The sequence below is a fragment of the Lysinibacillus sp. RC46 genome (genome assembly GCF_041262385.1).
Classification (GTDB): domain Bacteria; phylum Bacillota; class Bacilli; order Bacillales_A; family Planococcaceae; genus Lysinibacillus.
Genome location: NZ_JBGCCF010000006.1, coordinates 1 through 115,343 on the forward strand (window position 1 = coordinate 1; position 115,343 = coordinate 115,343).

122 protein-coding genes, 3 pseudogenes, 2 riboswitches and 2 other annotated features (1 of these 129 running past the window's edge) are annotated in these 115,343 nt (G+C 36.2%); of the genes and pseudogenes, 36 read left to right on the top strand and 89 right to left on the bottom strand.

Annotated elements, in window-relative coordinates:
• Positions 1–230 precede the first annotated feature (230 nt).
• From ABH966_RS06955 to ABH966_RS07060, 22 genes and pseudogenes are all read right to left on the bottom strand, one after another.
• Positions 231–1,193, bottom strand: coding sequence for an ABC transporter substrate-binding protein (locus tag ABH966_RS06955; protein WP_370077045.1), 963 nt, complete (start codon positions 1,191–1,193; stop codon positions 231–233).
• Position 1,194: 1 nt separating this feature from the next.
• The gene (locus ABH966_RS06960; protein ID WP_370077047.1) at positions 1,195–1,737 is read right to left on the bottom strand and encodes a hypothetical protein; all 543 of its coding nucleotides are present in this window, start codon (positions 1,735–1,737) and stop codon (positions 1,195–1,197) included.
• 199 nt (positions 1,738–1,936) lie between these two features.
• A riboswitch (cobalamin riboswitch) is annotated at positions 1,937–2,142 on the bottom strand.
• 234 nt (positions 2,143–2,376) lie between these two features.
• Positions 2,377–2,925 carry a hypothetical protein gene (locus ABH966_RS06965; protein WP_370077049.1) on the bottom strand — a complete coding sequence of 183 codons (549 nt, stop codon included), beginning with the start codon at positions 2,923–2,925 and terminating at the stop codon, positions 2,377–2,379.
• Between the two features lie 572 nt (positions 2,926–3,497).
• Entirely contained in the window at positions 3,498–4,706 is a 1,209-nt protein-coding gene (locus ABH966_RS06970) for a C40 family peptidase (protein WP_370077051.1), read from the bottom strand.
• A gap of 457 nt (positions 4,707–5,163) precedes the next feature.
• On the bottom strand, positions 5,164–7,152 hold the full coding sequence (locus ABH966_RS06975) for an ABC1 kinase family protein (protein WP_370077053.1): 1,989 nt from the start codon (positions 7,150–7,152) through the stop codon (positions 5,164–5,166).
• 85 nt (positions 7,153–7,237) lie between these two features.
• Positions 7,238–8,071 (bottom strand): M23 family metallopeptidase, encoded by an 834-nt coding sequence (locus ABH966_RS06980; protein ID WP_370077055.1) that lies wholly within the window; start codon positions 8,069–8,071, stop codon positions 7,238–7,240.
• Positions 8,072–8,327: 256 nt separating this feature from the next.
• On the bottom strand, positions 8,328–9,278 hold the full coding sequence (locus tag ABH966_RS06985; protein WP_370077057.1) for a c-type cytochrome: 951 nt from the start codon (positions 9,276–9,278) through the stop codon (positions 8,328–8,330).
• A 225-nt stretch (positions 9,279–9,503) separates the two neighbouring features.
• Positions 9,504–10,208 (bottom strand): DsbA family oxidoreductase, encoded by a 705-nt coding sequence (locus ABH966_RS06990; RefSeq protein WP_370077059.1) that lies wholly within the window; start codon positions 10,206–10,208, stop codon positions 9,504–9,506.
• A gap of 13 nt (positions 10,209–10,221) precedes the next feature.
• Positions 10,222–10,998 (bottom strand): annotated as a pseudogene (locus ABH966_RS06995) (sulfite exporter TauE/SafE family protein).
• A gap of 86 nt (positions 10,999–11,084) precedes the next feature.
• Positions 11,085–11,312, bottom strand: a complete 228-nt coding sequence (locus ABH966_RS07000) for a sulfurtransferase TusA family protein (protein ID WP_370077352.1) — start codon at positions 11,310–11,312, stop codon at positions 11,085–11,087.
• Positions 11,313–11,461: 149 nt separating this feature from the next.
• On the bottom strand, positions 11,462–12,589 hold the full coding sequence (locus ABH966_RS07005; protein ID WP_370077061.1) for an MBL fold metallo-hydrolase: 1,128 nt from the start codon (positions 12,587–12,589) through the stop codon (positions 11,462–11,464).
• An 82-nt stretch (positions 12,590–12,671) separates the two neighbouring features.
• A complete protein-coding gene (locus ABH966_RS07010) occupies positions 12,672–13,067 on the bottom strand; it encodes a DsrE/DsrF/DrsH-like family protein (RefSeq protein WP_370077063.1) in 396 nt (131 codons plus the stop codon).
• A gap of 12 nt (positions 13,068–13,079) precedes the next feature.
• The gene (locus ABH966_RS07015) at positions 13,080–13,634 is read right to left on the bottom strand and encodes a sulfurtransferase TusA family protein (RefSeq protein WP_370077065.1); all 555 of its coding nucleotides are present in this window, start codon (positions 13,632–13,634) and stop codon (positions 13,080–13,082) included.
• A 66-nt stretch (positions 13,635–13,700) separates the two neighbouring features.
• The gene (locus ABH966_RS07020; protein WP_370077067.1) at positions 13,701–13,997 is read right to left on the bottom strand and encodes a rhodanese-like domain-containing protein; all 297 of its coding nucleotides are present in this window, start codon (positions 13,995–13,997) and stop codon (positions 13,701–13,703) included.
• 12 nt (positions 13,998–14,009) lie between these two features.
• A complete protein-coding gene (locus ABH966_RS07025) occupies positions 14,010–14,351 on the bottom strand; it encodes a rhodanese-like domain-containing protein (RefSeq protein WP_370077069.1) in 342 nt (113 codons plus the stop codon).
• Between the two features lie 42 nt (positions 14,352–14,393).
• The gene (locus tag ABH966_RS07030; protein WP_249074807.1) at positions 14,394–14,654 is read right to left on the bottom strand and encodes a metal-sensitive transcriptional regulator; all 261 of its coding nucleotides are present in this window, start codon (positions 14,652–14,654) and stop codon (positions 14,394–14,396) included.
• A gap of 280 nt (positions 14,655–14,934) precedes the next feature.
• Positions 14,935–15,159, bottom strand: a complete 225-nt coding sequence (locus ABH966_RS07035) for a sulfurtransferase TusA family protein (protein WP_132361421.1) — start codon at positions 15,157–15,159, stop codon at positions 14,935–14,937.
• A gap of 17 nt (positions 15,160–15,176) precedes the next feature.
• Complete coding sequence (locus ABH966_RS07040) at positions 15,177–16,238, bottom strand: YeeE/YedE thiosulfate transporter family protein (protein ID WP_370077072.1); 1,062 nt, start codon at positions 16,236–16,238, stop codon at positions 15,177–15,179.
• Between the two features lie 396 nt (positions 16,239–16,634).
• Entirely contained in the window at positions 16,635–17,687 is a 1,053-nt protein-coding gene (locus tag ABH966_RS07045; protein WP_249074810.1) for an LLM class flavin-dependent oxidoreductase, read from the bottom strand.
• A 16-nt stretch (positions 17,688–17,703) separates the two neighbouring features.
• The gene (locus tag ABH966_RS07050) at positions 17,704–18,747 is read right to left on the bottom strand and encodes an LLM class flavin-dependent oxidoreductase (RefSeq protein ID WP_370077074.1); all 1,044 of its coding nucleotides are present in this window, start codon (positions 18,745–18,747) and stop codon (positions 17,704–17,706) included.
• A 16-nt stretch (positions 18,748–18,763) separates the two neighbouring features.
• On the bottom strand, positions 18,764–20,179 hold the full coding sequence (locus ABH966_RS07055) for a 4-hydroxyphenylacetate 3-hydroxylase N-terminal domain-containing protein (protein WP_370077076.1): 1,416 nt from the start codon (positions 20,177–20,179) through the stop codon (positions 18,764–18,766).
• Positions 20,142–21,611, bottom strand: coding sequence for a 4-hydroxyphenylacetate 3-hydroxylase family protein (locus ABH966_RS07060; protein ID WP_370077078.1), 1,470 nt, complete (start codon positions 21,609–21,611; stop codon positions 20,142–20,144). Before ABH966_RS07060 ends, ABH966_RS07055 begins: the two co-directional genes overlap by 38 nt.
• A gap of 550 nt (positions 21,612–22,161) precedes the next feature.
• On the opposite strand from ABH966_RS07060, the gene ABH966_RS07065 reads away from it, so the two are divergent.
• Positions 22,162–22,995: a MetQ/NlpA family ABC transporter substrate-binding protein gene (locus tag ABH966_RS07065; RefSeq protein ID WP_370077080.1), complete on the top strand. Its 834-nt coding sequence runs from the start codon at positions 22,162–22,164 to the stop codon at positions 22,993–22,995.
• Positions 22,996–23,062: 67 nt separating this feature from the next.
• Here the strand turns inward: ABH966_RS07065 and hmpA are convergent, their stop codons facing one another.
• Positions 23,063–24,229 carry an NO-inducible flavohemoprotein gene (gene hmpA, locus ABH966_RS07070; RefSeq protein WP_370077082.1) on the bottom strand — a complete coding sequence of 389 codons (1,167 nt, stop codon included), beginning with the start codon at positions 24,227–24,229 and terminating at the stop codon, positions 23,063–23,065.
• 190 nt (positions 24,230–24,419) lie between these two features.
• Here hmpA and ABH966_RS07075 point away from each other — a divergent pair, with 190 nt between their 5' ends.
• A complete protein-coding gene (locus ABH966_RS07075; protein WP_370077083.1) occupies positions 24,420–24,857 on the top strand; it encodes an Rrf2 family transcriptional regulator in 438 nt (145 codons plus the stop codon).
• Between the two features lie 52 nt (positions 24,858–24,909).
• Here the strand turns inward: ABH966_RS07075 and ABH966_RS07080 are convergent, their stop codons facing one another.
• From ABH966_RS07080 to ABH966_RS07100, 5 genes are all read right to left on the bottom strand, one after another.
• Positions 24,910–25,890 (bottom strand): GNAT family N-acetyltransferase, encoded by a 981-nt coding sequence (locus ABH966_RS07080; RefSeq protein WP_370077084.1) that lies wholly within the window; start codon positions 25,888–25,890, stop codon positions 24,910–24,912.
• 104 nt (positions 25,891–25,994) lie between these two features.
• Positions 25,995–26,372, bottom strand: coding sequence for a VOC family protein (locus ABH966_RS07085; RefSeq protein ID WP_370077086.1), 378 nt, complete (start codon positions 26,370–26,372; stop codon positions 25,995–25,997).
• A complete protein-coding gene (locus ABH966_RS07090; RefSeq protein ID WP_370077088.1) occupies positions 26,369–26,806 on the bottom strand; it encodes a DUF1801 domain-containing protein in 438 nt (145 codons plus the stop codon). The genes ABH966_RS07085 and ABH966_RS07090 overlap by 4 nt, the downstream gene beginning before the upstream one ends.
• A 218-nt stretch (positions 26,807–27,024) precedes the next feature.
• Positions 27,025–27,681: a YdeI/OmpD-associated family protein gene (locus ABH966_RS07095; protein WP_370077090.1), complete on the bottom strand. Its 657-nt coding sequence runs from the start codon at positions 27,679–27,681 to the stop codon at positions 27,025–27,027.
• A gap of 124 nt (positions 27,682–27,805) precedes the next feature.
• Positions 27,806–28,300, bottom strand: a complete 495-nt coding sequence (locus ABH966_RS07100; protein WP_370077092.1) for a DUF1648 domain-containing protein — start codon at positions 28,298–28,300, stop codon at positions 27,806–27,808.
• 309 nt (positions 28,301–28,609) lie between these two features.
• Between ABH966_RS07100 and ABH966_RS07105 the strand changes: the two genes are divergently transcribed.
• Positions 28,610–30,304 carry a methyl-accepting chemotaxis protein gene (locus ABH966_RS07105; protein ID WP_370077094.1) on the top strand — a complete coding sequence of 565 codons (1,695 nt, stop codon included), beginning with the start codon at positions 28,610–28,612 and terminating at the stop codon, positions 30,302–30,304.
• A 374-nt stretch (positions 30,305–30,678) separates the two neighbouring features.
• On the opposite strand, the gene ABH966_RS07110 is transcribed toward ABH966_RS07105, so the two are convergent.
• Positions 30,679–30,918 (bottom strand): hypothetical protein, encoded by a 240-nt coding sequence (locus ABH966_RS07110; protein ID WP_370077096.1) that lies wholly within the window; start codon positions 30,916–30,918, stop codon positions 30,679–30,681.
• A 140-nt stretch (positions 30,919–31,058) separates the two neighbouring features.
• Entirely contained in the window at positions 31,059–31,826 is a 768-nt protein-coding gene (locus tag ABH966_RS07115) for an HAD-IIB family hydrolase (protein WP_370077098.1), read from the bottom strand.
• Between the two features lie 266 nt (positions 31,827–32,092).
• Positions 32,093–32,330: a binding site (T-box leader), on the top strand.
• Positions 32,331–32,452: 122 nt separating this feature from the next.
• Between ABH966_RS07115 and ABH966_RS07120 the strand changes: the two genes are divergently transcribed.
• Positions 32,453–34,024 carry a 2-isopropylmalate synthase gene (locus tag ABH966_RS07120; RefSeq protein ID WP_370077100.1) on the top strand — a complete coding sequence of 524 codons (1,572 nt, stop codon included), beginning with the start codon at positions 32,453–32,455 and terminating at the stop codon, positions 34,022–34,024.
• A 49-nt stretch (positions 34,025–34,073) separates the two neighbouring features.
• Here the strand turns inward: ABH966_RS07120 and metG are convergent, their stop codons facing one another.
• The 4 genes from metG to rsgA all read right to left on the bottom strand — a co-directional run bounded on the left by metG (position 34,074) and on the right by rsgA (position 38,565).
• On the bottom strand, positions 34,074–35,708 hold the full coding sequence (gene metG, locus ABH966_RS07125; RefSeq protein ID WP_370077102.1) for a methionine--tRNA ligase: 1,635 nt from the start codon (positions 35,706–35,708) through the stop codon (positions 34,074–34,076).
• A 222-nt stretch (positions 35,709–35,930) separates the two neighbouring features.
• Positions 35,931–36,197: a binding site (T-box leader), on the bottom strand.
• A 124-nt stretch (positions 36,198–36,321) separates the two neighbouring features.
• A complete protein-coding gene (locus ABH966_RS07130) occupies positions 36,322–36,969 on the bottom strand; it encodes an NIF family HAD-type phosphatase (protein WP_370077104.1) in 648 nt (215 codons plus the stop codon).
• A gap of 39 nt (positions 36,970–37,008) precedes the next feature.
• Positions 37,009–37,434, bottom strand: a complete 426-nt coding sequence (gene fosB / locus ABH966_RS07135; RefSeq protein WP_370077106.1) for a metallothiol transferase FosB — start codon at positions 37,432–37,434, stop codon at positions 37,009–37,011.
• A gap of 54 nt (positions 37,435–37,488) precedes the next feature.
• The gene (gene rsgA, locus ABH966_RS07140) at positions 37,489–38,565 is read right to left on the bottom strand and encodes a ribosome small subunit-dependent GTPase A (protein WP_370077108.1); all 1,077 of its coding nucleotides are present in this window, start codon (positions 38,563–38,565) and stop codon (positions 37,489–37,491) included.
• A gap of 368 nt (positions 38,566–38,933) precedes the next feature.
• Here rsgA and ABH966_RS07145 point away from each other — a divergent pair, with 368 nt between their 5' ends.
• Together ABH966_RS07145 and ABH966_RS07150 are read left to right on the top strand one after the other, a co-directional pair.
• The gene (locus ABH966_RS07145; RefSeq protein ID WP_370077109.1) at positions 38,934–40,016 is read left to right on the top strand and encodes a type III polyketide synthase; all 1,083 of its coding nucleotides are present in this window, start codon (positions 38,934–38,936) and stop codon (positions 40,014–40,016) included.
• Position 40,017: 1 nt separating this feature from the next.
• Positions 40,018–40,560, top strand: coding sequence for an isoprenylcysteine carboxyl methyltransferase family protein (locus ABH966_RS07150; RefSeq protein ID WP_370077111.1), 543 nt, complete (start codon positions 40,018–40,020; stop codon positions 40,558–40,560).
• Between the two features lie 605 nt (positions 40,561–41,165).
• On the opposite strand, the gene ABH966_RS07155 is transcribed toward ABH966_RS07150, so the two are convergent.
• Complete coding sequence (locus ABH966_RS07155) at positions 41,166–42,227, bottom strand: hypothetical protein (protein WP_370077113.1); 1,062 nt, start codon at positions 42,225–42,227, stop codon at positions 41,166–41,168.
• Between the two features lie 322 nt (positions 42,228–42,549).
• Between ABH966_RS07155 and ABH966_RS07160 the strand changes: the two genes are divergently transcribed.
• Positions 42,550–42,879 carry a hypothetical protein gene (locus ABH966_RS07160; RefSeq protein ID WP_370077115.1) on the top strand — a complete coding sequence of 110 codons (330 nt, stop codon included), beginning with the start codon at positions 42,550–42,552 and terminating at the stop codon, positions 42,877–42,879.
• Between the two features lie 66 nt (positions 42,880–42,945).
• Here ABH966_RS07160 and ABH966_RS07165 read toward each other — a convergent pair whose 3' ends face one another.
• From ABH966_RS07165 to ABH966_RS07180, 4 genes are all read right to left on the bottom strand, one after another.
• Complete coding sequence (locus tag ABH966_RS07165; protein ID WP_370077116.1) at positions 42,946–43,749, bottom strand: hypothetical protein; 804 nt, start codon at positions 43,747–43,749, stop codon at positions 42,946–42,948.
• Positions 43,750–43,763: 14 nt separating this feature from the next.
• On the bottom strand, positions 43,764–44,060 hold the full coding sequence (locus ABH966_RS07170; RefSeq protein WP_370077118.1) for a hypothetical protein: 297 nt from the start codon (positions 44,058–44,060) through the stop codon (positions 43,764–43,766).
• Positions 44,053–44,628, bottom strand: a complete 576-nt coding sequence (locus ABH966_RS07175) for a hypothetical protein (protein WP_370077120.1) — start codon at positions 44,626–44,628, stop codon at positions 44,053–44,055. Before ABH966_RS07175 ends, ABH966_RS07170 begins: the two co-directional genes overlap by 8 nt.
• Before the next feature lie 141 nt (positions 44,629–44,769).
• Positions 44,770–45,408 (bottom strand): BMQ_0737 family morphogenetic spore coat protein, encoded by a 639-nt coding sequence (locus ABH966_RS07180; protein WP_370077122.1) that lies wholly within the window; start codon positions 45,406–45,408, stop codon positions 44,770–44,772.
• A gap of 550 nt (positions 45,409–45,958) precedes the next feature.
• Here ABH966_RS07180 and ABH966_RS07185 point away from each other — a divergent pair.
• Both ABH966_RS07185 and ABH966_RS07190 read left to right on the top strand, forming a co-directional pair.
• A complete protein-coding gene (locus ABH966_RS07185; protein WP_370077124.1) occupies positions 45,959–47,218 on the top strand; it encodes a hypothetical protein in 1,260 nt (419 codons plus the stop codon).
• Between the two features lie 254 nt (positions 47,219–47,472).
• Positions 47,473–48,084 (top strand): exosporium glycoprotein BclB-related protein, encoded by a 612-nt coding sequence (locus ABH966_RS07190; protein WP_370077126.1) that lies wholly within the window; start codon positions 47,473–47,475, stop codon positions 48,082–48,084.
• Positions 48,085–48,231: 147 nt separating this feature from the next.
• Here ABH966_RS07190 and ABH966_RS07195 read toward each other — a convergent pair whose 3' ends face one another.
• The 13 genes from ABH966_RS07195 to ABH966_RS07255 form a co-directional block, all read right to left on the bottom strand.
• Positions 48,232–48,744, bottom strand: a complete 513-nt coding sequence (locus tag ABH966_RS07195; protein WP_370077128.1) for a YfiT family bacillithiol transferase — start codon at positions 48,742–48,744, stop codon at positions 48,232–48,234.
• A gap of 151 nt (positions 48,745–48,895) precedes the next feature.
• Positions 48,896–49,378, bottom strand: a complete 483-nt coding sequence (locus tag ABH966_RS07200) for a hypothetical protein (protein WP_370077130.1) — start codon at positions 49,376–49,378, stop codon at positions 48,896–48,898.
• Between the two features lie 92 nt (positions 49,379–49,470).
• Entirely contained in the window at positions 49,471–50,115 is a 645-nt protein-coding gene (locus tag ABH966_RS07205; protein WP_370077132.1) for a hypothetical protein, read from the bottom strand.
• A 12-nt stretch (positions 50,116–50,127) separates the two neighbouring features.
• Entirely contained in the window at positions 50,128–50,604 is a 477-nt protein-coding gene (locus ABH966_RS07210; protein ID WP_370077134.1) for a GNAT family N-acetyltransferase, read from the bottom strand.
• 94 nt (positions 50,605–50,698) lie between these two features.
• Complete coding sequence (locus tag ABH966_RS07215; RefSeq protein WP_370077136.1) at positions 50,699–51,478, bottom strand: alpha/beta hydrolase; 780 nt, start codon at positions 51,476–51,478, stop codon at positions 50,699–50,701.
• Positions 51,475–52,257 carry an ABC transporter ATP-binding protein gene (locus tag ABH966_RS07220; RefSeq protein ID WP_370077353.1) on the bottom strand — a complete coding sequence of 261 codons (783 nt, stop codon included), beginning with the start codon at positions 52,255–52,257 and terminating at the stop codon, positions 51,475–51,477. Before ABH966_RS07220 ends, ABH966_RS07215 begins: the two co-directional genes overlap by 4 nt.
• 29 nt (positions 52,258–52,286) lie before the next feature.
• The gene (locus tag ABH966_RS07225; RefSeq protein ID WP_370077138.1) at positions 52,287–53,318 is read right to left on the bottom strand and encodes a FecCD family ABC transporter permease; all 1,032 of its coding nucleotides are present in this window, start codon (positions 53,316–53,318) and stop codon (positions 52,287–52,289) included.
• On the bottom strand, positions 53,311–54,318 hold the full coding sequence (locus ABH966_RS07230; protein WP_370077140.1) for a FecCD family ABC transporter permease: 1,008 nt from the start codon (positions 54,316–54,318) through the stop codon (positions 53,311–53,313). Before ABH966_RS07230 ends, ABH966_RS07225 begins: the two co-directional genes overlap by 8 nt.
• 89 nt (positions 54,319–54,407) lie before the next feature.
• Entirely contained in the window at positions 54,408–55,391 is a 984-nt protein-coding gene (locus ABH966_RS07235; RefSeq protein ID WP_370077142.1) for an ABC transporter substrate-binding protein, read from the bottom strand.
• A gap of 221 nt (positions 55,392–55,612) precedes the next feature.
• Entirely contained in the window at positions 55,613–56,443 is an 831-nt protein-coding gene (locus ABH966_RS07240; protein WP_370077143.1) for a helix-turn-helix domain-containing protein, read from the bottom strand.
• Entirely contained in the window at positions 56,425–56,919 is a 495-nt protein-coding gene (locus ABH966_RS07245) for a DinB family protein (protein ID WP_370077145.1), read from the bottom strand. The genes ABH966_RS07240 and ABH966_RS07245 overlap by 19 nt, the downstream gene beginning before the upstream one ends.
• Positions 56,920–56,942: 23 nt before the next feature.
• Complete coding sequence (locus tag ABH966_RS07250) at positions 56,943–57,509, bottom strand: nucleotidyltransferase family protein (protein ID WP_370077147.1); 567 nt, start codon at positions 57,507–57,509, stop codon at positions 56,943–56,945.
• A gap of 43 nt (positions 57,510–57,552) precedes the next feature.
• Entirely contained in the window at positions 57,553–58,365 is an 813-nt protein-coding gene (locus tag ABH966_RS07255) for an alpha/beta fold hydrolase (protein WP_370077149.1), read from the bottom strand.
• Positions 58,366–58,636: 271 nt separating this feature from the next.
• Here ABH966_RS07255 and ABH966_RS07260 point away from each other — a divergent pair, with 271 nt between their 5' ends.
• Positions 58,637–59,431 carry a sulfite exporter TauE/SafE family protein gene (locus ABH966_RS07260; RefSeq protein WP_370077151.1) on the top strand — a complete coding sequence of 265 codons (795 nt, stop codon included), beginning with the start codon at positions 58,637–58,639 and terminating at the stop codon, positions 59,429–59,431.
• Here ABH966_RS07260 and ABH966_RS07265 read toward each other — a convergent pair.
• Positions 59,428–59,787, bottom strand: a complete 360-nt coding sequence (locus ABH966_RS07265; RefSeq protein ID WP_370077153.1) for a YybH family protein — start codon at positions 59,785–59,787, stop codon at positions 59,428–59,430. The genes ABH966_RS07260 and ABH966_RS07265 overlap by 4 nt on opposite strands.
• A gap of 133 nt (positions 59,788–59,920) precedes the next feature.
• On the opposite strand from ABH966_RS07265, the pseudogene ABH966_RS07270 reads away from it, so the two are divergent.
• Positions 59,921–60,419 (top strand): annotated as a pseudogene (locus ABH966_RS07270) (SRPBCC family protein).
• A 235-nt stretch (positions 60,420–60,654) separates the two neighbouring features.
• Here the strand turns inward: ABH966_RS07270 and ABH966_RS07275 are convergent.
• The gene (locus ABH966_RS07275) at positions 60,655–61,131 is read right to left on the bottom strand and encodes a hypothetical protein (RefSeq protein WP_370077155.1); all 477 of its coding nucleotides are present in this window, start codon (positions 61,129–61,131) and stop codon (positions 60,655–60,657) included.
• 282 nt (positions 61,132–61,413) lie between these two features.
• Positions 61,414–61,926 (bottom strand): DNA-deoxyinosine glycosylase, encoded by a 513-nt coding sequence (locus tag ABH966_RS07280; RefSeq protein ID WP_370077157.1) that lies wholly within the window; start codon positions 61,924–61,926, stop codon positions 61,414–61,416.
• Between the two features lie 744 nt (positions 61,927–62,670).
• On the opposite strand from ABH966_RS07280, the gene ABH966_RS07285 reads away from it, so the two are divergent.
• The 3 genes from ABH966_RS07285 to ABH966_RS07295 all read left to right on the top strand — a co-directional run bounded on the left by ABH966_RS07285 (position 62,671) and on the right by ABH966_RS07295 (position 66,310).
• Positions 62,671–64,200: an ATP-binding protein gene (locus ABH966_RS07285; RefSeq protein WP_370077159.1), complete on the top strand. Its 1,530-nt coding sequence runs from the start codon at positions 62,671–62,673 to the stop codon at positions 64,198–64,200.
• Complete coding sequence (locus ABH966_RS07290) at positions 64,169–64,882, top strand: response regulator (protein WP_370077161.1); 714 nt, start codon at positions 64,169–64,171, stop codon at positions 64,880–64,882. The genes ABH966_RS07285 and ABH966_RS07290 overlap by 32 nt, the downstream gene beginning before the upstream one ends.
• A 105-nt stretch (positions 64,883–64,987) precedes the next feature.
• Positions 64,988–66,310, top strand: a complete 1,323-nt coding sequence (locus ABH966_RS07295) for a CitMHS family transporter (RefSeq protein WP_370077163.1) — start codon at positions 64,988–64,990, stop codon at positions 66,308–66,310.
• Between the two features lie 258 nt (positions 66,311–66,568).
• Here ABH966_RS07295 and ABH966_RS07300 read toward each other — a convergent pair whose 3' ends face one another.
• Positions 66,569–67,360 (bottom strand): DUF2268 domain-containing putative Zn-dependent protease, encoded by a 792-nt coding sequence (locus tag ABH966_RS07300; RefSeq protein WP_370077165.1) that lies wholly within the window; start codon positions 67,358–67,360, stop codon positions 66,569–66,571.
• A 107-nt stretch (positions 67,361–67,467) separates the two neighbouring features.
• On the opposite strand from ABH966_RS07300, the gene ABH966_RS07305 reads away from it, so the two are divergent.
• Positions 67,468–67,725, top strand: coding sequence for a hypothetical protein (locus ABH966_RS07305; RefSeq protein ID WP_370077167.1), 258 nt, complete (start codon positions 67,468–67,470; stop codon positions 67,723–67,725).
• A gap of 102 nt (positions 67,726–67,827) precedes the next feature.
• Here the strand turns inward: ABH966_RS07305 and ABH966_RS07310 are convergent, their stop codons facing one another.
• Positions 67,828–68,565 carry a polysaccharide deacetylase family protein gene (locus ABH966_RS07310; RefSeq protein ID WP_370077169.1) on the bottom strand — a complete coding sequence of 246 codons (738 nt, stop codon included), beginning with the start codon at positions 68,563–68,565 and terminating at the stop codon, positions 67,828–67,830.
• A 289-nt stretch (positions 68,566–68,854) separates the two neighbouring features.
• On the opposite strand from ABH966_RS07310, the gene ABH966_RS07315 reads away from it, so the two are divergent.
• Positions 68,855–68,977 carry a hypothetical protein gene (locus tag ABH966_RS07315; RefSeq protein WP_256469487.1) on the top strand — a complete coding sequence of 41 codons (123 nt, stop codon included), beginning with the start codon at positions 68,855–68,857 and terminating at the stop codon, positions 68,975–68,977.
• A gap of 57 nt (positions 68,978–69,034) precedes the next feature.
• Here the strand turns inward: ABH966_RS07315 and ABH966_RS07320 are convergent, their stop codons facing one another.
• Together ABH966_RS07320 and ABH966_RS07325 are read right to left on the bottom strand one after the other, a co-directional pair.
• Complete coding sequence (locus tag ABH966_RS07320) at positions 69,035–69,376, bottom strand: sigma-70 family RNA polymerase sigma factor family protein (RefSeq protein ID WP_370077171.1); 342 nt, start codon at positions 69,374–69,376, stop codon at positions 69,035–69,037.
• Between the two features lie 64 nt (positions 69,377–69,440).
• Positions 69,441–70,508 (bottom strand): NAD(P)/FAD-dependent oxidoreductase, encoded by a 1,068-nt coding sequence (locus ABH966_RS07325; RefSeq protein ID WP_370077354.1) that lies wholly within the window; start codon positions 70,506–70,508, stop codon positions 69,441–69,443.
• 161 nt (positions 70,509–70,669) lie between these two features.
• Here ABH966_RS07325 and ABH966_RS07330 point away from each other — a divergent pair, with 161 nt between their 5' ends.
• Both ABH966_RS07330 and ABH966_RS07335 read left to right on the top strand, forming a co-directional pair.
• Positions 70,670–70,972: a YunC family protein gene (locus ABH966_RS07330; protein ID WP_049663111.1), complete on the top strand. Its 303-nt coding sequence runs from the start codon at positions 70,670–70,672 to the stop codon at positions 70,970–70,972.
• Positions 70,973–71,093: 121 nt separating this feature from the next.
• Positions 71,094–71,735, top strand: coding sequence for an SIMPL domain-containing protein (locus ABH966_RS07335; protein ID WP_370077173.1), 642 nt, complete (start codon positions 71,094–71,096; stop codon positions 71,733–71,735).
• Positions 71,736–71,867: 132 nt separating this feature from the next.
• On the opposite strand, the gene ABH966_RS07340 is transcribed toward ABH966_RS07335, so the two are convergent.
• The 4 genes from ABH966_RS07340 to ABH966_RS07355 form a co-directional block, all read right to left on the bottom strand.
• The gene (locus tag ABH966_RS07340) at positions 71,868–72,410 is read right to left on the bottom strand and encodes a histidine phosphatase family protein (RefSeq protein ID WP_370077175.1); all 543 of its coding nucleotides are present in this window, start codon (positions 72,408–72,410) and stop codon (positions 71,868–71,870) included.
• Positions 72,411–72,516: 106 nt separating this feature from the next.
• Positions 72,517–73,389, bottom strand: a complete 873-nt coding sequence (locus ABH966_RS07345) for a DUF4097 family beta strand repeat-containing protein (RefSeq protein WP_370077177.1) — start codon at positions 73,387–73,389, stop codon at positions 72,517–72,519.
• Positions 73,390–73,411: 22 nt separating this feature from the next.
• On the bottom strand, positions 73,412–74,110 hold the full coding sequence (locus ABH966_RS07350) for an ABC transporter permease (RefSeq protein ID WP_370077179.1): 699 nt from the start codon (positions 74,108–74,110) through the stop codon (positions 73,412–73,414).
• The gene (locus ABH966_RS07355) at positions 74,103–75,026 is read right to left on the bottom strand and encodes an ABC transporter ATP-binding protein (protein WP_370077181.1); all 924 of its coding nucleotides are present in this window, start codon (positions 75,024–75,026) and stop codon (positions 74,103–74,105) included. The genes ABH966_RS07350 and ABH966_RS07355 overlap by 8 nt, the downstream gene beginning before the upstream one ends.
• 157 nt (positions 75,027–75,183) lie before the next feature.
• Here ABH966_RS07355 and ABH966_RS07360 point away from each other — a divergent pair, with 157 nt between their 5' ends.
• From ABH966_RS07360 to ABH966_RS07375, 4 genes are read left to right on the top strand one after another with little or no spacing between them, the layout of a single operon-like run.
• A complete protein-coding gene (locus tag ABH966_RS07360) occupies positions 75,184–75,909 on the top strand; it encodes a response regulator transcription factor (protein WP_370077183.1) in 726 nt (241 codons plus the stop codon).
• Entirely contained in the window at positions 75,900–76,994 is a 1,095-nt protein-coding gene (locus ABH966_RS07365) for a sensor histidine kinase (protein WP_370077185.1), read from the top strand. Before ABH966_RS07360 ends, ABH966_RS07365 begins: the two co-directional genes overlap by 10 nt.
• A 50-nt stretch (positions 76,995–77,044) precedes the next feature.
• Positions 77,045–77,395, top strand: a complete 351-nt coding sequence (locus tag ABH966_RS07370) for a hypothetical protein (RefSeq protein ID WP_370077187.1) — start codon at positions 77,045–77,047, stop codon at positions 77,393–77,395.
• A gap of 58 nt (positions 77,396–77,453) precedes the next feature.
• A complete protein-coding gene (locus ABH966_RS07375) occupies positions 77,454–77,699 on the top strand; it encodes a group-specific protein (protein ID WP_370077188.1) in 246 nt (81 codons plus the stop codon).
• A gap of 44 nt (positions 77,700–77,743) precedes the next feature.
• On the opposite strand, the gene ABH966_RS07380 is transcribed toward ABH966_RS07375, so the two are convergent.
• The 16 genes from ABH966_RS07380 to ABH966_RS07455 form a co-directional block, all read right to left on the bottom strand.
• Positions 77,744–77,902: a DUF1540 domain-containing protein gene (locus ABH966_RS07380; RefSeq protein ID WP_082172635.1), complete on the bottom strand. Its 159-nt coding sequence runs from the start codon at positions 77,900–77,902 to the stop codon at positions 77,744–77,746.
• Positions 77,903–78,069: 167 nt separating this feature from the next.
• Complete coding sequence (locus tag ABH966_RS07385; RefSeq protein ID WP_370077190.1) at positions 78,070–79,332, bottom strand: erythromycin esterase family protein; 1,263 nt, start codon at positions 79,330–79,332, stop codon at positions 78,070–78,072.
• 83 nt (positions 79,333–79,415) lie between these two features.
• On the bottom strand, positions 79,416–80,153 hold the full coding sequence (locus tag ABH966_RS07390) for an ABC transporter permease (RefSeq protein WP_370077192.1): 738 nt from the start codon (positions 80,151–80,153) through the stop codon (positions 79,416–79,418).
• Positions 80,154–80,864 (bottom strand): ABC transporter permease, encoded by a 711-nt coding sequence (locus ABH966_RS07395; RefSeq protein ID WP_370077194.1) that lies wholly within the window; start codon positions 80,862–80,864, stop codon positions 80,154–80,156.
• Entirely contained in the window at positions 80,861–81,772 is a 912-nt protein-coding gene (locus ABH966_RS07400; protein WP_370077196.1) for an ABC transporter ATP-binding protein, read from the bottom strand. Before ABH966_RS07400 ends, ABH966_RS07395 begins: the two co-directional genes overlap by 4 nt.
• A gap of 569 nt (positions 81,773–82,341) precedes the next feature.
• Positions 82,342–83,694 (bottom strand): HAMP domain-containing sensor histidine kinase, encoded by a 1,353-nt coding sequence (locus ABH966_RS07405; RefSeq protein WP_370077198.1) that lies wholly within the window; start codon positions 83,692–83,694, stop codon positions 82,342–82,344.
• Positions 83,691–84,359 carry a response regulator transcription factor gene (locus ABH966_RS07410; RefSeq protein WP_370077200.1) on the bottom strand — a complete coding sequence of 223 codons (669 nt, stop codon included), beginning with the start codon at positions 84,357–84,359 and terminating at the stop codon, positions 83,691–83,693. Before ABH966_RS07410 ends, ABH966_RS07405 begins: the two co-directional genes overlap by 4 nt.
• Before the next feature lie 279 nt (positions 84,360–84,638).
• Complete coding sequence (locus ABH966_RS07415) at positions 84,639–85,085, bottom strand: VOC family protein (RefSeq protein ID WP_370077202.1); 447 nt, start codon at positions 85,083–85,085, stop codon at positions 84,639–84,641.
• Between the two features lie 275 nt (positions 85,086–85,360).
• On the bottom strand, positions 85,361–86,380 hold the full coding sequence (locus ABH966_RS07420; protein WP_370077204.1) for a sensor histidine kinase: 1,020 nt from the start codon (positions 86,378–86,380) through the stop codon (positions 85,361–85,363).
• 21 nt (positions 86,381–86,401) lie between these two features.
• Positions 86,402–87,079 (bottom strand): response regulator transcription factor, encoded by a 678-nt coding sequence (locus tag ABH966_RS07425; protein ID WP_370077206.1) that lies wholly within the window; start codon positions 87,077–87,079, stop codon positions 86,402–86,404.
• Positions 87,080–87,135: 56 nt separating this feature from the next.
• Entirely contained in the window at positions 87,136–87,576 is a 441-nt protein-coding gene (locus ABH966_RS07430; protein WP_370077208.1) for an ATP-binding cassette domain-containing protein, read from the bottom strand.
• The gene (locus ABH966_RS07435; protein WP_370077210.1) at positions 87,566–88,315 is read right to left on the bottom strand and encodes an ABC transporter permease; all 750 of its coding nucleotides are present in this window, start codon (positions 88,313–88,315) and stop codon (positions 87,566–87,568) included. Before ABH966_RS07435 ends, ABH966_RS07430 begins: the two co-directional genes overlap by 11 nt.
• A gap of 16 nt (positions 88,316–88,331) precedes the next feature.
• The gene (locus tag ABH966_RS07440) at positions 88,332–89,165 is read right to left on the bottom strand and encodes an ABC transporter ATP-binding protein (RefSeq protein ID WP_370077212.1); all 834 of its coding nucleotides are present in this window, start codon (positions 89,163–89,165) and stop codon (positions 88,332–88,334) included.
• Positions 89,166–89,362: 197 nt separating this feature from the next.
• Positions 89,363–89,539: a hypothetical protein gene (locus ABH966_RS07445; RefSeq protein ID WP_370077214.1), complete on the bottom strand. Its 177-nt coding sequence runs from the start codon at positions 89,537–89,539 to the stop codon at positions 89,363–89,365.
• A 603-nt stretch (positions 89,540–90,142) separates the two neighbouring features.
• On the bottom strand, positions 90,143–90,553 hold the full coding sequence (locus tag ABH966_RS07450; protein WP_370077216.1) for a hypothetical protein: 411 nt from the start codon (positions 90,551–90,553) through the stop codon (positions 90,143–90,145).
• Positions 90,513–90,914 carry a hypothetical protein gene (locus tag ABH966_RS07455; protein ID WP_370077218.1) on the bottom strand — a complete coding sequence of 134 codons (402 nt, stop codon included), beginning with the start codon at positions 90,912–90,914 and terminating at the stop codon, positions 90,513–90,515. Before ABH966_RS07455 ends, ABH966_RS07450 begins: the two co-directional genes overlap by 41 nt.
• Positions 90,915–91,142: 228 nt before the next feature.
• Here ABH966_RS07455 and ABH966_RS07460 point away from each other — a divergent pair, with 228 nt between their 5' ends.
• On the top strand, positions 91,143–91,988 hold the full coding sequence (locus tag ABH966_RS07460; RefSeq protein WP_370077220.1) for an aldo/keto reductase: 846 nt from the start codon (positions 91,143–91,145) through the stop codon (positions 91,986–91,988).
• Between the two features lie 81 nt (positions 91,989–92,069).
• On the opposite strand, the gene ABH966_RS07465 is transcribed toward ABH966_RS07460, so the two are convergent.
• Positions 92,070–92,453 carry a winged helix-turn-helix transcriptional regulator gene (locus tag ABH966_RS07465; protein WP_370077222.1) on the bottom strand — a complete coding sequence of 128 codons (384 nt, stop codon included), beginning with the start codon at positions 92,451–92,453 and terminating at the stop codon, positions 92,070–92,072.
• Positions 92,454–92,563: 110 nt separating this feature from the next.
• Here ABH966_RS07465 and ABH966_RS07470 point away from each other — a divergent pair, with 110 nt between their 5' ends.
• The 3 genes from ABH966_RS07470 (at position 92,564) to ABH966_RS07480 (ending at position 95,408) form a co-directional block, all read left to right on the top strand.
• Positions 92,564–93,748, top strand: coding sequence for an MFS transporter (locus ABH966_RS07470; protein WP_370077224.1), 1,185 nt, complete (start codon positions 92,564–92,566; stop codon positions 93,746–93,748).
• A gap of 154 nt (positions 93,749–93,902) precedes the next feature.
• Complete coding sequence (locus ABH966_RS07475; RefSeq protein ID WP_370077226.1) at positions 93,903–94,319, top strand: YuzC family spore coat inner layer protein; 417 nt, start codon at positions 93,903–93,905, stop codon at positions 94,317–94,319.
• Positions 94,320–94,465: 146 nt separating this feature from the next.
• A riboswitch (SAM riboswitch) is annotated at positions 94,466–94,570 on the top strand.
• A 100-nt stretch (positions 94,571–94,670) separates the two neighbouring features.
• The gene (locus ABH966_RS07480; RefSeq protein WP_370077355.1) at positions 94,671–95,408 is read left to right on the top strand and encodes a cyclase family protein; all 738 of its coding nucleotides are present in this window, start codon (positions 94,671–94,673) and stop codon (positions 95,406–95,408) included.
• 51 nt (positions 95,409–95,459) lie between these two features.
• Here ABH966_RS07480 and ABH966_RS07485 read toward each other — a convergent pair whose 3' ends face one another.
• Positions 95,460–96,056: a DedA family protein gene (locus ABH966_RS07485; protein ID WP_370077228.1), complete on the bottom strand. Its 597-nt coding sequence runs from the start codon at positions 96,054–96,056 to the stop codon at positions 95,460–95,462.
• A gap of 230 nt (positions 96,057–96,286) precedes the next feature.
• Positions 96,287–97,060 carry a Cof-type HAD-IIB family hydrolase gene (locus ABH966_RS07490; RefSeq protein WP_370077230.1) on the bottom strand — a complete coding sequence of 258 codons (774 nt, stop codon included), beginning with the start codon at positions 97,058–97,060 and terminating at the stop codon, positions 96,287–96,289.
• Positions 97,061–97,651: 591 nt separating this feature from the next.
• On the opposite strand from ABH966_RS07490, the gene ABH966_RS07495 reads away from it, so the two are divergent.
• From ABH966_RS07495 to ABH966_RS07515, 5 genes are all read left to right on the top strand, one after another.
• Positions 97,652–98,347, top strand: a complete 696-nt coding sequence (locus tag ABH966_RS07495) for a DUF2225 domain-containing protein (protein WP_370077232.1) — start codon at positions 97,652–97,654, stop codon at positions 98,345–98,347.
• Between the two features lie 23 nt (positions 98,348–98,370).
• Entirely contained in the window at positions 98,371–98,724 is a 354-nt protein-coding gene (locus ABH966_RS07500) for a hypothetical protein (RefSeq protein WP_370077234.1), read from the top strand.
• A 181-nt stretch (positions 98,725–98,905) separates the two neighbouring features.
• Complete coding sequence (locus ABH966_RS07505) at positions 98,906–100,330, top strand: erythromycin esterase family protein (RefSeq protein ID WP_370077236.1); 1,425 nt, start codon at positions 98,906–98,908, stop codon at positions 100,328–100,330.
• A gap of 149 nt (positions 100,331–100,479) precedes the next feature.
• Complete coding sequence (locus ABH966_RS07510) at positions 100,480–101,121, top strand: TetR/AcrR family transcriptional regulator (protein WP_370077238.1); 642 nt, start codon at positions 100,480–100,482, stop codon at positions 101,119–101,121.
• Positions 101,122–101,247: 126 nt separating this feature from the next.
• Positions 101,248–102,657 (top strand): alpha/beta hydrolase family protein, encoded by a 1,410-nt coding sequence (locus ABH966_RS07515; protein WP_370077240.1) that lies wholly within the window; start codon positions 101,248–101,250, stop codon positions 102,655–102,657.
• Positions 102,658–102,694: 37 nt separating this feature from the next.
• Here ABH966_RS07515 and ABH966_RS07520 read toward each other — a convergent pair whose 3' ends face one another.
• The gene (locus tag ABH966_RS07520) at positions 102,695–103,525 is read right to left on the bottom strand and encodes a MerR family transcriptional regulator (RefSeq protein ID WP_370077242.1); all 831 of its coding nucleotides are present in this window, start codon (positions 103,523–103,525) and stop codon (positions 102,695–102,697) included.
• Between the two features lie 181 nt (positions 103,526–103,706).
• Here ABH966_RS07520 and ABH966_RS07525 point away from each other — a divergent pair, with 181 nt between their 5' ends.
• Complete coding sequence (locus ABH966_RS07525; protein ID WP_370077244.1) at positions 103,707–104,174, top strand: GNAT family N-acetyltransferase; 468 nt, start codon at positions 103,707–103,709, stop codon at positions 104,172–104,174.
• On the top strand, positions 104,161–105,510 hold the full coding sequence (locus ABH966_RS07530) for an MATE family efflux transporter (RefSeq protein WP_370077246.1): 1,350 nt from the start codon (positions 104,161–104,163) through the stop codon (positions 105,508–105,510). The genes ABH966_RS07525 and ABH966_RS07530 overlap by 14 nt, the downstream gene beginning before the upstream one ends.
• A gap of 59 nt (positions 105,511–105,569) precedes the next feature.
• Here ABH966_RS07530 and ABH966_RS07535 read toward each other — a convergent pair whose 3' ends face one another.
• The 4 genes and pseudogenes from ABH966_RS07535 to ABH966_RS07550 all read right to left on the bottom strand — a co-directional run bounded on the left by ABH966_RS07535 (position 105,570) and on the right by ABH966_RS07550 (position 110,208).
• Complete coding sequence (locus tag ABH966_RS07535; RefSeq protein WP_370077248.1) at positions 105,570–106,109, bottom strand: GNAT family N-acetyltransferase; 540 nt, start codon at positions 106,107–106,109, stop codon at positions 105,570–105,572.
• 122 nt (positions 106,110–106,231) lie between these two features.
• Positions 106,232–106,495: pseudogene (locus ABH966_RS07540) on the bottom strand (CD3324 family protein).
• 291 nt (positions 106,496–106,786) lie between these two features.
• A complete protein-coding gene (locus ABH966_RS07545) occupies positions 106,787–107,839 on the bottom strand; it encodes an AI-2E family transporter (RefSeq protein ID WP_370077250.1) in 1,053 nt (350 codons plus the stop codon).
• A 968-nt stretch (positions 107,840–108,807) separates the two neighbouring features.
• Complete coding sequence (locus tag ABH966_RS07550; protein ID WP_370077252.1) at positions 108,808–110,208, bottom strand: amino acid permease; 1,401 nt, start codon at positions 110,206–110,208, stop codon at positions 108,808–108,810.
• Positions 110,209–110,663: 455 nt separating this feature from the next.
• Here ABH966_RS07550 and ABH966_RS07555 point away from each other — a divergent pair, with 455 nt between their 5' ends.
• Positions 110,664–111,599, top strand: coding sequence for a MerR family transcriptional regulator (locus ABH966_RS07555; RefSeq protein WP_370077356.1), 936 nt, complete (start codon positions 110,664–110,666; stop codon positions 111,597–111,599).
• 46 nt (positions 111,600–111,645) lie between these two features.
• Here ABH966_RS07555 and ABH966_RS07560 read toward each other — a convergent pair whose 3' ends face one another.
• Positions 111,646–113,079 carry an alpha/beta hydrolase family protein gene (locus ABH966_RS07560; protein WP_370077254.1) on the bottom strand — a complete coding sequence of 478 codons (1,434 nt, stop codon included), beginning with the start codon at positions 113,077–113,079 and terminating at the stop codon, positions 111,646–111,648.
• 264 nt (positions 113,080–113,343) lie between these two features.
• Between ABH966_RS07560 and ABH966_RS07565 the strand changes: the two genes are divergently transcribed.
• Positions 113,344–114,096: an IclR family transcriptional regulator gene (locus ABH966_RS07565; protein ID WP_370077256.1), complete on the top strand. Its 753-nt coding sequence runs from the start codon at positions 113,344–113,346 to the stop codon at positions 114,094–114,096.
• A gap of 132 nt (positions 114,097–114,228) precedes the next feature.
• Positions 114,229–115,164 (top strand): aldo/keto reductase, encoded by a 936-nt coding sequence (locus ABH966_RS07570; RefSeq protein ID WP_370077258.1) that lies wholly within the window; start codon positions 114,229–114,231, stop codon positions 115,162–115,164.
• 49 nt (positions 115,165–115,213) lie between these two features.
• Here the strand turns inward: ABH966_RS07570 and ABH966_RS07575 are convergent, their stop codons facing one another.
• Positions 115,214–115,343, bottom strand: the 3' portion of a protein-coding gene (locus ABH966_RS07575) for a flavin reductase family protein (protein ID WP_370077260.1). The gene runs 479 nt beyond the window's last position; the window shows 130 of its 609 coding nt (coding positions 480–609); its start codon lies off the right edge, out of view; its stop codon occupies positions 115,214–115,216.

Genomic DNA, 115,343 nt, shown 5'->3' on the forward strand with positions numbered 1-115,343 from the left:
ACTCCAACCGATCACTTTCTCTTCAAAGCGGATCAGTTATCCACTCCAACCGATCACTTTCTCTTCAAAGCGGATCAGTTATCCACTCCAACCGATCACTTTCTCTTCAAAGCGGATCAGTTATCCACTCCAACCGACACTTCTTCACCGAAGAGAAACGGGTTTTTACCCTGACATTTCACTATTATCCATCAAAAAAGCTGCCCTTGATAAAGGACAGCTCCAAAATACTATTTAAATAACTCAGGGTAAACTGCTTTTGCTATTAACTCAACAGCTTCGCCAATACGCGGACCCGGACGGTTTGAAATATCAGTGTCTATAGAATACACCGCTTTATTTTGAATGGCAGTGATTGAATTCCATCCATCACGAGAGAGGATTTCTGCCGTTGGGTTTTCCCCATAGTTTACGGTTGTTAAAATGACATCTGGATTTTTTGCAATAATATCTTCCTCAGATACCTTTGCCCAACTTTTGAGGTCAGCAAAAACGTTCTTAACATTTGCAGCATCTAAAATCTCTTGTTGGAATGTACCAGAACCAGGTGTATATATGTCTGGCTTCGGACTAATTTCTAAATAGATATTTTTTGGTTCTTTCACATCTTTAACTTTTGCTTGGACTTCTGCAATTTTACCTTTAATATCATCATTTAACTTGTCGCCTTTATCTTTGATTCCCATAACTGTTGCGATTTGTTGGATATCCCCGTACACATCATCAAATGTTTTAGCCGATTGAATGGCAAACACTTTAATACCTGCATCTTCGAGACCTTTTAAGGCATTTAAATTTTCTTCATCGCCTCCAGTTGTATAGGCAATAACGACATCTGGCTTTAACGCTAAAATACGCTCACTATTGAATTTTACAGAATCAGAAACACGTTCAATTTTTTGCGCTTCTTCCGGATACGTATCATATTCAGTTGCACCAACGATTTTATCCCCCACACCTAGAGCAAATAAAATTTCTGTATTACTTGGTTGCAATGAAACAATAGTTTTAGGTGCGGCAGCAAACTCTACTTCTACGCCACGGTCATCCTTAACTTTATATCTAGTTTTCTCAACTTGTTGATCTTCCTTAGAAATAGTCTCTTTATTAATATCCTCTTTCGCGCCACAGCCAACTAAAACGAGTGCTAACATTAACACAGAAAGCCATTGTAGCTTAAACATTTTCTTCATTTCATTGATTCTCCTTTTTCTTTTTCATCGGGTATGACTTACTAATAAACGGTATTTCAGCAATACCAGCCTGCTGATTCATAAAGACAGCCATTACAAAAAAGACATTGGCTAGTAATCCTAAATAATCAAAGAGAATAGCAGGTACTTCCCGTTCTTCAGATACTTTGTGCAAAACGCGATATGATTTTTTCGCCTCACTACGGCATAAATGTAATGCAGTAGCAGCCTCTGTCCCTTGAGGTAATACAAAGTTTTGTATTTCATCCTTAACATGACTAACATAGAAATCATAGCGATTACTTAGCCAAGTCAAATTATCTTCAGTTACCGCCAATTTACCTCGTACTGAGCCATTTACATGGTAAGCCATTGGTAAAATGGCTAGTAAATCATCTACTACTACCTCTACCGTTTCCTTTTTTACCGCCACCAAAGCGACGCCAATATGTGTTGTAAGGCTATCTGTTCGAATTTCAAAATCTACCGTTGATGCCTTTTCACGCATAAATGGATAACAAGAATAACGTGCATCTTTTTTCAAATCTAAGTCCCCGCTTTCCTTCGTGAAAAATTCTTACTTTATTCACACCTTCTTAGGATTCCAGCAGGTGAAAGATAAGTGTACATAAAAAAACGTTGTTCCCACTCCTAAGGAAACAACGAAAATAACATAATAATGTCGTATAGACACAACATAGCCTATGTAATTGCCGCATATTCTCCTAGCTTCCGAAGAGTTATCATACGTTCAAACAAAGGTCGGTCTCCTGGCTTGTACAGTTCACTACATTCAATCATGTTGTTAGTCATAAAAACCTTCCCATCAGATAATTCGACAGTGGTATATCTTTATGATTCCTGTACTTACAGTTGCGGAAACAGCTTCGGTTTTTCACCGAATTCCCGATTATGCTATAGTTTAGCACCCTTATTCTGCAAGAATTATTCACTTGTTTAGCAGTTTAACATAGATTAATAGGAAAAAATAGCTGTGGAATTAGAATAAACAAATACGATGGATAAAGATCATGCAGGTATCACCTTATGCACGCGGGTGTATTCGTTACCCCACGGGCATTTCACATGCTCGTGCAGGTATTTGTTATATTTCATAGATTGATGTTATAAAAGCTATCTCTCAACGAAAGCATGCGCAAAAAAAACAGCTATTTTACATCTTTTAACGGATGGCATTCTTATATTTCTTTTTGCATTTAACATCTTCTTCTTCTTCAATTAAACGTCGAGCAATCTCTAGTAGTTTTGGGTCATTCGTTGCATCGAATAGCTTTTTAAAAGATACAATAATATCATAGCGTATCAATGTCGGGTGCTTTTCGTCTAAGCATATTTGAAATCTTTTCGCCAAATATGACACGACTAAATCTCTTTGTACCTGCCCTGCTAAACCTATTCTCCAAATCGCCTGCAAAGTATGCCTCGAAGTTTCTGTTTTTTCATCATACGTTACTGCCCAAATCTTTAAGAAGTCCTCTAATACTCTTTCTTCGGGATCACTTTTTGCTGCCAATGCGCATAAAAATTGTGCAGCACTTGCACGTACATGTCCATTTTTGTATGTAAGAGCTTGAACAAGTTGTTCCCAAACTGAATATGTCCAATCAACTGGTTCTTGCATAATTTTCATTAATTCTTCGTATGATTTGTATTGAATATCAAGGTCACGCTCTGTTAAATTACTAAAAAGTTGCAAAATCTCTTTTTCCATGATTCATCCCTACCTTTATTGTTTCAGAACGTAAAAATGGTAAACTTGTAAGTATTGTATTAATTTCTATCATTCGTTACTTTACTACTACGAAACTAAAGTCACAAACACTTTTAATTTCAAAGTAAGGTACCTAATTATTATATTTCAAAATTATCAGAAATGAGTATCAATATGCAAGGAAACATTTCTTTCGGCTATAAAAGACACATTTTACATGTTAGCTTTATAATCGGAATTAGCCTTCTATGAATCCAAGCGAAATACGCTATAACGATGGCAATCATTATATGGATAATTGATGCTATACCTTACATCGGCTCTATTTTCATTTTAGTAACTGGTAATATGGTAGTAAATATATCTACTTATGTAAATAAATTCATCCTAGATGTTATTTTACTCATTATTCATCGACTAGTCGAGCCTAAATTAATGGATCACTATATCAGGGATGATAGGTTTACTCGCAAAATCTTGAATACCGTCAAATATTAAAAAAGGTCATCTTTGTAATTTTTTTTACAAAGATGACCTTTTCGCTATTTAAATCGTCTATATAATAGTAGGGCTTATTGAATACGACCGAAGCCTACTAAATATTGATTCCACCAATCAAGTGATTCAATGACAACACCTTTATTTTGAGCATCGATCATCGTGTTATTTCCTAAGTAAATACCTACATGCGCTATGCCTGAACCATAGCTGAAGAATACTAGGTCACCTACACGTGCTTCACTTGCTGAAATACGTTGTGTTGCTAAATATTGTTGTGATGCTGTACGTGGTAAAGATACGCCTGCTTGTTTGTAAGACCATTGCACAAGACCTGAACAGTCAAATCCTGTTGATGGGTTACTGCCGCCCCAAACATAGCTACGGCCTAAGAATTGCTTTGCAGTTGAAATTGCATCACCTGAAGATGCAGTACCTGAACCAGAACCAACAACGACTTTTTGTAGTGATTTTTCATTGTTCGCTTTGCCACTATTGTTAGTGTTGCTAGTATTACTGTTACTATTATTATTGTTACTAGTATTATTGTTAACGTCGTTATTTGTTGCTTGTACTACTGGAGTAGCTGCTTGAAGTGCACGTAAACGAGCTGCTTCTTCCTCTGCTGCTTTACGTTCTGCTTCTAAACGTTCTTCTTCTTGTTTCGTTGCAATTTGTGCCTTTAAAGCTAGAGATTTCGCTTCATTCTCAGCTTTTTTTACTTCCATTTCGCTTTCCTTTTGTTGAAGCTCTTGGAATTGTTTTTGAAGCTCTTTTTGTTTTTCATCTAATGTTGTTTTTTGTTTCTCTAAATTAGCCTTATCCGCTTCTTGTTGATCTACTAATTCTTGGTCAGCATCCATTAATGTTTTTACCGCTACGACACGGTCCATTAAATCTGCAAAGCTTTTCGATTCAAGAACAGCACTTAAATATATACCTACAGTGTTATCTTGAGCTTGGTATGCAGCCATACGTTCACTTAAAATTGTTGAACGTTGCTCAATACGTTTTTTAGTATCTACAATATTTGCATCAACTTCTTTAATATCTGCTTGTACTTTGTTAAATACTTTTACTTTTTCATCGATCTCTTTTTGTAAATTAGTTAATTCTTCTTGTAGCTTTTTAACCTCTGTATCTATTTTAGCTTTCTTATCAATCATTTGTTGAGATGTTTCTTCTGCGTGCACTACGGTTGGTTGAACTGTATTAAATAATAAGCCGCCAGCTAGTGCTAATGCTAGCACCATCGACTTACGCCATTTATTGCGCTTACCCACGTTATTCTTCCCCTTCACTAGTCAATTTCGCTCTTCGTATTTTAATGTAATCACTGGAACGATTTCTTTTATTTTCTCTTATATATTTATTAGCCTTTTAAAGTTTAGCATTATTAGCATAACTTTTATACTATTTCACGGCTTTTTAATCGTTTAGTAAAACTCGCAACATTCTTGTAATATTCACGTAAATTCTATTAAACTCTACAAAACTACATTTTATTCTACATAACAACGTTTTTAACTGCTTTACCATTAGACCCAATTTCTGTTTTGTAATGTTTTTGTAATATTTCTCGAGAACATTTACCCATTATGCCTCTGCATAATTGCGTCCAGAATCGGCTAAAAGAAGTTAAAATAAAAAAAAGGTAAGGGAGCATTTCCCCTACCTCATCTTGTCGCAAATGTATTTCAATGAACAAAGATATTAATTTCCACTCCAAGTTGGCGCTTCCTATTGCCTCATAGAACGTAACGCTTGGATAGAAAGGCGTACCAAAAGAATGGCACATAAAAACAATCCCAAGTATGCAGCTGTATTTAAATAAACAGCGTATGCATCACGAATAAATTGCGAGATTGCTAAAAGTGCTACAGAAACAATGCCAAAGGTAATACCTACGAGAAGTAAGACGAAACGGGAAAACAAATTTGTAATAAAACGAGCATTATCCTCATCCGAAAAAACATCGTGATGTAAGATAATTTTTCCACTCTCTACCCGTTGAATGAGCTGGTTAACTCGTCTTGGCATTTTGCGCAATGCCGGAATAAGCATTGCTAATTCTTCTTGTAAACGTTCCTTCGTTGCCATCGGTTCTTTAAATGGCTTCAGGAAGGATGCTCGCATATATGCAGATGAAAAATCTTTTGCTTCCGTAAAAATATCAAAATTCGGGTCAATTACCCGTAAAGTCCCCTCTAATGTTACTAATGAACGCAGCGCTAAACCTACTGCTGGATAGAAAGCAAGACCAAAATCCCGAACAACCGTAAATAACGCATGTATTAATTCTTCTGTCGGAATTCGATCCACGTAAGAAATTTTCAAGAGAATTTGATCAATTGCTTGTTCTATCTTTGCACGATCTGCATGATCAGCGTTTTCAACCAATAATGTTACACCGTCAAATAAAGTATTTGAATCATTTAGATGAATCCCCATTAAAATTAGCTTTAAGCCCTCTTGTTGTGTAGCTCCCAAACGGCCAACAGCCCCAAAATCAAGGAGGATCGGTGTGCCATCCGTCTCATCAATCTGAATATTTCCTGGATGTGGATCTGCATGAAATATACCCGAAACAAGCATCTGTTCAATGAAGGAGTATAAAACAGTCCGTGCAAACTGCCTACGATTATTTCCTAATCGATTAAATTCAGCCGCAGCATTTGCAACGCTTTTCCCCCGTACATATTCCATGACAATAATATTTTCATTACAGTATTTTGTATAGATTTTAGGAATCTTCACCTTATAATCGCTTTTAGTAAGAGCATTCGTCACCTGCAATGTATTACGAGCCTCAATATCTAAATGAACTTCCTCGCGTAACCCATCGCCAAATCCTTTAGCAAGCTCTCGAAAACCAAGTGACTCAGCCCATGTAGATTTGTTTGAAAGCCAATTGGCAAATTCCTCTAAAATATCGAGATCGTCTCGCATGATTTCCTTCACGTCTGGACGTAGTAGCTTCACCACGACTTCATCAAAATTTTTCAATCGTGCCTTATGTACTTGTCCAATAGATGCTGCCGCAATAGGCTCCATTTGAAAGCTTACAAATATTTCATTCATAGGCTTCGGAAGTGAATCTTCTAAAATTTGTGATACCTGCTCTGACGATAAAGGCTTCACATTATGTTGTAGCTTCTCTAACTCGTCAATAAAAATAGGCGAAAACAGTTCCTTACGAGTAGAAAGTACCTGACCAAATTTAATAAATATCCCACCACATTGCTCCAAAGTTATCCTTAAAGCAACGGCAAGCTCCTTTTCATTTTCTCGTTGTCTTGCGTATTTAATCGTTTGAACAACACCATTTGTCACTGCTATTTTTAACACCTGACGCAAACGCTTTTGCTGTCGCCAGTAACTACGAAGGCGCAATAATAAATTTTTTTTGCCATTCCGACGATCTCTAGCTGTAATACCACTTGGATCAAAAAGCTCAAAAACGAGGTAGAGTAACATCGAAATTAGTAGCATGCAACCAATCCAAACAAGTGTACTAACCTCTGTCACTGTTTGCATCATTGGTTCGTATAAAAAATCTGTATGGCGTAAATAGGTATACCAATAAACAAAGGACGTTAGCGTCACACTAATAACTACAGAAAGAACCCTACGTATAAAATTAATATTTGAACCAATTAATCGACCACTTACAAAATAAATAAGCACTGATACAACAATGAGTTCGATTAAAAATTTCAAAAAAATCAACAGCGTCACCTCCGATGCTACTTCCTAATACTGCTAGTATAACAAAATACGACCTGTACATCTTTGTATAAAGCCAGAGAAATAGTTACTTTAATAAAGGGTGTGGTTCTATAATAGTATCTTTTTTCGGCATGAGGTCACCATCTATATCTTGAAAAAATAGAGGCAGTCCTTCCGCTAAGACAGGATGTATAACTTTCGTTGGATCTTGTCTTTGATGGTGAATATGCAAATGAGGCTCCGAGGATGAACCGCTATTTCCAACACGCCCTATGAAATCTCCAGGTTCTACAGTATCTCCAACTTCAACAGATACGCTACCTTTTTTAAAATGATTAAGTAAAAGATACGTACATGTTTCGTTTATTTTTATGTACACGTAATTTCCTTCAATCGACTTAAAATCTTCTGTCCCTGGTGTAATGTCAGCTTCATTATTTGAAACAGCAATAACAACTCCAGAAACAGGTGAGTAAATTTCTTTATTCCATATTCTGTAATCCTCATTGCTTTCACTATTAATATTATATGGTTCCATTACTAAATCGTAGGCCCATCTCTCTGATGCCCATACTGCATGAGGCAAATTATCTTTAACATCATTACCGCCCCACCCAACTACAGTTTCTGCAGTTAAAGGCCAGCTTACAGTTATAGATGGTTGAGCACGTTCAATAGTGTTCGGGTAAGCATAAGAAATAATATTCATGGTCATTAGTATTGGAAAGATTAACATTATGTTTACGACTATATTAATAAACAGCTTTACACCTTTCTGCTTTTTAATAATAAATATAATCACCATAATCAAATTAATCATCAATCCTAGCGCCCCTACGATTGGTAAAACTAATTTAAGTATTGCCCATGAATACGCTCCATATATGCCACCAATAAAAAAGACACTGATCCATAACAATAAAATAAATCCTATTAAAGCACCATTTGTGTAACCATACTTTCGCAACACTTTTTTAATAATAAACTTCCTCCTTATGTCTAAAATCCGTAATAATAATCACCATTACTAAATATAGCAATCGAAGGATAACGCGCCTATACGGCCTCAGATGTAGATTTCCATCTTTAGATAAAAAAATACCTTTAGACAAAAAATTATCTAAAGGTAAATCGAAACGTATATTATTTCTACTCGCAAGAGATGGTCCCTCATCTTAATTAGTAGAAAGTACTTGCTCCCAATTTATTGTGCCATTTTTAACTTGTTCCCGTTTTTCTTTATTCATAATATCATTAGGACGTCCGCCTTCTGGCCAATCTTTATCATGATTTGCCCATTCAGGTCGATCCTGCGATAAAATAAAGGCTGCTAAATCAGCGGCATTTTGATCTGTCAAAGTACCCTCTGCACCAACTGGCATATTATGTTTGATGTAGCCAGCCATTTTTGACATTCTCGCCATACCCGCTCCATCATTGAATGAGTTTTTACCCCATAATGCTGGGCCTGTATTAGCACCTGTACCTGAGCCATCAGCTGCGTGACAAGCAATACAAGACTGGGCATATACTTCCTCACCGTTCTTAACATCTGGTATAGGAATGTTCTTCATAGTACTTGTACCTACCCATTCACGCTCTGCCCCGATCGGTACACCTTCTGAAATATAGGCGAAGTATGAGACCATTGCTTCTAACTCTTTACTATTCATGTCAAATTTCTTACCGTTCATACTGCGAACCATACAACCGTTAATACGCTCCTCAATCGTTACAATATCACCTGAGCGTGCAATATATTGAGGATAATTCGCCATAACACCTACCAATGACGAAACTTGTTCATCATAACCCGCTCCTGCATGACAGCTTGTGCAAGACAACTGATTCCCAACATATTCTTCTGCAGCAACATGTGTATTATTTACAAGCTCATAGCCGTATAATATCGCTTCCTTCATAGGTCCATCTGGTACTTCTTCAATACTTGGCGGCGCATAGACAACTGACTGAGCAGCTGCTGTCGTTGGTATTTTTGTTTGTACAGCAACTTCTTTACTTTCTCCTTTAGCATCCCCTAAAATTTTGTCGCTAATGACCGCCCCCACAAAAAGTGTACCTACTAACAGCACTGTCCCCGCAACCCCTGCTACTATAGGTTTCATCTACAATACCCCCATTTGTATAATCACCTATATTTTAGCAAAACGATATGTTTTTCGATGTGATTTTTCTCACATTTCACGTAAATAGAACCATTTAGAGGATATAATTACAAATTCTTTTGTTCTATAACACATTAAACAAGACTTAATACCTCATACAGTATGAATTATTTCCTAATACAAAAATGCCGAGCACAGCATTGCACCCAGCATTTTAGCGTATTCTTATAATTTACATTCACCATCAGCACAAATAGCTTCACCATCACCTACCATCTTTAAAACCGGCTGAATACCCGCTATCTCCGCCGCTTGATGTAAAGTACGTACGAAAACCTCAGTTGGCTCTGCACCTTTAATACCGTAACGATTTTCAAAAACAAAGAACGGAACACTTTGTATACCTAGCTGTTGGGCATCATATCGATCTCTATCTAAAACTTCACTGAAGTCTTTTGATGCTAGTACGCCCTTTGCCATTTCAACATCTAAGTCTAAATTCCCAATGACTTTTAACAAGAACCTATCATCGTTTAGGTCTTTTCCTTCCGAAAAATAACCACTCATAAGTTCTTCCGTATAAACCGACTCTTTACCAAAATCTCTTGTCCATTTTGCCAATCGATGGGCTTTTTCAGTATGAGCTGTTTTCATATCCTCAAAATTGTAATGCAAGCCAACCTCTTCGGCCCGTATTGCTATACCCTTAGTTATTTCCTTTACTTCTTCTATCGTGGAGTCAAATTTCGCAGTCATACCCTCATATAAAGTTGGTGCATCTTTCTTAGGCGTATCTGGTCCAATTTGATATGCTTTGTATTCAATTTCTACCTGCCCTGAATAACCTGCTAAGTCAATAGCACGCTCCAATTCTCGTTTGCCAATATAGCAGAACGGACATGTAAAATCGGAAAAAACCTCAATTTTCATTTACAACTGCCTCCTATAATATATTCATCCAAATTTTGATAGCAGTTGCCAATATAAGTACTGCTAAAATAGCCTGCAAAATTTTCGTATTTAAATTTTTCCCTGCCCTTGCACCTAATGGAGCAGCTACTAGGCTAGCTATAATCATAATGACTGCAGGATAGTAATTAACTTGTCCCGTCATCAATTTTCCAATCGTTCCACCTATTGAGGATATCAAGGTAATCGCAAGGCTTGTAGCGATTGTCATACGTGTGGGTATACCTAATACTACTAGCATTATCGGTACTAACAAGAAACCACCAGCTGCCCCGACAATCCCCGATCCGATACCAACAATAAACGCTAAAACGGCTGCTATCGGTTTATTGAACGTTACCTCATCTAAAGGCTTGTCGTCAATTTGCTTCTTAGGAATAAACATCATCACCGCGGCAATCAACGCCAATACACCATAAACGATGTTAACTCCCACTTCAGATAAAAATTTAGAACCTTAACTACCAACGAAACCCCCTACTAATACGGCACCACCCATATATATAATCAGTGATTTATTTAAATAACCACCTTTTCGATATGCCCATACTCCTGCCATAGAAGCAAACAACACTTCTACTGCACTAATCCCTGACACCTCGTGTGCTGAAAATGCTGCAAAGCCAAGTAAAGGTGGGATATATAATAACATTGGATATTTAATAATTGCTCCGCCAATCCCTAGCATTCCTGATACAAACGAACCGACAAAGCCAATCAAAAATATTGTAATAATCCATGCTAAATCCATACTCTTCCTTCTTTCTGGTTACTTCACTAAGAACCAATAACAAAAGGAGGGGTGTTCTACTTTCCAATAGACAACCCCCTCCAGTCTTAAGCTTTCTGAATAAAGAATGTAATGACACCAGCGTCTTCAGATTTATCTAAAATTGTATGACCACCGGCTTTTACCCAAGCAGGGATGTCCGCTAGAGCTCCTTTATCTGTTACTTGAACCTCTAAAACTTCCCCCGAAGCTAATGTATCTATCGCTTTTTTTGTTTTCACTATAGGCATCGGACAAGATAAACCCTTTGCATCTAGTTGTAAGTTTGATTTCATATTTTTCTCCTTTGGAACGGCAAAGGTTGTAAGCGATTTTGCCGGTTCTGTTTGTTTTTTCACGACTTTACGAAGGATGAGCGCCTTCGCTTCGCGGTATTTACATGCTATAACCATGCATGCGTACTCATTGCATTTCACTTAACGGACTATCGAACTGCGCAGCGATTCGGACCAATTTCCATCTCTGTTTGCTCATCCTGCGTCGGGGTAATCTTACCCATATTTACTTGACGAATTTCTTGATATGCATTTGGCTGTGGAGGCAAATGCTTTGTTACCACGCTTCGGAATTCTGCTTCATCTGTAATATTTAAGCCGTGATTTTCGGCAAATAATTGCCCAAGATGTTTTGCTACAGTTCCATCTTCATTTAGTTCATCAATAATCATAAAATGAGCCGGTAAAACAATTAAATCATCCGATAATTCTCTGTATCGTTTGTAAAGTGTTTCGCGTAAATCACCAACCCAATCTTCTGCAAGACCCGCTAAATCAGGGCGTCCAATTGAATCAATAAATAAAATATCTCCAGTTAATAAATACTTGTTGTCCACAACAAATGACGTTGAACCAATTGTATGACCAGGAGAATAAATCGCTCCTACATCAATTTTAGAGGCGCCAACTTGTACAGTTGTTCCATCCAGTAAAGGTGTATAGTCAAACACAACCTCTTCTGCATCTTTTGGTGGTAAATAATACGCCGCACCAGTAGTAGCTGCTATATGTCGTCCACCAGAAATATGATCAGCATGCAAATGTGTATCGAACACATATTTAATTTTTACGTTTTTCTCTTCCGCAAAGCTTGTGAATGTGTCAGTAAAACGCACAGCATCGATAATCGCAGCTTCTCCCTCAGAGATGACCATATAAGAAAGGCAACCCTTCCCTAAACGTACAAATTGATAAAGCTCACCACCATCTGTTAAATCTCCAACTTTAATCGGTTCTAAATATTCACTCCACGTTTTCATTCCACCTTCTAAATAAGCCACCGTGCGTCCCGCTTCTGATAACATCTCGGCTACCATCAGAGATGACCCTTCTTTCGCACAAACGACTAACACATTCTTATCAGCTGGAATCTTCGGTAAAATATCCTCGACGCCGTCTAATAGCTCAAAATACGGAATATTAAGGTATTCAAATTTATGTCCATCAATTTTCCAATCTTCGAATGCATCCGCATTTCGAACATCTAAAATAAATAATTCTTCATTATTAATTACTTTTTTCGCTACTTGTGCTGCGCTCCATTTTAGAACTGACACTTCAGTTACCCCCTCAGGTATTGTTTTATTGATTTTTTTAGCGGAAAGGACTGTCCTCTCCGCCTGTATAGTTACAAATTAATTAGAATGTTAATGACGGTGCTGCATCTTTTGCAAACTCTAAGAATGTCACAGCTCCCCCAACCTCGATACCTTCAATAAAATCTGCTGTCGTTAAACCCATTACATCCATAGTCATTTGACACGCGATCATCTTCACACCTAATTCTTGTGCCATTTCCACCAATTGCGGAATTGCTGGTACATTAGCTTTAGCAAACCCTTCTGCAAAATGCTCCGCTCCCGCAGGCATAGGTAATGCGTGCATTCCTTGTTTATGAATTAAATTTAAACCTTCGAATGTAAAGAAGATGGCTACTTCTTTCTCTGTAGCAGCCGCTGCCGTCGCAATATTGAACACCTTATACGCATCGAAAAGACCACCGTTACTTGCAATTATCGCTACTTTATTTGACATAATAAATTCCTCCTAAATATTTTTTGTTAAATTTCCCGTCCAGGAAGTCATCCCTGGTAGAACGTTAAATACCTTTGTAAAGCCATGTGCTGTAAGCTTTTGAGCAGCTAAATCACTACGCTTCCCTGTTCGACATACGACATAAATCTCTTGTTCTTTATCAAGCTCAGAAAGACGAGCTTCTAGTTCCCCCATCGGAATAGACTTTGCTCCCTCAATATGCCCAAAAGCAAACTCCGCCTTCTCTCGAACATCGAGAATAAGACCTTCTCTTTCCATAACCTCTTCTAACTCAATTGTCTGTTCAAATGTTCTCTCATCCATTGTGTCATCTGAACATTTACGAATGTAATGTTTAAGCACACTCTCTTCTTCCACTGTCCCAATATATTGATGACCTACAGATTCAGCCCATGCAGCAATATCCGCCTTCGAACCCTTGTCTGTCGCTGAGACTTCTAAAATTTGACCATCTACTAAATCAGCCATTGCCTTTTTCGTTTTAACAATTGGCATAGGACAAGAAAGCCCCTTGGCATCCAGCTGAAAATCTGCCTTAATACTCATAACTTCCTCCTATATACCTACAAGGGTATTATTTTTACTAAAAAAATATAGCAAGCGTTACAGGTTTTACTTTACTTCACCATTCCAAGCGAGCATACCACCAACCATATTGGATACGTTGAAACCTTGGCTTTCTAAAAACTGAGTAGCACTTCCACTACGACCACCTGATCGACAGACCATAACATATGGTTCATTTTTATTTAGCTCATGCAGACGAAATTCAAGTAAGCCAAGTGGGATATGAATAATGCCCGGTATGTGACCTGCCTCAACTTCATCTACTTCACGTACGTCGATTAAATTTATTGCCTGACCTTGCTCTAAAGCTTGTTGTACTTCTTTTGTTGAAACTTCCTTCATGCTATTTTCCTCCTAATACGCACTCATGCCACCACGGACATTTGTGACACGCTCAAATCCTTGTTTTTTTAATTGCTTACACGCCTGACTACTACGCATCCCACTTTGACAAATGACCACTACCTCTTTATCTTTCGGTAATTTATCAAAACTCGAACCAAGTGGAATATTTTTAAATTGCGGGATATTTCGCCCCTTATATTCAGCCGGTGTACGCACATCGATAAAAACTTTATCCTTATCATTCAAAATATTTTTCAATTGCGCCGCCGAAATTGACTGCACCCCTTTCGTTGGCTTCATTCGCCAAACGAAAAATGCAATAACAACAGCAAGTAAAATCCATGTTCCCAAGTAACACCACCTCCTCCTGCATACTATTCAGGGTATATAAATTTATCTGCTTTTCACAACTAAATCCATCGCTTCTTGGATGGCTGTATTCACTTTTTCCGCATCCCCTTCAGCAGTCGTAACACATTCCAATAAATTTTCACTAACAATTACTCCAATAGTCCGATCAACCGCAGAACGCACGGCAGATAGCTGTGTAATCACATCTTTACAGTTTTTTTCTTCCTCCATCATGCGTAAAACACCACGCAATTGACCTTCTATTCGCTTCACTCGATTAGCTGTTTTTGTACCGTAAGCCATACTATCACGCCTCCCTTCAAAACGATCGATTGAACTTGCTTACGTGATTCATAATATACCCCATTAGGTATAATGTCAACATGAAAGCTCGAATTTTTCTTAATCATCGTTACAATGTCATTTCCCTCTTGTAGCAACGTTTTATCTCGTCAATAGACTGAGTTCCTCTATTTCAGCGGGTGTAAACACCGCTGAAATAAGTTAAAAAAAGCGAGAAATCCGACGATGCATCATCGAATTTCTCGCTTAAATAGAATTTATAGCACATTGCTATGAAGGCTTATTTCTTTTTAATAGTAATTGTCCAAGCAGCTTCGCCAACTTGTTCATACTCCGTTACCTCGTGCCCTTCTTCAGCAGCCCAACGAGGAATAGATTCTGTACCTTGTGTACAATCAAATTGCACTTCTAATTCATCGCCTGAATGTAAATCTTTTATAGCTTCTTTTGCTTCTACTAAAGGAAATGGACAAACCATCCCCATTACTTCTAATGTTTTTTTCAAATGAATACACTCCTTTTTTATGCTGTTATTACTCGCGCAGCTTGCTTAGCCTTTTTACTTGGTCGAACGAATACAAAGTAAGATGCTGTCCATGTACCTAAAATCATAAACCCTAATGAAATCCAACCTTGCCAAGTCATCATCGCTGTCATCACCAATCCATTACCAATTGAGCAACCTCCTGCTAAACCTGCGCCGAACCCCATCATAAGTCCACCACATAAGCTGTTTATCGCTGTTTTTGTATCTGGAATACGGAATCTAAATTCGCCACTCATTTTTGCTGCGAATAATGATCCTAAGAAAATTCCTAGTACAAGGAAAACACCCCAGTTGATGAAGCTAATTTGTCCTGTCACTAAAAATTGCAAAATATTAGCAGAAGGTGTTGTAACACCTAACCCACCTATGCGACCAGTAGCAACACTTAATGGCCACGCTAAAGTTGCAATTACGCCAATAATTGTTGCAGTTATAAATGGATGCCAACGTTTTTCAAATAAAATATGTGCTAATCCCGTTTTTTTCGGCTTTAACCCTGGGATTTTCAATCGTGGCTTCTTGAGCTCACGGTAAATGATCAATGCAACAACTACTACAAAAATCGTAATAATCAACCAGTTGTTTACGCCAATTGTCTCGGCAATAGAATTACTTTCAATGCTCGTTTCTTTAATAGCCTTATCTAATGGCAGCAATACACCTGATTTCATCATTGCTGCTACAAGCATATACCCAGCTAATGCAATCCAACTGCCAATTAAACCTTCTCCAGCACGATACCAAGTCCCTGTTGCACAACCACCAGCGAAAATAATGCCAATCCCAAAAATAAATGAACCAACAATAACAGCTACTATTGGTAAAGAACCAGCACTGAATTCAAATACCTTTAAACTAATTAAGGTATATACACCAACACTTTGAATTGCTATCGCAATCAGTAATGCGTAAAACATACGATTATCTTTTGTCAAATACATATCGCGGAAGCCGCCAGTCAAGCAAAAACGACCACGCTGCATTACAAATCCTAGTAAAGCTCCACAAATAAGTCCTGTAATAACCATTTGGACCATCCATAATTCCCCTTTCGATATCCAAGTATTCTTATAAGGTATATTACCACCTGTTTTACTACGAATTCAATCACTTTTTTAAAAAAAATGAAAAATCTAATAACTCTTTCAAACCTACGCACTCAAAAACCCTTGCTACAAGTGCAAATAACTGCTTCTTATAACAAGGGTTCATTTATTTTGTTAATTGCATGGCTGGACCAAAGAATTCATAATGAATTTTTTCGTCTTTCATGCCAATCTCATGTGAATTTTTGATTTCTTTGTAAAGGTTTCTTATAGATTGTTTTCGTTTTTTTCGCAGTATGATTTCAAAGGAATTGTACGCTCTGCACAAATAAAAACATACTTTATAACACCCCCTATTTTTTATTTAACCTATAGAATTACAATGTTTTAATGGTTAAAAATACTGTGATTTAGTTTTGTGCTAACATGTTTATGAAATTCCGGTAATTCCTTTAACGGTTCTTTAAATGTAATTAGTACCTTTTCAATACCGATGCTACTTAATTCTTGTAATTTAGCAATTACTTCATCATAACTACCGATTAACCCTGTACGAAAACCTTCATTATTAGCTACAAAATCACTTAACTGAGTGGCATTTTTCCACATCCCTAACGTTTCTTTGCGATTCTGGAACTGCAGGATTGCTTCTTCATCTGCATGGTCAATAATAGATTGAAATTCTCGGAACGCTTCTTCAGAAGTTTTACGGGCAATCACAAATGCATTAACAGCAAATTTTATCGTCCGCCCCTTTCTTTTCGCAATCTCAGTTACATTTTCAATCTGTTTTTGCAACTCTACAATCGGAGCTCCGTTCATAAAATAAACATCACTGTGCACGCCTGCCATAACTTGAGCGTCTTCTGAATTACCACCTTGATAAATTGAAGGATATGGCTTTTGAATTGGTTTTGGTGTAAGCGTAGCATTTTTTATTGTATAGAAATCGCCCTCATAGCTAAAGTTGTCTTGTGACCAAAGACCTTTCAATACCTCTAAATACTCTGTTGAACGTCGATACCGATCTTCATGGTTGATCCACTCAATACCAAAGGTTTCTTGCTCTTTTTTAAACCAACCACTCACTAAATTAATATGAAATCTCCCATTTGAAATGACGTCTATTGTTGAACCTATTTTAGCTAAAGTTGCTGGATGGATGAACCCAGGCAAAACAGCTGCTATAAAGTGAATATTTTTCGTTTCAGCAAATAACGCTGCCGCAATCGTTAGGGCATCCAGCTGCCCTTCTTCAGCACTATCATTACCACCAATATTACCCATATATCGAATTGGAAATAAAACAGCATTTATATCTAACTTTTCAGCCAATTTTATCAATGTTTTATTGTACTCAAAGCTTCCTTCTGTATTTTGCTCTATCCTAGAACGTAAAAATCCACCTGCTAAATTTGAGCCCCAAATAACAAATTCCATTCAATGATCACTCCATTTACTCAAATAATGGCAATACCTTTTCTCCGAAAATTTCCGCTTCCTCTTTATGAGGGAAGCCTGATAAAATAAAGTGCCTTACGCCGATATCAATATACGCTTGCAACCCTGCTTTTACTTGCTCCGGTGTACCAACAATGGCGGTTCCTGCACCTTTTCGAATTTTCCCGATACCTGCCCAACTGTATTGATCAAATCGCTCGTTTTCAGCAGTAAGGACATTCATTCTTTTTTGAGCCACTGAATCTACCGTTTCATAATATCGATTAAGATTCGATTGTACAGGGTTTTCAATTTTACTAATAATGTTATAAGCAGCATCCCAAGCCTCTTGTTCTGTATCCCGTACAACTATATGAATTCGAATACCGTACTCTAATTGACGATTATACTTTTTAGCTCGTCTTTCAACATCTTGAATTTGTTCCTGAATGCTCGCAATTGGCTCCCCCCATTGCAAATAAACATCTGCAGCTTTAGCAGCTATTTCCTTAGCCACATTGGAAGAACCTCCAAAATAAATAGGAATACCTTTTTCTTGATAGAGAGTAGGAATCAACTTTCCTTCAGTTACATTAAAAAACTCGCCATCATGATGAAACGATTCTCCTCGCCATGTTTCTTTCACTACAGTTAAAAATTCATCTGTACGTTCATAGCGTTGTTGGTGTGATAAATAGTCACCGTCTTGTGCTAGCTCTTTTTCTGAACCGCCCGTTACAACATTGACCAACACTCTCCCCTTCGAAAATTGATCTAAAGTTGCTGCCATTTTAGATGCAACTGTCGGTGAAACAAAGCCGGGTCTAAATGCAATTAACGGTTTTATATGCTTTGTCTGATGAATGATCGCAGACCCTACAAGCCAAGAATCTAAATAAGGAATACCTGTTGGAATCAAAATCCCTTCAAATCCTGCTTTTTCTGCCGTTTGAGCTACATCTACTAAATACTCAAAGGTCGGCTCTCTTTCAGGTTGCTTTAACCCTAAATACCTTCCGTCTCCATTTGTAGGAGCAAACCAATAAAAATGTGGTTTCATAGTTCTCTCTCCTTACCTAATTAAATTCTTCCACTAGCTTTAACAATCGATCCTTTTCACTGTAATTTTGATATTGCGCTGCAAAGGTACGAACAGGATCACCTGAATAAAAACGTTCATATAATTCGTGACGCGCTCCAAGTTGACTACCTATTAAATCCCAAGCTAGTTTAATAAATTTGGTTCTTGCAAATGCACTTGTATGTGTACCTCCATAATACGACTGTATCTTGTCGCCTATTGGCCCATTGATTTCTTCAATAGTAGACGGCACTTGCAGTAATCCGCTTGCTCCAATTTGCTGTAATATTTCCAAAGCACGTGGATAATAACGTGTACCTAAATTTCGGGCAGTCGTTAAAAATCGTTGTTTAGGTAGATAAATTCCATTGTGTTCGATAGCTTCATATTCAGCCGCATTTAATAAGCCCTTTATAGTTTCTAACTGTATGATTAACTCACTCAACTTCTCTTTTACATGTAAAAACTCCGTCGCTCCAGCTGTTTCCGCTAGTTCGTTGCCAATTGAGACGACCGATTCTAATTTACTAATCAGGCGTACAACCGTTTGATGCTGACTTAACAAGGATGATGCCGTTTCTATTCGTAACTTCCAAGCTAATTCAGGATCTTCTGCTACCAACACCCTTTCCCAAGGGATTAGAACATTATCAAAAATTAAGACAGCATCCATTTCATCAAAACGAGAGCTTAAAGGATGGTTGTTTGTATCAGTTGAAGCAAACGATTCTCGACATACCATATGTAGCCCTTGAGCTGAGGTTGGAACATAAAATACATTTGCCATTAGTGCTTCCTCTAACCCTCGCTTATGATAAGAGGTTATGAGCAGTTCATCTACATATGGTGCTGCTGTAGCAATTGTTTTGGCACCACTCACAAAAATGCCTTCTTCATTTTTAGTAACTACACGTAATTTCCCGTGCTCTATCTCTTCAGCAGATTTTGAACGGTTTTTTTGCGGGTCATGTGCAGCTACCGTTGATAATAAATCTAAATCACGCGACTCTTCGTATAGTTTTTCAAGCTTTGTTGCAATGCCCGGTGTCAAAACATCTAATTGTTGTCTACTTGCATACCAACCTACTAACTGCGAACGAGAATATTCGGATAAACGGCTCATTACGCCAAATGTTTCATCTACCCAGCATTTATAAGCTAAACTTTTCCTTTTCAAATCATTGATTGATGTTGGAACTAAAAAAGATAAATGGGCATTTGTACCTTTTTCCGTTTCATACGTTAAAATCGATTTTGTCGGCTCCACTGTTTGTAAATTTAATAAATGCTGTATTGTTTGAACAGTCCCTTTAAAGGCGTTATGGTTTTCTAAATTATTAACAATCTCCCCATCTAACCAAACTGTTCGCCCATTATTCAACCTCTGCAAATACGGAATCGGCGTATTCATCTTCGTTTACCTCCCCTTCAATCAAATTACTCAAAAAATGATTTAGCTTATTTTTCAAATAGGACTTATCATAAGTTTCATACTGCAATGCATAAACGCGAATTGGATCCCCTGTATAAAACCGTTCGTATAAATCATGACGTGAGCCGAGTTGACTACCAATAAGCTCCCACCCAATTCTAAATAACTTTTCTTTTGTTTGTGCATCCACCTTTGCCCCTTTATAGTATTTAGAAAATAACGGGTATAGCTCATGATTTTCTGGGATCGGAGATGACGATAATTGAATAAAGCCTCCTGCTCCAATCTGCTTTAAAATATCTAGAGCACGGCCATAGAAATGGGTACCTAAATTTCTTGCTGTTTGGAGTGGCGTAATATTAGGTAAATAAACTTTCTGCTCATTTAGATGCCCTTCTTTTTCAGATGAAATTAATAAAGCTTCAATACTATCAATTTGTGTATAAAGCTCCCCTATTTTTTCTTGAACATGTAGAAAGTAATCTGCACCAATTGATTGAGCTATTGCTGTTGTAACTCCAGCAATAAATTCTAATTTTGATAGTAAACGAACCACCGTTTGATGCTGTGCTAGCGCATCGATTTGCTGATGCTGATGAGCTTTCAACACGCCCTCAGGTGAACCTTTAATAAGCACCCTATCCCACGGAATTAAAACATCGTCAAATAATAAAACAGCGTCCATTTCATCGAATCTTGAACTTAATTTATGATGTTCTTTATTTGAAGCAAATGATTCTCGACAAACAATTTGTAGTCCAGGTAAGTTTAATGGCACAATAAACATATTTGCTTGTGCTATTTGATTTGATGATAATTTTTGCGGAGAGGTAACAATGACATCATGTGCATACGGAGCACCAGTTGCAATCATTTTAGCCCCTCGTACAACTACCCCCTCCTCGGTCTCCCGTATAATACGTAATAATGCATCTTCACCTTGCTCTTCTGCTAGTTTCGAACGATCAATTTGAGGATCCAAAATTGCAGTAGTCACAATTCGCCGTTCATCTCTAGCTAACTCATAATATTTCGTTATTTTTTCAACAAATTCAACATCATATTGCGCAAACTGATGACGATCCAAATAGTATCCGGTAATTAGAGAATTAGCATAATCTGATAAACGACTCATCACTCCATAGGTTTTATTCGACCATAGAGCAAATGCTTTTTTACGCTTTATTAAATCCTCATAGCTACGTGGAATATAAAATGCACTATGAACAAATCGATTACTTTTCGGACTTTTAAAGCCTGCAATGCTTTGATTCTTCTCATCATCTAGAAGTGCTATTAAATTTGTGATAGTTTCTAATGTTCCCGTAAAGGCAGGATGAGTTGTTACGTCCACTTTTACTCCGTCCAGCCACACACTTCTTCCATCTTTCAAACTTCCACTAAAAGACATTTATTTCTCCAACTCCTTTTCATGAACACAAAAAACTCCCACCAAATCTCCTTCGCAAATCTTCGCTTAAGACATCAATGAGAGCTCCATTTTTATGGTCACTATGAATATTTTTTTAGGCAAAAAACAAAATCGGAGCTTTTAGTTCTAAAACTAAAGCTCCGATTTTTTCAGTCGCCACATTATATAAATTAATTTACATATTAAACCAAACAAAACCAATAAGTCAAGTATACTTTTAAAATTAATTGATCAATTTACCACGGCTAAATTGCGTCCGCCGCATTCATCTCACCACCTATAGAAGTGGGAGACTTCTGTTACCTGTCTCTTCGCTTTCGCTACCAAAACACTTACTGAAAGAAGTTAAAAACTTATTGATTTATAAAAAAGCGTTTGCTATAATCCTACTAATCCAATTGGTATTAAAATAATTACTGACCGGAATCACCGGAGGCGTGTAAACAATTGTCGTTTACGCGTTTTTTTATTGCTTATATCTAGTAGTCAGTGTCAATATTACTTTTTTAGATAATGGAGGATAAAAAAAATGAAACAATTTCTTTTCCTTTTAAGTACTATGCTATTGATATCAGTGTTAGCAGCTTGTAATTCAAACGGGACTGCACAAGATACATCAAATAAAACAATTAAAATAGGTTTTACACCCGGTCCATACAGCGACCAATTTCAACTTGGCATTGCACCGATACTAAAAGAAAAAGGATACACAATTGAAACAATTGAATTCAGTAATATTATCCAGCCTAATATCGCTTTAGGTGATGGCTCAATTGATGCTAATATTTTTCAACACACAGCCTATTTGGAAAACTTTAAAAAAGAGAAGCATTTAGATTTGACAGAAATACTTAAAGTTCCTACTGCACCAATGGGGGTCTATTCAGATCGTTTTGATTCTATCGACAGTTTAGAAAAAAATAAAGAATATACAGTAGCAATTCCTAATGATCCAGCTAATATTGCACGTGCTCTACGAATCTTAGACGATCTTGGATGGATTGAACTAAAAGAAGGTTATTCACCCACTACAGTGAGTAAACAAGATATCACTAAATATGTATACACTATTGATTTCGTCGAAATGGAGCAAGCACAATTGCCACGTTCACTGTCTGACGTAGATTTTGCACTTGTAAATGGTAACTTTATTTTGTCATCTGGAAGAAAACTATCATCGAACTTAGCATTAGAGAACCCAACTTTCGAATACCAAAACCTATTAGCAGTTCGCACTGAGGATAAAGATAAAAAATTTGTAAAGGATTTAATTGAAGCATATCATTCTGCAGATTTTCAGAAATTTATTGAATCCAATAAAGACTACGAAGGATTTCATCGACCAGATTATTTTAAAAACTAATTCTTTATGAAATTAAAAAGATGACGTGCTTTTAAATAAAAGCACGTCACCTATAATTTTGAAAATTTTATTTTACTAATTGCATGGCTGGACCAAAGAATTCATAATGAATTTTTTCGTCTTTCACGCCAATCTCATGTAAATTTTTAATGACCGCTTCCATAAAGCCAGCAGGTCCACATACGTAAACATCTGCATTGTTGGCTACTTTTTCAGCTAAAAATTCTTTTGTTATTTTCTTATCTTCATCCGAATATAACGCTGTATATGTTGCATTTGGAAGCACATTTACTTTCTTTTGAATGTCATCGCTAAATGCTACAACTTTTTCATTGCGCGCACATTGAATAAAGCTCACTTCATTTGCCGCATCATCTTTTAGTGATTGCAGCATACTGTTTAATGGTGTTACCCCGATACCACCGCTTACAAATGTAATTGGAGCAGAAGTTTCTTCTAAAACAAATAGTCCTGCTGGAGCACTTACATCCACTAAATCTCCGACTTCTAATACGTCGTGAATAAAGTTAGATACTTTACCATTTGGCGTATGATCGCTTTCACGTTTTACAGAAATACGATAGCCGTCTTCTGTACTTGCTTGTGAAAGTGTATATTGACGGTTCATTAAATACTCTTCACCTGGTACTTTCACACGAATACTGATATATTGACCTGGCTCATAAGCTGGTAGAGGGGAACCATCTTCATTTTCAAAGTAGATAGATGTAACAAGATCACTTTCTACTACTTTTTTCGCTACTTTCAACGGTTTAAATAAGCGCCATCCGCCATTACCCTCAGCTTTTTGATATAGCTCTTCTTCTACTTGAATGAAGATATCTGCAATGACGCCATATGCTTCAGCCCATGCATTAATGATATCATCTGTTGCTGCATCACCAAGCACTTCTTTAATCGCTTTTAGTAAGTTTTCTCCTACTATTGGATAATGCTCAGGTAAAATTCCTAGACTACGGTGTTTATGAGCAATTAACATCACCGCTGGTAAAATAGCTTCTAAATTTTCAATATGAACTGCCGCAGCATAAACTGTGTTTGCTAATGCTGTTTGCTGACGACCTTTTTCTTGATTTGTATGGTTAAAAATATTTAATAATTCTGGATGAGCTTGGAACAAATTTTTATAAAATGTTTTAGTAATTTCCACTCCGTGAACTTCTAATACAGGAACTGTTGCTTTAATAATTTGTACTGTTTCTTGTTTTAACATATCGCTTACCACCCTTTCGTGATTACAATATAACGCTCTCACTTTTTAAAAGCAATATATGAAATACATCTTTAACAAAATGGACATAATTAATGTATTTTAAATACATCTTTAAAAAAGTATTGAATTTATAATACTTCAAGGTAAAAATGCTATAATTATTTTGAACTATAGAAAGTAGGGTGTTCTTATGCGCTTAACTTTATACACAGATTATTCCCTCCGAACACTCATATATTTGGGTGCGAAGGAAGATGGCCAATTATCAACTATCCAAGAAATTTCAGATGCTTATAATATATCGAAAAACCATTTAATGAAGGTGACACACCAACTTGGATTATTGGGCTATATTGAAACGATTCGAGGGCGTGGCGGAGGAATTCGCCTAGCAATTGATCCAAAGACCATTACAATTGGTGAAATAGTACGTCATACAGAAGAGGATTTTCATCTTGTCGAATGCTTTGACAAAGAAAATAATCTATGTAAAATTGCTCCGGAATGCCAGCTAAAAGGCGTATTATACGAAGCATTACAGGCCTATTTAACCGTCTTAGATCGCTATACTCTAGATGACTTTTTACATTCAAAAGAAAAGTTGATGGCACTGTTGCTTGGCGATTAAAAATACCCGCACAACTCAAGTTGGACGGGTATTTCTTTATGTCTAAAATATTTTACAATGCCTTTGAAAAGAAAATCATATCTAGTGCACGAATGCCATTTTCATAGATTGGCTCTGGGTAATTACTGAAAAAATCTTTTTCAATGGCTTCCATACGAAAACCTGCTTTTTGATAGAAGGCAATATTATCAATACTAGAATTTGCAGTACCAACTATTATCGTTTGATATCCTTGTGATTGACAAATGGTTGTTATTTGTCGCAGTGCTTCTTTCCCAAGTCCTTTACCTTCATACTTCGGTACAATCGCTATATTTTTCAACTCAACTGTTGAATCAGACTGTTCAAGAAGTAACGCTACGCCCGCTAACTGCTCACCACATTTAATCTCGTATAATTCACCGTCATTTAAATATTCTCGAACAGCGACTTCACTTTCATCAGCTAATAATAATTGTGGCAAATAGTCTTCCCTTACACCTTCCACTTTCTTTAAGGTTGTACGATATTGAACAAAATCTTCGCGCTCAAAAACATTTAAAACACACGGCTGCTTTTCTTTAATCTCTAGCCATGAATGCTCTTGCGGAAAATCATTCTCAACTCCTAATCGAATAAAAGACAACTTTTCCTGTGCCTTTTGTGAGCGTATATTGACCTTTCTAGCTCCTGCAAAAACACGCTTTAGCCCTAACTCAAAGAATGCAATATCTAAGATTGCAACTTTTGCTTGAAGATTATAGCCCTTTCCCCAAAACTCATGGCCCAGCCATGAGCCAATATGACAACTCTTTTTATTGTGATCAATAAACATTAACGCCGTCACACCAATCAGTTGCCCTTCCTCATCTAAGACAACACGAGGGACTGTCTTTCCAGCTTCTTCGTCCACACATTCACGTTTAATAAAATTAATCGTATCTTCCACTTTGCCAGCAGGTAACCCTAATGCATCTCGAACCTGTGGCATAGAAGACAGTGCATGCATCGCTTCAGCATATTTTATATCGTGTCTCACTAAAGTTACTACCATATGCTATTCTCCTTTTAACATGATTAACAACGGACTGTGTAACATCCTCTACTAACATAATGAAGTTATTTCATCCATTTATTTATATATATTTCTTCTGAAAATCAATTATACGTTAGTTGCCAGGATACACCAAAACGATCCTGAATCCAGGCGAATTTCTTAGAAAATCCATAATTATTAAGTGGCATTAAAGCTTGTCCACCCTCTATAATTTGAGCAACTAGACTGTCGATTTCTTCTTCAGACTCACATTCCATAAAAATAGAAGTTGACGGTGTAAATGTAAAGTTATGCTGTATTACACTATCATTCACCATCATTTTTAAACCTTTTAAATGAAGAACAGCCATCGCAATCTGTTGTGAGTTTTCCATGTAAGTTAAGCTTTCCACCTGTAATTCTGAAAACCATTGTTGATATTGCTGAATAGCTTCATTGGCTTGTCCCTGAAACATTAAAAATGTAGTGGCACTTTTCATTTATTTAACTCCCCTTCATATTTTGTAATCCATTGTGCTGGTGTCATTTTCGCAACAAGCTCACCTATTAATTCATACGGAATATTTTTAGTGCTTGTAAAACGAATACAGCTTTTCCCCATATTAAGTTTCGTCGGTACTCGTTTCGCATACTCCTCTTGGAACCACGAGAGTAACGCTTGATCTGCATAAATGCCCATATGATAAACTGCAATATGGCGTTTCTGTGCAGCAAGACTTATAAAGGGCAAGGGAGTATTCGGCGTGACATGATAGCCCTTCGGATAAGTAGTTAGTGGAACAACATAGCTTACCATGTCATAATACATGCTTTCTTCAAAACCCTCTGGTAAATTGCTTTCTACCACATCCACAAGTTTGGCAAAACTCTCCCGCCATTTTTCATCCACTTGCTCAATATATGAGTTCTTCATTCTCTGCCCTCTTTTCAACATAGTAGTGTGTGTTTTTATTAATTAGAAAACTCATTCCATAACATAGAATTGATTTCCGCTCCGACTAAATATTTAATCGCTCCGCTACATAATAAATCCTAATTGCTGTCTTATTTCACAAACTAGGCTAATCATAGGATTGCCAATTACAATGAATATAGCATCATTTAAAGGAATCAATAAAGCCTCTATGTAATTTATGCTTTACCCTCCGCCTTTGCTTTTCGGTATAATTCCTTTGTTTTGTAGCCTAATCTAATAATTTCGCGCATCTCCTCTAAACGTGCTACTTGCGTCTCTTCCTTTTTTGCACTATAGATATATCGGGCCCAGTCCTTTTGATAACCCGGTGTTAATCCATCATAAAATATTAAATCATCCGGATTTTCCGCAAGTGAATCACGCAATTGAGGAATCATACCTTCATAGTCACTAACGCACTGACTACTCGCTGTCTTCTTCTTGCCGCGTCCCTTGCCATCTCTCTTTATACTTACTATAGAAAATGTCTCATCTAATGACATAAGACTTGCAAATTTATAATCACTGCCAACAATGTATTTTTCCTCGTCCACTTGAATTGCTGGGAAGATTTCATCGCGGTGGATAAACTGATCATACTTCTTATTACCTTTTTTCGGATAAACAAAAAATAAATAACCTTGTTCCGTAAGAGTGTTTAACTTTAGTACATTTTGTAAATACGTTACCATTTCATCAATAGTAAACACAAAGGCAATTATTCGATCATGAGGTGCGTTCCCTGTTTGAGCTATTCCCTCTAATTGCATCTCCTCTGGTTGATTATGAATGGCAATGGATAGTCCATCCTTAATTTTAAATTTCTTTTGCATAGTTTTGACACCTCTTCTAATTATCAATACAATTTTCTCTTAGTTTTGATAGTATAGCTGATTTAGTGCCATTTTCGTACAAAAAAACGCTCGAATATTCTCGAGCGTTTAAGATTGAGATAAGCTATTTAATTTTTGTAGCCGTAACTATCCCTCTAATAATCGGAATGGCCATTACAATTAACACCGCTGGTAGAAACCACCAACCAAGACTCTCTGCCTCTCCAAGTGCAATACGTACCATTTGGAATGATATAGCTGTAAATATAATTAGACAAAGGTTTTTTATTTCATTCAATATTTTTCGGCTATTTAAATAAAATGCCTCTACATTACTTTCATTTAAGCGTGCTGGGTAATTATGAATATGTGGAATTTTTTCAAGGAGCCCTAGTAATATCCACAGCAATATTCCGATAAACGGAAGGATGAGTAACTCTATTTTCGAACCCCACCGATTAACTTCTCCTGCACCATTAAAATGACCTGGAATCTTTTCGGGTAGTTGGCCCCACATTACAATAATATAAAGAATGGACAGTACAAATAACCCGCCACCGATGAAATCCCAAATTTTTTCATATCTTGTTTTCGGCAATTTCAAAATTGGCCTATACATCTTCCCACATCCTTACTTGTTCCTTTATTCATTTTACGTTACTACAGTTCAATTAGTTTCAAATTTATGCAAATTGTCATAATTTTCGAGATTCACAGGTAACTATCCGCCTTTACTTACTGTAAAAAAGCGAATCATTCAACTTTTTTATCATTCTACCCGCGACTAATTACCTTATTACCCCTTTTACATATTGTAAAAATAATCACAATACTTTGTAAAATTCGTATAATCTGATATAAATGGTATATACATATTTCACTTTTTTGTAACATTTCTACTAAATTACTGAGAAAGGAAACAACAACTATGCGATTTACTATCTACAAGAAGTTAGTACTCGGTTTTTTTATTGTTATTTTAGTATTAGTTGGAACAATCGGATTAAATTTTAAACAGCTTAATGCAGTAAACAAAACATATCGTGTGTTACTCGAAGAACAAACAACTAAATCTATTAGTATTCAAGAGCTACGCACAATTGCTAAACAAGAAATTATAAATATCAGAGGTTATCTATTACTTGGTAACGAGCAAAATTTTCAAAGTAATACGGCTTCACGTGAAGAATTTAAAAAGAAATATGATGAATTAAAGGCTTCGTTCGATTCTCAAAAATCTATTGAGTTATTAGAGGCAATCAATAAAAGCGAGCAAGATGTCCAACAGTTCGCAGATCGAATGTTTTCATTAAAGGCTGCTGGAGAAACAGAGCAATACGAAAAGCTTGATAGTACACAAGGCCGCCTACTTATTAAACAATTCGATAACCGTGTGGCTAACCTTGCTAACTACCAAGATGAATATATAAAAGGGCAAATAGCTGCTACATCAAAAGAAATACAATCCATTAAATTCCAAATGATTATTCTTGGCGTTTTTGCCGTCGTCATTAGTCTGATAATTGCTATGGTCATGGGAAGCCTTATCTCCCGCCCTATCAAAGGTATGGCAAAAGCTGCGAAAAAAATCGCTGATGGCGATTTAACAGCTGAGCAAATTCGCATTAAAAATCGTGATGAGGTAGGTGATTTAGCACTTGCCTTTAATCAAATGGCAACAAATTTAAAGGATCTTATTACAAATGTACGTCATAACACCGTGCAAGTAAGTGGTTCTGCTGCTGAATTAACTGCAAGCGCTGAACAAACAATCCAAGCGACAGAACAAATTACTTCCTCTATACAAGAAGTTGCAAGTGGCTCCGAGGCCCAAGGAAAAAATGCTACTGAAAGTTCAGCAGCTATGAAAACTATGACAAAAGGCATTCAACAATTGGCTGCGACGACAGCTGCCGTTTCAGAGCTTGCTATAGAAACAAATACTGAAGCTAATAACGGAAATGAATCGCTACACCGTGTTATTACACAGATGGACACAATTAATTTAGCGGTTTTAGAATCGGCTAGCGTCGTGAAAAATTTAGGAAATCATTCCATTGAAATCGGAAATATTATTAGTCTCATCACAGACATCGCTGAGCAAACAAATTTACTAGCATTGAATGCTGCAATTGAGGCAGCGCGTGCAGGGGATCATGGTCGCGGTTTTGCAGTAGTTGCGGATGAAGTAAAGAAGTTAGCGGAGCAATCTAAGCAATCTGCTGAACAAATTGCAAGTCTGATTTCAGATATACAACAGGATACAAACCGTGCCGTAACTGTTATGGATACTGGTACACAAGAGGTAAAAGTCGGTATGCAAGTTGTAAAAGTAGCTGAGGAAGGCTTCTCAAAAATCGTTGAACTGATCGAACAAGTATCCCACCAAATTCAAGAAGCAACAACAGTTTCAGAAGAAATGTCATCGAGTGCTGAGCAAATTTACGCATCCTTCGATGAAATTGCAACAATCGCACAGATGTCTTCTTCAAATCTACAAAATGTAGCTTCTGCTTCTGAGGAACAACTAGCGACTATTGAAGAAGTTGCCGCTTCTGCTGCCACACTATCAAACATGGCCGAGGAATTACAAACACAGGTTTCGCGTTTTAAGGTGGATTAAGGAATTTGGTAAAGTTTCTATAATAGCTAATTATCAAAACGTGGGGTTGATTTCCGTTCCGACTAGGCGCTTTCCTGGGGGCGTCCGATGAGCCGCTTCGCTTCGCTGCAGGGTCTCGGGCCAACACGATGTTGGTCACGAAGGCGTTATCATAGGACGTGATAACGCCTTCGTTCCTCTATTGCTGATCCCCAAGGAGTCGCCTAACCTCCACTCCAATAACTTGAATACATTGCATGCATTTTAACAATATTATGCCTCGAAGCACCACGACTATAGTTAAACGTATGAGCTGTTTTCAAAATGTCTACCTGGTAAAATACAGAAAACCATTGATTCTATGAGTGCAAAGTCAGCTCATAAAACAAATATATTTATCCTTTTCTTTTTAAAAACCAAAATAGTATAGCTACTATGAAAAGAACAAATGGTGTGAGTCCAATATATTTAAAAGTATTTTCTGCTCCTAAAAAATAAAATGCTATAGGCAAAAATGAAATTGTACTAATCAGCATAAAAACCCAAGACTTTTTAAAAATACCTACTATTAACGTGACACCAGAAATGAAAAACGAGAGCTGCCAAAGGAACAAAATTGTGTTAGGATCTACCATATTACCTTCTCCTTTTTAACATCTTCCTATATGAGAACGGACTCTGATTATCCATAGATGGTATCTATCGATGACATTCATTGTATGTGTACTGGAGTCTTCGATCTATGAAGGATTCCCAATACAAGTAGCACAGGAATCTAATCAGTTAAAGCCTCTTCTTTGTACTTTTCATTTAGCACACTTAACATCTTAATTATTGCCGTCTCCTCACTTGATACTTGTAAAGATGCAATCTCACGTACTTTATGTTCACCTACACAAACGCTTTCTTTCGCCTTTGCAAACATGGACGCATCATTCGCATCATTACCAAACGCGACAAATTCACCTTCAGCGATACCTAGCTTCGTCAGACCACTCCATTTATCTATGCCGTTCGGGCTCATATCTACAATATTTTCGGATGTATGTTCATATAACGAGATTGGTAGTTTTTTTAGCTCACCTACTATTTCTTTGCGTTGCTCTCCAGGAAATAATACAACTTTCACTATAGCCTTCAAATCCTGCAATGACACGTTTTTCGCAAGCTTTAGCGGATCTAAATTTTGATAAATTGGATGTACCTCACTTCCTGTATATGCATAATCCCAATCACCGTCTATTAAATACGGCAATCGAAATGCTGAAATAATATTTTGAATCTCTTCTACAATTATTGCTTCAAATGCTGTTACTTCAATAATTTCTCCGTTCCGTGCAACAAATGCACCATTTCCCCCAACCATTGAAAATTTTCGCATTGTTTCAGGTAATACTGGTAGTAAATCACGAATCGGACGAGCTGATGCAAAAATGATTTCATGCCCGTTTTCGATGCAAGCTTCTAGAGCATTAGTAATTCCCTCACTTAATGGTTGGCCCTTAAAACAAATCGTACCGTCTAAATCAAATACAAATTTCATAGTCACGCCTTCTTTCTAAACTGTTAATTACCTCCTTATTATCTCATAAATATTTACATTGATTGTGAAAAATAATGATTATCCCCATAATATGGAGTTGATTCCCGTTCCGAGTGGGCACTCCGATGAGACAAAATTAAGAGTACTTTTTTATCATTATCAAACGATTGATCATTGCCTCAACATAACACAGAAAAAATATAATTTTTAGAATTTTATTGACAAATTAAAAATACCCAAGTATCATTGCTTTCAACAACACATTATTGTAGGCCAAGATTGGAAATAGTAGAAATGCAAGTGTACTTGTAGAGAGTCGGTGGTTGGTGCAAACCGATAGGCACACATTTTGAACTCGTCCATGAGCCACTCCCTGAACTTTAAGTAAGGGACGTCGGTTTCCTCCGTTAACGGGATAGACAGTGATGGCTGTCGATAAGGGGACTTTTTCTATAAAGAAAAGGTCAATTAGAGTGGTACCGCGAGCATAAACTCGTCTCTATATTTTTATATAGAGGCGGGTTTTTTTGTTTTTATTTTATTGGCCTAGGTGTGGATTTCGTCTCTATTATGCAAGGCAGAGACTATCAATATAATGACAACTACTACAAAAGGAGTGTTTGAAAATGGGAAGAAAAATTTGGGTGTTTGATACAACTTTACGTGACGGCGAGCAAGTGCCTGGTGCAAAACTGAATTTATACGAAAAAGTAGAGATTGCACAGCAACTCAAAAAATTAGGCGTCGATATTATCGAGGCTGGTTTCCCGGCTTCATCACAAGGAGATTTTGATGCAGTTAAAGCTGTCGCACAAAAAGTTGGTCATACAAATGACATTATGATTACTGCTTTAGCACGTGCTGTACAGGCAGATATTGATGCTGTTTATAACGCTGTAAAATACGCTGAAAATCCGATGATTCATATGGTGCTTGGTACTTCTGATATTCATGTTGAGAAAAAATTTAGCAAATCCAAGGATCAAATTCTACAAATTGGCGTTGATGCAGTAAAATATGCGAAAACTCTTCTACCACAAGTCCAATATTCAACAGAAGACGCATCTCGCTCTGATTTTGAGTATCTTTGGAAGACCATTGAAGCTGTGATGAAGGCTGGCGCAACAATGATTAATGTACCTGACACAGTAGGCTTTGCAGAACCAGAAGAGTTTGGAGCGATGATTTATAAACTAAATGATCGTATGAAAAACTTAGACGATAGCGTTTTGTTAAGTGTTCATTGCCACAATGATCTTGGTATGGCAACTGCTAACACGCTTGCTGCGATTAAAAACGGCGCAGATAAAGTAGAATGTACGATTAACGGCATTGGTGAACGCGCAGGAAATGCAGCATTAGAAGAAGTCGTTATGGCGTTGAAAACACGCGGCTCTGTTTACAATGCTGAGACCCGTATTAACACAAGAGAAATTATGAATACGTCTCGTCTCGTTTCAAGCTTTATGGGCTTAGACGTACAAGTAAACAAAGCGATTACTGGGGATAATGCTTTTGCCCATTCATCTGGTATTCATCAAGATGGCCTTCTTAAATCTCGTGATGCCTATGAAATTGTCCATCCAGAAGATGTAGGTCTAGACGATATGGAGTTAGTCCTAACAGCTCGCTCTGGGCGTCACGCGGTGAAAAATGCCCTTGAAAAACTGGGCTTTTCAAATCTTTCAGCGGAGGAATTCGAAGGAATATTCGAAGGTTTCTTGAAGTTAGCAGATGCAAAGAAAGAAGTTTACGATCACGATTTATATGTTATTGTTGAAAGCTATTATGAAAAACATGACGCAAACAATGCCAATGCCACTCATTACAGTGATCAATTCTTCGACTTCGATGATCTACAAGTCGTCAGCAACGCAAGCTTCCCTTCAGCAAGCGTGAAAGTACGTAAAGGTGGCGAAGTATTTAAAGCAAGTGCAGTTGGCTCAGGTCCAATTGATGCCCTATATTCAGCCATCGCAGAAATTACAAACATGGATGTGAAACTTGTAGAATATAATATCAATAGCGTTTCTCGTGGTAAAGAAGCGCTTGGAAAAGTAAAAATTACAATCGAGCATGAAGGTGAAAAATATATCGCAAAAGCTGCAGATACAGATATTTTAAAAGCGAGTGCGCTAGCTTATATTAATGCGATCAATAGTATCGTTGTTGCTAAATTAACGCCTGTTATGAATTAAATAGTTGAAAGCAGTATGACACTATTGAGTCATACTGCTTTCATTTTCTCTATCGACTGCCATCTACTAACTTTCGATATTCCTCTTCAATTAATTCAACATCAAGACGTTCAAACAATGGTGTCACTTCACTAATGCTTGTCGGTAAGTCCACTTGTTCATGCCACTTCACTTCTTTGATTCCCAACATACCCCTCACCTTCTCAGCTGAAAACGGTAAAAATGGATGTAACAGTTGTCCAAGGTTAGCAATGATATAAACACACGTTGCCAGTGTTCGATTTCCAGCATCAACATTCTCTTTCACCTGTAACCATGGCTGCTGCTCGTCAAAATAACGATTAGCCGCACGAATGTATTCAAAAATAACCTCTAAAGCTTGTTTAAAATGACCCGCTTCTATATGAATACCAACATCATTAAATAGCTGAATGGTTTGTTCTCGAATAGTGGCATCTATTTCGACTTGAGGTACTTGACGATCAAACGATTTTTCTAAAAACTTCAATGTTCGATTGACAAAATTACCATAAGCACCAAGTAATTCGCCATTATGACTATAAATAAATTCTCGCCAAGAGAAATCCGTATCGCGATTTTCTGGCGCATTCATTGTTAAAAAATATCGAATGGAATCTGCATCGTATCGACTCAAAATATACGGCACCCATACCGCCCAGTTTTGGCTCGTCGATAATTTTCGTTTTTCTAATGTTAAATATTCGTTCGATACAATATGTGTAGGTAAGGCCTTTGCCCCTATCCCCATAAGAATGGCTGGCCATATAACTGTATGGAACGGGATATTATCTTTACCATGCACATAATACGATATCGTTTCTTCATTCCACAAATCTTCAATCGCTATTTGATGTTGCTTCGCCCATTCAAAACTCGCTGTTAAGTAACCTGCTACTGCTTCAATCCACACATATATTTTTTTGCCTTCAAAACCTGGTACGGGCACATCGATACCATTTGGCAAATCCCTCGTTACAGCGCGGTCAGGGACCCCTTCTGCCAAGTAACGTTCTGTTAAACCTAAAGCATTGTCTCGCCAGCGTTTTTCCGCCTTTGCCTCCGCTAAATAAGTCTCCAACCTCCCTTGAAACTGACTAAAAGCAAAATAAAAATGTTCTGTCTCCCTGATAATTGGCTCATTCCCACAAATTTTACAGCGCTTATCAATTAAATCGAGCGGGTCTAAAATGGTTGAGCAATTATCACATTGATCACCACGCGCCTTCGCACCACAGTTTGGACAAATCCCCTCTACAAATCGATCAGGCAGAAACTGCTTGTCCGTTTCACAATAGGCTTGTTCAATTTTCTTTTTGTATAAAAAATTGTTCGCTAGTAGCTGTAAAAAAATCGTTTGAACAGATTCATGATGGTGCTGCGCATCTGTTCGCGTATACAAATCATAAGTAAATCCTAAATCATTGAAGCATCTTGTAAATTCCTCGTGATAATGATTAGCAATTGCTTCCGTTGTCGTGTTTTCCTGTGCAGCCCGAATAGAAATCGGCGTGCCATTACAGTCACTTCCCGAAACATATAAAACCTTCTCGCCCTTTTGTCGGTAATATCTAGCCAAAATATCACCCGGTAATAATGCGGCAACATGCCCTAAATGCAAAGAACCATTTGCATATGGCCACGCGCCTCCAATAACAATTGTCATCCTAAGTTGCTCCCCTCTAAAATCAGAAAAAAAGTGTAGATCAATTACGCCTCGGTGTAATTGCCGCTGACGCTTCGCTTTCGCGCAGATAAACAATGCGTCTGGATTTTGAATTGTGCTAGCACAATTCTTCCTTTTAAAATCCATGACATCCGCCGGAGGCTTTATCTTTATTCAGGTAAGCCCTGAATGAAGATAAAAAAAACGCCCTAATCAAAAATTGATTAGGACGAGTATACCCGTGTTACCACCTATATTTACAAATAGCTCACACTATTTGCCTCCATCAGTGCGTCTCATTTCAAATTTCAATGAGAGATACTGCCGCTGTTATAACGAGTGCCCATCTCGTCGTAATCTACTCGCAAACTTGCTTTCGGTACGAAGCTCAAAGGTCATTTTCAAAAGGGATCATTTACCTCATTTCCACCAACAGAGGCTCTCTATATAATGTTTCTCCAATTTACTTTTCCTTATCAATGCTTTTACTATAGATTTCCACCCATTTTACTCTTTCTTCTTTTAAATTGCAATGCATGTCGATAAATATCTGAAAATTCGCGATAAGACAAAAAAGTTGGGTGATAAATCAGAGAATGTAGTCGATAAAATTTTATCCTAGCTTTAAATCAAGTAGCTCATTTAAATCATCGATGACTATGTCTGCTTTCTGTAATTCTGTGTCCTGCGCAAAGTCGAAACGTACACCAACAGAGAGTAACTGATTGTCATGAGCTGCCTGAATATCAGAAGAACGATCTCCTACAACTGCTCCGCGTTCAATGGCATTTTCCTCGATGACCTTTTTCACTAAATCAGATTTATGACCGCTCGAAATGGACTGAATACTATATGTATCTTTGATAAAACGTTGTAATTGATAGGTTTCTACTATTGCTTGCAAATACTCTGTTTGCCCATTACTGGCAATGAATAAATTATAGTTTTCTGCCAACGTAGCAAGTGTTTGCTCTGCATTTGGATACAATGCGCCCTGGCGATTACGTATTTGTTCAATAAGCTTAACATGGAATAATGCGTTGCTTTCTTCACGTGTCTCTAGCGTGTGCATAGGACATAACGTTGCCCAGACAACAGGTAATGGAACCCCCATAATTTCACGGTATTTCTCTATTGGTGTTTCTCCCTGCCACAAGCCCTTTGCACGTAGCACATCGAACGTTGCCGACAGTGCTGGCTCTAATATTAGATTTGTTTGAAATAAAGTACCATCCATATCAAAAATAATAGCTTTTTTCATAAAATCACCCCTTCTACTATTATTTCATTTTCCCAATCATTAGACATCAAAAAACTCCATATGCATTTTTTCCTTCTTATAGTAGTCCAATCGGTCCTGTAAAGTCCCTGTATGAAATTCGAATTTATGACCATCTAGATCCGTGAAGTAAATCGATTTTTTATCTCGTACATCTCTTCGTCTGCCTTCCAAAATGTTGACATTATAATGGACTAGCTTTTCATACATTTTGTCAAAATCGTCCTCCTGGATAGAAAACGCTATATGTGTATAGGATTGATGTATGTCATTGCGTGGGATATCCTTTTCTACATTCAGGGCAAGCCACAGCCCATTTGCATCTAAATAGGCTGTAGTTCTACCCTTCACTAATAATTTTGCGTTAAAAACCTTTTCATAAAATGCGATGGATTCCTCTAAATTTGAAACTGAAAATAATAAATGATTAATATTCTGGATTTTCATGCGTGTACCCCCAACTATGAAATCACCGATAAATCGCTCACTCTTATATCAAGTTTAATTTGATTTTTTGCCTTTCTTTAAGCCTTTCGCAATTTGCTTCGATTTGCGTTGTTCATTTAGTCTCGCTTGAGCATTTGTTTTGCGTTCGATAAAAGCAAGCTCTCTTTGCAATTTAAAGTAGCTTTGGAGACGTGATTGTTCAAGCACACCATCTGTAATGGCTTGCTGTACAGCACAATGAGGCTCCTTCTTATGTGTACAATCCCTGTAACGACAGGCCGCAGAAAGTTCCTCAATATCCTGAAAACTAGAAGATAAGCTATCACTCTGATCCCATAATTGTAGCTCTCGCATTCCAGGTGTATCAATTAAACAACCGCCACCTGACAATAGCACTAACTCACGATGTGTTGTTGTATGGCGCCCCTTCGCATCATCTTCACGAATATCCGAAACCTTCATAAGTTCCTCACCACTAAGAGCATTTGTTAAAGTGGATTTCCCTGCTCCAGAAGAGCCAAGCAATGCTCCTGTCACACCTTCCGTAAATAGCGCACGAATATCCTCTATGCCCTCGCCTGACAAAGCACTAGTTACAAAAACATCCACACCAAACGCTACAGACTCAACCTCACGTATTTTACTAGAAATATCTTCACAGAGATCAGCCTTCGTCAATATAACGATTGGTTTCGCACCCGAATCCCACGCAGCTACTAAATAGCGTTCTAAACGACGAATATTAAAGTCTGCATTTAAGCTCATAACGAGAAGTACGATATCAACGTTCGATGCTACAATCTGCTCTTGTATTCCCAGCCCCGCGGCCTTACGGGAAAAGACTGATTTTCGTGTAAACAATTTATGAATAATTGCCTTTTCTTCACCTGCCATTTTCTCCACTAGCACCCAATCTCCAACTGCAGGGAAATCCTCACGTGCTAATGATGTATACGCGTAATGTCCAGCAATCGTTGCCAGCCACTCTCCTTCTTCAGCCAGCACACGATAGGAATGCTTATGCTCCAAAGTAACCCTAGCCGGCACACAATTCGCCAGCTTAGCCTCCTGTTTAAATCCAGTCATTTGCTCTTCAAAATATGTTGAAAATCCTAAAGTTGTTAAATTCAATTTGTTTTCCTCCTAAATGTGCATATCATTTGTAATCAATTGATAATAAACAAAAAAACCTTGTCTCTGCGCAATTCGGCAGTTACAAGGTTCACAGGCACATTTAAGAGAATATACAAATCACCACAATTGTGAATTAAATACACTACGTGGTCAATTTATATATTTTAGGCGTGTGAAACTGAACAAACCGAATTGCAGTTCGTTAAAAACGGATCTATTCATCATGTCACATCACCTACTTCCGATTTAGTTGTTCTCAATGTAGCAAAATATTCTTAAATTGTCAATTGAATTCTAACAAGCATGTATCCCCTCCCCTCCTGCATACAATAAACCAGTCCACTATTTATGAAGGAGATGTTGAATTGTCAAAAATCATTTCTATCAGTACATACCAACCACCGTACACATTACAACAGACAAATGCCGAGGAGCTAACAAAGGAGCTTTTCCATGCAAAAATCCCTAAATTAGAACGCTACTTAAAAGTTTTTGAGAATGGTGGTATTGCAACACGCCATTTTTGTGTACCGCCTGAATGGCATCGTACTGATCATTCCTTTGAAGAACGCAACGATTTATATATTGAACTAGCTACACAATATAGCGTTGATGTCATTCAAGCCTGTTTACAAAATGAAGCGTTTTTACAATCACCGGTTTCTCCTAAAGACATTGATGCCATTATTTTTGTAAGTAGCACTGGTATTTCCACACCAAGTATTGATGCACGAGTTATGAATAAACTTCCTTTTTCAGACAGACTTAAACGTATTCCACTTTGGGGACTTGGCTGTGCTGGTGGTGCGGCCGGTGTTAGTAGAGCCTATGATTTTTGTCGTGCCCATCCAGAAGCAAAAGTTCTTGTCGTTTGTGTTGAGCTTTGTAGTCTAACCTTTCAGCCAAATGATTTTTCAAAAAGCAATTTAATCGGTGCCTCTCTTTTTGCAGATGGAGCCGCATGTATACTCGTCTGTGGAGATGAAGTGAATATCGCAGTAAAAAAACCAATACCTGCTATTATAGGGACTGGCTCTAAATGGATGCCCGATTCAGAAAATGTTATGGGCTGGAATATTAAAAACAATGGACTCCATGTCGTTTTTCAGAAAAGTATTCCTGCCATAATCACCAATTGGCTCGGCCCATTCATTGAGCAATTTTTATTGGAACACGAACTATACAGTGAACAGCTTAACCATTTCATTGCACATCCTGGCGGTAAAAAAGTGTTAAAAGCTTATGAAGATACTTTGTATCTAGCTTCCAAAAAAACCGATATTTCTCGGGAAATATTGAAATTTCATGGAAATATGTCATCTCCTACGGTGCTATATGTATTGGAGCAATTTATGTTACACGAAGGACAAGTAGAGGATACTGGTTTACTAGTCGCTCTCGGCCCTGGCTTCTGTGCTGAAGCTGTATTACTTAAATGGAGGGAGTAGCATGATTATTTACATTATTTTGATCCTCGTCATTCTACAAAGATTGACAGAAGTTTTCATTGCAAAACGCAATGAAAGATGGATGCTTTCACAAGGGGCATATGAAGTTGGTTCTTCTCATTATCCATATATGGTTTCTTTGCACACCGGTTTCTTCCTATTTTTAATTATTGAAGTAGTTACTAATCATAAAAGTTTATCGCCTCTATTTCCGTTATTATTCTTATTATTTATTGCCGTTCAAATATTACGCATTTGGTGTATCCGTTCATTAGGGTCTTTTTGGAACACAAAAATACTCATATTGCCGGATGCAAAAGTTGTACGAAAAGGTCCTTACACATTTATGCGTCATCCAAATTACGCTGTAGTTTGCTTAGAAATTATTCTACTGCCATTAATGTTTCAAGCATATTTCACAGCATTTTGCTTTACACTCTTAAATGTAACAATGCTGTCTGTGCGCATTCCAATTGAGGAAAAAGCTTTGCGAGATGCTACAAATTATAATCATGTATTTCAAAAGAAGATTTCGGAATCCTAATTTATTAAAAGTCAATAACTAATTCATTTAAGTTGTTATCTTAGTTAATTTATTAGAATGTTGCACATTTTAATGACTCTTTTAAGACGACATCCATCTATATGATGTCGTCCTGTTCATTCCTATACTTGCAGTTTTATAGAAAAGATTGATTAAAATCATCTCCCCTCTAGAGATTCCTTAGTTGAGAGATGGTTTTTTTATTGTATATTTATGTTAATATCACTATGGATATTGTGAAGAAATGTACTTAAACTAACGGAGCAGCTTAGTTGAATAAGTAAAAAATTACATATATGAAATAAAGCAATACATTGTTAAGATTTGATAGGTTAAATATTCTAAGGAAAAATCTTTAGAACGAAGGGAAGTATCTTAATGTGTGGATGGGGAGAGATTCTTTCAGGTTTTATCCTTATAGATAAAGCTCAAATAATTAGTGATACCTAATTAAGCAGTTATACCGTTTTCCCTGGTTTAACGTTCCAAGATGTTTCTGAATGACTATTATATTATGATCTGTAGAGAACCCTGTAGCTCATCGGAGAATTTGCGATAAGCTACAGGGTTCCTTTATTTTACGAGAAATTCTTTAATATATTTAATTACTCTGTAATCAGTATCGCCGCTGGGGTGTTAAGCGAGCCAGCTGTAGAAGTATAGACTGGATGTGTAACACTAGTTCCTTTAGGTACAGTAAATGTAGCAATCCGAACACCTTGGGTATTGGAAGACAGTGTAGGAATACCTTGAGTTGTACCGTTGTTCCAACGTACAGCACCGCCGTATGGACCTCCACGACCTGTCAAATATACCTTTAATGTCTTATCGGCTTGAGTTGGGTTTTTGAAAGTGATATTCGCCTTGTAAATAACACCATAATGCCCCTTATTAGTTGCTACAGCATCACCAGGCGAATAGCTAGTGTCTTTAGTCATTAAGTTGTCATTATCGCCATTATTTATGGAGAAACTTTTATTGCCGTCTCCGACAGTATATAGAGCAGCAGAGCCACCTGAAGTACCAAAGCCGTCGATATTGGAAAAGTTCCAAGAACCACGCGGATGAGTCCCAACTGGTGACACAACTGCATTTTGATTACTACGAAGATCGGCAGTAGTACTTTTAGCAGCTACTGTTCTGACTTTATAAGACATTGCAGAACTAGACGATAAAGTAAACTCAATAATTCCACCTACCAAATAACCATTTGGTACTTTCCATTCTTTAACTAATCCAACTTTCCCCGCTGCAATGGAACTATCAACCGGAGAACTAGGAGTTAATGTATTCCCGAGTAAAGCTTTTGCGGCACATTTCCCATGAGCTACAAAGCCGGTAATAGTATCGATACAGTCTTTAACACCAGAGACTTTATAAGTACTGCCACTTGAACCATTACCAATGGTAACACCGAACTTGATAGTCGCACCCGTGTTATTTAGATGCCAAACAAACATCCGATAAGTTACACTCAATAATCCAGGTGCAGTATCTGCCCAAAGCGTTGCATAACCATTAGTAAATGGAACAGAGCTACTAATAGTCTCTGGATTATCAGACAAGAAAAAACGTTGATTATTACTTGCTTTACCGTATAACTTTAAAGATGGTACAACATTTGGGATTGTCACAGCAGTTAAATCAGATTGAGAACATGAAGCCATTATTATTTCCTCCTAAAAGTTATTTGAGATGTGAGACTAGTGGATGTCGTTGATTAAGGTTATCCACGAACCATGTTATCAACGATTTTTCGCTCTCATATAATTAAAGTGTTTAAGAGGGAAAAAAAAACAACCTTCATTTTATTTTTTTTGAACTAACGACGCAGTTTAGTTGAAGAGTGTTGTTTAACTTGTTGTTCAACAATCGGGCCATATTATTGAATAACAGCCTTTTATGAAATGTTACCAAACGACGCTTTGGAGGTTTTATATATACTATAGACTGGAATTCATAAAGTATTTCGGAAGGTGGTGTTGTTAATTGGAAAACAAAGAAATAATACTTAATATCTTAAATGAAATCAAAAATGGAAATATACCTGTTCATACAGATTATAATTTAAATTTAGACATGTGGGCAGATCTTATTGAGTATATGCATGATAGAACATATATTGCTGATGTTACTATTTATTGGTTTGGGGATGATGATACATATTACGATGAAAGAGTTCACTCTGTTGACCTATCTAAAGCCAGACTTACAACTTTTGGAGAAAAATTTTTAACTGAAGAAATGAATTTTCACCTTGTGCCATTACTTGTCCTAAATGTTACAGACCAGCCAAAATCTTCTTTTATTCCACGTTAATCGCCTCATAACATAAAAAAAAAATGGCTGTTTCACCTTACTTTTGAAACAGCCTTCCATAATACTTTATATAGTTTCATCAGCATTTATTTCCATAGTTAGCTCGTTTAATTTGTGTTCCAAGTCATCAAGCAAACGTAATTTATAATTCAACTGCTTTTCAAAATCCATTGATTGAGCCAATACCTTATTTACTTGAGCATCCAAATGTGCAAGGAACTCTGGATTCATCATTGTTTTTCGATCTAAAGAAAAGCTATGTTTTTTTACATCCGCTAATTCTTCCGATAATTTTTCTATTTCAGTACTTTTCCCCTCTATTTCTAAGACTAAATGCTTATTAAGAATGTCTAAATCGGCTTGTTCTAATTGAGATTTTTCAACGGCTTCAATCATAATCTTCATTTGTTGGCTTATATCCTTTGTAAAAACATTCAACTTATTTTCAAGGCCTTCCAGAATTGACCTATCATTAGCATCTGAATTCATAGAAAACAATTCTTCTTTAGTGAATTTTAAAGATTCCTTTATTAATTTATTTTCCGCACGCAGTTCTTCTAATTCTTTTAATAAACTCTCTATCGCCGAAAGTTGTTTTTTCTTCTGGATTTCTCTTGCTTGTATATCGTCGTAGTAAGTTTTTATCTTTCTTTCATGGTCTCTCTTCTGCTTTAAAAGCTCCATCGAAAGCTCCTTTTTCTGATCTGTTAATTGAACATTTTCTCGCTCTAATCTCAGTACTAGTGAATAATAATCACTATCTCTGAGCCTTTTAACTTCATTTTTATATTTCGCTAATTCGGCTCTTAAAAAAATGATCATTTGCTGCAGCTGAACAGGATCATTGTTTTTAACAATATCATTATCCACACTTGCACCACCTATCACGACATTTTTCTAAGTAAACTAATCACTTCTTCAAATTGCTCCTTACTATCCTCTAACATCTCATCAAGCTGCTTAATAATCTTAATTTCTATTCCCTCATCACTAATTTCTTCAGCTTTGCTCTTTTCTCCTGACATTAAATAAGCAAGAAGTAGATTCAAAGTTCCTTTCTCGAGATAAGCAAAGCTGTTATTTTTCGTATTACTATAGTTAGATAGATTCGTAAGCTGTTCCTTTATTAGTTGATGGACAACACTATCTATTTTTTGATTTATATTTTCAGACTCACTCATTTTCATCCTCCTGTGTATGACTAATTCCATTGAGATTAATAGGATTTAAGACAACGACACCATCTTTTAGCTGATCACAATATGTAAAACCCATGATACTTCCTGAATAAGAAAAATTATGACCCCATTTGATTTGAAAGTTAGGGAATGATAGTGTTTCGTTTGGCTCCAGCGTTGTTTTTCCTATAGGTCTAAGCCAGAATTCCTCCTTGCTTGATTGATCATTGATTCGCTCCCAGCTACTGTTTCCTTTTAAATTTGGTGCGAAATGTTCATAGACATACCTTCCTGAGAATGAGAATGGAGATTCTTCAGGCAGTTTTATACATAGATACGGATTTGTTATAGGCTGATTACCTATATTGCGAATATGATAAGAGCCCAAGCATAAGCTCTCCTCATCAGGATTATAAGAAATATTGAACGAGGATGTGAAATAACTTATGATGTTGACACTATCCGGAATAAAAAGCTTCTCAACCGTTTTTTTAATTTCATGAACATAAAAATCCGTTTGTTTTTTTAGTTCATTTATTTTTTCTTCTACACGATCGATGCGAGTAAGCATAATCAGTACCCCTTTGCTAATAATATTGAATTAACCAAAGCAAATTCAAACTTCTTTTTATGGCTGTTACGTCCTTCCATAAAAAAAAAGAGAGGATTATCCTCTCTTTACAATATGATTTTCTTCTATGTGTTAGTACCATTAACCGACAGACGGGAATACAGCAGGGCATTGCGCTGGGCGAACTACACCCGGACATGCGAACGGTAATTCTGCTCTTGGCTCGCAGAAAGTTGCTAAGAATTCCACAGTAACTGGGAATGTAGATTGAATACTTTGGCAAACAGATACAGTAATAGTTAATGCAGAAAACGTAATTGTACCTGCTCCAGCTGTTAATGTTCCAGTTGTACACACGAAACAATCTAAATCTGTGAATAAAATTTCTACATCTGTCCCTTGCGGCGCACATAATGTAACTTGTTCGCAACGAGAAAGTGGAATAGTATTGCTTGTGAACATAGTGCCGTTCGGTAAACAAACAACTATCGTAAGAATAAAATTCTTTTGAATAGTTAAATTTTGAAGACATACAGTTGCACCATCAATTGTGAATTGGCGATTCTCACGGTTCAAGATCACAATAGGATTAGTTGTTGATGGAACTACCTTACATGTAACTACTGCACCTGTTAAATCAGTCGTTGGCGTTACTCCTGGAAAAGTAATTGGTCCAGTAGGGGAAAAATCAAAAGACATTTCCTTTACAATCCAGTCAAATACCTTATCGACGTTGATACAAATTAGTTCTTGCGCCTGGGATGGCATATTCTCTAGCATCCTTTTGACACCTCCATAAATTTTTTATCTTTCGTTTGTATCATATGTTTTCTAGCTATAAGTGTATGGGCTAATGAATAATTTGTTTTGATTTTTAATCAATGATGCCTCGGCATAGTTGCCGCTGTCGCGCAGGCAAACAATGCGTCCGGAATCGGCTTTGCACTTAGCCTGCAGATGTTTTCTGTGCGAAAGCGTAGCAGTAGAGGGCCGACACGATGTAGGTCATTTCAGTAATGCCACAGGCCGTGGCGTCTTAGACTGCGTTTCTCTATTTCAGTGGGTGTTTGGATACCCACCGAAAAGTAGCTTAAATACGCATTCATCTCTCCACCTATAGAAGCGTGAGACTTCTGTACCTGTCGCTACGCTTCGGTACAAAAGGCATTTGCTAAAAGAAGTTAAAATTCTTCAGTAACAGTATGTATCATTTTTACTTACATCTCCTCTTCTAATGAAGGAACTAAAATATTCAAAAGGATTGGTATATTTGTAACAGAAAGTAACTATTTTTAATAAAATATTAATGGACAGAAAGGGGTGAAATGCAATGGAAGATTCAAAATTGTACTCCACTCAAGAAATTGAAAAATTGAAGCAAAGGATAGAAGCCTACAAGGATACGTTAACTTCATTAAGAATGGGAACTTCAATTGAAGATTCCCTATTTATGAAAATGGATTTTGATGAGATTAAAACACAAATGGCATTTTTAGAAGAGCTTACTGAAACAATGGGTGATAAGCAAGAAAATTCACAAATCCGAGGCTATGAGGAGCAGGTAAAGTTTCTATCGGCACAAATTGAGTCTCTGAATCAAACGATTGAGGGCAGGAACCGAGAAATACTAATGGTTTTAAACAAATTACTCACGATTGAAAATACTGAAGCTTTAACCACTATACCTAAAACGGAAAACACATCTAAATTTATTGCTAACGGTGTACAAAGGGACCCAATCATTACACAGACAACAAATCAATCGGGGATTACATCAAAACAGCCATCTTATAAAATGTTACAAAGTCTGGCAGGTAAAGCTACAAATGCGCAATTAGATGGTAACAATAGCATACCTTCTACTCGCAACGGGAATCAAAGAGATGTACCCGAGGAACGCCATTTTAATCAACAATACTTTCAATCAATAAATACTCATCCAAGCCAAATATATAATGGCTTATATAGAAATACCACAACCGAATCCACCTTCCATTTTAAACACGCTACAAGCACGCAGGAAATTCCAGTTAATATGAATGAATCTGCCTTACCATCCGACAATGCCTCAACTCCTGACAATTACAGAAAAAAAAATACTGCTGTCACTGTAGATGAAATGAACTCAGAAATAACAAATAAGCCTGGCAATCATAATGCAGTTGAAACTGTTAATGAGCCTGACATCCTTGAAGTAGCTGAAACTATTAATAAGCCTGTCATTCTGGAAGTAGCTGAATCTGTTAATGAGCCTGTCATTCTGGAAGTAGCTGAATCTGTTAATGAGCCTGTCATTCTAGAAGTGGCGGAAACTGTTAATGAGCCTGTCATTCTAGAAGTGGCGGAAACTGTTAATGAGCCTGTCATTCTGGAAGCAGTTAAAGTGGTTAACGAGCAAGAGGACACAAATAAATCCCCTAGTTTAAAAAGTAATGAATGTGAATTTTTCGAACCTTCATCAGGGGTAGAAACCCAAGCACAAATTGAAGAAGTAAACAAGCAACCCGAGCTAAAAGAAGAATCACCTGAAGAAAGCCAGAAAAAAAATAAGGGTTCTTTGTTTTTCAATTTCTTTCGAAAATGGAGTTAGTTTAAAGTTGTGGTGTACAGTCTATGGAGATTTTACGATAAATCCGTCCAATACGTATGAAAATACATATTGGACTTTTTTCTGTTCAACTAACATTTTAGTAGAATGTCAAATTAATTAACGAATACTTGCCATCGACAAAAATCACCTCTAAAGAAGCCCCAATATTTCCGCATATAAAAATTGCAATAGAGTTAATTGCCCTAACCCTATAATCTTAGCTGAATAGAATAATGAAGAAAGGGGGTGTAAAAATGTGTATGAATTGTATGAATTCAACGTGCGGCGGCTGCGCAAATAAAAATGAGTGTACTGCACTCGGTCCTTTTGAAGCTATAGAAGCTGCATGTATTACTACTCCACCAGCAACAGGCTCGATCATCCCATTCGCATCAGGAACAGTTCCTGTTATTTTAACATCAGTTCTTGGTGGCGCGATCGGTACAGTAAGTATGGTAGGATTCGGTACGTCTATTCCAGGGGTAACTCTTACTGGTACAAATATAGACTTAACAGCTGCTACAGGAACAGAAGCCTTTTCAGTTCCACGTGCTGGTACTATTACATCTATTTCTGCATCATTGTCTGCAACAGTTGCTGTAACCCTTACAGGAACAGCAACAGTCAGAGCACAAATTTACCGCGCGGTTGCGGGAAGTAATGTTTTCAGCCCTACAGATGCATTTGTTGATTTAGCACCAGCTCTCTCAACAATAGCAGTAGGTACTATTACATTTGGTACTAGAAACGTTACACCAGTGCCAGTAGCTGCTGGTGATCGATTACTAATGGTGTTCTCCATTACTTCCTCAGGGATTGTTGCTACTGTTACTGGTAACGCAAGTGCAGGAATTAATATTGTATAAAAATTTATGTTCGTAAGTTAGATTAAAGCTACCATACAGTATCATTATCCGTGTAACATACGATAATTACTTGAAAACAATTTCAAAAGTAGGCGATTTTCTTCAAGATTAGGAAATCGCCTACTTTTCGCTCTAAAAATATAGTTGTTATTTCGCTAAAGCAATCTGTATATGTGCTAGATGATGCTTTCCATGCCAAGCATATAGTGCTACAGCTTTTTCAAGCGTCATTAATCCTGAATCAGGATGATGAAATGCTCGTTGTAATTGCTCTACTGTTAAGCTTGTCAGCAAATAAACCCAGCGTGCATGTAAGCCCTCAATCATTTTATAAGATGTCGAAACAGGCATTTCCGAATCCGGAAGCTGTGCCCATTCCACTTCGTTATAAGGTTTAATTGTCGGAGTATCCTCTGTTAAAGCTAGCTTAAAACGGATGTAGCTATTCATATGACTATCTGCAATATGGTGGACAAGCTGCGTAACAGTCCAACCATTTTCTCGATAGGATTTTGTTAAGGCTTGTTCACTTGCTCCGCTAAGTGCCTCTGCTAGTTGTGTCGGTAATAGACGAATATCCTCTATCCAATCCTTTACTTGCTGCACTGTCACTACTTCCGGAAATTGAAATTGTCCAATTGGATATCGTAAATCGGTCATTTAACTATCCTCCATTTCTATTTTCTTACTTTTCATATTACCAATTTTATATTTTTCACGCTATTCACCTTAATTTTTTTAAGTAAAACCCTCATTTTGTAAGAATTTCTGCTTACAAAACGAGGGTCACATTATGTGGAATATTAACTTTTTATTCAGTAATATCATAAATTAACGTATCAAAGTAGCTCCCATTCGTATAAAGTAAAATTGCCCATTCTCCAGGCTTCGGGATTGTCACATTTGAAGGTGCATGAGCATCTGCACCATTAGCAGGTCCTCCAAGCCCTATAGTCCAACCATCTACTAAAATAGGATGCACTGTTTTAGAATCTTTATGATACCCGACAATTGTTAACTTGGTATCTTGACCTTCTTCAATTCCCCAAATATGCCACATCCATTTTTGAGTGTTTAAACTCGGCATATCGGCACCGATAACACCCGATTTATTTGCATTACCAATAATACCTCTCTCTCCAAATTCAGCTGCCTTTTGGTACCAATCAATTGATTTAAAGTCACTTTCTTGCACAAAATCAGGTAAATCATTTGGCAGAGCAATCGCTTTCTCGCTCATTGTACAGCCTGCCAACAATAACAACACGGTTACCATAAGTACCCATCGCCTCATTACTACACTCCCTATAAGTTATGGCTATTTCCTATGAAACGAATTTTTCACACAAATCGTTACAGAGTATTCAGAAAATTTGGTACGAACTATTATTCTATAGACTTCATCACAAATTTAGCTAACGACTTTAACGGATGAGTAATCGTTAACGTTGACTCTTTTTCGAATCGCCGTGCAGCCTCAACCATTGAAAGTTGTGCAACTAAAATTTGCCGTTGCTCCTCCGCTAGATGATGAAGAGTTTGTCTAATAGCGTTATTATACGCTTCCTTTTTTCCCTGCATAATCAGTTCAAACGTATTGTCGATAACTTTTGCTACTACATCTACTGTTTTTTCATGTTGCTCAGCGTATTGCTGAAGTCTGTTCATCGTACCTTCTACGGTTTCTGGATTTGTAAAAAGAATCATTTGAGGCTGTTTTTCTTCACATACTGTTTCAAAGAACGGCTCATCTATTTTAATAATTGGAATAGAAAGTTCCAGCTGTTCTTTCTCTAACAATGCAATATAATTCGTGCACGTTATTAAAATGGCATCCATATCACAACTTTCCATCCATTTGAGTTGCTCTTTCACCTTAAAAACTAACCTGTCTGCCCCTTTCGATACTTGAAGTATAAGACCTGGATCCACAAAATGGACTAGTTCTACGTTCTCAATGTTTTGAAATGCCTGTTCTATATACTCAATATTTGAATGATGTGCATGTAAACAGCCAAGCTTTTTCCTCAAGAGCAGTCCCCCCTAATTCGTAAGCTGTTTCTCCATTGTCGCCACAGAAAGAGAGAAACCGTTACGATTTTCTTCCTTGCTCTCTTTTGTGACAATATAACCTAATGAGCGATATAACTCAATATTTCTTGGTACACTCATACGCACTTTACATTCACTAATCCTTTTTCCTTTCGTGCGCGCGAATTGTTCAAGCTCAGCAATTAATGCTGTAGCCAATCCTTGTCCTTGCTTTTCTGGAATTACAGATAATCTAAAAAAATAAATTCCTTGGGCACTAAGTGTAAATCTTACCATTGCAACTGGTTGTTCATCGATATAACCGATGAAGGCATGCTCTCCTTTCTTCATCATCGCCTGTTCAATCGATTCAATCGTTTCATTTAATGCACTTGATGGTGGTGTTGCATGTTCATACTCTTTAAAGGCTTGTAGCATAACGTTATGAATTACTGAAGCATCCTCTACTTGTGCTAAAATAATGTTCATCTGTCAACACTCCTTTCATGGTTAAAAATACATTATAATGAATTTTTAATCATAAATAAACCGCATTACCTTAAGATAATGCGGTCACCACTCTTTATTTTTTGTTCACAAAACGTATTGCTCTACTCATAACAGTTGGAACGATTGAAGCATGATTTTCCTCCAACGCTTCATAGAAGGAGATATCCATGATATTCTGCAATTTACTCGCGATTTGTTGTGCATCATCAACCATAAAGGTTTCCAGTTCTCCCACACCGATGAATAGTTTTTCATAAGCAAATGGACGCTCTTTTAAAAATGTTGACGCATAACCTACTAGTTCATGCTCATTCCACCAAATAGAAGGACTAATCGCTATATAGCGTTGGAAACTTGCTTGATGATGGAATAATTGCCAAAGTACAAAGTAACCCGCTAATGAATGTCCAAATAGTGCTTCATGTTGCATATTTACAGGGAATTGAGCCTGAATATTTGGCTTTAATTCCTCCTCTAAAAATCTACTAAAGTTCTCTGCACCTCCATGTTTCTCATGGCCCTTACCTTTAAACCTAGCAGGATAAGTATACGTTTCGGCTTGTCCTGTAAAATCATAAAATCGTCGTTCATGCATGTCTGCGCCATGCCCAATGCCAACGACAACGGCTGGTAAAACTCCTGTTTTAGGTGCATTACGACTTTGTAGGCGAACCGCTTCCTTTACAAGATGAAAATAAGACGAGCCATCTAATACGTATAAGACTGGAAAGCCTCCTTCTGGTACTTCTCCGTTCGGTACATAAATATTTACCGTATACGTATAATCCGTAAACTTCGATACAATTTGCTGCGTCATATAATCAAGTGCTTTCACGATTTTCTCCTCAATCATTTGTTGGTCTCCTTCATAACATCATATCCATAGCATACTGGTGTTTTCGTAACTGGATCTTCCATAATACGTGCATTAATATTGAAGACGTTCCGCATAACATCTGCACATAAAATTTCCTCAGGTGTTCCGGTTTTCATTACAGCCCCCTGTCGCATTGCAATTAAACGATCGGAATATCGTGCCGCGTGATTAATATCGTGCAATACCATAACGATCGTACAATGATGCTGCTCGTTTAAATTTTTCACAATTTCTAACACTTCTAACTGATGTGCCATATCTAAATATGTTGTCGGTTCGTCTAATAACAAAATACTTGTTTCTTGCGCTAAGGCCATTGCAAGCCATACACGCTGGCGTTGACCTCCAGAAAGCTGAGCAAGCTCTCGATTTCGGTACTCCATTGTATTTGTCACATTTAAGGCCCATTCAATCATTTCCTCATCCTTGTTTGTTAAGCGATTAACGTTATTTCGATGTGGATAACGACCATAAGCAATGAGCTCTTCAACCTTTAACTGACCTGGCGCAACAGGAGTCTGAGACAAGATAGCTAGCTTTTTCGCAATTTCCTTCGTCGATAAATTTTGCATGTTTTGATCCTGTAAATAAACCGTGCCCTGTTGCTTCTTTAATATACGACCAATTGTTTTTAATAGTGTAGATTTCCCACATCCATTGGGACCAATAATGGTCGTAACCTTTCCTTCTTCTATTGTTAAATTCAAGTCTTCAAACACACGAATCTGCTCATAGCCAGAAGATAAATTTTCCATTCTAAATGCAGTTTGCACACTTTTTCCTCCTATGCCTTCGATTTCACTAGTAAATATAAGAAGTACGGAATCCCAATAATCGAGACGACAATACCAACTGCCAGCTCAGACGGCGCAAATACTGTTTTTCCTATAAAATCAGCTAATATAAGCAATCCCGCGCCTATCAACGCACTTACTGGCATGACATAACGATTTTGTATACCAACAAGCTGTTTAGCAATATGTGGTGCCATTAATCCAATAAAACCGATACTACCTGATACTGATACACAGGCACTTACTAAGCCGACGCTTGCCAATAACAGCTTCATTTTCTCTTTTTCTACCGCTATTCCTAAGCTAGTAATACTATCCTCTTCTAATTGAAAATAATCGAGCAAATACGATTTCCGATAAACATAAAAGCCTAATAAAATAAGCCACGGTAACATTGTCACAACAAAGATCCAGTTTGCATTATAAATAGAGCCTGCCATCCAAACAGCGGCAGCTTCATAATCTTGAGCATTCATTTTCAATGATAAAAACAGTGACAATGCCCCAAAGCCACTATTAATCGCAATCCCCGTTAAAATTAGCCGTTGCATATCTAAATGACCATTTTTTCGGGCAAATGAGAAAATCAACATAGCTGCCATCGCACCACCGACGAATCCAAAAATCGGCATCATCAAAATCGATAACCAGCTACTATAATCAGCGGATGTGAGACGTAATTGAAAGAAAAACATAAATATGACCACCGCTGCACCAGCCCCAGCATTGATCCCTAAAATCCCAGGATCTGCTAGTCCATTACGCGTAATGCCTTGTAGCACAACACCTGCCATCCCTAGGCCAACACCTACTAATGCTGCAATAACAATACGTGGTAAACGGAATTCAAAAATGACAAGATCGAATTTTGGATTTGGTTCAATGCGCAGCAATGTTTTTAAAACATCCATCACCGACATATCAAAGACACCATTTGTCATATGGAGATAGCTGGCACCTAAAATAAATAACACGAGTATGGAAACAGTCATAACAAATACACTTGAGGTTTTTTTACGCACGTTGTTCACCTCCGTGTTTACGAACTAAGTATAGGAAGAATGGGACACCAACCAAGGCCGTTAATACGCCGATTGGAGTTTCGAATGGATAATTAACAAAGCGACTGAGTACATCACAGAGCGCTAAGAAAAACGCACCTACTACAGCTGCACAAGGAATGATAAAGCGATAATCGACTCCAACAAGGAAACGTGTAATATGAGGAATGACTAACCCTACAAAGGCTATCTTTCCTACAAGTGCAACTGCTGTACCTGTTAAACAAACTACAGCAAGCATACTAATAATTTTCACTGCTTTTGTTTTTTGTCCAAGTCCAATAGCGATATCTTCTCCTAGTGAAGTTATTGTAATAGCCTTAGCTGATAACAGTGCAAGAACTAAACCAATTAATCCAAATGGAACAGCTAACATGAGCATATCCATATCCACCATATGTACCTTTGTGTTATACCAAACACTTACCGTTTGTGATACTTGGAAATACATCGCAATGGCTGTAGCAATACTGCTTAAAAACGTACCAATGACCGTTCCAATAATGGCCAGCCTTACTGGTGATAAACCATTTCGAATTAAAGAGCCAAAACCAAAGACAATCCCTGCCCCTAATGCTGAACCAAGCATTGAAAGTAGAATCATTTGGTAATTAGGAAGCCCTGGGAAAAATACTATTGCTAACGTAATCACAAATGCTGAACCATCATTAACTCCCATTAATGATGGGGACGCTAAATAATTTCGTGTAATACCTTGCATCACTGCCCCAGCTACTGCTAAAAATGCTCCAACTAGTAACACTGCGGCAATTCTAGGGATGCGTCCTGTTCGAATAATTTGGTGATCCACATTTGAAGGGTCAAATGCAGTAATCGACTGCCACACCGTAATTGCGCTAATGTCTTTTGTGCCATACATAACAGATACTAATGCCACAACCGCAATTAGGAATGGAGAAGCTGCTACTATTGAAAATGCCACCATGTTTGTTTTTTTCAATTTCCACACCTTTTTCTATATCAATTATGCCTTTAAAAGGCTGGTAATAGCCTGGTGATGCCACCAAATCTACTACCAGCCTGTCTAAACTATTTAAGTAATTTTTCAGCTGCGATATCTAAGAATTTCACCTTAGACCATGCAGTACCACCTTGTGCTAACGGTTCAATTGCATTCACGAAAACCTGTTTATTTTGTGATGCCTTTAAGCTTGCGAAAATCGGATTTTTTTGTAGCTCTTCTAACGCTTTTGGTGCGTCAGCATTTTCTGATTCCTCGAATTGAAGGAAAATAGCATCAGGATTTACCTCTGCTAATGTTTCAAGCGATAGTTCGGCCTGTGCCTTTGCTGTTTTTAAAACCTCTGGTACCGGAGCCCCTAAATCTTCATATAAAACAGGGTTTAAGTAAACGCCTGCTGGATAGATATACATTATGCCACCACGTACCCGAATAACTAGAACTTGCTTGTCCGCTAATTGCTCTTTAGATTTCACTTGGGAATCAGCAACCTTCGCTTCATAATCAGCGATGATTTTTTTCGCCTCATCTTCTTTACCTGTAAGCTGGGCAAGTAATGTTAGATTCTCCTTCCAATTTGTAGAGACATGTGAATATGGAATCATCGTTTGAATTTTTTTAAGCTTTTCAGCCATTTCCTCAGGGTATTTTGAGGAACCTAAAATAACATCTGGATCAAGTTTAAGAATGGCTTCAGTATTCGGTGTCATTTTATTTCCAACAAGCTCAGCACCTTCTAATTCAGAAGCAAGATAGGAAGGAATTTTTCCACCGATATCAAGTACACCAACAGGCTTAATACCGAGCATTGCCGCATCTTCCATAGATTCTAAACTTGCAGCTACAATGTTTTTCACTTCTGCAGGAAGTTCATATTTTTCGCCTAAGTATGTAATCGTCTGTGTTTTCGCCTGATTTGTTTGTGTTTCTGTTGCACTAGTTTCTGCCGTATTATTTGTAGATGTATTAGACTCTTCCGCTTTATCCGTACCACATGCAGCCAAGGATAGAGCTAATAAAGCGGGTGCGCACATTTTAAAATATTTATTCATAGATTTATTCTCTCCTAACGAACTTAATTATATTGATAATGATAATCATTTTCATTTATAAGTCAATAGACTTTATTAATTTAATTGATATTCATTATCATTTACGGATACTATCCTAACAAAGAGAAAACCTGTTGTGAATGGACAATTTCATGAATCACATGGACTTTTGCCGATTTGAAACAACAAAAAAGCTGCTTCTTTTTTCAAGAAACAACTTTTTATACGTATTTAGCTTCCTCCATCATTAATTTCCGATAAGCTGTCGGGGACATTCCCGTACATTTTTTAAATACTCGACTAAAATAAAAGCAATCTACATAACCTACACATTCAGCTATTTCCGCTACTGGCGAATTGTCATATTTCAGTAACTCCTTCGACCGTCGTATACGATATTCCGTTAAGTAAATGCTAGGATTCATCCCAGTATGCTGTTCAAACAAATAGGCAAACCTACGACGCTCCACGCCAAATTCTTCAGCAATTTTCGAAACAGAAAGTTGTTTAGCATAATTCTCATGTATATACTGTAAAGCTTGCTCCATCTGCTCACTTGCCGTATCAAGAACCTTCACTTTTGCCGACATAAGAATGGCTTCCAAAAGATTCATAAATAGAATCTTTGCTTTGAATATTGACATATTACCTGGCATTGCTTGGCTTTCTATTAGCTGCTGTACATAGTCAATAATTTTTGTATGATAGCCTGTATTGATTAAAAAATGCTGAGCTGATAATGGATATTGAGGTATTTCTTCGGGAGGAATATGATAATGTACAACTGCATACTCCCATTCCTGATCGCTAGTAACTTTAATTTCGATTGGCATTTGTGGCCCTGCGTGTACGACCATACCCGGCTCCATTGCATAAGGGATACCGTTAAAGCTAAATATAGCGCTACCCGCCAGCGGCACAACCAAGCCACACTTCCCAGGAGCTGTTGTTCGACCAATATCTATTTGGCCCGGCTCCATTTTATTTGTAAAAACATCTGTAAAACTTACAGACGCATGTGCATAATAATCGATTAAATGCTTGATATCCACTTTATACCCTCTATATTCTTTAAAACTTTTTGTACTTGAGAAAAATGATGCAAATCATGATCTACTAAACTAGCAAAATAACCGGAAAGTGTTAATTCTGACGCACCTATTGTAAAAGGCTGCTGCCATTGCTTAACCACTATTTGATAAAGTGCGTCAATTAGTTGCTGTCTCTGAGTGATAAAATCGGCTATCGTTTCTTCTTTACTTTGTGCACGACTATTCCTTGCCGCACTAGCATTCATCTCTTCTACAGCCGGTCCTTTTGGTAAGCTTTCTTCTGTAAAAAGAAACGGTAGACGTTGTTTTACCACAAATTCATCCCACGGAGTAAGATGGCCAATGACCTCTGCAACCGTCCATTTTCCAGGCTCTATAGACGTGCGCCATTGTTCTTCTGTTATGTTTGATAAACTTTCCACAAACACGATAGATCTTTCATAATGCGAGATTATTTGATGTTTATCGTAATACAAGTCTTCAGCTCCTTCGCTTCATTTTAGTAGACAATCTGTAGCTTCGACCAGCTTAATTCCCACTGTTTGTTACGAACTCTATTCATATAAACCTCATGCATTGGAGAGCCTTTCTGAAAATATGGTGTAGGAGCGACAATCCCAGAAACTAAGTGCTTGATACCATGAGGTGCTGCTATTTCAAGTCTTCCATTAGTTAGCCTCACACCAATAGCTGTCGGTATTTCTGAAAAATGCGCAATGCCATCAATAGATGATTGATAAGGTTCACTATTATTTACTACATGCATTCTCGCTTGATTTTTCACAGACCAAGGCTCATTCGGTAAATACTTCGTCAATTTTTGTTCATACTGCTTCTCATATTTTTCTAAAGAGTTTACTTTATCAAAATATATTACATCAATATCGGCTAATGGTGTTCTGTACTCCTTTTTATGTAGAAAATCCCACACCTTCGAGCGAATAAATCCAGCGCATACCCATGAATCTGGTAATTGTAGCTTTTCTACAGTTGTTAAAATTTCCATCATCCATTCATCTGCTGCAATTAAGTTTTTTAGCTCTTCTTCTGTTTTTATCAGTTTCATTCACCTCAGAATTTGTCATACCAATGCTTGCGCTATTTCTTTATTAATGATTCTCAACCCATGTTCTTATTTTTTTAGCAACATCCTTAGGTGCTTCACGGAAAATATCATGCCCCGCATCCGTGATTGGTTCAATAGCCAAGTTCTTAACTCTTGTTTGCAAAATTTGAATACTCTTCTTTCTAGTAGAGTTTATTTCAGTTGGTTTTGTTGCGCGTATCAATAGAGCCGGGCAATGCACCTGTGCAATTATATCTGTGACAGGTTCTGCATAAATACCTTTTATGATAGATTGCCCTGTAAAAGTAGAAATCGTTAGTCTAATTTCTCCATCCTGTTCCTTAACTTGAGCTTTCGATGCCTCTTCCAGCTCTACTGACCATCGGGAAAGCTCTTCTTTTTCCGATTCAAAAAATACGTCCCATGATGGGAATCTTACTTCATCGCAAAATTTCTCTATAGCTTGTAATTCTGTTTCTAATGACATGCCAAGATCTTTCGGCGACAAATAACCGCCATCTAACAAAATAATTCCCTTTATTCGTTTAGGATATTTAGCGGCATAATGCAATGCCAAATCAGCCCCAAAAGAATGACCTATTAAATAATGAGATGTATACCCTAACTGCTGATTTATTGTTTCTTCTATGTTTTCAATCAAATTGGACGGAAAATAAGCCTTTTCTTCTTCCAAGGCTTTTGCATAGCCGTGTCCAGGTAAATCAAAAGTGACGAAATGATACTCTGATAAATGTTTTGCTAGTTCTCCAAATGCTTGGCCCGTACTCCCTAGCCCATGTAAAAAGATTAACGTTGGATTTTGTGAGTCGCCCCATTGATATATATTCTGTTTCACTGCTACCATCCCCTTCGCTCAATAATGACTTCCATTACTTACAATAATAACTATTTATATTTCAATTTCAAAGGGGCTATGCAGATGAACGTAAGCATAATAAATTAGGAGAGGTTGAAGCTTTAAGGAGACTGTATTTCGAGTAGTATTTAAAAAGAAAAAATCAGTTGTACTTTGTATAAATATCATTTATACAAAACGAAAAATAATATATTAGATTTATAAATTGTTTACCATTACCCTTTAACTAACAACATTAAAGGAGCCGCTTATGAAAAAAATTTTTATTTTCATTGTGACCGTTGCCATTGCAATAGGACTTTTTTATACAAAGCTTTCACTGACGCTCGTCGGTATCGGAGTTATTGCTGCTTTTATCGGTACACTTGCTGGAGGTGCTGGGCTAATTACGATCCCTGCTATGATGCTTGTTGGTATACCTATTCAAACAGGCATTGCTACGAATAAATTTTCATCGGGCATTGCAGCGTTGTCGAGCATCTTTTATCTTCTTTATCATAAAGAGCTTCGTCTAGCAGCTATTATGAAATATGTTGCTGTAGCAATTGCCGGAGGCGTGTGTGGAGCACTCCTAACAGTATCCATCTCGGAAAAAACAATGAATATTATTGCATGCATGCTACTTATTTTCGCCCTATTTATAACGTTGAAAAATAAAGAATGGACTATTAGCTCAGAAGAAAATAACACTAAACACAGTAATAAATTATGGCAGCCATTTTTAATTGCAGTTTATGATGGCGGCTTTGGACCCGGCTCTTCAACCTTCAGCATACTGCATTTTTTACGCTATCATTACTCCTACATAAAGGCTGTGCAGCTCACACGTGTACTTATATTCGGGAGCTGTACAGGGGCATTTTTAGTATTTTACCAAACTGGCTTTATTCAATGGCAATATGCAATAGCGATGGCAATAGGCTCCATTATCGGCTCCCAACTCGGACTTTTAATTCTACCGAAAATTCCGATAAAAGCAGCTAAAATACTACTAATAATCATCATTACATTACTACTTATTCAAGTAGCAATAAAAATCATTTAACTACTTAAATGTTCATGAATTAACTTCCATTCATTGTTTAGGACAGTAAAAATATTCGTTGCCCTTCCGCTACCTGATACAAATTTTCCGTTATGATAGCCCTCATAGTGGTATGTATAAATGCAGGTAGCTGATTGTTCATCAACCGTAAGCCACTGGACATTAGTAGCTGAATATATCTCTTCCTTTATCAAATTCCAAGCATTATTAAAATAAGCACCTATTTCTTCTAAGGTTATGCATGTTTTATCCGAAAACCAATACACTGCTTGCGGATGCAAAATTTCCTTTACGTTATTAAAATCATGGGAGTTTGTCGCTGCAATATAACTCTCTAAAGCTTGTTGATACGGCATGGTAATTCCCCCTTTTTACTAATATTAACCGGAATTCTACTACTTAGAAACAAAAAAGAATGAAATAGCAGAAGGTGTGACAAGACTATTTCAAACAGTTTATGATGAGGTAAAGTAAATAAGGAGGATCTTTATGCTCGCTACTATTCAAAAACAACAAAATAACTATGTCGTAAAATTCAACCGTCCGCTGTCACATTCAGCTGATGCTGTTTGGGCCGTATTAACGGAGAATGAAAAGCTTCAAAAATGGATGAATAATTTAGAAATCATTGATCTTCGAAAGAATGGCAAAATCCATTTTAATATGAATGATGAAACAAATGCTTATAAGGAAATAGCGATTACAGACTATGCCGAGAAGGAAGTACTCGAATTTGAAATTTGATTGGGGCAAAGATACAGTAAGATTTGAACTCTCCCCCACTGACAATGGCTCTATATTAGTATTACTTGAAACGATTGGTGGGCTAACTGACCATACGCCTAAAGATTTAGCCGGCTGGCATATATGCTTAAACCTGTTTTCGGACTTATTAAACGGAACTGTACATGAGAAATTTCCAATGGAAGAATGGCAAAAATGGTTTGCAGAGTATAAACAACTTGTGGATGCTGTAGAGGAGATTTAAACATATCACGAATAAAACTCCTAGAGCAGAGACACATGCTTTAGGAGTTTTATTCTTGTTGAAAAATAAAATGGTCAATGCAGACGTTTAGGTGATTTACGTTTTATTCGCTTTCGGAATAACATACTAGAAGATACATGCTAAGTAATATAGTTTGTCTTCGTTCCGATTAGACGACTTCTTGGGGATTAGTAATAGAGGAACAAAGTTTAACATGGCTACTTAATACGCCTAATTACCATCTCGAACATTCATACGAGCGAATATTTCTTCTTGCAATAGTTTGGAAGCGCCAACCACTTCTACTACTCCAACGGAACCCTGCAATAAACTCTCTTCCTACAGCAGTTAGGAAGAACCAAAAGCCTGTTCCATTTAACATCCATATATACGTATTCCTGAATAAGCATGATTGAATACCACTTGTACCTACTCCAAAAGGTGGAAGTGATGGCACAAAGCTAGGCGGTGGTCCAAGAGGCATTTGACCTGCTGGTGGTGGTCCAAAACTAGGTGGTCCAAATGATGGTGGCGGCCCAAAACCAGGCGGTCCAGACGGTGGTGGCGGCCCAAAACTTGGTGGTCTAGATGATGGTGGTGGTCCAAAACCGGGTGGTCCAAATGATGGTGGCGGTCTAAAGCCAGGAAGTCCAAATGATGGTTCGAAACCGGGTTCTGGCAGTGGCATAATTTCTTCATATGGATTGTACATGATAAACCCCTCCCTTTACATAATTCAATATATGTAAAAGGGCTAATAACCGTTGAGCAAATTGCCCATTGGTCTTGTATTCAGTCGTTCTAAAGCGTAATCGTATTTACAAGGTATGTTTTCCAAGAAAAAAAGTCGTACCTTTGCTGAAAAATATCATTTTAAATTCTATTAAAGCCCCGCAGGAACTAACTAAACACTCGGCAGTAATGTCCTATTCAATAGTACTTATAATCCTCTCCGTCAAATAACACTAATCGGAGGGGATTTTTTGTAATGTAATTATCTAGGCAAATACGCGTTCATCACTCGCCAATCCTCAAGCTTTTCTTCAAAAGATTTAATATTTTTACCTGGTATTGGGCTAGTAGAAGGCATTTTCTGATATGCTCGACCATCTAAAACCTCAAGGCCAATATGCTTTTTAAAAACTTCGAATGACTTTGCGCCATTGAAAAGCACTAACTCAATATTTGGATAGTGTTCAAAAAGCGTTTTAAAATCATTCGGTTTTTCATTACGAATGGCCGCATCTAAGCTTCCTTTACGCTCACACGATTCTATTGTATCCCAGAGACCAATATGATGGTCCTTTAGCCATTTTAATCTTTGTCCATAATCCTGAGGTACATCCATCTCTAATATTTCCCCAATAATCGGCCAAAAGTGATTGCGTTGGTTACCATAATATTGTTGTTTCTCTAATGATTGCTTTCCTGGCATTGAGCCGACGATTAACACCTTCGTTGATAAATCAATAACTGGTCGTAATACATTTTTAAGTTCATTCGACATTACAATCACTCCTTCCTTAAATTGTAGCGGAAAATTTGTGTCAATGTCATTGAAGGGCATGTATCAAATATCAAAAATCAAGGTTCATCACTATACAGTGGGGTTGATTTCCGTTCCGGCTGGGCGCTTTGTAGCTGACGCTTTGCTTTCGCTACAGAAAACATTTGTTATTGCTGTCGCTTCGCTTTCGCACAGAGCAAAGCTTCCTGGGGGCGTCCGATGAGCCGCTTCACTCGCGTTGCTCGCTCCAGGGTCTCGGGCCAACAGATGTTTTTTGCGCGAAAGCGTAGTGCTAACGTAGCGGCAGCAGCACCGATGTTGGTCACGAAGGCGTTACCACAGGATGTGATGGTTTTAGCCTTCGTTCCTTTATCGCTAATCCCCAAGGAGTCGCCCAGCCTCCACTCCAATCAACTTTCAAAGCCACTTATAACAAATGTCATCCACATCTTTTAGTGATGGTTTCTCCACTATCTTAAAATAAATCAAGCTTGAGGGCCTTTCTCTATTTGTTGGATATTTATGATAGACTAATTCAAATGCACTCTTTTTGAGATGTTTTTGTTAGCATACTGTCACTTAGTCACTTATTTTTTAAAAGTGCCTATACGAAGAAAAATTAATTCCGAGTATCAAACTACATAGAGGTGAAATATGAGAAGTTGGTTCCAATCTCTTACAGTTAAAATGATTTTTTTAATAAGTATTTTGATTCTTTTAATATGTGGTATGTTTATGTATCTTTTGCAAGAACATATTCGGGATACGACAGAAAAACAGATGGGAGAGGAAGCATTAAATATTGCAAAAACCCTCGCATCTATGGAAGAAATCATTACCGCATTTGATAAAGAAAATCCAAGTGAAATCATCCAACCAATCGTCGAGCCTTTAAGAAAAGAAACTGGCGCAGCATATATTGTCGTTGGTAATTCTGAAGGAATTCGTTATTCACATCCTATAAAAGATAAAATTGGAGAAAAAATGGTTGGTGGAGATAATGATGCTGCATTGCTAGATAGACAAGCTTATATTTCTAAAACTATAGGGTCATTAGGCGAATCTATTCGAGGTAAAGCCCCCATCATATTAGACAATAAAATTATTGGTGTTGTATCTGTCGGTTTTTTAACAGAAAATATCGATACAATCATCGAAAGCTATATTCACAAATGGATCAAATACACCGTATTTATTCTTATAATAGGCATATTGGGTGCAATAGCTATTTCCATTTATATTAAAAAGTTATTGTTTAATATGGAACCTATTCAAATTGCTAAGTTATATCAACAAAACAAGGTCATTTTAGAAACAACAGCCGAGGGTATAATAGCTGTCGATCACTTTAATCAAATTACGACCATCAATAAAAGTGCTTATGAAATGCTAGATTCAGCTCACAATAAATCTCTATCAGATTGGATGGGTGCAAAAATTGAACATATTTTTACGCCTAAAATTGTTGCAGAGAAAAACATTCATAATCTAGAGCTACCACTTGATGAGCATATTATCATTTTAAATAAAACGCCTTTAGTTGAAAAGAAAAGGAAAATTGGCTCACTATACACCTTTAGAAAGAAAGTAGATATTCAAAAAATCATCGATGAATTAAAACAGATGAAGCAGTATGCAAATGTTCAACGGGCATATACTCATGAATTTGCTAATAAGCTTCATATCATTTTAGGTTTACTTGTTCATAAGCATTACAACGAAGCCATTGAATTTATTAAAGAAGAACGAAATATACAACTTAAAAATCAAGCTTTTTTAAATAGCAATGTAACAACCCCTCTTCTACTTGCATTAATTCAGGGGAAAATTGCAGAAGCCGCAGAACTAGGCATCAAACTCGAGCTAAACGAAATTTCTTCATCTATCGAATTATCTAAGCAGCAAGAAAACGCTATTCTAACAGCTCTTGGTAATGTACTTCAAAACGCTATTGAAACTTTAAAAAGCTGGGAATCCTCAGATAAAGTGATTCAACTATCAATTAACAATTATAAAAATCATTACTTATTTGAGATTCAAGACAATGGACCAGGTATTGATAACAATATGTACGATAAAATTTTTACAAAAGGGGTATCTACTAAAGAAGGGTTAGATCGCGGACATGGGCTAGCTATAAGCAAGAAAGCCCTTCAGGAGATAAATGGGGAAATTTTATTGGATTCAGGTGATTTATCAGGAGCATGTTTTTTAATAATAGTTCCTAAAGGAGACATTGAGAATGACAATATCAAAAAGTGTATGGATTATTGAAGATGACTTTAGAGTAGCAAAAATTCATGCAGATTATGTTCATAATATAAAAGGATTTATCGTTATTGAAAATTTACGCACAGGAAAAGAAACGATTGAAAAGCTAAAGACGACCTCTAGTTTACCAGAAATTATATTAACAGATTTGTATATTCCTGATGTTGAAGGTAGCTCATTAGTAAGCCATATTCGCCACCTCTATCCATCTATAAAAATTATCGTAATCTCAGCAGCAACTGAAATAAGTTTAATAAAGGATATATTGGACTTAGGGATTTCAGATTACTTAATAAAACCCTTTGAAGAGCAACGACTTCAAAGAGCATTTCAGAAATATTTACAGGAACATCATTTATTTCAAAATAGCAAAAATGTCACTCAAAAGGATCTTGATTCATTATTTTATAGGGAATCCACCAATAAAATAATAGATGAAGAAACGTTTGTAAAAGGCATTGATTTGCACACATTGCAGATTGTTAAAAGCATTTTCGAAGATCTCAAAACCCAGGATCTTACAGCCTCACAATTAAGCGAACTCATCGGTTCAAGTCGTTCAACAGCCCGCCGTTATTTAGAATACTTAGTTGGCGAACAGTTTTTACAGACAAAATTGATTTACGGCACCGTCGGAAGACCTGAACGGAAATATGTATATCATGGAACTTATGAACAAAACTAATATTATATTCTTTATTTAACATATGACTATATTGTTTTCCTCCCTTTGGCACTATGATATTTTTTAAATAATCAGAATGATTGATCACAAAGGGAGGAAATATTTTTGAGTTTAAGTATAATCGGATTTTTAACAATTATTATTATTGTTGCTCTACTTATTAGTGGTCGTGTATCACCACTTGTAGCAATGGTAATACCACCTATCGTAGCAGCATTTATAGCTGGCTTTAATTTTGATGAATTAGGAGAATTCTTTAGTTCTGGATTAAGCTCTGTGATGAACGTAGCTGTTATGTTTATCTTTGCTATTATTTTCTTTGGTATTATGCAGGATGTAGGATTATTCGAACCATTGATCAATAAAATGATTGCGCTTTCAAAAGGAAATATTATTGTCGTTGCAGTAATAACAGTGATCATTGCTGTAGTAGCGCAGCTAGATGGTTCTGGTGCTTCAACATTTTTAATTACAATCCCAGCATTATTGCCTTTATATTTACGTTTACGCATGAATCCATATCTATTGCTGTTACTAGTTGGGGGAGCTGCAGCAGTTATTAATATGATTCCTTGGGGTGGTCCATTAGGTCGTGTTGCTTCAGTTTTAGAGACGGATGTAACTGAACTTTGGTATCCTTTAATCACTATTCAAATCATTGGTGTCGTGTTAATGATAGCTTTAGCAGTGTTCCTTGGTTTTAGAGAAAAGCGCCGTATTCTAAAACAATATGGTACCCTTGACTTCACAAATGATGATCATGTTATTACACAAGGTGTTGTTTCATCAGAAGTAGACACAAGCTTACAACGACCAAAACTATTGTGGATTAATGCAATTGTTACTGTTCTTGTTATCGGCATTTTAGTTGCAGGTATTTTACCAGCAGGATTAGCCTTTTTAATTGGGGTGGCCATCGCCTTACCAATCAACTATCGTTCTCCTAAAGAACAGATGGAACGTGTACGAGCACATGCTCCGAATGCCTTAACGATGGCATCTATCATCATTGCTGCTGGATTATTTTTAGGTATCCTTAATGGTACTGGGATGTTAACTGCAATTGCCAACAACGCTGTAAACATTCTACCATCCGCCCTATCATCTTATTTACATATCATTATCGGGGTATTAGGGGTACCATTTGATTTATTACTAAGTACAGATGCATATTACTTCGCTTTATTCCCTGTAGTTGAACAGATTGGCTTATCTTTCGATATTGATTCTCTTTCAACTGCCTATGCAATGATTATTGGTAATATTGTAGGTACATTTGTATCGCCACTTGCCCCTGCTGTTTGGTTAGCTTTAGGCTTATCAGGCTTAGAAATGGGGAAACACTTAAAGTACTCTTTCTTCTGGATGTGGGGATTGAGCATTACTTTACTTTTCATTGCTGTAGCACTAGGAATTATTGCTATCTAATAAATTAACTAGAATACCAGTTGTCGAGTATTAATCGGCAACTGGTTATTTTTCTATCCTCATAGCGTAGGGTCGATTTCCGTTCTGGCTGGGCGCTTTCCTGGGGCGTCCGATGAGCCGCTTTTGTTGTTGTTGTTGCTTTCGCACAGAACACATCCGCTGTGCTCTAGGGTTTCATCCGTGACGCTGCGATCTGTGATCTTGATCTGACCCCAAGGAGTCGCCCAGTCTCCACTTCTCCTTTTACTTAGGTATTGATTATAATGGAAAATCAGAGCCATCAAGTATTTCCTTTGAGCTTTTTACATGCAGGTTATTGGATGAATGATTTTTTTTATACGTCCTTACAATTTCATAACCAATACAATACCCTATCCATTGAGGAAGCTTTCCACCATATAAAAATTCAGCATGATTGTTTAAACCCTGAATATTGATTTGATGTAAAAAATGTTCCTTCCAAATTTCTAGCATTTTATCTAATGAGTAGGACCTCAACCATGGCGCTAACCATTTATCACCGTAAATCTCCTCCACTGCACATTCTGCTAATCCCTCTAAAATTAAAGAATCTAACAGAGTCACTTCATCTAGAGATTTATCTAAATATTGCAGACGACAAACATGATTATACTCATGTGCAAATAACGCTTTAAGCTCCTGCTTTTCAAGCTCTCCAATATATAAAAACATAGCATTTGGATAGGCTACACCGTTTTTATTAGTAATCGTTTGCTCCTGCGTGATCGGAAAGATATAGATTGGTATTGTTGGACCGTTCCATTTCTCCTTTAAATAGTTAAATTCCTTCTGTACTACTTCCCAAACGTTTTGTTTTTTTAACTTGTTAATGTCTATTTTTTCATGTGATTTAAAAAACCCCTGTTGCTGTAGTTCAAATTGTATTTCATCTGGAGATCCACCAATAAAAATCCCTACTAAACGATCGCAAAGAATAGAACGTTGTAAGTCTTCAAAGTTTTTACTGAGATTAAGCCTTTGACTAGCTATTAATTGATTGAGCCACTCATCTGTTGGTATTACAGACATACATTCCCCCCTTACTATAGCTTATGTCTGAAGTAGACAATCGGCTAGTGATAATGATTGCAACCGCATATATTAGCTTATAAGGAAGTCGAAAGGAGGGATAGTTTGTGAATCCAGCTAATACTTATAATCTTTGTTGTCAATATCATGGTAAACGTGTAAGAATTGAAGAACGAGGTGGCAGAGTACATTACGGAGAAATAACTAGGGTGGATAGAAGACAGGTATGGATTCAACCTGATAGACGATTTGGCGGTTATGGTTTAGGTTATTGGGGTTGGGGAGGACCAGGAGCCGGTTTTGGAGTTGGTATCGCACTTGGAGCAGTTGCCGGAATTGCCCTAGCACCACTACTATTTTGGTAATATTGAAATGACTAATTATACTATCCGCTGCGCGATGAAAGACTTACTGTCATCGGGGAAAAAAACAAGCCATTTCATGTTGCTGAGATGGCTTGTTTTTCCTTATTGCACTTGCTCCTGTTGCTGTTTGCTTTTAATCAACTCGGATATTGTGACAAATGTATAACCTTGTTTTTTAAGTTCTGGTAAGATTTCTTCCAGCGCCTTAATGGTCTGCGTACGATCTCCGCCTCCATCATGGAACAAAATAACATCTCCAGGCTTCGATCCCTTCATCACTTTTTGGATAATTTTGTTAACTCCTGGCTGTTTCCAATCTTGAGTATCCTGATGCCAAGACCACATAACTACTTTGTATCCATCCTTAACAGCAGAATTGATCATTTGATCATTATAGTAACCACCTACAGGACGAAACAAAACTGGTGCAAATCCAGTAATACCATAAATTATTTCCTTTGTCTTACGTAGTTGTGCCTGTAATTCAGCTACGGAAGCTTTAAACGGATGTGAATACGTATGATTGGCCAGCTCATGCCCTTCAGAATAAGATCGTAAAACAAGGTCTGGATATTTTTCTGCATTTTTTCCAATAACAAAAAACGTCGCCTTTGCATCATACTTTGCCAATAAATCTAAAATAGCTGCGGTATATTTGGGATGAGGTCCATCGTCAAAGGTTAGAGCAATTATTTTGTCTTTTGTGTTAATATCCCACACAACTTCCCCTGTCTCCTCATAATAAGGTCGACCTTTATCCGCATAAGTTGTCAGCCCTGTAAAAAATACCGATATAATTAAAAAACAAAGGGATAAAACCAATATATATTTACGTGTCATAAGCATCACCTCCCAATTTCTAATTCACATAACTCCGTCAACTTACTATTTACGAATTACATTGAATTATACTTGTGAAGGTTTGGCTGTTTTCTCCTCTTAACTATTTCAAAAAAATTAAATTTCCTGTTATATTTTGAACGAAATGTGAAAACACTCACAAAGTACTTTCTTTTTTCACTAATTGATGTAAAATAAAAGACATAACTGATATATAACAACGCAAGAAAAAATCAATCATTCCACCATCTGTTATAATACAAAAAAACAACAAAGGGGATCTTTCATTATGTGGATTATTACAGTTTTTGAACAAAATACTTATCGTATGTTCGAATATAAAACTAAAAACGAGGCAACGGTTGCGTTAAAAAATTTCAAGCAAACAGCTATGCTTTCTTATACAAAATAATTTTAAAGAATCAACTCATATGATACGGGTTGATTCTTTTGACTTTTTACGTATAAATCAATTTTCAGCAACATATCTTAACTTTTCAGGGTTTACCATATAATAAATTGCTTCGATTTGTCCATGTCCAACTTCGAAGCCAATTACTGCCTGAATTTTATTCTCGAGTATTAATGCTAAGCCAGTTGTACCATTAATATTCATCAATTCTAATGTATAATTTTCTTCATTATTTTCAAACTTACGAAAAAGAGCAGATAATAAACGGAAAACTTTTTCACGACCGTAAATAGGATGTAATGCAGCTGTAGCCTTTCCTCCACCATCTGCATAATAAACAACATCTTCTTTTAAAATATGAACAAGCTCCTTGACCTTTCCTTGTTGAAAAGCAGACATGAAAACAGTCACTGTATTTTTTATTTCCAACTTGTCTGTAACTATACTATTTTTTCTAACTAGCTTATGACTCGTGTAATATGTTCACTGGTGTTTGGTTTATTGATGCCTTCAATATTTTACTTAGCCTTGTCGCTTGTGGAATAGCTTCCTTACATGTCATACCATCTGGAAGATTATTTTTATAATCTACTACTAATGCGCAATCTCCAATGGAATAAATATGTTCCTCATCTTTAACCTGATAGAAATGATTAACAATAATTCGATGCTCTTCTGAGATAGGTAAACCTAATCTAGAAATGATTGGATTTGCTTCTACCCCAGGATTAAAGATACAAGTTCCTACAGAATATTTTTGGCCATCATTAGTAGATAACTGACCATCTTTACAATGAGAAACCCTTGTTTCATTTTTGACGACTACCCCAATATTTTCAAGATGGTTGACGAGTTTCTCACTTACTTTCACAGGTGCTTCTGGTAAAAGTCGATCCTTTGCATCAAAAAGTAAAACTTCCACTAAACTTGGATTAACACCTGCTTCTGCCAACTTTTCTTTAGACCACACAGCAATTTCAGCAGCTGTTTCAATACCTGCGATTCCTCCACCTACAACAGCTACCTTAAATAAACTTTGGTTTTGTTGTGATTTCTCCAAGGCTTTAAATGATTCCATCAGTGACAATAGTTGTTCTCTTATTTCTATGGAGCTCTGCTTATCTTTTAAAGTGATTCCACCAAAACCTTTAGATATCTCTCTAATTACACTTCCAAATGCCAGCACCAAGTAATCATAATGTAAATCTATAGTTTTCTCGTTTTCCATCTTAATAGTAATTTGTTGATTTTGCTTCTGAAGAGCTAATGCTTCCCCTTGAATAAATTCAATCCCGTTCTGACAATATTCGGTAAAAGGTATTTTCAAATTTATATCCCTTATCGCAGCCCGAACAAGTAATACTTTTTTTAAATGATAACTATTTTTATCAATTAAAATAACTCTTACTGATTTTCCGATTTGACCTTGAAATTCCTTTTTTAATCCCTCTAATAAATTTATTCCAGCATAACCCCGCCTACAATGACAATATTCTTCATCATAACTCCTCCTTTTTTCCTTATAACGAATTTACTTAATCGGTTGTGACATCATTTATAAGGTTTTTAAAAGTTATGATCGAGGATAATACATTTGCGTCGTTCGTTTTAGGTAACAAATAATTTTTAATGAAAAGTCGAACACCTTTTTATCTATCGCCATATGTATATAGAGAAAAGGAGTGATTTCGGATGGTAATAATTGAGCCTATTATGATTAAAGGCCATTTTTTCACTGCAGTAGTTGTTCAATTGCCAAAAACAACACTGCTGACAATTTCAAATGATACGGGCTACATTATGTGTGGGGCTTTAGATGTTGGTCTATTAAATGACCGCTTAGCAGACCGGAAGATTATTGCTGGTCGAGCAGTTGGTGTGAAAACAATTGATGAGCTATTGACGGCTCCATTAGAGTCCGTGACATATGAAGCGCATCAACTTGGTATTACTGAAGGAATGTCTGGCGTAGAGGCATTATTAAAAATGGTATAATCGATATTTTTGGATATAAATAAAGCGTCAAAGCATTAAACTAGGCGCTTTTTCTTCATTATAAAACTCAATTGAACGATTTCATCTTGCATAGTATGAGCCTTTTGAAAGGTGGTATTCTATGTATTATACAAATGTTAGTCAGCAAACTCCCCGTGTCATAGTTGTGACTGGAACCGGAAAAGTAATGGCTAAAGCAGGCTATGTCCAGCTTCAAGTAGAGGTAAGTACACAAGCGAAAAATGTACAAGATGCACAGCAGGAAAATGCGATGATTATGAATCGTGTCATACAATCCATTTTAGCTCTTCATATCCCAAAAGAACATATCCAAACGGCAGGCTACAATATTGCACCTCATTATGAATTTGAAAATGGTAAACAAGTTTTTAATGGCTATGAAGTGACAAATGCCATTTCCGTTAAAGTAACTAATACAAATCAGGTTGGCTCAGTCATTGATACAGCTGTGCAAAATGGTGCAAACCGCATTTCCTCTATACATTTTAACATTGAAAATACGGATACATACTACCAGCAGGCACTCAGCTTAGCTCTTCATAATGCCCAAATGAAAGCCAAAACAATTGCTGAAACGATGCATTTGCCCATCCAACCCCAGCCAATCGAAATCATTGAGGAACATGAAACTGGACCTGTCCTATATAGATCAATGGCGACGGTTGATTCCACCATTTCTACACCTATAGAACAAGGTCAAATTACTATTAATGCGAATGTCAGAGTGAAGTTTCAATATTAAATGAGCCTTCTACCTCATACCTGAAGGCTCTTGAGGTTATTGAAGCAGCCTCCAATCCAATCAACTTACACACTGAATACGTTTTAACTAGTGACATCGAACTTTTACTGAATAGGAGGCTATTTATTTTTATCATTCCCATATACGTTCTAGAGTCACTTCATGATCCTTAACACTTAACTGAAAAACATCTGGGTTACTTAGACGTGTCCAAAATTGAAAGTTAACATCGCTATTATAGTTTTTCAAAAGTAAGGTCATTATATTTCCATGACTAGCGATAATTGTATGTTCAGACTCACTTTTGAAAGTTTCCTCAACGACGTTAACGATACGTTCCATCGCTTCATTACTTGACTCTCCACCCTCAAACTTTAACTCCATATCGGTAAAAGTTGCTAGAAGTTTTTCATACCAATCGGGCAAATCACTTGTGCTTAATATGCGTTCTGAAAGGCGTTCGTCAATTTCAACATTTATATTTTCCCTCTTACTTAGCGGTTCTATAGTTTGAATTGCTCGTAAAAAGGGACTAGTAATAATTCGATCAATTTTTTTGTCAGCGAAAAACTCTGTTAAAACTTCAGCCTGCTGAAAGCCCTGTTCTGTTAAAGAAGCATCCGGTGACTGTCCCTTGGCTTCGCAATGCCTTATTACATAGATATGTTTAGCCATTTCTAACCTCCTAGAGGAAATATGGAGGACCGATCATTATTATCCACTACTTTTGAAACAAGTTCTCGTCTTAACAATATGCATTAACCTCACTGATTGTAAGTTTTTATTTTACGTTTATTATACCTCCTTTGCTAATTAGTTCCAATTCGTTTGATGCATCACCAATCTTACCTCTCTTTTGGTTTTCCGTATGTTTTTCTTTCTGGTAACCTTCTAAATTAACGCTTATGTCAGATGATTCACTGTTCGCTATAACCCCTAATGATTTTGGTGCCTCTTTGTATGAGATTGTAATATCCCCTGAAGACGTTTCTACAAATAGTGCTTTTCCTTCGCTGATTTCTTTCATTAAGACTTCACCGCTAGTCGAAGTAATTTTCGTTTTCGGACTGTTGACCCTAGTAATATAGCTATCACCATTTGTAGCAGCTATCGTTAATTCATTTAAAGAACTGTCTACGATACTTAATTCACCATCTTTTGATGTAATTGTACCTTTATCAGCCGATAGTCCTTTAATGATTTTAGCGCCAGAATCCGTTGAAATCGAAAGTTCTTCTGTTTCAATGTTGTTAATTTTGATATCACCATAACTATTTTTTAATGCAATCTTACTCACTGCATTTTTAGGGATATAAATGTGAATAGTATCTTTTTTTCCAAAGCTAAAGTTTTTCATAGCCCCTTTTTCAGTGTCTTGTTGAAGTACCTTTACTTTATTTCCGTCTTTCTTAATTTCAACAGGATTGCTTTGCTGCTTTTGTTGTTGCTTACCTTCAAATTCAATTGTTAGTTTATCAGATTCTGTATTTTCTAATGCTATATTCCAGGACTCTATGTTTAGTTCTAGTTCTTCTATTTGCTCAACATCAAAGGACTGTTCTTCAGTGATGCTCTTTTCTCCATTGATTTTAAGAGTGAAGAATATTCCTCCTACCGCAATAACGAATATTAAGGCTATGATTGCTTTTTTCACTTTACATCCTCATTTCTCATTTTTAAGTTAAATCTACTTTGTCGACTTTATAATAGGACAGATAGCCGATAATAAGCCCTAATAGACACATTATTGTTGGGACAATGATAAATTGAGATAAACTTGTAGATGTATCCCCATTTGAAACCGTTGCATTAATCAAAAATCCAATTAAAACAGCGGATGTAATTGTCGCAGCTGTTGATTTTTTTCGCATACCAAAATACAAAGGAATTAAGCTTACCCCAGCCATCATAAAAGCAATGATAAAAGTAGACGGTATAGTAGCTACCATATCCTGTATCTCAACAGGAGATTCAAAGAAGTTCATCATTGGATTTAAAAAATAAACAGCGATATTCATCATTAAGGTCGCAATGATAATGCTAAAGAAACAAAATCCGAAAACTAAAGACAGCTTAGCAAAAATAATTTTTTTCCTTTTTAATGGATACGTAAATAATAATTGAACCGTCTTATTTTTGTATTCGTCAATGACTAAACGAGATAGAATTACACTCGAAAAAATGATAAAAACAATGCGAATTAATATATTTGTCAAAGACATAAAATCTGTATAATCTTGAAACATCTTTTCATCTGCAGAACCAACTGCCATAAGTGCCACTGCCGCAAAAATTCCAATAATACAAATGGTTAAGCCTTTAAAATAGCTAGACATACTATTCTTTTTCCATTCAAGTTTTAATAGTTTAAGCAATTTGATTCCCTCCATTAATAAGGTTTAAGAAATACTCTTCTAAATGCTGTTGCTGTTTTTCAATGCTATTGACAGTAATATTATTGAATATAAGTTCTTTATTAATTTGAGATTGAGAAATATCATGTTCAAAAATTCGAATACAATGCTGATTGACAATCTCATATTTTCGAATTCCTAACTTGTTCTCTAGCACATGAATCGCTTTTTTCACATCGTCTATTTTAATCTCCAGATACTCCATGTTCTCTTTTCGAATATCGTCCATTTTTACTTCCTTTAATAATTTCCCATGATGAAGGATGCCAATTGTATCTGCTATTGATTCAATTTCTGACACGATATGACTTGATATTAATATAGTGATTCCAAGCTTCTCCTTTAGATATAACAAGAGCTCTCGAATATCTTTAATACCTATTGGATCAAGACCATTTATCGGCTCATCCAAAATAAGAATTTCTGGTTTAGCAACAATGGCACGTGCGATACCTAATCTTTGCTTCATTCCTAGAGAAAATTCATGTATTTTTTTATGTTCAACACCATTAAGACCTACTATCTCTAATGCCTCTTCGGTAGCTCCTTTTTCATAAACTCCAATATACTCACAGTGAAGCTCTAAATTCTCCTTCGCTGTTAGCCTGTCATAAAATTCCGGGTACTCGATAATACTGCCTATTTTACTTAAGTATTGATAGGAAGTAGTCGAAATGGATTGATTCAATATTTTAATTTCACCTGAAGTTGGTTTTACTAAATTTAAAATCATCTTCATAATCGTTGTTTTTCCAGCCCCATTCGGACCTAAAAACCCATAAATCTCTCCCTTCTTAACATTCATATTGACATTCGAGACAGTTTCGATTCCTTTAAAGCTCTTACTTAATTGATGTAGTTGAATAACAGTTTCCATGTTATGTGCTCCTTACCATTTTGAATTCGTTACATTAAGCTTAATAAACGAAAGTAAAATCAAAGTAAACTCGATGGAAAATGACAGTAATTTTTTCAAGATAGTAAAGATATAAAAATCAGAAGCTGTTATGATGAAATTGAAATGAGGGATAAAAATGGAAACTGCTGAAAAAATCCTAATCGTAGATGATGAGATTGGTATCTTAAAATTATTAGAAATTACGTTACGGAAAGAAAACTTTATCAATATTGATACTGCTTCAACAGGTAAAAGTACACTACAGCTTGTAAAAGACAAGCATTACGATATTATTTTGCTCGATATAATGCTACCAGATATAAGTGGCTTTGAACTTTGCACAGAAATACGCAAGCATACAAATACACCTATTATTTTTGTCAGTGCTCGCTCTACCGATTTTGATAAATTAACAGGATTGGGTATTGGCGGAGATGATTATATTACAAAACCTTTTAATCCTTTAGAAGTCGTCGCTCGAATAAAGGTCATCCTTCGACGTCAAAAAATGTATGAAAGTGCTCAACAACAGCAGACTACAAAATTTGATTTCGGTTATTTTGCTCTCAATCCTGAATCTGCAACATTAACCGTTCACAATCAGCTCGTCGAATGTACGGCTAAAGAGCTAGAGCTACTGCACTTCTTTTGTAAAAATCCAAATCGTATTTTTACAACTTCACAGCTCTACGAATTCGTGTGGGGAAATGATGTATATGGTGAGGAGAAAACCGTCACGATTCATATTTCGAAGCTAAGGAAAAAGCTTGGGGATGATACGCGTAAACCTAAAATAATTGTGAACTTAAGGGGCATTGGGTATAAATTCATTCCACCGAAAGAGGATTCACTATGCGAATAAACACTCGATTTACGTTACATCTTGCATTGGGGATTATTCTGTGGATGCTTTTGAGTGGAATTTGTATGGTGATCGGACTCGAAGGTATTCTCCCACTCTTTAAAAAATCTGTTAGTGAAGCTTATCAGAGTCTACTAGTCGCATGGATTTTCGGATTCAGCACTATTGTTTGTATCGCTGTATTTGGCTGGTATTTCGGGGGTCCTCTTGGTTTTATAATGTCTTGGATCCATCAGCTATCACAGGAAAACTATACACAACCTGTTGGACTATCTAAAATCTATACACGCAAAGGAAAGCTCCGTATGCGTTATATGTTATATCAAGAGGTACTTCAACACCTACAATCCTTATCAGGAAAATTAAAAGCTGCTGAAACAGAACGTGAAAAGGTTGAACAAGCAAAACAAGAATGGATTGCCGGTATATCCCATGATTTAAAAACGCCATTAACGTATATTACAGGCTACTCTACCCTACTATTAAACGATCAATACGATTGGTCCAAGGAGGAAGCTCGTTCCTTTATTCAAGAGATTGCAGATAAAGGCAAGCATATGGAGGAACTTATTCAAGATTTAAGTCTTGTCATTCAGTTTAATAATACAGACGGTCAGTTACCCTTGCATAAAACAAATCAGGATATTGTGGATTTCACAAAAAGAATTGTTGCCAATATAAGCAACAATCCACAGGCCAATGACTATATATTGCATTTTAAAACTGATACATCTGTTATAAACATTGACATTGATACAAAATTCATGCAACGCATATTACAAAACATTCTTATGAATGCCGTTATCCACAATCCACCTAATACAGATATTTATACACAGATTTTTAACAGGGCAGAGCATGTAGAAATCCACATTGTGGATAATGGCATAGGTATGTCTCAACACATGATGGACAATATATTCCAACAATATTATCGAGGAACTACTACAGAATCTTCTTCTGAAGGTACTGGACTGGGCATGGCGATTGTTTATAAACTCGTTCAAGCTCATAACGGCACTATCTCAGTACAGAGCGAACCTTCTAATGGGACAACGTTTATTATTACATTACCTAAAAAGTAATATGGGAATTGAACACTTTTGGATGTCGCCCGAGTTGTCAGTTGTTGGACTTGAGCAGTTCTTCGGCGGGCCTGATCACTTTCAGGGCGGACCTGATCACTTTTGAGTCATATCCGATCACTTTCGGGGCGGACCTGATCACTTTTGAGGCTTACCCGATCACTTTCGGGGCGGACCCGATCACTTTTGAGGCTTACCCGATCACTTTCGGGGCGGACCTGATCACTTTCAGGGCGGGCCTGATCACTTTTGAGTCATATCCGATCACTTTCGGGGCGGACCTGATCACTTTTGAGGCTTACCCGATCACTTTCGGGGCGGACCTGATCACTTTTGAGGCTTACCCGATCACTTTCGGGGCGAGCCCGATCAACTTGAAGGCCTGCCAGAACCATTCATGAAATCGTATTGTTTGACATATATTAAAGCATCATAAATCGGTTCAATAAGGAGGATTCCATGCAATCTGAAAAATTGCGACTAAGAAAGATTCAACATCTTGCTCATGAAATTACTGATGAAATGAATAAAGGTGAAGAACTTACTCACTTAGAAACTTTGATTCCCGTTATTGATAATTTATCTCGTGCTATTGGTGATTTAACAGATTCCTATGGACAGTATTCATTAGATTATGTAGAGGAAAAAGTGAAGAATGCTCATGCGCTTTTATTTAGCAAGGTAAAAGTCGATGTCTATTTATAAAGATATTGGAAAAGGGTAACCATTTATATGGTTACCCTTACTATTTAATGCGTTTCAGGATTAAATGTCTTACAATCTGTTTCTTCACTATTAGATGCCTGTTGTCCCTTTTGACTTACAACATAGATTTTTTCTGCACCACATCTGTTTCCAGAGTTCCAAAATGTACAGTTATTAACTTCACAAAGAATTTCTTGTGCCATTGTTTCCACACCTCCTCTTTTTTATCATTAACAAAATTGAAGTATTCAATACAGAAGGTGTAATGAAACAGAAGAATATGGATGTTTACTGGCTTTTGGTAAAGAAACTCATCCATAATTCCAAAAAATGCTATTACCTACGAAGGTAATAGCATTTTTTTCGCGCATTATTCAATAACTTTTGTCGGTGTTACCTCTTGAACAATTATCATGCCATCATATGCCTCAGCAGGTGTCATTTTAATCGTATAAAGCATCTGTGTGAACTTGTACCAAAAGCTAAAATCATCGCCGATATTGCCCATTCTTTGTTCTTTTGCTACGATGTCAGCTAACTCCTGAGATTCATTAGCCTTTTTAAAGTCTACATAGAAAATATTGTCCTTGACCTCACTAAAGGCGTCTACTAAAGCATTATGATGTTCAATCGTATAATTTTTTCTTTCGCCTGACCCATTTTGTGCCTGAAACGTATTGTTAACAAAGTCAGTCCCAATAGCATAGTACGCATCTTTATACACTTCGTCTAAGTATTGGCCCATAGATTTGTATCCTGCCATATTCGCTGAAGTTTTCTCTATATGCCCATTATGAGCAGACATCAGTACTTTATCATGACCTTGAGCCGCTTCAAAATCAACGATCCATTGTAAGTTGTTCGCTAAATACTCATCACGAAGACTCATATAATTGCTGTCATTTAAAAATAATTGCGTGCGTTGCTTGATGATTTGTGCATATTGAGCAGCAAATAAATATGCTTCTTTCGAGGATTGCTTTTCATAAGAATCTTTATTTTTTTGCAAATCCTTGATGATTGCATCAATATTTTTATCAAGCTCCTCTAGCTGACTAGTTGATAAATCTCTCATTGTTTTATTCGTTACATCTTTTAGCTGTGCCTTATATTTCTTACCGCCTTCACTATTAACCACTTCGTAATAATCTAGTAACCCTTTTTTACTATAATCATAGCGTTGCATATCGTTACCGTAAAAATAAATTCTATCTTTCTCATCTGCAGCCATGTTATAATCATGCATCCACTGAACAAACTCAATCATTTGCTCCGTTTTATAGATACCATAATCCAAAGCTTTTACCGCTTCCTCAGCTGTGCCAGTACCATTTAAAATAAACTGATTAATTTGCTGAGCGCCACCAAAATCTCCTTCTAATACAAAAACACGAACATTTTCATTGTTAATTAAAGCCTGAAATACATCCTTCTTTAATGTTTGGAATTCAACGTTTCCATGTGTTGCTTCTCCAAAACCAATTACTTTCACATAATTTGGAATATCGATATCTTCAACCGCGGATGTATATTTCGAAGCATCCTTAACGGCTTCTCCCTTGCCACATCCCGCTAGAGATAACAAAAGAAATAATGCTGAAATTAATAAAAAGCTCTTTTTAACAAATACCATTTATAAAATTCTCCCTTAAAAGTTTATCCCTTATCGCCCTATTGGTGAAGACTAAGTGGGGATGAGTAAATCCCCATTTCACTTTATACAGCTTTTCGTTGGAAATATAAATACCCTCCAAGGAAAAACAGTACGAACCCTCCTCCTACAACTGTTAATAATTGATCCCAAGATACGAAGAATACATCATCCATATTGCCGCCTACATACATCATTGAGAATGGTTGAGCCCATGGATAGTAGGGTCCGATAGTTTTTGAATTGATTGCTAATATAGAAGGTAAAGTAAAAATTACATTAACAGCAAATGGAGCAGCGAAGCTTTTAAACATGATAGACATCCACAACTGCAAAGCCACTAGTGGCAATGTCGCTACCCATCCTCCGATAATGCTCTTCCAAACAATCTCCATCGGGAAAGGATCTGTATAGCCCTTTATCATGCCTACAGCAAATATAGAACATAAATATAATAATTGCATCGCCATCATAAGAATCATGATTAACACATATTTTGCAGCAAATACTTTTCCTCTTGTTACCGGCAATGCTAGAAGCTGTTTCCAACCACCACATTGATGCTCATATCTACAAATAAGACTTGCAAATACCCCTGCAATTAAAGGTAGAAACAATAATGCGTACGTTAAATTCATTGAAAACAAAGAAATGTACCAATGATTCACATCAATACCTTGCATATTAGATTCCATATTTGATGTTAATCCGATAAAAAGTCCGATTATCGGTCCTGCTAAAATGATTGGCACCATTTTTGATTTTCTCAATTTAAACCATTCAGCGCTCAGTATAGACCACATTTACTTTACATCCCTTCTAGCAAAATCTATCATTCCGATAATATACAGTAAAATACCAATACCTACTCCAAGCATGACATTAATAACAGGCTCATCCCATTGATTCATTAACGATGGCCATTTCCAAATCATCCAGTCAGGCAATACAAATGATGAATAAGCAAAAATCACGCCGAAAATACCTACTGTAATTGGGATCCCTTGATTATGACAAACACTCGCAATCCAAAGTTGCAGTGCCAATATTGGCAACGCTGCAAAGTATGGATAGTAAGCAAATTTAGCAATTTCCATATAGGGTGTGCTATCGCCTAAATCTAAAAAGATTCCGTAAGCCAGTGTCATTAACATTAAAATCGTGGAAGACAAGAACAGTAAAATCGCTAGAACCGTGAACTTTGATAAATACACCGTTAATTTAGACACCGGTAGTGCAATTAATTGCTTCCAAGCGTTCGTTTCATTTTCAATGCTCGCCATAAATGAAGTTAAAATAGCAATCCCTAATACGATAGCAAGTGGTGTAAATGAATGAACATTTAATAAATAGAAACCCCAATCGTCCTCGCTTTGCTCTAACAAATAGTCCTTCCTTACGCCGTAATTTACCATTTGCATGGCAACAACACCAATTGGTCCTAAAGCTGTTAAAAACCATAATCCTTTGCGTTTAATTTTCAAAAAGTCAGAAGTTAACAGTTTCCCTATCATAGCGCTTGCTCTCCTGTTGTCATTTGAAGGAAAATCTCCTCTAAAGATCGTTTCTCTTCCTCTACTCGATATACCGAAATACCTTCTTGTACAAGGATTTGTACAATATGTGCTACTTTTTCATCTGAACATTCATCAAATAAAATGAGGTCATCCTTATGTTCTGCCTTAATGCCATTTGCCACTAATGAACGCCAGCCCTTTTCACTATCGCTCACTTTAATTACTACCTTTGGCTGAGCAAATCTACGCATTGCTTCAATTGAATCTTGGAAAATCATTTTCCCCTTTGTCACAATGCCCACTTGCGTTGCCATTTGATCTATTTCAGATAATAGATGGCTTGAAATAATAATCGTCATTCCATATTCTTCAGGAAGTCGTTTAATCAAATTACGAATTTCAATAATACCAGATGGATCAAGACCATTCGTTGGCTCGTCTAAGATAAGTAATTCAGGATTATGTAACAAAGATGCAGCAATACCTAAACGTTGCTTCATTCCAAGTGAAAAGCCTTTTACTTTTTTATCTGCAGCATCCTTTAAACGAACAATTTCTAATACTTCATCGATGCGTGACTTCGGTACACCTAAAATTTTTCTTAACGCTTCTAAATTTTCATAGGCCGTCAAATGTGGATAATAAGAAGGATTCTCTACTAATGAACCAACCTTTGCTAAAATATTAATTCGTTCCTTCGTTAAATCTTTTTGGAAGATTTTAATGGTCCCAGAAGTTGGCTTCATTAATCCAAGAAGCATACGAATCGTCGTAGTTTTCCCCGCTCCATTCGGTCCTAAAAATCCGTATATTTCACCTTTGCGTATTTTTAAATTTATATTTGATACAGCTTGCTCTTTACCAAAGCTCTTTGATAAATTTTCTGTTTGTATGATATATTCCATTGTCCTCACCTCTGTAATTATCATAAGAAATGAAGGTTAAAAACAGGTAAGGCTCAAGTTTAAATTTTGTTTAAAAAAGATACTTTATCATAACGTGGGTTGATTTCCGTTCCGACTGGGTGCTTTGCCGCTGTCGCTTCGCTTTCGGGCAGATAAAACATTTGTTGCTGACGCTTCGCTTTCGCACAGAGCAAAGCTTCCTGGGGGCGTCCGATGAGCCGCTTCGCTTCGCTGCAGGGTCTCGGGCCAACACGATGTTGGTCACGAAGGCGTTATCACAGGATGTGATGGTTTTAGCCTTCGTTCCTCTATCGCTAATCCCCAAGGAGTCACCCAGCCTCCACTCCAATCAACTTATTTACATGGCGTACGTTTTAACAAATGGTATCCCTACTCTTGTGATGAGCATTAAAAAGAAGATAGCAATTCCGATTGCCTTACTCCATTCTACTTTCCCAAGGAGTCTGTATGCATTATGAATAAAAAAACAGCATGCCATAAGCTTTGCTGGCATACTGTTTGAACAATTACTGAAATGAAGCATGCCTTAGCATGCTTCACGAAATATTCTATTTGTAGTGTTTAATTTTAATCTTTGTGCCGGATTCGCTGGACTCTATATCCCACTCTAAATCCATGCCCTTCACCATAATATCAACAATCGATAAGCCGATACCAGCACCTTTCGCATTGGATTCATTTTTCATTCCTTTTCCGTGATCCTTTATGATAAATGCATCATAGCGCTCCGTCGATTCGGTTTCGACGCCAATATATTTCCCGCTACTCGCATGACGTAATATATTTTGAAACAAATTATCAAATATACGTCCAAGCCAAATCGGATCAATTTGCCATTCATTTTTCTCAAATGGATGTAGCTCAATATCGATTTCAAAGCCTTCCTTTTCAAACACTGGATACCATGTCGTCATTTGCTCACGTACAAAACGTATAACGTTGATTTCTTTCGCCTCAAATTTATATTTACTAGCCGTCAGCAATGTATAGGACATTAAATTTTCTATTAAGGCGTCAATATTAACAATCGACGTTTCCATTGCCTTAATCGCTTGTTTTCCATCCTCTGATAATACCTCTTTACTAACTGAATATGATTGTGCTCGTATTTTCGTTAATGGTGTTCGTAAATCATGTGATAAATTAGCAATCAATTCACGTCTTAACTGTTCTTCCTTCTGCTCACGATTCTTACTCTCCCTAAGCTCACACACCATGCGATTAAAGCTTTGTTCAAGCTGACCAATTTCATCCTTCTTCTTGACCTTCGTTTCAATAGGTAAGCCATCTACATCACGAATTTCCATCGCTTCCTGAAGACGCAATAGTCGTCTTCGAATCCCTCTGAAAAATAAAAAGGAGACTATAATGAAAAATAATATAATCGCAATAACACCGAAAAATACGAATGCTCCATATTGTTCATAAACATTTTTAAGAGGTGGATTAAACACTTCTCTTGGAATCTCAAAAACGATAAACCCATTTGATTCGTCCTGTCCTAAAAAAGCTATAACTGTAAACGGATCTTCCCCATATCGCTCTTTAATAAATTTTGTAGTATACGCTGGAGTCCATTTCGATGGAAGCTGTTCCTTCACATTCACTTTTGTTAGTAAAGTTCCATCCTCGTTTACCCAAAACATAGAAGATTTTGGATATTGCTTTTGCCAATCCTCAAAATGTTGAGAAACGGCTACATCTGTAAAACTTTTTATACTTTTAGCTTCCGTATGCCATTTTTTCTCTACTTCGTTTTCTCTGAGAACTTCACTTGAAAAATCAGTTTTTCCTATTCCAAAAATAAAAGCGGCACTAGCAAAGTATGATAATTGAACAATAGAGATGGCTAAAAAAATAATCAACATATACTTTGCTAATAATGATCGGAAAAATTTCATAGCTTCACCCTATACCCAATGCCTCGAATGGTTTCGATAATCGTCGGTTTGGCTGGATTTACTTCTATTTTTTCTCTTAAGTATCGAATATGCACCATTAATGTTTTATCACCTTCTATGTAACTTTCACCCCAAACACCTTCATAAAGCTGTTCCTTCGTTAAAATTTGATTTAAGTGGCGAATAAAATACTGTAATAGATAGAACTGCTTACCTGTTAATTGAATTTCTTCATCGGTCTGCTTATTGATAATCCGCATATCTTTCGTATAAATTTTTAGATGCTGAAGATCTAGCACATCATCATTCTTTTGATATCTTCTTAGTAAAACCTCAACCCGAGCTATAAGTTCATCTGGGTGAAATGGCTTTGTCAAATAATCATCTGCAAAATTGAGACCCTCTATTTTATCCTCTACAGCAGTTCGTGCTGACAGCATTAAAATCGGGATTTCTTTATTTTCCCGCTTAATTCTTTTGCCAATCGAAAAGCCATCTAAGCCTGGTAGCATCACATCCAATATAGCGATATCCTTAGAGGCTATGTGCTGATCGACTTCTTCACCAGATTCAAGCCATGTAACCTCGTATCCTCTTTCCGTTAAATCCTTTGTCACCCATTGGCCAATCTCTTTTTCGTCTTCTATGTACAATATGCGATACAATAGTAATCCTCCCAATCTAAGCTATATTTTAGAAATAATGTTATTCTGTATTATACGATTTCATAGATTTGTACTCAATCGTTGTTTGTAAAGTGAGAGATTCATTTAATAAATGCTCGAACATCATATCTAGTGCTAGGTATGTCGATAAAACTAAAAAGTTGGGCGATAACTATCAATTATGCCTCGGCATAATTACGTCCGTAGGCTTTAATTCCATCGATAAAACAAGCTAACAATAAAAAAACGTATTTGGATCCCCCAAATACGTCTATATCTTTAATTATTAATAATAATCAACATATCATTATCATCAAACTGCCACATGTCCCCATAAGCAACTTCCCAATAGTAGCCGTTTGGGTCTTGAAAATAGCCACTATAGCCTCCCCAGAATACAGTTTCTGGCTCCTTGACGATTTTTGCTCCTGCCTTTTTAGCTAAATCAAATACTTGATCTACCTCTTCTTTAGATTTTCCATTATAAGCGAGTGTAATTCCGTTAAAGCCATCTCCTATCGCAGGTGGATTTGCTTCGTTAATATCTTTTACTAAACGGTCAATCGGAAACAGTGAGATTTTTGTCCCTCCATTATTAAAGAAAATAACATCCGGATTTGTTTCTTCACCATAAACAATTACTTCAAACCCTAGACCCTCTCGATAAAATTCAAGAGACTCTACCATATCTTTTACACCCAATGTGATTAAATTTAAACGATTCATCCTACTCTCTCCTTTATAAAAGATTCAATTACTTATTCTATCTTAAGCATTGAATCCCCTTCTAGCTTCTTGCAATTCTCATGTTGCTCCTGTCCATATACTCTTTGTATAAGCCATCTTTAATCCACAGCGCTCCATATTATTTTGGCTTATGGATGCAAATTTTGCGTGACCTATCATGAAACTACAGTTTCGTTTGGAGGCTCATTTAAACGAAACTATATTAATGCTTGATAAACATTAGTTAACCTATGCGAGCGAAACTTCATAATAGATTAAATTAACTTTCTAAACATCTGTATTTGAGTACCTTTGTTGGAAGAAGTATAATTTACGGTAATACCTATTTTTTCTGAAACATTATTTATAATTTTGAGACCTGTATTCTCATTTTTACGCATTTCCTGTTCAAAATCAAAACCTGATCCAAAATCTATAATAGATATACATTCGTGTACTTCCCCGTTTGAAGGTACATAATTAATTATAATTTTATCGCTATCTGATGCATGATTTACAATGTTTTGGAAGATATTATCTAAAATTCTTTCAAACCATAATTTATCGATTTTCCAAACTATTAAATGTTTAATATTGTTATGAATTGTTATGTTTTCTTTCTTAAATAAATAATTCCATTTCTTTAGTGATTCCAATATAATTTCTTGAATATTTTCTTCTATTAAAGGAATGTCTACATCTTCTTGTTTTATAAAAGTTTCATCATACATATGATCAATTAATTTAGTTAAATAGTTAATATTATAATTAATTTTTTGGATGGCTTGTGGAAGATTTTTTTCATTCTCAATATAATACAGTTGGGTTTTTATTACTGATAAAGGCGTTCTAATATCGTGAGATAATTGATTCATATATTCTTTTCTTAGTTTTTCTTGTTGAGCAATCTTTAATTGATTATAGATTAATCTATCTAGTAGCCTATTTATTGCTAAACTAAGTTTTGATATTTCATCTTCCCCTTTAACGGGAAGCTTAACGGGTATTTTAGAATTGCTGTAAATGTTATCAATCACATCTCTAATATTATTAATATCATCTGTTAGCTTATCAATTATTTTTGATGATAAATAACCGTATAAAAAAACTATACATAAAAAGAGTATTATAATATATGGATATGCATCTCCAGAGTTAAATATAGAATATCCCTTCGAGAAAAAATTACTAATTAAGAAAAATAAGTAAAAAAGGTAATTTGATATTAAAAACAAAAATGGCATACTTATTAAGGATAAATATAAGAATAATTTATATTTTCTTCTAAAACTCACCTTTTCTCATTCCAATCAAGGTTAATAATTTAAACGATAACCATAACCATATATTGTTTCTATAATAGTTGGGTTTTGAGGGTCAATTTCAATTTTATCTCTTAAACGCTTTATATGCACCGATAAATTTCCATAAGTACTATAATTTTCCCACAAATAAGACATAATTTGTTCTTTTGAAAGGTTAATATTTTTATTATGAATGAAATATAAAAATAGATTTAGTTGTTTATCAGTTAATGATATCTCTTCATTATTAAGTTTATTATGTAATCTTTTGGTTTGCATATTAAATAGTAAATGTTTAATTTCAATAATAGAATGATATTTTTTGTTTGCTATAGAGTTTACTCTAGCTAGTAATTCCAATGGGTCAAAGGGCTTTACCAGATAGTCATCAGCCATGGTTATTCCCTTTATTTTATCGTCTATATTATTTTTAGCTGTTAAGAAAATAATGGACAATTCTGGATTTTGCAATTTTATCCTGGAACATAAACTAAATCCATCCTCGAATGGTAACATAATGTCCAGTATTACAATATGTACACCATTAAATATTGATAAGTTACATGTTCCATCTTTAAAACAAATGACACTTTTGAAGTAATTAGAGAAGAAGTCTTGTAAAAATTCGCAAATATCTTCATTATCTTCAATAATTACTAAGTTTAGATGTTTTAGCATTCCACAATCCATTTTTATCTCCCCTCTCCAAAATATAGTCCAAGTAAATAATATTACGAGGACTATATTTAATTCTTTTTCTTTTTGCAACAATCCATTATCAAGTTTATATGATTTACATCATCGATATTTTTATGTCTATGTGAAATAAATAGTATTGTTTTGTTAGTAGCAAATAAATTTTTAATTACTGCTTCCTCAGTATCAATATCTAGGTTACTTGTGCCTTCATCTATTAATAACATTTCAGGATTAGCGGCAAGGGTTCTTGCAATTGATAATCTCTGTCTTTGTCCACCCGATATTGTTGCTCCATAGTCTCCTAACACTGTATTATACCCCATTGGAAATTTAATGATTTCTTCATGGATGCATGCCATTTTTGCAGCATGTACAATATCCGAAGATGAAACATTATTATTATAGAAGCGAATATTATCTTCTATAGTCCCATATTCAAAAGATCCTTTTCTGATCTTTTGAATGTTACTCTTTTTTCTATTTTTCAATAATTAATTTTCTTGAAGTGAAAAATACATATAAACAATATAAAATTAAAATGGTACTACACCAAGCTATACTTCCCACTATTGTGGCAGACATAGTATTATCAAAATAGTAATCTTTATCTATTATATACAGACCTAGCCTATACGAGAATGTTGAAAAAATAGTATAAGCAAAGGGTGCAGCAATTAGAATCATTGAGAATAGTGAAAATACGATAGAAATAATGCTACATATAACAATATTTCTAGACCAGACCATTACAATTGTGCTTAAAAGTAAAATGGGCACACTTAAAGAAAAAGTCATAATCAAATATGAAATTGTGATATCAACAATATTCTTAATTAAACTTTCTTTCCCCCAATCAATAACTGTCCCATAGATCAATAATAATATATAATTTAAAGCTGCTAATAAAAACAAACAGAACGAAGCCGTAATAATTTTTGCCCAGAAAAGTTTATTTTTCGAAAAGTTATATGTTATCCAGTTTAGATAGGTACCATTTTTGTACTCTATATAAAATACCGAACTTACTAAAGTACCAACAATAATAGGGAAGAACATAAAATATTGATTATAGAAAATAAAATAAACATCTTTAATATTCGAATCTTTATTGTTAACAATATAATTAATTATATTCATCGCTATAGGTAATAGATTTAATGCCAGTAGAAACCAAATAAACTTTTCTCTTTTTAATTTTAACAACTCATTTTTAAATAATATTTTCATTTTAATAAGCTCCTTCTTAAGAACACATTATTTCCTCATATAAATCCTCTAATGTGTATTTTTCAAAAGTATAATTACCATCTTTAATCAACTTTTCATCATCCCCACTATAAATATATTTATTAAAGTTTGATTCTAAATGCAATTTAGAAACATATGGGTTTTCCGAAAAATCGCTGGCAAGACTCTCTTTATTTTTTAAAGTAACAACATAGAATAGCTTATTATTATTGTTCTTAATTTTTGTAATAATTTTCCCTTTTTTTATAAATATTAATTCATCTGAAATTGACTCGATTTCTGTAAGATTATGACTAGAAATTAATATACAGTTAGTAGGTTTTCTTAAAGAGTTTTTAATCAAATTTCTAACAGATTTAATACCGAGTGGATCTAACCCATTTGTAGGTTCATCTAATAAAATAACCGAAGGATCCCCCATAATGGCCCTAGCTATTCCTAATCGCTGTTTCATCCCTAAAGATATTTCCGAATATTTTTTATCCTTAGCTTCATAAATGTCAAAACCACTAAGGATTTCCTTATAATCTATATTTTCAAGGTTTGTGTATGCTCCATGAAGCTTCAAATTCTCTAACACGGTTAAATTATTATAAAACATGGGATATTCAATTAATTTACCAATATGCGCATCTTTTATAGGTCTATTGTTGTGTAATATTTCCCCATCATAATTAGTTAAACCTAATATAGATTTAAATAAAGTTGTTTTCCCTGAGCCATTAGGACCTAACAAACCGTATATTTTCCCATCTTTGAAGTTAAGATTAATATCTTCTAATATTATTTGTTTTTTTGTTTGTAAATTTAAATCAATAATTGAAATCATTTAAACATGTCTCCTCTAAATATTTTTAAATAACACATAATGTGCCATAAATACCCTACGAAAAATTAGCGTATTATAGATTTTTTCTACACGTAGCAACAGCAAACAGTATGCCACTTGAACAATTCAAAAAGAACTTGTAGTGTCTCAAATACTCATCATCGGCTTACGCAATGAAATTCCTAATTTAGAAATGCTTATTTAGAGTTATAGCCAATCACAAAAACAAAAAAGAAAACAACATAAACGACGAATAAAATTTTTACTATTTTAGACTCAAATACCAACTTACCGTTTTTTATAAATTCATAAAGAAAGACAACAAATGTACCTAACAAGGCACACATAGAAATGACTAAAGCGATTTTTTCCATAAAAACTACCTCCCTCTATAGTGCATTATTGGTTTTAACCATAAACTTTAAATGAGTAATTACCCTTTATTAATAAAATTACAGCACAATGTTTTTTGGATAGAATGAGAAATCTCTCATCAAAATGTTTAACTAAAGCATATTAATATCATGTTCTTATACAGATTTGGATACTTACTCAATTCGTTTATTAACAAATTGAAATGATCTTCAAATTACCTAAAATACATACATTGGAATTTTTCAAAATTTTCGTTTTAAAATACTCTTATTTACAGAATAAAAAATAATTATTAAAAAGTTATTAATTATCATCAAATGTATTAATTTGTATCCTCTAAATTTAGAAGAACTTCAATTAGATCTAAGTATGTAGTCTTTTTAACACCTCTTTTTACAACAAATATGTATATGTAATAATAATTGCCGGGTATTTTCATATCACCAATCACTGATTTCGCATAAAAAACTTTTATACCAGGTTGGTGGCAGCGACCTATCTGAATCCGAAAAAATGTAATATTCCTAAGGGTTAAATCCCCTTCTAACTTCCGCAATCCACTCATGTTGCCTCTGTCCATATACTCTTTGTATAAGCCATTTTCAGCCCACACAGTGCTCCATATTATTTTGGCTTATGGATGCAAATTTCGCGTGACCTATCATTAAACTACAATTTTGTTGAAGAGCTTCGTTGATACGAAACTGTATGAATGCTTGGTGAATCCCTTGATTACGGGCAATTAGTTTCACGGCAGATGCAGCTAATATGGCTGTCCCATCATTTATATACAAGGAGCCGATACCAACATCCTCATCTTGAAAAGAAGCGATATAAAACGACCAACCTGGTTTGTCATACAAAACTTTATTATTCGCTGTGACACTTTCTGCTAAAAATGCTGGCATACCAAAACCTTCAACATAGATATTTCCGTAACGATCAAATTCGGCTTCATCGATTTGTCTTATTTTAATGGAAGAATTCTTTGTTTTCCCTACCCTCTCCTTCATTTAGCTCACAATATAATGTTGCATGAAGATCACTCTGAAAAAGACCGGCGTTATGTAATTTTTGTAGTGAAGTAGCATTTGCGTATTGTGGCGCTAAATCAAAACGAGCTGGTATTTCTCTTTCCTTATAAAAGTTAAGGATTTTATCTATGGCATTCTTTGAACTAAAACAATTACCTTTTACCACATTGTAAGAGGGACCGGGGATATTTTTTATGGAGAAAGCATAGGCACCATCAAATTGGCCAATCTCAACTCTCATAGCATTGTCCTGAATTTCCTTAATTGCATTCAGCCTTGATTCAAACATCTTTATTTCGGTCTTTTCTAAGTGATTTGCCAAGTTTTTTGTTATTACCATGAGTTCACCAACTATTTTCAAATATTCAATTTTTTACCATTGATTGTAACGCATATAGAAGGCTGAACCACGTAAACTAATAAAAACTTCTTATAGCGAACCATTGATATCTCACAAAAGTTACCTCCACGTTTCTATGAAACTAAAAAGTGCGTACTTTTTTTTGCAATGGCATGGAAGCATAATAAGAAAGCAACAAAGCACAAACGAAAATCGGAGGACAGAAAAATGATTAATCATTTACAAGATAAAATTACATTAAATAACGGCTTACAAATGCCTGGTATGGGTCTAGGCGTATTTCAAGTACCGAATGATGTTACAGCAGAAATGGTAAAAAATGCGATCGAGGTTGGTTACCGTAGTATCGATACTGCCGCTATTTATGGTAATGAAGCAGGGGTTGGCGAAGGTATTCGTCAGGCACTAGCAACTACTGGTTTAAAACGTGAGGATTTATTTATTACATCAAAAGTATGGAACGATGGCTTGAGCTATGAAGAGACAATTGCAGCATACGAAGACAGCTTAGAAAAATTAGGGCTAGATTATTTAGACCTATATCTTATTCATTGGCCAGGTAAAAATAAATTTGCAGAAGCTTGGAGAGCACTCGAAGATTTATACGATCAAGGGAAAATTAAAGCTATTGGCGTATGTAATTTCCATGTGTCACATTTACAAGCCCTTCTGAAAACAGCTCGTATCACACCAGTTATTAACCAAGTGGAATTACATCCACGATTACAACAAACTGAGGTACGTTCATTCTGCGAAGAGCACAATATACAAATGGAAGCTTGGGCACCATTAATGCAAGGTGGACTTCTTGAAAATGAAACTATTTCAAAAATAGCTGAAAAATACGGGAAATCAAACCCTCAAGTTATCTTGCGCTGGGATATTCAAAATGGTATCGTCACAATTCCAAAATCTGTGCGCAAAGAACGTATGATTCAAAACGCTGATATTTTTGATTTCTCACTAACTGATGAAGAGATGACTATCATTAACGCCATGAATCTAGATCAACGTGTTGGACCAAACCCAGATGAGTTTGATTTTGTCATGTAAACGATAGCTATGTAAACGTGAAAGAGACTGTCTTATTTTCTTAGTATAGAAAACTTTTTAGACAGTCTCTTTCCAATCTATTTAAGATGTATGCTTTATTGCGATATCTTCATCCCGTTGCATTAACAGAACATCTTCACCTTTTTCTTGTAGCACTTCGATATGTTTTTCACCCCAAGTGCAAAGGATGTTCAGCACAGGGTCCATCTCTTGACCATAAGGTGTTAATGAATATTCAACTTTTGGCGGTACTTGATTGAAAACCTTACGATTAATTAATCCAGACTGCTCCAATTCACGCAACTGGCTTGTTAGCATTTTTTGCGAAATGCCTGGAATCAATCGGCGAAATTCATTCGTACGAATCTGACCATGGTGGTTAAGATGACAAAGAATAATAGGTTTCCATTTGCCTCCAATGACTTCAAGAGTGGCTTCAACACCGATATTATAAACTTTTTTCATTGTAAACCCCCTGTAATATTCAAAAGTAACTAAAAGTACCCTATATAACTTTTAGGCATGTATGAATATTACTATATACTATACAAAAAATCAAAGGAGATATTAATAGAATGAAAAATACAAAAGTGCCGAATGCTAAACTAACATTACTCGCACTTGCGATCAGTGCTTTTGGTATTGGCTCTACAGAATTTATAAGCGTCGGACTTCTACCATTAATTACAGAAGATTTCGGTATAACGTTAAGTACTGCGGGTTTAACCGTATCCATATATGCACTAGGTGTAACTATTGGTGCACCGCTTTTAACAGCCTTAACATCGCGCCTTAGTCGTAAAAATGTATTGCTGCTCGTCATGGTGCTTTTTATTATCGGGAATTTACTTGCAGCTCTAGCACCCTCATTCTCATTACTACTTGCCGGCCGTGTTATTTCAGCATTAGCACATGGCGTGTTTATGTCTATTGCCTCTGTAATCGCTGCAGATGTTGTGGCACCTAATAAACGAGCAAGTGCAATAGCTTTTATGTTCACAGGGTTAACATTAGCAACTGTCACAGGCGTCCCGCTAGGAACTTTTATTGGACAAGTAACTGACTGGCGAATGTCATTCATTTTCATTGTTTTAATTGGTATTATCGGGTTAATTAGTAATACTCTGCTTGTGCCGAGTCAGTTATCGAAAGGTAAACCAATATCTATTCGAGATATCGGGAAAGTATTAGGGAACATACAAATGCTATTAATTCTCTTTATTACAGCAATCGGATACGGCGGCGTGTTTGTAGTATACACATATGTTTCCCCTATATTAGAGCAATATATGGGCTACTCACCTCAAGCAATTGTCATTATCTTAGTTGTATTCGGTATCTGTGTTGCTATCGGTAATACACTGGGTGGTCATTTTGCTAATAATAATCCATTACGTTCTATCTTTATTATCTTTATCGGCTTAGCATTAGCACTACTCGGCATCAACTTCTTTTTAGAATCATCAATCGTTGGATTAATAATGGTCTTTATGATGGGGCTATTTATGTTTATGAATGTACCGGGATTACAGCTTTATGCCGTTCAGCTTTCAGAAAAATATATACCATCAGCTATTTCAATGGCTTCAGCATTAAATATTTCAGCCTTTAACATTGGTATTTTTCTAGGATCATACATTGGAGGAATCATCGTTCGCCACCAATCATTAGCTCATACACCTATATACGGATTCGGCATGGTGATGCTTGCCGCAGCTACTACATTTCTATGGTTACTCTTTGATAGAAACAAACTTTGAAGATTTATCGGAACAATTTCAGTTTTTATCAACGGGTGACTCCTTGGGCAGACGAGACCCTGGAGTGAAGCGGTTCATCGGATGCCCCCAGGAAACACCGAAAGCCTTTGTTGTACATAATATATGGTATCAGCATAGGATAGGAGGAATTTAGTTGTATTACAATCCTTATCCGTATTTTGTCTATCCTAATTATTATCCAACATGGGCATGGGCAATGGCCAATCAACCAACTACTCAACAACCTTTTAGACAGCTAGCAATGCCAACAAACCCAACGAATAGAAGTCCATTTCCACCCGTCAATACAAATAGATTGAAGACTTCTGCGAAACGGATCAAAGCTATTATGAAGCAAGCACAGATACTTACGGATAAAATTGATGAATCCGAGCCATTTGCACATGATCTTATGAACGCAGCACAGCAATCAAATAAAACAGAAGTTGAAAAATTAATCACGTCAACAGGCATTACTTTAAAATTCGAAACGAACTATACACCAGATGGATTTCGAATAACATTTACTGATCAAGGCTGTTGTAAGCTAACATTAATTTTGAATTGGTGAAGAGTTGGCCCTTTGAAGAGGGCCACTTTTTTTGCCTTTAGCATCTTTATGAATTTTAACCTTGTATCCCTATTGAACTTGTAAACTATAAATAAATATGCTAAAGTGTTTGTAATCTTTATTTCTGAAAATTCTTATATTGTTTTTTCTTATCAAGAGAGACGGAGGGATTGGCCCTATGAAGTCTCAGCAACCAGCCTATAGGTATGGTGCTAATTCCAATTGGCGAAATTTAGCCTTGAAGATGAGAAGACTTACTTTAGTTGCTTTGCACAAGAGTCCTCTTTCTACAAGGAGGGCTCTTTTTTATTGTTACATCCAAAAATAATTAAAAGAAAGCAGGAAGATATTATGGCAAACGAACTTTTACAAGCAATTCAACTATTGAAATCGAAAGAATGGGTGGATTTAACACATACATTTGGTCCTAATTCGCCCCACTTCTTTATGTTTGATGATGCAAAATTTGAAACATTATTTTCCCATGATGATGGCTTCTTTGCGCAGCAATTCACTTTCCCTGGGCAATACGGAACACATATCGATCCACCTATCCATTTTGTGCGAGATACACGCTATTTAGAGGAATTGGAGCTAAAAGAACTAGTGCTACCACTAATCGTTATTGATAAATCAAAAGAAGCCGAAGTAAATAACGACTTCACGTTAAGTGTTCAAGATATTCTTGACTTTGAAGCTGAAAATGGGGAAATTGAAACAGGTACCTTTGTTGCGTTGCGTACCGATTGGAGTAAACGTTGGCCAGATAAAGAATCTTTCAGCAACAAAGACGCTGATGGCAATAATCATATTCCTGGCTGGGGATTAGAAGCGTTACAATTTTTATTCGGCGAACGAAAAGTAAGTGCTATTGGCCACGAAACCTTTGATACGGATTCAGCAACAGATTTTCGTAAAAATGGTAAGCTAGATGGCGAATATTTTGTGCTTGAGCAAGATACTTACCAAATTGAGCTCATGACAAATTTGGATAAGCTCCCTCCAAAAGGTGCTGCTATTTTCAATATTGTACCAAAGCCTGAGAAAGCCTCTGGATTCCCTGTGCGTTCATTTGCAATATTGCCTTAAAAGATAAAAAGGTCTGATTCACAACCTGAGTAGGTATTGAATCAGACTTTTTTACTTTGGCGAATTCCTTTTTTTGAAAATAAAATAAACGATTAACATTAGTATTAGGAACAATACTATAAGATAAATACTGTAGCGGGATAAATATACCCCAACATAACGCCAGTTCTCCCCAAGTACCTTTCCTAAGGTAATAAAAGTAAATGTCCAAATAACTGCTCCCGTATAGGCAAAGAAAGCAAATTTTTTATAAGGATAATTATTGATAGCCGCAATATATGCTGTAAGATGACGCACACCAGGAATAAAATATCCTATTAATAATAATCCCGGCCCTATTTTTGCAAATAATTTTCTAGTAAAGTCAATTTTCTGTTCAGTAATGTGGATTTTTGGACCGTATTTTTGCAATAACGGTAGCCCAAATCTATAGCCTATATAGTAGCTCAGAGTAATTCCCCCTGCCGCACCTACCATAGCGCTGATTAAAGCTGGAATATGTGCGAGGGTTTCTTTATATACGCTATATCCTACATATGTTAAAAATATCTCATCGGGAAGTGGCAGCCCAACAATCCCGCCAACTAGGATAAGAATGATGCCAAAATACCCGTAATGTTCTATTAGAGATTGCACGTGATGCGCCATAAATCCTTCCCACCTAAAGCATAATGAATTTCTTTTTACAGATAGCTTTATAATAACTCAAAGCAAACAATATTATGAGTATTATGACTTTAATACAATTTTCTCCAGGATTTATTATCACTGCCTTGTAGATTGTATAGATGGAAAAATTATTTCTTTTTAAAAACTTTCTCCAATGTTGTATAGTGGTCGATTCATGCTATAAATCTCATTTCTCGGCTACTACTCTATTAAATTATTTGTAGCTCCCGAAGAGCATAATCAATACCATCCTCAGTTGATTTCTTCGTTATAAAATCAGCGACATTTTTTAATGCTTCACTACCATTGCCCATTGCAATACCAAAGCCGACCTGCTCCAGCATATCGATATCATTATCTCCATCGCCAAAAGCAAGTGCTTCTTCAGGACTCAAGTCGAAATAATCTAGTACAGCATGGACAGCAATAGATTTAGAAACATCATGTTGCAAAACATTTGTAATATACGGGTGCCACCTTTTAAATAATAAATGAGGGAATTTTGAAGTATACTTTTTCTCAATATCCTCATCGCCATATAAACACATTAAGTAAACCTCTTGCGTTAAAATATCTTCATTAATATCAGGAAACTCTAGCAAAGATAATGTTTCTTGCATAGCTTTTAATGTCTTTTCTTCTTGGACGTTATTCATCGATAATTGTTCTGTAAAAAATGATAGACTTTGTTTATTGTCTTCAGCAAAAGCCTTAACTGCGTGGACAATTTCCTTTGCAATAGGCATTTTATGTATTACTCGATCTTGATACTTAACATGGGCACCATTAGCTGTAATAAACGTTTCTATGCCTATGTTTCTTAAATCTTGGCACATTGACAAGGGTCTTCCTGTAGCAGCAACAATATGAATTCCTTTGTTTTTTAATTGCTTAATAGCGGTTCTTGTACTTTCTTCAATACGACCATCTTCATAATTAACAAGCGTTCCATCTACGTCAAAAAATACAATTTTATAATCCATCGTTCGCTCCTTATCGTTTTACACAATTTTATTAGGTATATCATTTAGAGGAACCTCACCATAACATGGCCCACTTCGGGTAACACCTGTGACGATGATCTCCAAGAAGTCGCTCAGCCCTACTCCGATCACCCTGATATAAATGTCATTTTCCACTACAGGCGAGTGTTGAGTGACTCCCCTTTGTTGCTTAATAATAATCCTATATTTCCCCAATCAATATACTTGTAATTTTACATTAAGAAACATCTTTATACCAAAATCACGAAATAGGCATTATCGCCTACACATTCAACTTTATAATAAAAACATCAATAATTATTTAAATTTGTACGTTATTTGACAAACTAAAACGAATGTATAACTTGCTTTAACTACACCGATAAATACTATTACGGGTACATATTGAAATTCCAAATAACTAAGAAAATAATGAACATTTTTATTTTAATAATTCTAAAGGAGTATACCAAAGAACATAGAATTGTTAATATAAAGGTAACTAAATTAAACACATTGAACGATACTGTCCATCGTATAAATAGAACAAAAGAAATAATAATCGTTTTTTATGTAAAGGAGTTGATTCTTATGGCATTTAACATTTACTACTATGAAAGTAGTGTGGATTGCAAGTTTTGCAAGAAGCATTTTACCACATATAAAGTACGCCCTAATCGATATAAAATTATCGAAGAACAAACAGACTTCATGCCAGTTTACGAAGGTTTAAACCCGTTGTTGTATGAAGTTGCCGTTTGTCCACATTGTGGCTATGCTTACCACAAATCTATGACAAGAACATATGGGCCTTTCATGCTTCTTATTGATGAGCTATACATAAAAGAGCTTCAAAAACCAATGGATATGTGCAAGGAACGTACAATCGATGATGCCATTGTAAGCATTAAATTAGCTTATCTTGTATCAAGAGCATCAATGGAAGAGTCACTTCTTATGGCCAATTTCGCTTTAAAAATAGCCTGGCTATATCGCTTAAAAAATGATGAGGAATCGGAAATGCGCTACCTTTTTGCTGCTAGAGATTTTTACAGTAAATCTTTTGCATCCAATCAAGAGGGCGGAGAGAGAATTCAATTTTTACATGCAGAATTAAGCCTTCGACTCGGAGATATTGCTGAAGCGAAAAAAGGATTCTCTCGACTAATAGCAGACCGAAATGTCTCCAATAAATATCGAAAACTAGCACGAAATCGCTGGGAAAATTATAAATATGATGAGCAGCCTAACAATGTAAATGACCATATAGGAGAAGTCATCAATTGAAGTAAACGAGGAGAATAATCAACATGCAGCTATTTAATAAAAGGATTGATGTGAGAGAAGAAGATATTTTTTCAGAACTACATCATTTTTTACTGAGAAAAAATAATCGCTATTTAACGAACGATGAGGTAGTTACATTAACTGGGGTTTCATCTGAGCTACTCTATAAATGGGTAAAAACAGGAAAATTAAAAAAATCGATTTTCCCTAATTTAGGCGCACCCTGTGAACGCTGCGGACAAGTTACTCAGGCAAAAATCTGTGTTAGTTGCTCATCAACCATCGTTAACACTTTAAAACAAGAGGAAAAGGATCGTACATGGTTCAATCAAATACAACGGAATAATCCGAGAGCTAGCACGTATCACTATAAATAAAATAGTTAACATCTCTACAGTGTACATACGCTATGGAGATGTTTTTTTATCTGCCTCCGCTCGAATAACCCAAAATAATGACACCCAACCAAATTTAAACAAAATTTAAACAAACTCCCCTTTTACTTTAAACTTCACTATCTATAATTGACCTTAACATATAGCGAAGGACTGATAGAAAGTGACAAAAGGTAAGAATCGTAAGGTTTTATTATCATTAAGTATTGCGTTAGCAAGCTTTACAGCGTTCAGCGGAGTATCAAATGCATCGGCAGCAGTTCCAGCGATAGAAGAACGTGTAGCTTTGGAGAACAATTTAGAAGTAAAGCAAGCCCGCACATCCAATGAAACACTTCAAGATTGGAAAAAGTGGACAAACGATCATGCTTACGGCTTAACATCTATTCAACCTGAAGCAATTAGTCAACAAAACATTCCATCTACTAAATTTGAAGATTTAGAGATGTTAAAGCCTTTATTGCATGATAAGCGCATCGTTTTTTTAGGGGAAAGTTCACATGGCGCAGCAGAATTTAGCCTAGCGAAAACACGTTTAATTCAATTTTTACACCAAGAAATGGGCTACAATGTCCTAGCCTTTGAAAGCGGTATGGGGAATGCCATGAATGCGCAAGGACAAATTGATAAACAAACAGCGCAACAAACGATGAAGGATGCTATTTTTGGTGTATGGTGGTCAAAAGAAACACTGCCGTTATTTGAGTATGCTAAAAAAACACAGAATACCGATAAACCTTTGAAATTAGCAGGCTTTGATATTCAACAGCAAGGTGCGTTCACGAATGGTGAGTGGCTGCAAAATAGTCAGCTTGCTAAACAGTTCAGTGAAGTAGAGAAGCAACTTGTAGACTGGAGCTTTGTTACGGATCTAAAAGGCTACCAAAAGGCGAAACCAAGCATTATCGAAGTGTATAAACAAGTAAAATCTCAAGTTCAGCTAAAAGAAAAAGAGTTAAAAGCAGCTTATCCGAGCGAGCCTCATATTGTAAAGCTTATGGAACGTACTTTAGCTGACCGTATCCGTTTAGCAGACGACTATGTAGAACTATCAATTCAATCAAATATTGATTTAGAACAAAATAAATATGATTCTTTTTTAAAGACAATGGAATGGCGTGACCAATCAATGATGGAAAACCTTCTTTGGTTAGCAGAGGAGATTTATCCAACTGAAAAATTTATCGTCTGGGCGCATAATGACCATATTCGTAAAGCACAATCCGAAGTAATGGGTTCTCCTTATCCGGTAAAATTGATGGGTGAACGTCTACCAGATATCTATAAGAAATATAGTTATGTACTTGGTCTTTATATGACTAGTGGCGAAACAGCAAACAATATGGGTGAACCTATGGCCGTTTTACCGACAGTAAAAGGATCAATCGAGGATATTCTATCATCTTCAAATAAACCATACACATTTATCGACATGCGAAACCGTCAAAATGAGCGAGGAAACTCATGGATGTTTGAGCCACGTTTATCGTATAGCTGGGGAATGATTCAAGAAAGTCTTGTTCCACGAGATCAATATGATGGCCTTCTGCTGATTGATAAAGTAAGTAAACCACATTATATAAAATAAGAATATAAAAATAGCAAACTAGTTTTTCTAGTTTGCTATTTTTTAGTTCTTTTCTAACTGCTTTGAATTAAATAGTATGTTGTTGACAATTAAAATGTCTCACTCTATTATTATAAATACATTCGAATGTATCTATAAGGAGATATTTTATGGCCAGAAATAAATATCCAGAAGTTACAAGAAAAAGAATTATTGAATCAGCTGTTAAATTATTCACTGTAAATGGTTGGGACAATGTAACAATTCAAGAGATTGTAGATGATGTGGGAGATATTACTCGAGGAGCTTTCTATCATCATTTTAAAACACGTGCTGATGTTATTGATGCCATTACAAAAGAAATGCTGATGGCAAATAATTATTTTAATGAAATATCCGATTTAGAAAACTTAAATGCTTTAGAACGTTTAAGGCAAGGAATTTCTTTTTCAATTTCTCAAAGTGTCAAAGAAGAAAACCTATCCACCATCCCTTTAAAAATGAATTCTGCTGAGTTTGTTTATAGTCGCATCACAGAAGGAATACAGGTTGTTGCGCCAGGCATTCAAAAAATTATTGAAGAAGGAAATCGAGACGGATCACTACAAATTGCTTTTCCGAAGCAAGCAGCTGAGACCTTCACAATGCTTTTTGACATTTGGATGAATCCAGAAATATTTCGTGTAAGCCGAGCTGAGTTTATTCAAAAAATCGAACATATTAGTTTACTGTTCGAAGGGATTGGAATGCCACTGGTAAATGATGAATTGAAGAACGTTTTTTTAGCTTTATTTGATAAAGTTCACGAATAGTAGACTACTTTATGTAGTTTATTATTTTAGTCACATACATACATTTGTATGTATGTATCGACTGCTTGTAATTCTACACCACCGAACAATTACATACATTCGCATGTATGTAAAAGGAGATGTAATATGAAAACCTTAGAAGTTATATTTACGATTGTTTTATTATTATCAAGCATTTTACTGACTTTTAGACAGCGTGGGATAACTAAAATTAATGTTTTTATGTTAGTTGCCAACTATATATTACTATTAGCTACAATTATTTCAATTGGCGCTAACTGGCGTATAATCCCTGCTTATATTGTTTCATTAGTATTGACACTGCAGGTTTTTGTAAAGCCTAAAAGCACGATTGTTTCAAAAAAATTAAGTATGAAGATTTTTAAACTTGTAGGTATTGCTGCAGCAGCATTTGGAATGTTCACCTTACCAAAGCTTTTTCCAATCATATCTTTTTCTGAACCTACAGGTGAATATTCAGTAGGAACCCAGGAATTTCACCTCATCGATAAGAATCGTAAAGAATTTGTCGTACCTAATCATCAGGTAAATCGAGAATTAATGATACAAGTCTATTATCCTGCTGAAAAAGGGACTGGACAGCTCTCTCCTTACTTTGAACATATAGAGGCCTTAACACAACAATTAGCAATCACACAAAGTTTTCCGTATATCGCTACAACACATTTAGGATTGACGGAAACCCATTCTTATAAAGATGCGACGCCGATAAAGGCAAAAGGCAAATTCCCGCTTCTATTCTTTGCCCATGGAATGAGTTTATATAGTCGCCAAAACACCTTCCAACTAGAGGAGTTAGCAAGCCATGGCTATGTAGTTGTCGCTCTAAACTTTACAGGTGATGCGACAACAACTGTATTTCCAGATGGAGATCGTGTGGATTTTACACCAATTGAAAATACAATTACCTTCCTGAGTGGTCGTATCAAGCTTTGGGAACAGGATACATCATTTGTTTTAGATGAGGTCATTAAAGGTGATTTTGATAAGAATTTTAAAGCAATTGCAGCGTTAATTGATTATGACAATATTGGTATGCTCGGCCACTCTTTTGGTGGTGCGACTTCTGCACAAATGCTTGTAAAAGATGATCGCATTAAAGCGGCAATTGATATGGATGGTGGTTTATATGGTGACGCTATGCCAACAAATGGCCCAGAAAAGCCGTTTATGCTTTTGAATGCGGAGGCATCCATTAATTTTATGAAAGAAGCATATAGCCAACAACCAGGTAATCGAGATGAATTGTTTGTAGAATCCTATTTAAGAAATAAAACGATTGAAAAGCCTGGTGTTTACACAGCTATTATTCCAAAAACAAATCATGGAAGTTTTACAGATTTAGCAGCAGTTTCACCAATTATTAATGAATCTGGCGCAGATGTGAATGCTATTTTTAAACTGATTAATGAATTGTCAGTAGGCTTTTTTAATAAAAATTTAAAAGGAATCAATGACAATAAATTAGAAGAAATTCAGAAGGAACATCCTGATATAAACTTAACGTTGCACTAAAGCATATTGGAAAGCCGGGTTGTTGATAGTTAACTTATCAACAACCTTTTTTAATTTCTATCATAATTTTCGTTACATAATCCTCTTCACGATTTCTAATAACAGCATCATAAATATATTCTTCAAATACGTACTGCCCTAGTTCAAAACCTTTTTCCTGCATAACCTTAAATAATCGCTCGTAAGTTTCACCAAGTGTAGTAGAATCTCCTACATGGTATCCAACAATAAAATCTCCTTCAATCGCCTCGAAATAAGGATGACCTTCTCGTGGGTGTGGTTGCTCTATATACAAATGACTATAATTATCATAGTTGCCGGCTAATACTTGCTCTCTTCTTGTAATCCCTCCTATGGGATAACCTGTGTCTAATTGAGAGCGATCTAATTCATCAATAAAATCTGAAATAGCCTTCGTAAACTGTTCTTCCGTCGAATCCTCGATATTTTTACTTAAATACAATGTGGCCACTGGCAGATGCTCAACCGTAATACTATCAAAATCAATGTGTAAGGCTTCCTCTGTTAAATCGATTTTTACATCAATAATGCTTTCAATCATCTCCAGCTCTCGACGTTTTTTCGCTACAATTTCCTTTTGCTGATACATTAATTCTAAGAAATTTTCAGGTGATTTTTCTGCCATATATTTTTGAATATCCTTTAAAGACATACCAACCGCCTTTAATAGCTCAATCACACTAAAAAATTCATATTGTGCAATGGAATAATAACGGTAGTCTTTACTATCCTTCATAATTGGGGATAATAAACCGATTTGATCGTAATAAATTAGCGTTTGTTTATTGACTTTACAAATTTTGGCGAACTCACCAGTTGTAAAATATTTTACATTTTTATTAAACATTTTTAAGTTTCCCTCCTTGACCATATAGTTACTATATACATTAGATTGTAGCTATTCACAATCAATTATGCCACGACATAATTGTAGCTGTCGCTACAGAAAACATTTGTTGCTGTCGCACAGATAAACAATGCGTCCGGGACCGGCTGAAAGAAATTAAAAATAGAAAGGTTTTGACATTATGTTCACGGAAATTCGTGACATTACGGCTTTAAACAAAGAGAAAGTATTAGCATTACGTATTGCTGATCATCAGCAAGATTTTATTGAAAGTACAAAGCAATGTTTAGCGGAAGCAGAAATAGACGAACGCTTTATTCCTGTTGGATTGTATAGAGGAGATATTGCAGTCGGCTTCGCTATGTATGGTGTGTTCCCACATAAGGACAATACAAAACGTGTTTGGTTGGATCGCTATTTCATTGATGAGCGTTATCAGAACAAAGGATTGGGAAAATACTTTTTACAGCAGCTAATAAATTATTTAGTAGCTAAATACAGCTGTCAAAATATATATTTAAGCGTTTATGACAATAATATAGTAGCTATTCAGCTATATAAAAAGTTTGGGTTCGTCTTTAACGGTGAGCTAGATGACAAAGGCGAAAAGGTGATGGTAAAGGAGGTACATGCTCATGACTACCATTAATCCAATTGAAACAAGACCACTGAAGCCCTTGTTTTTATCATACTTATTTCCAGCTATGATTGGTATGTTGCTGATGTCAGTCAATATTTTAGTGGATGGTATTTTCGTTAGTCACGGAGTGGGGCCAACCGCTTTAGCTGGAGTAAATATCGCTGTACCCATATTCTCGATTTTACTCTCTATTTCCCTTTGGATTGGTATGGGTGGGGCAACACTATTTTCAATTTCTCTCGGTGAGGGCAATAAAAAAAGAGCGAACCAGCTCTTTACATTAGCATTTACAGCAATGGTCGTTGTCGTTATGACGCTGATTCTAATACTTTTATTCAATTTAAAGGAAATCTCCTATATATTCGGCGCAAGTGATGCTACCTTTCCTTATGTACAAGACTACTTACATGTTATTTTGATTTTCGGTGTGTTCTACACAATTGAAAACTTACTAAGCATTTTCATTCGAAATGATGGCAATCCAAAGCTTGCGATGATGGGTTTAATCACTACATCTGTGTTAAACATTATTTTAAACTACATCTTTATTTTCGTGCTCCACTACGGCGTAACTGGCTGTGCCCTGGCTACAGCACTTTCCACAATAATCGGTATGTCGGTGCTTTGCCTACATTTCTTCCGAAAGCAATCCGAATTAAAATTTGTGCGTAATTTTATCAACCTATCTGATCTAAAGAAAATTTTTGCTATTGGGCTACCAAGCTTTATTGTTGAGGCCTCCGTCGCTGTTATGGTTATTTTATATAATGTGACATTTTTACACTATTTGGGCTCAGATGGAGTAACCGCCTACGCGATGATTAACTATATTCATACCGTACTATTAACTGTATTCCTTGGTATCGGCATGGCCCTACAGCCTCTCGTTAGTTATCACCACGGTGCGAGATTAATTGAGAGATTAACAGCGTTATTGAAAATCGGTATAGCCACTGCATTTATTCTAGGTTTAACTACTGTCATAATTGCTACATTATTCCCTTCTCAGCTAATAGCATTATTCGGTGATAGTACGTTTGAAATTCGTAATATGGCAGCTCAAGGCTTTGTACACTTTGCAATTGGATATGTATTCCTTGGAGTGAACATGGTCTTTGCGGAATTCTTCCAATCTATTGAAAGAATTCGTCTTGCAACAACCATAATGTTACTTCGCAGTATTATATTATTTATCCCTGCTCTCGTACTATTGCCTAAATTACTTGGCCCACAAGCTATTTGGTGGACATTCCCCGTCGCTGAAGGTATTACCGCATTATTAATTTTTATATTTATGAAGAAAAAAACACATACTATTTTCTCAGAAGCAAGTTCCTTAAAATAAAGCAATATAAATAAAGTTAACCCCCTTTCAATACAATAATCGAGAGGGGGTTAGCTATACTAATGGCTCTTTTTTAATTGCATATATTCATCACGGAGAATACTCATAATTATTTCATCAAAATACTTACCGTTCATATATAAGGATTGCCTTAAAGTTCCTTCCTTTTTGAAGCCTACCTTTTCGTACGATTTGATTCCCCGAATATTATGAGAGAAAACTTGTAACTCTAGGCGATTAAGCTGAAGCTCCTCGAACGTAAATTTTTGAACAAGCTGAACTGCCTCTGCCCCATATCCCTTGCCGCAATCTTCTATACTATGTAAAGCTATGCGAAATATTGCTTTTTTATTGTCTAAGTCTATTTCCATAATGGTTAAATCACCGATAATTTGGCTATTTTCTACTAAACAAATAGCAAAATCATGGCGTGTGGAATCTTCGCTAAATCGAATCAAAGCCTCTCTAATCTGATCCTTCGTTAAAATGTTACGTGTACCTGTCATATACATAATTTCTTCATCTTGAAAGCACTTGTAGATACTATCAACATCTTTTTCTGTAATTGGTCTTAAAAATACACCTTGCCCTGCAATCATAAAAAACCCCTCCCTTTAACTATTGAACAAGATTTGTAGTAGAAAGAGTATGCCTAGTTTAATTTAGAAACGTTTTAGACATATGAAAAGCACTAACATATCCACTGCTAGTGCTTTAAAAATTACTTCGTATATACAATTTTTTTAATCGTTTCTACCGCTAAATGATACTCCGTAGATAATTGTTCAATTGAAGCTTCATTCGTAAACGCTTCTTTTATAGACTTATTCCTGTCCTCAATATATTTCTTTGTGCCTGAACGAGCACCCCACTCTAAATAAGTGTTTTCTATTTAAGGAATATAAATCGTTTCACCTTGAACATATTTTTGGATTTCTAATAAAAGCTCTTTTGGTAAGATAACTGAAGCCTTCTTATAAGCCATTTATGCCAACCCCTCATTTTTATTTTGAAATTAATAAAACAAGGTAGCAAAGCTAATTTTATAAGAAATACTTCAAGGCAAATATTGGAATTCACCCCATACAAAGTATTGCCATATCAAAATTAGGCTTTGCATGGGCTGCTTTCGTATCTAGCAACTTAATGATTTACTCACTTCTCTCCCCCCTAACTTGTCAACACATTCATAGTTCATCTTAGCATATGTAAATATTTTCTATAAACAAAAATAAAAAGGAATCATACACACTTGATTCCTTTTTGAACGAAAACTTTATTCAATTTTTTTATCCTCTTGTATTTCCATCGCCTGTTCCAGTTCATCCTCTGAGGATGTAACTCCTAGAATATCCAGAAGGAACATGAATAATGGAATACCAATAATTAATCCCCATACACCAAGAAAATGCTCTGAGAAGAGAATGACGATGAATGTATAGAAAATTGGAAGATTCGTCTTGGCAGACATCAGCTTTGGATTTAAGAAGTATGCCTCCAATGCATGTAGTACCATAACAATCATCAAAATATAGACAATGTACATAGGACCACCGATACTGTATGCGATTATAGTTAGAGGAATCAAGGACATGATGACCCCTGCAACTGGCACCAATCCCAGTATAAAGAGCATAATTCCTAGCGCAATTAAATGCGGGAAGCCCATAATGTATAATGCAATAACAGATAAACCACAGTTAACAGCGGCAATAATGAACTGCGCCTCAATAACTTTACCGAAAGAACGAATAAATATCTTTGAGAAATAATGTAGTTCATCGTAGAGATGGCTCATTTTACTATCTTTAAATTTTGCTGTAAATTCTATAATACGTTTCTTCTCAAGTAAAATAAACAAGCTCAAAATTAATGCGATGAAAATATGCAGAATGATTTTACCAATATTCGTAAGATTTTTTAGCGTGAGGTCTACACCCTGCTCTAAATATTTACCCAGTTCAATCTTGTCAAAGGTTGGAGCTAAATACCTCGCAATCTCGTTATCATTTGGATTGAGACTAAAGCTAGCAATAAGATCAAAGAGCTGTGTAATTTGTTGGGTCACGATAGGCAAATACTTGTAGATAATTGCAACAATACCTGCAACAAGTAAAAGATAGAGGGTAACTGTCACAGCCTTCTCGCCCATCCGTACGTACTTTCTAACCTCTTTTGTTGTCTTCGTGGTAAGTTGATTCATCAAGTAAGTAATAATGAACGTGAGAAGAATAAGATTGATCATACTTCGCATCATATATAGTGCAATAGCGATCCCAACTAGGATTAAAAAACGTTTAAATCCATTGCTTCGAAAGAAATTACTCATGTATTCACTCCTTCTACAAAACGGCTTTGCTGCCTTTACTGCCTGGGTTTCGCTATCAAATGAACAAAAACAATTAATAAATTGATGTAAAACATTACGTATCATTCTTATGTAAACGCCCCCTTCATTGGATTATTATTTCCATTAATACTTAGAATAAGACTTAAATACTTGCGCTTTATAAGTCTCATAATAAATTAATGCATCCAAGGAGCGAAAAGAATAGTATGCCTTATCAAATTAATAACAATATTTTTGAAAGCTGTATCAGCGTTATAAGCCTTAATTCTATTAGTCTATTATAACCCTTTGAACACCATCATATCCAATGTAAGTTCTTTTATAATAGTATTAAAATTATAATTTTTTTCTTTTGTTTCTGCTCTTCACCAAAATTTTCACATGACTTCCAGGGGTACACATTTCACAGGCTCTAAGCCTCCCTCCGTTCCATGTGCTTTCATCCAAAAATACTTTTGTAATCAAGAGCAGATTTTGGCATTACTCCTCAGTTTCAGTATGATATTCTTATAAAAATTTTAAACTGAAAATAATAGAAAGTATGGCGTATTTGAAAGTTACAAACCTTAAAGGACATTCATCACTAGTTGCTCCTTATGTACATCAATTTGAACTAACAGTACCTTAGAGTATCTGGACAAATTGGATGGAGAAAGCCGAAGAGCCATTCACTCAACTGAAGTTGGAACCAGAAATAGGTGAAGAATCTTGAAAACTTCAAGATTTAACGAAGATAATGTTTTTTAGATGGGGAAATAAATACGGCACAAAAAAGCTAATAATAAACGACTTTCTTGGCAATCACCTTTCATGTTTGAATTTGAATCCTGGATATGTAAGGGAATTTAAACTTATAATATGTCAATCTTTACAAGGATGTGCGTCCAGCTCTGATTTAATTTAGTTATAAAAACACCTCTTTAGAGCTAAAGAGGTGTTCATCATATTTATAGATCTTCATTTTTAGAGCTTATTTTAGCATGCTTGTATCCATAGCCTATATAAATAACTAAACCTATCGCTAACCAAATCAAAAAGCGCACGATAGTAAATAGCGGCAGACTAAAAATTAATACAATACATCCTCCAACACCTACAGTTGCTACAAGCCATAGCGCAGGTACTTTAAATACACGTGGTTGATTTGGTCGTGTATAGCGAAGAACAACAACACTAACTGTTGTTAAAGCAAAAGCAGTTAAACCGCCGATGTTAGCAAATTCCGCTAATTCTCCGATCGATAAAAATCCTGATAAGAGAATGCCTGTTACAACTACAATTAAAGTTGATAATACAGGTACTCCTGTTTTTTTATTTGTTTGTGCAATACGTTCTGGTAGAAGTCCATCTCGGCTCATTGCAAACAGCACGCGTGTCGCACTTGTTGTATTTGCAATCATCGTAGCAAGCAATCCAAAAATAACTGATACTGCAATGATAGCACCTCCCCATTGAATCCCAACAGATTCTAGTGCATATACAGTAGGATTTGGAACATCCAACTCAGGGGATGGTACAATACCTGTTAATACTAGTGCAACAATTGCATAAATAAGCGTTAGTATACTTAGACCACCAATTAAAGCTTTTGGTATTGTTTTTTGTGGATTTTTTACTTCCTCAAGAACTGTTGTTACACCATCAAATCCGGTAAAGGCAAAGAACACTAGTGCCGCTCCCGCCATTACACCTGACCAGCCAAATGGTGTAAACGGTGTCCAGTTTATAGGGTTAACGTGAAAAGCCCCTATAGCAAGGAATAAAATAATCGCGCCAACCTTAGCAGCTGTAAATAACATATTTGATCGGCCCACATTTTTAATTCCACTCATTGAAATCCAAGCTACAATAAGCCAACCAGCCACAGCAGGTAGATTCACAATCCCACCATGAGCAATATCCTTTGTTAAAACTTCTGGCAAGTGAATTCCCACAGATTGTAAAAACGAATTGACGTAGCCACTCCAGCCAACTGCGACTGTACTAGAAATAACGATAAATTCTAATAATAAATCCCAACCGATTATCCAAGCAATCATTTCACCTAACGCAATATAAGAATAGGTGTAAGCACTCCCGGCAACAGGGGCCATCGCTGCGAATTCGACATAGGCTAATCCAACTGCTATTGTTACAAGACCCCCTATTAAGAATGAAACAACGACACCAGGACCCGCATGTAGAGCAGCTGTAGTTCCTGGCAGTACAAAAATGCCAGCTCCTATTGTAGCCCCTAGTACATACAGCAATAATTGCAACGACCCTAGTTCACGCTTAAGTTTAAAACGTTCGACTTCAGTTATTTTATTGGCTTGCTCGATGGACTTCTTCCGTAAAAAATTCGCCATAATAACCACTCCACTTTCAAAAAAAGAAAATAAATTTCATTTTTATGTATTTTTATCAATAAACAGTATATTATCTGCATTTTCGAATTGAGTCAACAATTTGATTATTATAACAATTTACCTTTTTACTAGAAAACGAGTTAATAGTTCACTTATGTTACGTTGCTGATGAAGAAGCTAAACTTCACAGTGGGCAAGTCCAATTCCTCAATTAGTGCCATAATCAGCATTACTTGCCTGATAAGTCCTTTCTCTCGATCTCTCCTAATGCAATAGTTGTTATTGATTCCTGCAATTTATGTCATTCGACCTTTTAAGGATTAATCTATTTCCCGTTTATCGTAAAATAAGAGAAATAAATTCTTTACTAGCATAATGACTTCTGTTTATTTATCATTGTTAGATATAAGTGATCCAATCAGGAGGTGTAATCATTTGGAAGAAAAAAATATTCAATAGGTGAAACAGCTAAAATGATAGGATCCACGATAAAGACAGTCCGTTACTATGACGAAATTGGATTGCTGAAACCTACAAGTTATACTGAGGGTGGACATCGATTGTACACAGCTGAAGATATATGGCGCCTTGAAATGATTACAAACCTGCGTTATCTGGATTTCGGAATTGATGAAATAAGCAAAATGATATCTGAAGAAATATCAGTTGATAAAACACTTGATTGGCAGATCGAATCGATGGAGACACAGGTTACTACGCTTATGGATATGATATCGATTCTTCGTCAAGCAAAGGAACATGACGGGGATTCATTGCAGTATATTCATAACTTAGTAAACGAACGAACAATAAATACCGAACATAAAAAACAATTTATCGATAAAAAATTGAAGGAATGCCAATTATTAATTGGCATTCCTAAAGAGTGGAAAGATTCGTTTTTTTATTATTTTGATAAATATATTATTAATCAAGTGAAAGGCTCCGCCAAACAAACAGCTACTTGGCATGAATTACAGGAGCTTATAAATGATCCTCAGTTTATAAAAGACTTGAAAAATACTGAATTTCTGTACTTTAATATTGTTCATCAGTCAAAATATAATGCTACAACATTGGTCAGAAAGCTTGAGAACATCCATGATCGATTGAATAAGGCGCTGAAGCAAAAATTGCCTGCCAACAGTCCAATTGTACAGACCATTATCGACGACACTGCTAGGCTGTATGCGAACTCACAGCAATTGGACAATAAAGAAGATCACTTCCGCTACTTTACAGAATATATTCAATTAACCAAAACCAAACGACTCGAACGATGCGAAACGTTATGTGCTATTCTAAGCCCACAATACTACCAACTCTCAAAAGCCAATCAATTACTATTTCAAGGAATAGAATGGCGGCTTGAACATATGGAAGAATCATAAAACGAATAATCGAGGGCTAAACACCCTCAACTATTCGTTTTGGTAGTCAACCTTTCAGTAACGTAAACTCTGGATGATCGCCTATATTTTGCTCCAATAGTTTGAATGGCTGTTGCTTCAAATAATGATCGAAGAAATCCAATGAATAATCGTTAATTAATCGGTATGCCTTTTGGATGTCGACCCCTTCCATCCGTTCATAAAGCGGTGAAAACAGGTATAAATCGGAGAAGCCCATATGCTTCATATCTTTAATTTTCATCCAATAGTTTCCTCCCACAGTTACATACTCGTACCGTGGCAAAGTTTCCTTTACAAACTCGATGAGCTCCTTACCATCCGTTTCCTTCGCCTCTCTGATTGTGTCATCGGCACTCATCATCATAAACGGCTTCTTCAGCCCATCCACAGGAACTCGGAGTTTTCCATATAAAACACCGTCCATATTAAGAGCTGCTTTTATTCTTGAATCTGTCATTAGCATTTGGGTGCTTGTTGCTCCACCAAAGGAATGACCAAACATACCTACATTCTCCATATCCATTCGACCTGTAAAACGGTTTTCAGGATCATTCTGGGCCAGCTGCTCCACTTGATCCAGCACAAATTTAGCATCTTCTACCCAACCTTCATTTGCTTTATCTAAATATGCAATTGATTCAGTTTTTTGAGGCACGTAATTTGCTACACGACCATCAGAAAAGACTGAAGTCGTGCTACTGTAAGTATGATCCATACCTACCACGATATAGCCTTGACTGACTAATTGCTCAATTTGAAAAGTGTTCTGATTTTTATGTCCACTAAAACCATGAGAAAACAGGAGCACCGGATAGGTTGTTTCCTGATTAGAAATCTCAGCGTTCTCAATAGCATGTGTTTTGACATAACCAAAATTTGCAAATAAAAACTTCGGTAAATTCAGGATTTTACTATACCCCTCTGCAAAAACATCAGAATCGGAAATATAAGGAGCCGTATTACCTTTAGCAGTCGTATCAGCAGGATACCAGATTTGTACCATTAATTCGCGTTTGTCATCAGGCTCCGGTGTAAGAGTCTCTTCCCTTTGAGTATCCACCCAATCGTAGGTGACTGTTCCAATTTTGTACGGACCCACTGGCTTTTCAAAAGTAAATACCGGAAGCACGATAGGCAGACTAACTGCTACAGCAGAATAAAGTACAGCTAATGTTGAATTAAGAACAACGCGTGATCGGCACATATTTGATTGTTGTTCTTTTTGATCTTTTGGGTTAAAAAAGTGCCTTATCACAACAACAACGATAAAAAATAATGTCATTAAATAGGTCGGAATCATTTGCCAGCGCATACCTTCTATGATCCCATGGACAAGCAGAAATAGAATAGACATACCACCACCTATCAGCACCCCTTGCCGTGACTTGTTTCTACCAAAGACTAACCAACCTAGCAAAACAATATTAAAGATGATATAAAACAATTCAATAGACCTCATAATGAAAAACCTCCTTGTTTTTTTGATCTTGCTGATTCAAATCAAAGTGTATTACCTCCAGTAAGAGGAGAATCAACACTTCATACAAAAAAACACTGACATTTTTTATAATTGTCCACTACTTTACAAATTTGAGATCGTTTATATTTGAAGATTGAGAAGTTATAAAAGATTACCGTTATAATAGTAAGAATGGTTACTATGAGTATTTCATGGCTTTGTATAGGCTATAATAAGTTATTTGAGAAGTTAGGGGAGGGCAACATGGATTCCTATGAAGTATCAACATTAAAAAAGGGTCTTTTGATTTTAGATGTATTACGTCAAAAGCATTCTCTTACATTAACTGAAATTATGGAAGAACTATCAATGAATAAGACGTCCGTTTTTCGCATGCTTTATACGCTAGAAAAAATGAATTATGTAATTAAATATAATAAGTATTATCAATTAAATCCGCATATCTTTAGGGATGAGCACTTATATTGGCACAAAGATATCCAATGGACGTCTCTCGTGGCGCCATATCAATTAGCTCGCCAAGAAGAAATAACTACTTACATTGGTATTTTGGAAGATTGTGAGATGGTGATAAAAAATGTGATTAGGGAGCCTTTTGAACATCCTGCTTATCAAGCAATCGATACTCGGACACCTATGCATTCAAGCGCACTCGGAAAAGTAGTATTAGCTCATCTGTCAGCTAAAAAACAACGTGAACTATTAAATAGTATTGAACTAAATACATTTACAACAAAAACCTTCTATGATTATGGCCTATTGATTCCTCATTTACAGGTCATTAAAGCACAGGGATATGCTGTTGATCACGAAGAAACGAATGTAGGTAAAATTTGTATTGCAGTTCCGATTTATGTGAATGAAGAAGTCATCGGCGCAATTGCTTTGCACGGTTCGACGAATCAAATTAAGAAAACGGCCATACGGTCATTTGTCAAAAGGTTAGAAGAGGCAAGCAAGCAATTGACGGAAGAAATCAATTACCTGTTAGCATAAAAGAAAATTTCAACCGATCTTCTATTTGCAATTAAAACGCTTTTGTTTCTATATATGAAACTATAACTTTGTATGTTGGTAAAATATTTTTTTTACTCTATTCTGATTACAGAAAACAGAGGAGGTAGGAATATGAAATTTCATACATTAAAAAAAACAAATATTAAGATTTCCGAAATTGGTCTTGGGACGAATGCTGTAGGTGGCCATAACTTATATGAAAACTTAAATGAACAAAATGGGAAAGAGCTAGTCCCCGCTGCCCTTGACTTAGGGATAACTTTTTTCGATACAGCTGACATATATGGAAAAGGGCGTTCAGAAGAACTTGTTGGCGAAGTATTAAATAAATATCAAAGGGAAAATTTTGTTTTAGCGACAAAGGGAGGTAGACACTGGTTTGAGGATGGTTCAGTAAAAACAAATAATCATCCGCAATATTTACGAAGTGCACTTGAAAATAGCTTAAATCGTCTACAGATGGATTATGTGGACCTTTACTATTTACACTTCCCAGACAACGAGACCCCTCTTGCAGAGTCGATTGGTGAATTATCACGCTTAAAAGAGGAAGGAAAAATCCGAGCAATTGGCATTTCAAACGTTACATTAGATCAACTTATAGAAGCTAATGTGCACAATGATATTTCAGTGTTACAATCTCCGTACAATATGTTAAACCGTTCAGCAGAGCAAGATTTATTGCCTTACTGTGTAAAAAATGATATTTCATTTATTCCATACGGTCCACTTGCATATGGTCTACTTGGTGGCAAGTATACAAAAGACTTTAAGTTAAGCACTGGAGACTGGCGAATTTCGGATCCTTTATTCCAAGGTGAATTATTTGAACAAACATTATTAAAAGTAGATGGATTAAAAGGAATTGCAGGGGAAAAACAAACGACATTACCAAATCTAGCGCTTGCTTGGTTATTAGCTCAAGATGGTATTGATGCAGTTATCCCAGGCGGAAAACATAAAAACCAAGTGGCTACCAATGTGAAAGCAAGCGATATCCCATTAACAAAAGAAGATTTAGTGAATATCGAAAGAATTTTTGGATAAAGTAAAAATGCGAAAATGCTGTTAAGTCAACATTTTCGCATTTTATTTTTTATTCTGGACGTTCTATCTCAAATATATCTCCAATTTTTGCGTAATTTGAGCCGGCTAGTCTGCTAACTGCTTTTAGTTTTCTTGGATCAATTCGTCCTTCATTATAAAGGGTCTCATCTATATGATAT

Bases quoted from the DNA above. Each gene is read 5' to 3' on its own strand.
- ABH966_RS07375 (WP_370077188.1), top strand. From the start codon at position 77,454: ATGCAATCTGAAAAATTGCGACTAAGAAAGATTCAACATCTTGCTCAT.
- ABH966_RS07020 (WP_370077067.1), bottom strand. From the start codon at position 13,997: ATGAAGGAAGTTTCAACAAAAGAAGTACAACAAGCTTTAGAGCAAGGT.
- ABH966_RS07520 (WP_370077242.1), bottom strand. From the start codon at position 103,525: ATGTTTAATAAAAATGTAAAATATTTTACAACTGGTGAGTTCGCCAAA.
- ABH966_RS07515 (WP_370077240.1), top strand. From the start codon at position 101,248: ATGAAAACCTTAGAAGTTATATTTACGATTGTTTTATTATTATCAAGC.
- ABH966_RS07565 (WP_370077256.1), top strand. From the start codon at position 113,344: ATGGATTCCTATGAAGTATCAACATTAAAAAAGGGTCTTTTGATTTTA.
- ABH966_RS07065 (WP_370077080.1), top strand. From the start codon at position 22,162: ATGAAACAATTTCTTTTCCTTTTAAGTACTATGCTATTGATATCAGTG.
- ABH966_RS07385 (WP_370077190.1), bottom strand. From the start codon at position 79,332: ATGGTATTTGTTAAAAAGAGCTTTTTATTAATTTCAGCATTATTTCTT.
- ABH966_RS07490 (WP_370077230.1), bottom strand. From the start codon at position 97,060: ATGGATTATAAAATTGTATTTTTTGACGTAGATGGAACGCTTGTTAAT.
- ABH966_RS07560 (WP_370077254.1), bottom strand. From the start codon at position 113,079: ATGAGGTCTATTGAATTGTTTTATATCATCTTTAATATTGTTTTGCTA.
- ABH966_RS07365 (WP_370077185.1), top strand. From the start codon at position 75,900: ATGCGAATAAACACTCGATTTACGTTACATCTTGCATTGGGGATTATT.
- ABH966_RS07455 (WP_370077218.1), bottom strand. From the start codon at position 90,914: ATGGTAATAACAAAAAACTTGGCAAATCACTTAGAAAAGACCGAAATA.
- ABH966_RS07015 (WP_370077065.1), bottom strand. From the start codon at position 13,634: ATGAGTATTAAGGCAGATTTTCAGCTGGATGCCAAGGGGCTTTCTTGT.
- ABH966_RS07510 (WP_370077238.1), top strand. From the start codon at position 100,480: ATGGCCAGAAATAAATATCCAGAAGTTACAAGAAAAAGAATTATTGAA.
- ABH966_RS07220 (WP_370077353.1), bottom strand. From the start codon at position 52,257: ATGGAAAATTTATCTTCTGGCTATGAGCAGATTCGTGTGTTTGAAGAC.
- ABH966_RS07030 (WP_249074807.1), bottom strand. From the start codon at position 14,654: ATGGCTTACGGTACAAAAACAGCTAATCGAGTGAAGCGAATAGAAGGT.
- fosB (WP_370077106.1), bottom strand. From the start codon at position 37,434: ATGAAAATCCAGAATATTAATCATTTATTATTTTCAGTTTCAAATTTA.
- ABH966_RS07570 (WP_370077258.1), top strand. From the start codon at position 114,229: ATGAAATTTCATACATTAAAAAAAACAAATATTAAGATTTCCGAAATT.
- ABH966_RS07435 (WP_370077210.1), bottom strand. From the start codon at position 88,315: ATGAAAATATTATTTAAAAATGAGTTGTTAAAATTAAAAAGAGAAAAG.
- ABH966_RS07095 (WP_370077090.1), bottom strand. From the start codon at position 27,681: ATGCAAAAGAAATTTAAAATTAAGGATGGACTATCCATTGCCATTCAT.
- ABH966_RS07470 (WP_370077224.1), top strand. From the start codon at position 92,564: ATGAAAAATACAAAAGTGCCGAATGCTAAACTAACATTACTCGCACTT.
- ABH966_RS07335 (WP_370077173.1), top strand. From the start codon at position 71,094: ATGTATTATACAAATGTTAGTCAGCAAACTCCCCGTGTCATAGTTGTG.
- ABH966_RS07075 (WP_370077083.1), top strand. From the start codon at position 24,420: ATGCGCTTAACTTTATACACAGATTATTCCCTCCGAACACTCATATAT.
- ABH966_RS07250 (WP_370077147.1), bottom strand. From the start codon at position 57,509: ATGAAACTGATAAAAACAGAAGAAGAGCTAAAAAACTTAATTGCAGCA.
- hmpA (WP_370077082.1), bottom strand. From the start codon at position 24,229: ATGTTAAAACAAGAAACAGTACAAATTATTAAAGCAACAGTTCCTGTA.
- ABH966_RS07460 (WP_370077220.1), top strand. From the start codon at position 91,143: ATGATTAATCATTTACAAGATAAAATTACATTAAATAACGGCTTACAA.
- ABH966_RS07525 (WP_370077244.1), top strand. From the start codon at position 103,707: ATGTTCACGGAAATTCGTGACATTACGGCTTTAAACAAAGAGAAAGTA.
- ABH966_RS07110 (WP_370077096.1), bottom strand. From the start codon at position 30,918: ATGGTAGATCCTAACACAATTTTGTTCCTTTGGCAGCTCTCGTTTTTC.
- ABH966_RS07450 (WP_370077216.1), bottom strand. From the start codon at position 90,553: ATGAAGGAGAGGGTAGGGAAAACAAAGAATTCTTCCATTAAAATAAGA.
- ABH966_RS07130 (WP_370077104.1), bottom strand. From the start codon at position 36,969: ATGAAAAAAGCTATTATTTTTGATATGGATGGTACTTTATTTCAAACA.
- ABH966_RS07210 (WP_370077134.1), bottom strand. From the start codon at position 50,604: ATGAACATTATTTTAGCACAAGTAGAGGATGCTTCAGTAATTCATAAC.
- ABH966_RS07315 (WP_256469487.1), top strand. From the start codon at position 68,855: ATGTGGATTATTACAGTTTTTGAACAAAATACTTATCGTATGTTCGAA.
- ABH966_RS07195 (WP_370077128.1), bottom strand. From the start codon at position 48,744: ATGACCGATTTACGATATCCAATTGGACAATTTCAATTTCCGGAAGTA.
- ABH966_RS06985 (WP_370077057.1), bottom strand. From the start codon at position 9,278: ATGAAACCTATAGTAGCAGGGGTTGCGGGGACAGTGCTGTTAGTAGGT.
- ABH966_RS07190 (WP_370077126.1), top strand. From the start codon at position 47,473: ATGTGTATGAATTGTATGAATTCAACGTGCGGCGGCTGCGCAAATAAA.
- ABH966_RS07310 (WP_370077169.1), bottom strand. From the start codon at position 68,565: ATGACACGTAAATATATATTGGTTTTATCCCTTTGTTTTTTAATTATA.
- ABH966_RS07180 (WP_370077122.1), bottom strand. From the start codon at position 45,408: ATGCTAGAGAATATGCCATCCCAGGCGCAAGAACTAATTTGTATCAAC.
- ABH966_RS07535 (WP_370077248.1), bottom strand. From the start codon at position 106,109: ATGATTGCAGGGCAAGGTGTATTTTTAAGACCAATTACAGAAAAAGAT.
- ABH966_RS07080 (WP_370077084.1), bottom strand. From the start codon at position 25,890: ATGGTAGTAACTTTAGTGAGACACGATATAAAATATGCTGAAGCGATG.
- ABH966_RS07425 (WP_370077206.1), bottom strand. From the start codon at position 87,079: ATGGATTGTGGAATGCTAAAACATCTAAACTTAGTAATTATTGAAGAT.
- ABH966_RS07120 (WP_370077100.1), top strand. From the start codon at position 32,453: ATGGGAAGAAAAATTTGGGTGTTTGATACAACTTTACGTGACGGCGAG.
- ABH966_RS07440 (WP_370077212.1), bottom strand. From the start codon at position 89,165: ATGATTTCAATTATTGATTTAAATTTACAAACAAAAAAACAAATAATA.
- ABH966_RS06965 (WP_370077049.1), bottom strand. From the start codon at position 2,925: ATGGAAAAAGAGATTTTGCAACTTTTTAGTAATTTAACAGAGCGTGAC.
- ABH966_RS07395 (WP_370077194.1), bottom strand. From the start codon at position 80,864: ATGATAGGGAAACTGTTAACTTCTGACTTTTTGAAAATTAAACGCAAA.
- ABH966_RS07275 (WP_370077155.1), bottom strand. From the start codon at position 61,131: ATGTACAATCCATATGAAGAAATTATGCCACTGCCAGAACCCGGTTTC.
- ABH966_RS07260 (WP_370077151.1), top strand. From the start codon at position 58,637: ATGAAAAAAATTTTTATTTTCATTGTGACCGTTGCCATTGCAATAGGA.
- ABH966_RS07085 (WP_370077086.1), bottom strand. From the start codon at position 26,372: ATGAAAAGTGCCACTACATTTTTAATGTTTCAGGGACAAGCCAATGAA.
- ABH966_RS07465 (WP_370077222.1), bottom strand. From the start codon at position 92,453: ATGAAAAAAGTTTATAATATCGGTGTTGAAGCCACTCTTGAAGTCATT.
- ABH966_RS07115 (WP_370077098.1), bottom strand. From the start codon at position 31,826: ATGAAATTTGTATTTGATTTAGACGGTACGATTTGTTTTAAGGGCCAA.
- ABH966_RS07485 (WP_370077228.1), bottom strand. From the start codon at position 96,056: ATGGCGCATCACGTGCAATCTCTAATAGAACATTACGGGTATTTTGGC.
- ABH966_RS07415 (WP_370077202.1), bottom strand. From the start codon at position 85,085: ATGAATCGTTTAAATTTAATCACATTGGGTGTAAAAGATATGGTAGAG.
- ABH966_RS07355 (WP_370077181.1), bottom strand. From the start codon at position 75,026: ATGGAAACTGTTATTCAACTACATCAATTAAGTAAGAGCTTTAAAGGA.
- ABH966_RS07215 (WP_370077136.1), bottom strand. From the start codon at position 51,478: ATGATTGAGGAGAAAATCGTGAAAGCACTTGATTATATGACGCAGCAA.
- ABH966_RS07530 (WP_370077246.1), top strand. From the start codon at position 104,161: ATGACTACCATTAATCCAATTGAAACAAGACCACTGAAGCCCTTGTTT.
- ABH966_RS07175 (WP_370077120.1), bottom strand. From the start codon at position 44,628: ATGCTTACTCGCATCGATCGTGTAGAAGAAAAAATAAATGAACTAAAA.
- ABH966_RS07000 (WP_370077352.1), bottom strand. From the start codon at position 11,312: ATGAAATCAAACTTACAACTAGATGCAAAGGGTTTATCTTGTCCGATG.
- ABH966_RS07405 (WP_370077198.1), bottom strand. From the start codon at position 83,694: ATGAAATTTTTCCGATCATTATTAGCAAAGTATATGTTGATTATTTTT.
- ABH966_RS07320 (WP_370077171.1), bottom strand. From the start codon at position 69,376: ATGTCTGCTTTTCAACAAGGAAAGGTCAAGGAGCTTGTTCATATTTTA.
- ABH966_RS07170 (WP_370077118.1), bottom strand. From the start codon at position 44,060: ATGAGTGAGTCTGAAAATATAAATCAAAAAATAGATAGTGTTGTCCAT.
- ABH966_RS07340 (WP_370077175.1), bottom strand. From the start codon at position 72,410: ATGGCTAAACATATCTATGTAATAAGGCATTGCGAAGCCAAGGGACAG.
- ABH966_RS07300 (WP_370077165.1), bottom strand. From the start codon at position 67,360: ATGTCTGTAATACCAACAGATGAGTGGCTCAATCAATTAATAGCTAGT.
- ABH966_RS07500 (WP_370077234.1), top strand. From the start codon at position 98,371: ATGCAGCTATTTAATAAAAGGATTGATGTGAGAGAAGAAGATATTTTT.
- ABH966_RS07400 (WP_370077196.1), bottom strand. From the start codon at position 81,772: ATGGAATATATCATACAAACAGAAAATTTATCAAAGAGCTTTGGTAAA.
- ABH966_RS07040 (WP_370077072.1), bottom strand. From the start codon at position 16,238: ATGGTCCAAATGGTTATTACAGGACTTATTTGTGGAGCTTTACTAGGA.
- ABH966_RS07010 (WP_370077063.1), bottom strand. From the start codon at position 13,067: ATGTCAAATAAAGTAGCGATAATTGCAAGTAACGGTGGTCTTTTCGAT.
- metG (WP_370077102.1), bottom strand. From the start codon at position 35,708: ATGACAATTGTTATTGGAGGCGCGTGGCCATATGCAAATGGTTCTTTG.
- ABH966_RS07090 (WP_370077088.1), bottom strand. From the start codon at position 26,806: ATGAAGAACTCATATATTGAGCAAGTGGATGAAAAATGGCGGGAGAGT.
- ABH966_RS07445 (WP_370077214.1), bottom strand. From the start codon at position 89,539: ATGGAAAAAATCGCTTTAGTCATTTCTATGTGTGCCTTGTTAGGTACA.
- ABH966_RS07380 (WP_082172635.1), bottom strand. From the start codon at position 77,902: ATGGCACAAGAAATTCTTTGTGAAGTTAATAACTGTACATTTTGGAAC.
- ABH966_RS07360 (WP_370077183.1), top strand. From the start codon at position 75,184: ATGGAAACTGCTGAAAAAATCCTAATCGTAGATGATGAGATTGGTATC.
- ABH966_RS07050 (WP_370077074.1), bottom strand. From the start codon at position 18,747: ATGAAACCACATTTTTATTGGTTTGCTCCTACAAATGGAGACGGAAGG.
- ABH966_RS07185 (WP_370077124.1), top strand. From the start codon at position 45,959: ATGGAAGATTCAAAATTGTACTCCACTCAAGAAATTGAAAAATTGAAG.
- ABH966_RS07550 (WP_370077252.1), bottom strand. From the start codon at position 110,208: ATGGCGAATTTTTTACGGAAGAAGTCCATCGAGCAAGCCAATAAAATA.
- ABH966_RS07480 (WP_370077355.1), top strand. From the start codon at position 94,671: ATGGCAAACGAACTTTTACAAGCAATTCAACTATTGAAATCGAAAGAA.
- ABH966_RS07290 (WP_370077161.1), top strand. From the start codon at position 64,169: ATGACAATATCAAAAAGTGTATGGATTATTGAAGATGACTTTAGAGTA.
- ABH966_RS07280 (WP_370077157.1), bottom strand. From the start codon at position 61,926: ATGTCGAATGAACTTAAAAATGTATTACGACCAGTTATTGATTTATCA.
- ABH966_RS07100 (WP_370077092.1), bottom strand. From the start codon at position 28,300: ATGTATAGGCCAATTTTGAAATTGCCGAAAACAAGATATGAAAAAATT.
- ABH966_RS07265 (WP_370077153.1), bottom strand. From the start codon at position 59,787: ATGCCGTATCAACAAGCTTTAGAGAGTTATATTGCAGCGACAAACTCC.
- ABH966_RS07545 (WP_370077250.1), bottom strand. From the start codon at position 107,839: ATGAGTAATTTCTTTCGAAGCAATGGATTTAAACGTTTTTTAATCCTA.
- ABH966_RS07495 (WP_370077232.1), top strand. From the start codon at position 97,652: ATGGCATTTAACATTTACTACTATGAAAGTAGTGTGGATTGCAAGTTT.
- ABH966_RS07045 (WP_249074810.1), bottom strand. From the start codon at position 17,687: ATGGAATTTGTTATTTGGGGCTCAAATTTAGCAGGTGGATTTTTACGT.
- ABH966_RS06955 (WP_370077045.1), bottom strand. From the start codon at position 1,193: ATGAAGAAAATGTTTAAGCTACAATGGCTTTCTGTGTTAATGTTAGCA.
- ABH966_RS07060 (WP_370077078.1), bottom strand. From the start codon at position 21,611: ATGTCTTTTAGTGGAAGTTTGAAAGATGGAAGAAGTGTGTGGCTGGAC.
- ABH966_RS07235 (WP_370077142.1), bottom strand. From the start codon at position 55,391: ATGAATAAATATTTTAAAATGTGCGCACCCGCTTTATTAGCTCTATCC.
- ABH966_RS07390 (WP_370077192.1), bottom strand. From the start codon at position 80,153: ATGTGGTCTATACTGAGCGCTGAATGGTTTAAATTGAGAAAATCAAAA.
- ABH966_RS07200 (WP_370077130.1), bottom strand. From the start codon at position 49,378: ATGAGGCGATGGGTACTTATGGTAACCGTGTTGTTATTGTTGGCAGGC.
- ABH966_RS07330 (WP_049663111.1), top strand. From the start codon at position 70,670: ATGGTAATAATTGAGCCTATTATGATTAAAGGCCATTTTTTCACTGCA.
- ABH966_RS07155 (WP_370077113.1), bottom strand. From the start codon at position 42,227: ATGGCTTCATGTTCTCAATCTGATTTAACTGCTGTGACAATCCCAAAT.
- ABH966_RS07150 (WP_370077111.1), top strand. From the start codon at position 40,018: ATGATTATTTACATTATTTTGATCCTCGTCATTCTACAAAGATTGACA.
- ABH966_RS07055 (WP_370077076.1), bottom strand. From the start codon at position 20,179: ATGAATACGCCGATTCCGTATTTGCAGAGGTTGAATAATGGGCGAACA.
- ABH966_RS06990 (WP_370077059.1), bottom strand. From the start codon at position 10,208: ATGAAAATTGAGGTTTTTTCCGATTTTACATGTCCGTTCTGCTATATT.
- ABH966_RS07105 (WP_370077094.1), top strand. From the start codon at position 28,610: ATGCGATTTACTATCTACAAGAAGTTAGTACTCGGTTTTTTTATTGTT.